This window comes from Pseudomonas sp. KH_027 (assembly GCF_057838565.1).
This window is the reverse complement of record NZ_CM174470.1, coordinates 4,028,748-4,141,244: the sequence shown is the minus strand read 5'-3', so window position 1 is coordinate 4,141,244 and position 112,497 is coordinate 4,028,748. Positions and strand designations below refer to the sequence as shown.

105 protein-coding genes and 1 pseudogene (2 of these 106 running past the window's edge) are annotated in these 112,497 nt (G+C 64.3%); 65 read left to right on the top strand and 41 right to left on the bottom strand.

The features are described 5' to 3' along the window. Positions 1-1,068 carry the 5' portion of a tRNA (N6-isopentenyl adenosine(37)-C2)-methylthiotransferase MiaB gene (miaB, locus tag AC3IYG_RS19330; RefSeq protein WP_489311128.1) on the bottom strand. The gene continues 288 nt to the left of window position 1, outside the view, so the window shows 1,068 of its 1,356 coding nt (coding positions 1-1,068); it begins with the start codon at positions 1,066-1,068; its stop codon lies off the left edge, out of view. A 130-nt stretch (positions 1,069-1,198) separates the two neighbouring features. Between miaB and AC3IYG_RS19325 the strand changes: the two genes are divergently transcribed. Continuing rightward, the gene (locus AC3IYG_RS19325; protein WP_489311127.1) at positions 1,199-1,522 is read left to right on the top strand and encodes a DUF1820 family protein; all 324 of its coding nucleotides are present in this window, start codon (positions 1,199-1,201) and stop codon (positions 1,520-1,522) included. Between the two features lie 80 nt (positions 1,523-1,602). Here the strand turns inward: AC3IYG_RS19325 and AC3IYG_RS19320 are convergent, their stop codons facing one another. The 5 genes from AC3IYG_RS19320 to AC3IYG_RS19300 all read right to left on the bottom strand — a co-directional run bounded on the left by AC3IYG_RS19320 (position 1,603) and on the right by AC3IYG_RS19300 (position 5,697). After that, positions 1,603-2,151 (bottom strand): tetratricopeptide repeat protein, encoded by a 549-nt coding sequence (locus tag AC3IYG_RS19320; RefSeq protein ID WP_489311126.1) that lies wholly within the window; start codon positions 2,149-2,151, stop codon positions 1,603-1,605. Positions 2,152-2,243: 92 nt separating this feature from the next. Further along, positions 2,244-2,915 (bottom strand): DUF6962 family protein, encoded by a 672-nt coding sequence (locus AC3IYG_RS19315; RefSeq protein WP_489311125.1) that lies wholly within the window; start codon positions 2,913-2,915, stop codon positions 2,244-2,246. Further along, positions 2,915-4,198 (bottom strand): glutamate-1-semialdehyde 2,1-aminomutase, encoded by a 1,284-nt coding sequence (gene hemL / locus AC3IYG_RS19310; protein ID WP_489311124.1) that lies wholly within the window; start codon positions 4,196-4,198, stop codon positions 2,915-2,917. Before hemL ends, AC3IYG_RS19315 begins: the two co-directional genes overlap by 1 nt. 60 nt (positions 4,199-4,258) lie before the next feature. Continuing rightward, positions 4,259-4,888: a thiamine phosphate synthase gene (gene thiE, locus AC3IYG_RS19305; RefSeq protein ID WP_489313963.1), complete on the bottom strand. Its 630-nt coding sequence runs from the start codon at positions 4,886-4,888 to the stop codon at positions 4,259-4,261. Between the two features lie 11 nt (positions 4,889-4,899). Further along, positions 4,900-5,697, bottom strand: coding sequence for a hydroxymethylpyrimidine/phosphomethylpyrimidine kinase (locus AC3IYG_RS19300; protein WP_489311123.1), 798 nt, complete (start codon positions 5,695-5,697; stop codon positions 4,900-4,902). Positions 5,698-6,007: 310 nt separating this feature from the next. On the opposite strand from AC3IYG_RS19300, the gene AC3IYG_RS19295 reads away from it, so the two are divergent. The 4 genes from AC3IYG_RS19295 (at position 6,008) to amn (ending at position 12,486) form a co-directional block, all read left to right on the top strand. Beyond that, positions 6,008-8,410: a hybrid sensor histidine kinase/response regulator gene (locus AC3IYG_RS19295; RefSeq protein ID WP_489311122.1), complete on the top strand. Its 2,403-nt coding sequence runs from the start codon at positions 6,008-6,010 to the stop codon at positions 8,408-8,410. Positions 8,411-8,516: 106 nt separating this feature from the next. After that, positions 8,517-9,170 (top strand): TetR/AcrR family transcriptional regulator, encoded by a 654-nt coding sequence (locus AC3IYG_RS19290; RefSeq protein ID WP_489311121.1) that lies wholly within the window; start codon positions 8,517-8,519, stop codon positions 9,168-9,170. After that, entirely contained in the window at positions 9,167-10,816 is a 1,650-nt protein-coding gene (locus tag AC3IYG_RS19285; protein ID WP_489311120.1) for an acyl-CoA dehydrogenase family protein, read from the top strand. Before AC3IYG_RS19290 ends, AC3IYG_RS19285 begins: the two co-directional genes overlap by 4 nt. A 197-nt stretch (positions 10,817-11,013) precedes the next feature. Continuing rightward, entirely contained in the window at positions 11,014-12,486 is a 1,473-nt protein-coding gene (amn, locus tag AC3IYG_RS19280; protein ID WP_489311119.1) for an AMP nucleosidase, read from the top strand. A 41-nt stretch (positions 12,487-12,527) separates the two neighbouring features. Here amn and AC3IYG_RS19275 read toward each other — a convergent pair whose 3' ends face one another. Together AC3IYG_RS19275 and ahr are read right to left on the bottom strand one after the other, a co-directional pair. Then, entirely contained in the window at positions 12,528-13,613 is a 1,086-nt protein-coding gene (locus tag AC3IYG_RS19275; protein ID WP_489311118.1) for an MBL fold metallo-hydrolase, read from the bottom strand. Between the two features lie 138 nt (positions 13,614-13,751). After that, the gene (gene ahr, locus AC3IYG_RS19270) at positions 13,752-14,786 is read right to left on the bottom strand and encodes an NADPH-dependent aldehyde reductase Ahr (RefSeq protein ID WP_489311117.1); all 1,035 of its coding nucleotides are present in this window, start codon (positions 14,784-14,786) and stop codon (positions 13,752-13,754) included. 206 nt (positions 14,787-14,992) lie between these two features. Between ahr and AC3IYG_RS19265 the strand changes: the two genes are divergently transcribed. After that, positions 14,993-15,562 (top strand): pseudouridine synthase, encoded by a 570-nt coding sequence (locus AC3IYG_RS19265; protein WP_489313962.1) that lies wholly within the window; start codon positions 14,993-14,995, stop codon positions 15,560-15,562. Between the two features lie 38 nt (positions 15,563-15,600). On the opposite strand, the gene AC3IYG_RS19260 is transcribed toward AC3IYG_RS19265, so the two are convergent. Then, positions 15,601-15,804, bottom strand: coding sequence for a DUF2788 domain-containing protein (locus AC3IYG_RS19260; RefSeq protein ID WP_489311116.1), 204 nt, complete (start codon positions 15,802-15,804; stop codon positions 15,601-15,603). Between the two features lie 214 nt (positions 15,805-16,018). Continuing rightward, complete coding sequence (locus AC3IYG_RS19255) at positions 16,019-16,498, bottom strand: Lrp/AsnC family transcriptional regulator (RefSeq protein ID WP_489311115.1); 480 nt, start codon at positions 16,496-16,498, stop codon at positions 16,019-16,021. Positions 16,499-16,980: 482 nt separating this feature from the next. Here AC3IYG_RS19255 and AC3IYG_RS19250 point away from each other — a divergent pair, with 482 nt between their 5' ends. Further along, a complete protein-coding gene (locus AC3IYG_RS19250) occupies positions 16,981-18,021 on the top strand; it encodes a DUF6515 family protein (RefSeq protein ID WP_489311114.1) in 1,041 nt (346 codons plus the stop codon). On the opposite strand, the gene AC3IYG_RS19245 is transcribed toward AC3IYG_RS19250, so the two are convergent. Next, positions 18,018-18,914, bottom strand: coding sequence for a cation diffusion facilitator family transporter (locus AC3IYG_RS19245; RefSeq protein WP_489311113.1), 897 nt, complete (start codon positions 18,912-18,914; stop codon positions 18,018-18,020). The two genes, AC3IYG_RS19250 and AC3IYG_RS19245, sit on opposite strands and share 4 nt — an antisense overlap. Before the next feature lie 49 nt (positions 18,915-18,963). Then, the gene (locus AC3IYG_RS19240) at positions 18,964-19,383 is read right to left on the bottom strand and encodes a polyribonucleotide nucleotidyltransferase (RefSeq protein ID WP_489311112.1); all 420 of its coding nucleotides are present in this window, start codon (positions 19,381-19,383) and stop codon (positions 18,964-18,966) included. A gap of 168 nt (positions 19,384-19,551) precedes the next feature. Between AC3IYG_RS19240 and hrpB the strand changes: the two genes are divergently transcribed. Then, positions 19,552-22,110 (top strand): ATP-dependent helicase HrpB, encoded by a 2,559-nt coding sequence (hrpB, locus tag AC3IYG_RS19235; protein ID WP_489311111.1) that lies wholly within the window; start codon positions 19,552-19,554, stop codon positions 22,108-22,110. A 29-nt stretch (positions 22,111-22,139) separates the two neighbouring features. On the opposite strand, the gene AC3IYG_RS19230 is transcribed toward hrpB, so the two are convergent. Continuing rightward, positions 22,140-23,234: an endonuclease/exonuclease/phosphatase family protein gene (locus tag AC3IYG_RS19230; RefSeq protein WP_489311110.1), complete on the bottom strand. Its 1,095-nt coding sequence runs from the start codon at positions 23,232-23,234 to the stop codon at positions 22,140-22,142. A gap of 107 nt (positions 23,235-23,341) precedes the next feature. Here AC3IYG_RS19230 and AC3IYG_RS19225 point away from each other — a divergent pair, with 107 nt between their 5' ends. Further along, on the top strand, positions 23,342-23,584 hold the full coding sequence (locus AC3IYG_RS19225) for a CDGSH iron-sulfur domain-containing protein (RefSeq protein WP_489311109.1): 243 nt from the start codon (positions 23,342-23,344) through the stop codon (positions 23,582-23,584). A gap of 147 nt (positions 23,585-23,731) precedes the next feature. Here the strand turns inward: AC3IYG_RS19225 and AC3IYG_RS19220 are convergent, their stop codons facing one another. Both AC3IYG_RS19220 and AC3IYG_RS19215 read right to left on the bottom strand, forming a co-directional pair. Next, entirely contained in the window at positions 23,732-24,394 is a 663-nt protein-coding gene (locus AC3IYG_RS19220; RefSeq protein ID WP_489311108.1) for a YciC family protein, read from the bottom strand. Positions 24,395-24,487: 93 nt separating this feature from the next. Continuing rightward, positions 24,488-25,081 carry a cysteine hydrolase family protein gene (locus AC3IYG_RS19215; RefSeq protein ID WP_489311107.1) on the bottom strand — a complete coding sequence of 198 codons (594 nt, stop codon included), beginning with the start codon at positions 25,079-25,081 and terminating at the stop codon, positions 24,488-24,490. A 99-nt stretch (positions 25,082-25,180) separates the two neighbouring features. Here AC3IYG_RS19215 and AC3IYG_RS19210 point away from each other — a divergent pair, with 99 nt between their 5' ends. Then, positions 25,181-25,660: a LabA-like NYN domain-containing protein gene (locus tag AC3IYG_RS19210; protein ID WP_489311106.1), complete on the top strand. Its 480-nt coding sequence runs from the start codon at positions 25,181-25,183 to the stop codon at positions 25,658-25,660. 45 nt (positions 25,661-25,705) lie between these two features. Further along, entirely contained in the window at positions 25,706-26,320 is a 615-nt protein-coding gene (locus AC3IYG_RS19205) for a 3'-5' exonuclease (protein ID WP_489311105.1), read from the top strand. On the opposite strand, the gene AC3IYG_RS19200 is transcribed toward AC3IYG_RS19205, so the two are convergent. Continuing rightward, the gene (locus AC3IYG_RS19200) at positions 26,317-26,568 is read right to left on the bottom strand and encodes a hypothetical protein (RefSeq protein ID WP_489311104.1); all 252 of its coding nucleotides are present in this window, start codon (positions 26,566-26,568) and stop codon (positions 26,317-26,319) included. The two genes, AC3IYG_RS19205 and AC3IYG_RS19200, sit on opposite strands and share 4 nt — an antisense overlap. A 132-nt stretch (positions 26,569-26,700) precedes the next feature. On the opposite strand from AC3IYG_RS19200, the gene rhlE1 reads away from it, so the two are divergent. The 7 genes from rhlE1 (at position 26,701) to AC3IYG_RS19165 (ending at position 35,146) form a co-directional block, all read left to right on the top strand. Continuing rightward, positions 26,701-28,032, top strand: a complete 1,332-nt coding sequence (gene rhlE1, locus AC3IYG_RS19195) for an RNA helicase RhlE1 (protein ID WP_489311103.1) — start codon at positions 26,701-26,703, stop codon at positions 28,030-28,032. 423 nt (positions 28,033-28,455) lie between these two features. Further along, positions 28,456-29,283: a LuxR C-terminal-related transcriptional regulator gene (locus tag AC3IYG_RS19190; protein WP_489311102.1), complete on the top strand. Its 828-nt coding sequence runs from the start codon at positions 28,456-28,458 to the stop codon at positions 29,281-29,283. A gap of 123 nt (positions 29,284-29,406) precedes the next feature. Beyond that, entirely contained in the window at positions 29,407-30,549 is a 1,143-nt protein-coding gene (locus AC3IYG_RS19185; protein ID WP_489311101.1) for an ABC transporter ATP-binding protein, read from the top strand. A 105-nt stretch (positions 30,550-30,654) separates the two neighbouring features. After that, a complete protein-coding gene (locus AC3IYG_RS19180; protein WP_489311100.1) occupies positions 30,655-31,797 on the top strand; it encodes an ABC transporter substrate-binding protein in 1,143 nt (380 codons plus the stop codon). A gap of 136 nt (positions 31,798-31,933) precedes the next feature. Next, positions 31,934-32,845 carry an ABC transporter permease gene (locus AC3IYG_RS19175; protein WP_489311099.1) on the top strand — a complete coding sequence of 304 codons (912 nt, stop codon included), beginning with the start codon at positions 31,934-31,936 and terminating at the stop codon, positions 32,843-32,845. A 1-nt stretch (position 32,846) separates the two neighbouring features. Beyond that, complete coding sequence (locus AC3IYG_RS19170; protein WP_489311098.1) at positions 32,847-33,662, top strand: ABC transporter permease; 816 nt, start codon at positions 32,847-32,849, stop codon at positions 33,660-33,662. A gap of 11 nt (positions 33,663-33,673) precedes the next feature. After that, positions 33,674-35,146 (top strand): aldehyde dehydrogenase family protein, encoded by a 1,473-nt coding sequence (locus tag AC3IYG_RS19165; RefSeq protein WP_489311097.1) that lies wholly within the window; start codon positions 33,674-33,676, stop codon positions 35,144-35,146. Positions 35,147-35,322: 176 nt separating this feature from the next. On the opposite strand, the gene AC3IYG_RS19160 is transcribed toward AC3IYG_RS19165, so the two are convergent. The 4 genes from AC3IYG_RS19160 to AC3IYG_RS19145 all read right to left on the bottom strand — a co-directional run bounded on the left by AC3IYG_RS19160 (position 35,323) and on the right by AC3IYG_RS19145 (position 39,076). Further along, positions 35,323-35,682 carry a VOC family protein gene (locus AC3IYG_RS19160; protein WP_489311096.1) on the bottom strand — a complete coding sequence of 120 codons (360 nt, stop codon included), beginning with the start codon at positions 35,680-35,682 and terminating at the stop codon, positions 35,323-35,325. An 88-nt stretch (positions 35,683-35,770) separates the two neighbouring features. Next, the gene (locus AC3IYG_RS19155; protein WP_489311095.1) at positions 35,771-36,379 is read right to left on the bottom strand and encodes a GNAT family N-acetyltransferase; all 609 of its coding nucleotides are present in this window, start codon (positions 36,377-36,379) and stop codon (positions 35,771-35,773) included. A 224-nt stretch (positions 36,380-36,603) separates the two neighbouring features. Beyond that, positions 36,604-37,842: a TIGR03862 family flavoprotein gene (locus AC3IYG_RS19150; RefSeq protein ID WP_489311094.1), complete on the bottom strand. Its 1,239-nt coding sequence runs from the start codon at positions 37,840-37,842 to the stop codon at positions 36,604-36,606. Between the two features lie 316 nt (positions 37,843-38,158). After that, positions 38,159-39,076, bottom strand: coding sequence for a LysR substrate-binding domain-containing protein (locus AC3IYG_RS19145; RefSeq protein WP_489311093.1), 918 nt, complete (start codon positions 39,074-39,076; stop codon positions 38,159-38,161). Positions 39,077-39,465: 389 nt separating this feature from the next. On the opposite strand from AC3IYG_RS19145, the gene AC3IYG_RS19140 reads away from it, so the two are divergent. The 6 genes from AC3IYG_RS19140 to AC3IYG_RS19115 all read left to right on the top strand — a co-directional run bounded on the left by AC3IYG_RS19140 (position 39,466) and on the right by AC3IYG_RS19115 (position 46,041). Next, a complete protein-coding gene (locus tag AC3IYG_RS19140; RefSeq protein WP_489311092.1) occupies positions 39,466-40,464 on the top strand; it encodes a helix-turn-helix domain-containing protein in 999 nt (332 codons plus the stop codon). A 141-nt stretch (positions 40,465-40,605) separates the two neighbouring features. Continuing rightward, entirely contained in the window at positions 40,606-41,259 is a 654-nt protein-coding gene (locus AC3IYG_RS19135; protein WP_489311091.1) for a hydrolase, read from the top strand. Between the two features lie 77 nt (positions 41,260-41,336). Beyond that, the gene (locus AC3IYG_RS19130; RefSeq protein WP_489311090.1) at positions 41,337-41,750 is read left to right on the top strand and encodes a DoxX family protein; all 414 of its coding nucleotides are present in this window, start codon (positions 41,337-41,339) and stop codon (positions 41,748-41,750) included. A 141-nt stretch (positions 41,751-41,891) separates the two neighbouring features. Next, a complete protein-coding gene (locus tag AC3IYG_RS19125) occupies positions 41,892-42,476 on the top strand; it encodes an antibiotic biosynthesis monooxygenase (protein WP_489311089.1) in 585 nt (194 codons plus the stop codon). Between the two features lie 134 nt (positions 42,477-42,610). Further along, positions 42,611-44,449: an amidohydrolase gene (locus AC3IYG_RS19120; RefSeq protein WP_489313961.1), complete on the top strand. Its 1,839-nt coding sequence runs from the start codon at positions 42,611-42,613 to the stop codon at positions 44,447-44,449. Between the two features lie 2 nt (positions 44,450-44,451). Then, positions 44,452-46,041, top strand: coding sequence for an MFS transporter (locus AC3IYG_RS19115; protein WP_489313960.1), 1,590 nt, complete (start codon positions 44,452-44,454; stop codon positions 46,039-46,041). Positions 46,042-46,107: 66 nt separating this feature from the next. On the opposite strand, the gene AC3IYG_RS19110 is transcribed toward AC3IYG_RS19115, so the two are convergent. Both AC3IYG_RS19110 and AC3IYG_RS19105 read right to left on the bottom strand, forming a co-directional pair. Next, entirely contained in the window at positions 46,108-47,145 is a 1,038-nt protein-coding gene (locus AC3IYG_RS19110; RefSeq protein WP_489311088.1) for an AraC family transcriptional regulator, read from the bottom strand. 6 nt (positions 47,146-47,151) lie between these two features. Then, positions 47,152-48,066, bottom strand: coding sequence for a GGDEF domain-containing protein (locus AC3IYG_RS19105; RefSeq protein WP_489311087.1), 915 nt, complete (start codon positions 48,064-48,066; stop codon positions 47,152-47,154). 390 nt (positions 48,067-48,456) lie between these two features. Between AC3IYG_RS19105 and AC3IYG_RS19100 the strand changes: the two genes are divergently transcribed. The 6 genes from AC3IYG_RS19100 (at position 48,457) to AC3IYG_RS19075 (ending at position 57,021) form a co-directional block, all read left to right on the top strand. Further along, complete coding sequence (locus AC3IYG_RS19100) at positions 48,457-50,973, top strand: TonB-dependent receptor (RefSeq protein ID WP_489311086.1); 2,517 nt, start codon at positions 48,457-48,459, stop codon at positions 50,971-50,973. A 66-nt stretch (positions 50,974-51,039) separates the two neighbouring features. Beyond that, positions 51,040-52,980 (top strand): phytase, encoded by a 1,941-nt coding sequence (locus AC3IYG_RS19095; protein WP_489311085.1) that lies wholly within the window; start codon positions 51,040-51,042, stop codon positions 52,978-52,980. A gap of 93 nt (positions 52,981-53,073) precedes the next feature. After that, positions 53,074-53,784: a protein TolQ gene (gene tolQ / locus AC3IYG_RS19090; protein ID WP_489311084.1), complete on the top strand. Its 711-nt coding sequence runs from the start codon at positions 53,074-53,076 to the stop codon at positions 53,782-53,784. 11 nt (positions 53,785-53,795) lie between these two features. Beyond that, entirely contained in the window at positions 53,796-54,248 is a 453-nt protein-coding gene (gene tolR / locus AC3IYG_RS19085; protein ID WP_489313959.1) for a protein TolR, read from the top strand. After that, complete coding sequence (locus AC3IYG_RS19080; protein WP_489311083.1) at positions 54,245-55,012, top strand: energy transducer TonB; 768 nt, start codon at positions 54,245-54,247, stop codon at positions 55,010-55,012. The genes tolR and AC3IYG_RS19080 overlap by 4 nt, the downstream gene beginning before the upstream one ends. Positions 55,013-55,065: 53 nt before the next feature. After that, positions 55,066-57,021 (top strand): PhoX family protein, encoded by a 1,956-nt coding sequence (locus AC3IYG_RS19075; RefSeq protein ID WP_489311082.1) that lies wholly within the window; start codon positions 55,066-55,068, stop codon positions 57,019-57,021. A gap of 68 nt (positions 57,022-57,089) precedes the next feature. Here the strand turns inward: AC3IYG_RS19075 and trhA are convergent, their stop codons facing one another. Both trhA and AC3IYG_RS19065 read right to left on the bottom strand, forming a co-directional pair. Then, positions 57,090-57,707: a PAQR family membrane homeostasis protein TrhA gene (gene trhA / locus AC3IYG_RS19070; RefSeq protein WP_489311081.1), complete on the bottom strand. Its 618-nt coding sequence runs from the start codon at positions 57,705-57,707 to the stop codon at positions 57,090-57,092. A gap of 146 nt (positions 57,708-57,853) precedes the next feature. After that, entirely contained in the window at positions 57,854-59,305 is a 1,452-nt protein-coding gene (locus AC3IYG_RS19065) for an aminotransferase-like domain-containing protein (RefSeq protein ID WP_489311080.1), read from the bottom strand. Between the two features lie 182 nt (positions 59,306-59,487). Between AC3IYG_RS19065 and AC3IYG_RS19060 the strand changes: the two genes are divergently transcribed. Beyond that, the gene (locus tag AC3IYG_RS19060) at positions 59,488-59,736 is read left to right on the top strand and encodes a DUF1127 domain-containing protein (protein WP_489311079.1); all 249 of its coding nucleotides are present in this window, start codon (positions 59,488-59,490) and stop codon (positions 59,734-59,736) included. Between the two features lie 23 nt (positions 59,737-59,759). On the opposite strand, the gene AC3IYG_RS19055 is transcribed toward AC3IYG_RS19060, so the two are convergent. The 3 genes from AC3IYG_RS19055 to AC3IYG_RS19045 all read right to left on the bottom strand — a co-directional run bounded on the left by AC3IYG_RS19055 (position 59,760) and on the right by AC3IYG_RS19045 (position 61,940). Next, complete coding sequence (locus AC3IYG_RS19055; protein WP_489311078.1) at positions 59,760-60,464, bottom strand: CTP synthase C-terminal region-related (seleno)protein; 705 nt, start codon at positions 60,462-60,464, stop codon at positions 59,760-59,762. Positions 60,465-60,474: 10 nt separating this feature from the next. Further along, positions 60,475-60,954 carry a TM2 domain-containing protein gene (locus AC3IYG_RS19050; RefSeq protein ID WP_489311077.1) on the bottom strand — a complete coding sequence of 160 codons (480 nt, stop codon included), beginning with the start codon at positions 60,952-60,954 and terminating at the stop codon, positions 60,475-60,477. A 65-nt stretch (positions 60,955-61,019) separates the two neighbouring features. Continuing rightward, on the bottom strand, positions 61,020-61,940 hold the full coding sequence (locus tag AC3IYG_RS19045; RefSeq protein WP_489311076.1) for a histone deacetylase family protein: 921 nt from the start codon (positions 61,938-61,940) through the stop codon (positions 61,020-61,022). Positions 61,941-62,042: 102 nt separating this feature from the next. On the opposite strand from AC3IYG_RS19045, the gene AC3IYG_RS19040 reads away from it, so the two are divergent. From AC3IYG_RS19040 to AC3IYG_RS19025, 4 genes are all read left to right on the top strand, one after another. Beyond that, the gene (locus AC3IYG_RS19040; protein WP_489311075.1) at positions 62,043-62,612 is read left to right on the top strand and encodes a GNAT family N-acetyltransferase; all 570 of its coding nucleotides are present in this window, start codon (positions 62,043-62,045) and stop codon (positions 62,610-62,612) included. Beyond that, the gene (locus AC3IYG_RS19035) at positions 62,609-64,207 is read left to right on the top strand and encodes a SagB/ThcOx family dehydrogenase (protein WP_489311074.1); all 1,599 of its coding nucleotides are present in this window, start codon (positions 62,609-62,611) and stop codon (positions 64,205-64,207) included. Before AC3IYG_RS19040 ends, AC3IYG_RS19035 begins: the two co-directional genes overlap by 4 nt. A 71-nt stretch (positions 64,208-64,278) precedes the next feature. Then, positions 64,279-65,148, top strand: coding sequence for an acyl-CoA thioesterase II (gene tesB / locus AC3IYG_RS19030; RefSeq protein WP_489311073.1), 870 nt, complete (start codon positions 64,279-64,281; stop codon positions 65,146-65,148). Next, the gene (locus AC3IYG_RS19025; RefSeq protein WP_489311072.1) at positions 65,145-65,738 is read left to right on the top strand and encodes an HAD family hydrolase; all 594 of its coding nucleotides are present in this window, start codon (positions 65,145-65,147) and stop codon (positions 65,736-65,738) included. The genes tesB and AC3IYG_RS19025 overlap by 4 nt, the downstream gene beginning before the upstream one ends. 116 nt (positions 65,739-65,854) lie before the next feature. Here AC3IYG_RS19025 and ypfJ read toward each other — a convergent pair whose 3' ends face one another. The 3 genes from ypfJ to AC3IYG_RS19010 form a co-directional block, all read right to left on the bottom strand. Further along, positions 65,855-66,739 carry a KPN_02809 family neutral zinc metallopeptidase gene (gene ypfJ / locus AC3IYG_RS19020; RefSeq protein WP_489311070.1) on the bottom strand — a complete coding sequence of 295 codons (885 nt, stop codon included), beginning with the start codon at positions 66,737-66,739 and terminating at the stop codon, positions 65,855-65,857. A 68-nt stretch (positions 66,740-66,807) separates the two neighbouring features. Next, on the bottom strand, positions 66,808-67,680 hold the full coding sequence (locus AC3IYG_RS19015) for a PhzF family phenazine biosynthesis protein (RefSeq protein ID WP_489311068.1): 873 nt from the start codon (positions 67,678-67,680) through the stop codon (positions 66,808-66,810). Between the two features lie 17 nt (positions 67,681-67,697). Next, positions 67,698-68,132 (bottom strand): DUF411 domain-containing protein, encoded by a 435-nt coding sequence (locus AC3IYG_RS19010; RefSeq protein ID WP_489311066.1) that lies wholly within the window; start codon positions 68,130-68,132, stop codon positions 67,698-67,700. 131 nt (positions 68,133-68,263) lie between these two features. On the opposite strand from AC3IYG_RS19010, the gene AC3IYG_RS19005 reads away from it, so the two are divergent. Then, entirely contained in the window at positions 68,264-68,650 is a 387-nt protein-coding gene (locus AC3IYG_RS19005; RefSeq protein ID WP_489311064.1) for a DUF4345 domain-containing protein, read from the top strand. Between the two features lie 126 nt (positions 68,651-68,776). Here the strand turns inward: AC3IYG_RS19005 and AC3IYG_RS19000 are convergent, their stop codons facing one another. Then, on the bottom strand, positions 68,777-68,968 hold the full coding sequence (locus AC3IYG_RS19000) for a LysR substrate-binding domain-containing protein (RefSeq protein ID WP_489311062.1): 192 nt from the start codon (positions 68,966-68,968) through the stop codon (positions 68,777-68,779). A 249-nt stretch (positions 68,969-69,217) separates the two neighbouring features. On the opposite strand from AC3IYG_RS19000, the pseudogene AC3IYG_RS18995 reads away from it, so the two are divergent. Beyond that, positions 69,218-69,343, top strand: a pseudogene (locus AC3IYG_RS18995) (outer membrane porin, OprD family); the annotation flags it as partial. A gap of 158 nt (positions 69,344-69,501) precedes the next feature. Further along, positions 69,502-69,894: an OprD family outer membrane porin gene (locus tag AC3IYG_RS18990; protein WP_489311060.1), complete on the top strand. Its 393-nt coding sequence runs from the start codon at positions 69,502-69,504 to the stop codon at positions 69,892-69,894. Between the two features lie 241 nt (positions 69,895-70,135). Here AC3IYG_RS18990 and trmA read toward each other — a convergent pair whose 3' ends face one another. Both trmA and AC3IYG_RS18980 read right to left on the bottom strand, forming a co-directional pair. Continuing rightward, positions 70,136-71,224, bottom strand: a complete 1,089-nt coding sequence (gene trmA / locus AC3IYG_RS18985; protein WP_489311058.1) for a tRNA (uridine(54)-C5)-methyltransferase TrmA — start codon at positions 71,222-71,224, stop codon at positions 70,136-70,138. Positions 71,225-71,355: 131 nt separating this feature from the next. Continuing rightward, a complete protein-coding gene (locus AC3IYG_RS18980) occupies positions 71,356-72,651 on the bottom strand; it encodes an NCS2 family permease (protein ID WP_489311057.1) in 1,296 nt (431 codons plus the stop codon). 198 nt (positions 72,652-72,849) lie between these two features. On the opposite strand from AC3IYG_RS18980, the gene AC3IYG_RS18975 reads away from it, so the two are divergent. Continuing rightward, on the top strand, positions 72,850-73,401 hold the full coding sequence (locus tag AC3IYG_RS18975) for a DJ-1 family glyoxalase III (protein WP_489311056.1): 552 nt from the start codon (positions 72,850-72,852) through the stop codon (positions 73,399-73,401). Between the two features lie 106 nt (positions 73,402-73,507). Here the strand turns inward: AC3IYG_RS18975 and AC3IYG_RS18970 are convergent, their stop codons facing one another. Beyond that, positions 73,508-74,737, bottom strand: a complete 1,230-nt coding sequence (locus AC3IYG_RS18970) for an MFS transporter (RefSeq protein WP_489311054.1) — start codon at positions 74,735-74,737, stop codon at positions 73,508-73,510. Positions 74,738-75,008: 271 nt separating this feature from the next. Between AC3IYG_RS18970 and AC3IYG_RS18965 the strand changes: the two genes are divergently transcribed. The 8 genes from AC3IYG_RS18965 to AC3IYG_RS18930 all read left to right on the top strand — a co-directional run bounded on the left by AC3IYG_RS18965 (position 75,009) and on the right by AC3IYG_RS18930 (position 84,099). Then, positions 75,009-77,840, top strand: a complete 2,832-nt coding sequence (locus tag AC3IYG_RS18965; RefSeq protein ID WP_489311052.1) for a xanthine dehydrogenase family protein molybdopterin-binding subunit — start codon at positions 75,009-75,011, stop codon at positions 77,838-77,840. Further along, entirely contained in the window at positions 77,833-78,372 is a 540-nt protein-coding gene (locus tag AC3IYG_RS18960) for a (2Fe-2S)-binding protein (RefSeq protein ID WP_489311051.1), read from the top strand. Before AC3IYG_RS18965 ends, AC3IYG_RS18960 begins: the two co-directional genes overlap by 8 nt. Positions 78,373-78,374: 2 nt before the next feature. Beyond that, positions 78,375-79,583 (top strand): cytochrome c, encoded by a 1,209-nt coding sequence (locus tag AC3IYG_RS18955; RefSeq protein ID WP_489311049.1) that lies wholly within the window; start codon positions 78,375-78,377, stop codon positions 79,581-79,583. A 1-nt stretch (position 79,584) separates the two neighbouring features. Then, positions 79,585-80,556, top strand: a complete 972-nt coding sequence (locus AC3IYG_RS18950; RefSeq protein WP_489311047.1) for an XdhC family protein — start codon at positions 79,585-79,587, stop codon at positions 80,554-80,556. A 59-nt stretch (positions 80,557-80,615) separates the two neighbouring features. Then, positions 80,616-81,212: a nucleotidyltransferase family protein gene (locus tag AC3IYG_RS18945; RefSeq protein ID WP_489311045.1), complete on the top strand. Its 597-nt coding sequence runs from the start codon at positions 80,616-80,618 to the stop codon at positions 81,210-81,212. Between the two features lie 225 nt (positions 81,213-81,437). Then, positions 81,438-82,868: a cytochrome ubiquinol oxidase subunit I gene (locus tag AC3IYG_RS18940; RefSeq protein WP_489311043.1), complete on the top strand. Its 1,431-nt coding sequence runs from the start codon at positions 81,438-81,440 to the stop codon at positions 82,866-82,868. Positions 82,869-82,870: 2 nt separating this feature from the next. Beyond that, on the top strand, positions 82,871-83,878 hold the full coding sequence (gene cydB / locus AC3IYG_RS18935) for a cytochrome d ubiquinol oxidase subunit II (RefSeq protein WP_489311042.1): 1,008 nt from the start codon (positions 82,871-82,873) through the stop codon (positions 83,876-83,878). A 53-nt stretch (positions 83,879-83,931) separates the two neighbouring features. Next, the gene (locus AC3IYG_RS18930) at positions 83,932-84,099 is read left to right on the top strand and encodes a DUF2474 domain-containing protein (protein WP_489311040.1); all 168 of its coding nucleotides are present in this window, start codon (positions 83,932-83,934) and stop codon (positions 84,097-84,099) included. Positions 84,100-84,185: 86 nt separating this feature from the next. Here AC3IYG_RS18930 and AC3IYG_RS18925 read toward each other — a convergent pair whose 3' ends face one another. Then, entirely contained in the window at positions 84,186-85,310 is a 1,125-nt protein-coding gene (locus tag AC3IYG_RS18925; RefSeq protein WP_489311039.1) for a methyltransferase, read from the bottom strand. A gap of 170 nt (positions 85,311-85,480) precedes the next feature. On the opposite strand from AC3IYG_RS18925, the gene zapE reads away from it, so the two are divergent. Beyond that, positions 85,481-86,611: a cell division protein ZapE gene (gene zapE / locus AC3IYG_RS18920; RefSeq protein WP_489311037.1), complete on the top strand. Its 1,131-nt coding sequence runs from the start codon at positions 85,481-85,483 to the stop codon at positions 86,609-86,611. 18 nt (positions 86,612-86,629) lie between these two features. On the opposite strand, the gene AC3IYG_RS18915 is transcribed toward zapE, so the two are convergent. Next, complete coding sequence (locus AC3IYG_RS18915; protein WP_489311035.1) at positions 86,630-87,478, bottom strand: SDR family NAD(P)-dependent oxidoreductase; 849 nt, start codon at positions 87,476-87,478, stop codon at positions 86,630-86,632. A gap of 101 nt (positions 87,479-87,579) precedes the next feature. Further along, complete coding sequence (locus AC3IYG_RS18910; RefSeq protein WP_489311033.1) at positions 87,580-88,245, bottom strand: NAD-dependent epimerase/dehydratase family protein; 666 nt, start codon at positions 88,243-88,245, stop codon at positions 87,580-87,582. A 145-nt stretch (positions 88,246-88,390) separates the two neighbouring features. Here AC3IYG_RS18910 and AC3IYG_RS18905 point away from each other — a divergent pair, with 145 nt between their 5' ends. Beyond that, the gene (locus AC3IYG_RS18905; RefSeq protein ID WP_489311032.1) at positions 88,391-89,167 is read left to right on the top strand and encodes a ferredoxin--NADP reductase; all 777 of its coding nucleotides are present in this window, start codon (positions 88,391-88,393) and stop codon (positions 89,165-89,167) included. 106 nt (positions 89,168-89,273) lie between these two features. Here the strand turns inward: AC3IYG_RS18905 and mscL are convergent, their stop codons facing one another. Next, complete coding sequence (gene mscL / locus AC3IYG_RS18900) at positions 89,274-89,684, bottom strand: large-conductance mechanosensitive channel protein MscL (RefSeq protein WP_489311030.1); 411 nt, start codon at positions 89,682-89,684, stop codon at positions 89,274-89,276. 166 nt (positions 89,685-89,850) lie between these two features. Here mscL and AC3IYG_RS18895 point away from each other — a divergent pair, with 166 nt between their 5' ends. Beyond that, positions 89,851-90,108: an HP1242/YdcH family protein gene (locus AC3IYG_RS18895; protein WP_489311028.1), complete on the top strand. Its 258-nt coding sequence runs from the start codon at positions 89,851-89,853 to the stop codon at positions 90,106-90,108. A gap of 87 nt (positions 90,109-90,195) precedes the next feature. Next, a complete protein-coding gene (gene radA, locus AC3IYG_RS18890; RefSeq protein ID WP_489311027.1) occupies positions 90,196-91,560 on the top strand; it encodes a DNA repair protein RadA in 1,365 nt (454 codons plus the stop codon). 173 nt (positions 91,561-91,733) lie between these two features. Here the strand turns inward: radA and AC3IYG_RS18885 are convergent, their stop codons facing one another. Further along, positions 91,734-92,102: a PilZ domain-containing protein gene (locus AC3IYG_RS18885; RefSeq protein WP_489311026.1), complete on the bottom strand. Its 369-nt coding sequence runs from the start codon at positions 92,100-92,102 to the stop codon at positions 91,734-91,736. Between the two features lie 328 nt (positions 92,103-92,430). On the opposite strand from AC3IYG_RS18885, the gene AC3IYG_RS18880 reads away from it, so the two are divergent. The 5 genes from AC3IYG_RS18880 to AC3IYG_RS18860 all read left to right on the top strand — a co-directional run bounded on the left by AC3IYG_RS18880 (position 92,431) and on the right by AC3IYG_RS18860 (position 98,016). Continuing rightward, the gene (locus tag AC3IYG_RS18880) at positions 92,431-92,937 is read left to right on the top strand and encodes a DUF3015 domain-containing protein (protein WP_489311024.1); all 507 of its coding nucleotides are present in this window, start codon (positions 92,431-92,433) and stop codon (positions 92,935-92,937) included. A gap of 155 nt (positions 92,938-93,092) precedes the next feature. Then, positions 93,093-95,159: a carbon starvation CstA family protein gene (locus AC3IYG_RS18875; RefSeq protein WP_489311022.1), complete on the top strand. Its 2,067-nt coding sequence runs from the start codon at positions 93,093-93,095 to the stop codon at positions 95,157-95,159. Positions 95,160-95,189: 30 nt separating this feature from the next. After that, entirely contained in the window at positions 95,190-95,393 is a 204-nt protein-coding gene (locus AC3IYG_RS18870; RefSeq protein WP_489311020.1) for a YbdD/YjiX family protein, read from the top strand. A 69-nt stretch (positions 95,394-95,462) separates the two neighbouring features. Next, complete coding sequence (gene yjiA, locus AC3IYG_RS18865) at positions 95,463-96,443, top strand: GTPase (RefSeq protein ID WP_489311018.1); 981 nt, start codon at positions 95,463-95,465, stop codon at positions 96,441-96,443. 241 nt (positions 96,444-96,684) lie between these two features. Next, positions 96,685-98,016, top strand: coding sequence for an IS4 family transposase (locus AC3IYG_RS18860; protein WP_489309617.1), 1,332 nt, complete (start codon positions 96,685-96,687; stop codon positions 98,014-98,016). A 47-nt stretch (positions 98,017-98,063) separates the two neighbouring features. Here AC3IYG_RS18860 and glyA read toward each other — a convergent pair whose 3' ends face one another. Together glyA and AC3IYG_RS18850 are read right to left on the bottom strand one after the other, a co-directional pair. Beyond that, the gene (gene glyA / locus AC3IYG_RS18855) at positions 98,064-99,317 is read right to left on the bottom strand and encodes a serine hydroxymethyltransferase (protein ID WP_489311016.1); all 1,254 of its coding nucleotides are present in this window, start codon (positions 99,315-99,317) and stop codon (positions 98,064-98,066) included. A 335-nt stretch (positions 99,318-99,652) separates the two neighbouring features. After that, positions 99,653-103,780 (bottom strand): sensor domain-containing protein, encoded by a 4,128-nt coding sequence (locus AC3IYG_RS18850; protein ID WP_489313958.1) that lies wholly within the window; start codon positions 103,778-103,780, stop codon positions 99,653-99,655. 813 nt (positions 103,781-104,593) lie between these two features. On the opposite strand from AC3IYG_RS18850, the gene AC3IYG_RS18845 reads away from it, so the two are divergent. The 9 genes from AC3IYG_RS18845 to AC3IYG_RS18805 all read left to right on the top strand — a co-directional run. Further along, on the top strand, positions 104,594-105,400 hold the full coding sequence (locus tag AC3IYG_RS18845; RefSeq protein ID WP_489311014.1) for a sulfite exporter TauE/SafE family protein: 807 nt from the start codon (positions 104,594-104,596) through the stop codon (positions 105,398-105,400). Positions 105,401-105,705: 305 nt separating this feature from the next. After that, positions 105,706-106,686: a quinone oxidoreductase family protein gene (locus tag AC3IYG_RS18840; protein WP_489311011.1), complete on the top strand. Its 981-nt coding sequence runs from the start codon at positions 105,706-105,708 to the stop codon at positions 106,684-106,686. Between the two features lie 13 nt (positions 106,687-106,699). Next, entirely contained in the window at positions 106,700-107,548 is an 849-nt protein-coding gene (locus AC3IYG_RS18835; protein ID WP_489311009.1) for a TauD/TfdA dioxygenase family protein, read from the top strand. A 62-nt stretch (positions 107,549-107,610) separates the two neighbouring features. Next, positions 107,611-108,663 carry a beta-keto acid cleavage family enzyme gene (locus AC3IYG_RS18830; RefSeq protein ID WP_489311007.1) on the top strand — a complete coding sequence of 351 codons (1,053 nt, stop codon included), beginning with the start codon at positions 107,611-107,613 and terminating at the stop codon, positions 108,661-108,663. A 205-nt stretch (positions 108,664-108,868) separates the two neighbouring features. Beyond that, positions 108,869-110,200: an MFS transporter gene (locus AC3IYG_RS18825; protein ID WP_489311006.1), complete on the top strand. Its 1,332-nt coding sequence runs from the start codon at positions 108,869-108,871 to the stop codon at positions 110,198-110,200. Then, complete coding sequence (locus AC3IYG_RS18820) at positions 110,197-110,865, top strand: DsbA family oxidoreductase (protein WP_489311004.1); 669 nt, start codon at positions 110,197-110,199, stop codon at positions 110,863-110,865. Before AC3IYG_RS18825 ends, AC3IYG_RS18820 begins: the two co-directional genes overlap by 4 nt. Next, positions 110,862-111,188 (top strand): Rieske (2Fe-2S) protein, encoded by a 327-nt coding sequence (locus AC3IYG_RS18815; RefSeq protein ID WP_489311002.1) that lies wholly within the window; start codon positions 110,862-110,864, stop codon positions 111,186-111,188. Before AC3IYG_RS18820 ends, AC3IYG_RS18815 begins: the two co-directional genes overlap by 4 nt. Further along, positions 111,185-112,195 carry a YeiH family protein gene (locus AC3IYG_RS18810; RefSeq protein WP_489311000.1) on the top strand — a complete coding sequence of 337 codons (1,011 nt, stop codon included), beginning with the start codon at positions 111,185-111,187 and terminating at the stop codon, positions 112,193-112,195. The genes AC3IYG_RS18815 and AC3IYG_RS18810 overlap by 4 nt, the downstream gene beginning before the upstream one ends. A gap of 90 nt (positions 112,196-112,285) precedes the next feature. Beyond that, positions 112,286-112,497, top strand: the 5' end (the start) of a protein-coding gene (locus AC3IYG_RS18805; protein ID WP_489310998.1) for an alpha/beta fold hydrolase. It continues 1,582 nt past the right edge of the window; 212 of the gene's 1,794 nt are visible here — the first part of the coding sequence; the start codon lies at positions 112,286-112,288; the stop codon falls past the right edge of the window.

Here is a 112,497-nt window from a genome sequence, read left to right as displayed (position 1 = left end):
TTCGGCGGGGATTTCGTTCGGCAGGTCGGCTGCGGGTGTGCCCGGGCGCGCGCTGTAGACGAAGGAGTAGGAGAAGTCGAAGCCGATGTCAGCCACCAGTTGCATGGTTTTTTCGAAGTCCTGCTCGGTCTCGCCGGGGAAACCGACGATGAAGTCCGAGGTGATGCTGATGCCCGGGCAGGCGGCCCGCAGTTTGCGGATCTTGGACTTGTACTCGAGTGCGGTGTGGTTGCGCTTCATCGCCGCGAGTATCCGGTCGGAACCCGCCTGCACCGGCAGATGCAGGTGTCTGACCAGTTCTGGCACCTCGGCGTGGGCCTGGATCAGGCTGTCGGAGAACTCCAGCGGGTGCGAAGTGGTGTAGCGGATACGGTCGATGCCGTCGATGGCGGCGATCACCCGGATCAGCTCGGCCAGGTCGGCTGTGCGGCCGTCATGGGTGGCGCCGCGAAAACCGTTGACGTTCTGGCCGAGCAGGGTCACTTCACGGACGCCGTGTTCGGCGAGGTGAATGACCTCGCTCAGCACGTCGTCGAATGGGCGGCTGACTTCTTCGCCGCGGGTATAGGGCACCACGCAGAAGGTGCAGTACTTGCTGCAGCCTTCCATGATCGAGACGTAGGCGCTGGGGCCGTCGATGCGCGGCTCGGGTAGACGGTCGAATTTCTCGATTTCCGGGAACGACACATCGACCTGCGGCAGGCCGCTGCTGCGTGCGGCGTCGATCATTTCCGGCAGGCGGTGCAACGTCTGCGGGCCGAACACCACGTCGACATAGGGGGCGCGATCGCGGATCGCGGCGCCTTCCTGGCTGGCGACGCAACCGCCGACGGCGATCACCATGTCCGGTTTGGCCAGTTTCAGTTCGCGCCAGCGGCCCAGTTGCGAGTACACCCGGTCCTGGGCGCGCTCGCGGATCGAGCAGGTGTTGAGCAGGATGACATCGGCGTCTTCAGCGCGCGCAGTGACTTCCAGGGCTTGATGTTCACCCAGCAGGTCGACCATGCGCGAGCTGTCGTACTCGTTCATCTGGCAGCCGTGGGTTTCGATATAAAGCTTCTTGGTCATGCGCAGTCATCGGGTGGTTCGAAGAACCGCGCATTATAGTGGGCTGGTCGCGGGCTTCCTAGCATTGCCTGCCCAGAGGCTATGCTATGATTTCGCCCCCTTATATTCTTCCCGTGGTTATCTGCCATCCATGAGCAAGCGTGAACCTATCTACAAGGTGATCTTCCTCAACCAAGGCCAGGTGTACGAGATGTACGCCAAGCAGATCTATCAAAGCGATCTGTGGGGCTTCCTGGAGGTGGAAGAGTTCGTCTTCGGTGAGCGCACGCAGGTGGTGGTCGACCCCAGCGAAGAGAAGCTCAAGGCGCAGTTCGAGGGCGTGGTGCGCAGTTTCGTGCCGATGCACGCGATCGTGCGGATCGACGAAGTCGAGCGCCTGGGCACGCCGAAGATCAGCGAAGCGCGCGGCATGAGCAATGTCATGCCGTTTCCGATGCCGATGCCGGACAAGTGAAGCCGTCGCATGCGAGCCGGCTGCGTTAACCGCGGCGGCTCGCATGGTGTCGAGTCAGTTTGTTGTGTGGCTGCGGGAGTTCAGGGCAGCGGAGCGAACGGCGAGGCGCCATCGGCGGTCTGCAGTTCCAGCAGGTAGTTGCGGAAGATCTGCCCAAGTACCTGGGTGGCGATTTCCAGTTGCTCGCGCGGCATCTGCGCGGCAACCTGGTCTGCGGTGTCCAGTGCATCTTCGGCGCCATTCACGGCGGCCATCTTCAGCACGATATAGGCCTGCACATTGTTGGCCGGCACACCTTCACCGCGAAAGAACATCATCCCCAGGCGGTATTGGCTCTGTGCATGGCCTTGCAGCGAGGCCTGCTCGAACCAGTTCAGCGCTTGCGCCAGATCGCGCGGCGCGCGCTTGCCGTCGTAATAGAACTCGCCGAGCTCGAATTCCGCCTCCGGGTCGCCATTCTGGGCGGCCTGCTGGCAGGCGGCCAGGGCATCCGGCAGATCTTCGGGCAGGGTGTTGAGCGAGCAGCGGCCAGTGGCCGGGATCAGCAACGAGTTACCGCCAGCGAAAGCCAGCAGCGGCAGCAAGAGCAACAGGCAGCCCAGGGTGAGGGTGCGGCCGGTGCGGTTCATGGAAATCAACGCGCCTCAGAAAGCAGTACGAGCATGCCGCTCGGCCGACGAAACGCGTCGGCCTTCACATTATGAAATAAGCGGGGCCATCGTTACAAAGTCTTTACGGACTTTTCTGAGCTTTCCGGTGCTTCCATTGGCGTCGGCGAGCTGCTGGGCAGCGCCAGCAGGAGCCAAGCCAGAAGCGGGTAGGCCAGGCTCAGCAGGGCGTGGAACAGGTCGATGCGGCGTAACGAGCCAATAAAGCCCTCGGTGCCCACCAGCAGGCCGGCGAACAGCAGCAGGCCCACCGCCGCCACTGCGGTCCCCAGTGGCGCAATACGTTGCGGCAGCTGGCGGGCGCCCGCATGGAGTAACAGCAGCAAGGTCGCGATGTTGAGCAACAGGCGGTAGCTGTCGAGTATGTCCAGCCGTTGTGCGCCCTCGAACAGCAGGCTCAGGGCGATCACCACCCAGCACCAGATCAGTCGCGACCAGCCCCAACTGCGTGCCAGGGCCAGGGCCGCGATGCCCAGCAATGGCAGGCCGAGCAGGCTGCTGGCCTGGCTCAGTTTGCCATGCAGCTCTTGCCAGCTCGGGTCGAGGCCATAGTGCAGCACGCCGCACAGCGCGGCGCCGGCGGGCAGCAGAAAGCCGCTCAGGGCGCAGAGCCAGGTCCAGCGCTCGGCTTCGACGAAAGGCGCGCGGGCGCGATAGAGCCATAAGGCGCTCGCCAGGCAGGCCAGCGCCAGAAGGCCGTCGGAGAGCGCCGTGCTGTACTGCATCAACGTAACGCCGCGAACGCGCGCTCGGCGGCGTCCAGGGTGATTTGCAGTTCCTTGTCGCCGTGGGCGATGGAGGTGAAGCCCGCCTCGAAAGCGCTTGGCGCCAGGTAGACGCCGCCTTCCAGCATCAGGTGGAAGAAGCGCTTGAAACGCTCGGCATCGCTGGTCATCACGTCTTCGAAGGTGACGATGTCGTCGGCGCCGCTGAAATACAGGCCGAACATGCCGCCGGCCTGGGTGGTGACGAACGGGATGCCGGCGGCATCGGCGCGATCCTGCAGGCCTTGCAGCAGGCGCGCGGTGAAGTCGCTCAGTTCGGCATGGAAGCCCGGGCGGCTGATCAGCTTCAGGGTGGTCAGGCCCGCGGCCATCGCCAGCGGGTTGCCCGACAGGGTGCCAGCCTGGTAGACCGGGCCGAGCGGGGCGATCCGCGACATGATTTCGCGCTTGCCGCCGAAGCAGCCGACCGGCATGCCGCCGCCGATGATCTTGCCGAAGGTCGACAAGTCCGGGGTGACGCCGTAATACGCCTGGGCCCCGCCGAGGGCGACGCGGAAACCGGTCATCACCTCGTCGAAAATCAGCACCACACCGTGCTTGTCGCACTGCTCGCGCAGGCCTTCGAGAAAGCCCGGCGCCGGTGGCACGCAGTTCATATTGCCGGCCACCGGCTCGACGATGATGCACGCCACGTCGTTGCCGACTTCGGCAAGCAGTTTCTCGACGGCGGCGATGTCGTTGAAGGGCAGGGTCAGGGTGTGTTTAGCGAAGGCCGCGGGCACGCCCGCGGAGCTCGGCACGCCTTGGGTCAGGGCGCCGGAGCCGGCCTTGACCAGCAAACTGTCGGAGTGGCCGTGGTAGCAGCCTTCGAACTTGAGGATGCTGTCGCGCCCGGTAAACCCGCGAGCCAGACGAATGGCGCTCATGGTCGCCTCGGTGCCGGAGCTGACCATGCGCACCATTTCCATCGACGGCACGATGGCGCAGACCAGGTCCGCCATGTCGGTTTCCATCGCGGTCGGCGCGCCGTAGGACAGGCCGTGCTCCAGCTGCTTGCGCACGGCGTCCAGTACGTCCGGGTGGCTGTGGCCGAGGATCATCGGACCCCAGGAACCGACGTAATCGACATACTGCTTATCGTCTTCGTCCGTCACATAGGCGCCAGCCGCGTGCTTGAAGAACAGTGGTGTGCCGCCGACGCTCTTGAAGGCGCGTACCGGCGAGTTGACGCCGCCGGGGATGTGCTTTTGCGCGTTGGCGAACAGGGTTTCGGAACGGGACATGCTGGACCTCTCGAAAAACGTAGGGGGGATTAGCGCAGCGTAATCCACCGTAACTGGGTATCAGGTAGTTGCGAACAGCTCGCTGAAGGCGCGGGCGCGGCGTGCGACTTCCTGGGCGTTCTCGGCGCTGAACAGCGCATGGATTACGGCCAGCAGGCTGGCGCCGTGGGTAATCAATTGCGGAGCGGTTTCCAGGGTCACGCCGCCGATGGCGACGATCGGCAAGCTCAAGCGGGCGCGGGCCTGCTGCAGCAGTTCAACGGTGGCGGCGGGCGCGCCGGGCTTGGTATTGGAATTGAAGAAGCGCCCGAAGGCCACGTAGCTGGCGCCTTCGCGGGCGGCCTGTTCGGCCAGCTCCAGTTGGGCATGGCAGGTGGCGCCGATGATTGCCTGACGGCCGAGCAAGGCGCGGCAGGCGGCGAGCGAACCGTCGCCCTGGCCGAGGTGGACGCCGACACCCAGACGCGCAGCCAGTTCGGCGTCGTCATTGATCAGCAGCGTGGCGCCGTAACGCTCGCAGAGGCCGCGCAAGGCTTCGGCCTCACGTAGGCGGCGGGTCTCGTCGCTGGACTTGTCGCGGTATTGCAACAGGCGCGCACCGCCGTCCAGCGCGGCTTCGACATACGGCAGCAGCTTGCCGCCGGCCAGCAGTTGGCTGTCGGTGATGGCGTACAGACCGCGCAGTTTCAGCGCTTGTGGGCTCATGACGAGAAATCCAGCGGCAGGCGGCGTGGCACGAACTGGCCGTGGCCCAGCTGCTCGGCATCGCGCAGGGTGCGCCAGGTGTAGGCGAGGGCCGATTGCACGGCGCTGGCCAGGTTTTCTCCGAGTGCCAGGCGGCCCGCCAGGGTGCTGGCCAGGGTGCAGCCGGAGCCGTGATAACTGCCGGGCAGGCGCGGGCAGGTGAAGGTCTGCCGGCTGCCATCGCGCGAATACAGGCGGTTGTGCACCTGCTGTTCGTCGCCATGCCCGCCGGTGATCAGCAGGTGTTGGCAAAAAGGCAGGAGTTTTTCCGCGCACTGATCCGCCGTGCCATCCGGCAGCTCGGCAAGAATTCGCGCTTCCGGCAGGTTCGGCGTGGCGATGGTCGCCAGCGGCAGCAGGCGCTCGCGCATGGCGTAGCCGACTTCATCCTTGCCCAAGGCGCCGCCGCCGCCGGCGCGCAGCACCGGATCGCAGACCAGCGGCACGCCTGGCAGGGCTTGCATGATTTCCAGCACGGTCTCGACCATTTCGACGGAGCCGAGCATGCCCAGCTTGACCGCGGCCACCGGCATGTCGGCAATGACAGCATTGGCTTGGGCGAGCACCCAGGCGCGGTCGAGCACGCGAAAGTCGCGGACGTTGACCGTGTCCTGCACGGTCAACGCGGTGACCGCCGGCGCGGCGTGGCAACCCTGGGCGAGCAAGGCTTCGATATCGGCCTGCAGGCCGGCACCCCCGCTGGGGTCATGACCGGAGAGGCAGAGAACTACGGGACGAGAATTGTAGATATTCATGGTGCGCGAGCTTATCACTAATCGGCTTTTTTGCGCCTGGCTTGGCCCGTTCGGCGACGAGTTTGTGTTGCGCGCGATGCCGTGCATTTCTGCTCGCAGCGACCGCCTCGTTGAGCACCTGGTTAGGGACAGTGCCGGTATCGGCGCAGGCGTCAGGGCCGGGGCTTAAGGGCATGATGGCGAATGGCTTTTCCCGCCGTGCGGCTGTGCTAGAGTGAGCCCAATTCGAATAACCAGGCTCAGCGCGGCGACGTCATTCAGGGGAGGCGGGGCTCCCTGGCGTGGCCCCGCAAAGCCTTTGCGGGGCAGCATGCGTTACGGCCTTCTTCTACTTCTTTGTCTCTGTTCGGCACTGGCCGGCGCGGTCGAGTTCGACGAACACACCCGCAGCCTGGTGCTGGGGCAGGAAATGGACGTGTTCGAGGATGTGCGCGGTGACGCCAGCATCGACGAGATCATCTCGCCGGCCCTGCAGGCCAGCTTCCGCCGGCACGACAAGTCGGTGCTCAACGCCGGTTATTCGCACTCGGTGTTCTGGCTGCGCCTGGATTTGACCTACCGCCCGCAGGTGTCGGTCGGCCAGCAACCGTGGCTGTTGGAGCTGGCCTACCCGCCGCTCGATCACCTGGAACTCTACCTGGCGGATGGCCGCGGTGGTTTTCAGCGTGTCCAGCAGACGGGCGATGCCTTGCCGTTCTCCAGCCGGCAGATCAAGCAGAACAACTACCTGTTCGAGCTCAGCCTGCAGCCTGACCAGCCAAAGCGCGTCTACCTGCGCCTGGAAAGCCAGGGCTCGGTCCAGGCGCCGCTGAAACTCTGGTCGCCGACGGCCTATCTGGAGGAGCAGCCGGGGCGCATCTATGTATTGGGCATCATCTACGGCGTGCTGCTGGTGATGCTGATTTACAACCTATTCATCTACCTGAGTGTGCGCGACACCAGTTACCTCTATTACATCTTCTATATCGCCTCGTTCGGCCTTTACCAGGTTTCGGTAAACGGTGCCGGGATCGAGTACTTCTGGCCGAACAGCCCTTGGTGGGCGAATGTTTCCACGCCTTTCCTGATCGGGTCGGCGGCGTTGTTCGGGTGTCAGTTCGCCCGCACTTTTCTGCACACCGCCGAACACAGCCCGTGGGTCGACCGCAGCCTGCTGGTGATGATGGCGCTGGGGGCGTTGACGATGCTGCTGGCGCTGACTGCCAGCTATGGTTTTTCCCTGCGTCTGGCGACCTATGTAGCCCTGTCGTTTACCGTTGTGGTGTTCACCGCGGGCATTCTGGCCTGGTGGCGGGGCATGCGGGTGGCGCGTTATTTCATCATTGCCTGGAGCGCCTTCTTGCTGGGTGGCATCGTCAACACCTTGATGGTGCTGGGTTATCTGCCCAACGCCTTCCTGACCATGTACGCCAGCCAGATTGGTTCGGCGCTCGAAGTGGGGCTGTTGTCGCTGGCATTGGCCGACCGCATCAACTCGATGAAGGAAGAGCGCACGCGGATTCTCTTTGAGTCCGGGCGCAAGCTGGAGACGCTGAACCAGGAGTTGGCCAACAGCAACCGCTTGAAGGACGAGTTTCTCGCCACCGTCACCCACGAGTTGCGCACGCCGATGAATGGTGTGATCGGCTCGCTGGAGCTGATGCAGACGGTGCCCATGGATGTCGAGTTGGAGCAGTATCAGAAGACCGCCACGACCTCCTCGCGCGACATGATGCGGATGGTCAACGATATTCTCGCCCTCACCGAACTGCAGGCGGGCAAGCTCTACCCCTGGCGTGAGCCGTTCAGCCTGCGGGCCTTGTTTGACGGCCTGTGCGCGCAGTTCGCCCCGCGTGCCGAGGACAAGGGCCTGTTTTTTACCCTGGAGCTGGACGAGAGCCTGCCCGACACCCTGGAGGGCGACGCCGGCAAACTGGCGCAGAGCCTCGGCTATCTGTTGGATAACGCGATCAAGTTCACCTCGCGCGGGTCTGTCGCCCTGCGCGTGAGCAGCACCGATGTGCTTAAGGATGGCCTGACGCTGAGGGTTGAAGTGATCGACAGCGGCATCGGCTTCAGTACCCCGGTGGATGGTTCGCTGTATCAGCGCTTCCATCAACTGGATGGCTCGATGACCCGCGAATATGGTGGCCTGGGCGTCGGCCTGGCGATCTGCCGGCAATTGGTCGACTTGCTCGGCGGTGGCCTGAGCCACCAATCGCAGTTGGGCCAGGGCAGTTGCTTCGAGTTGCGCGTGCCGTTGTTCCTGACGGCCCCCAGCCCGCAACAGGCGGCGCCGCGGCGCGCCATGGGGCCGGCACTGCGCCGCCCCGAGCAGTGCACGGTGTTGGTGGTCGAGGACAACAGCATCAACCAGTTGGTGCTGCGCGGCATGCTGCTCAAGCTCGGCTACCGGGTGCGCTGCGCCGACAATGGTGCCGATGCCCTCGAACTGCTGCGCCGCGAACCGGTGGATGCACTGCTGCTGGATTGCCAGATGCCGGTCATGGATGGGTTCGCCACCTGCCGTGCGCTGCGCGCCTTGCCCGGCTGTCTGGGGCTGCCGGTGCTGGCGGTCACCGCCCATAGCCACAGCGGCGACCGCGAACGGTGCCTGGCGGCGGGGATGAATGACTACCTGGCCAAGCCGGTCAAGTTCGAGGCGCTGCAAGCGCTGCTGCACGATTGGCTGCTCTGCCGGGCTGCGTTGGACCCGAATCCGCAGCCCAGTTAGGTCGGTGTCTTCGCGGAGATTTCGCGGCTGTTTTGACCGATATCCCACTTTAGCCAAGCTCTGAATCGTGATTCACTGGATGTATAAATGAATCAGGATTCAGACTATGGCCTATCGCCTGACCGCCGCCCGCCTCGACCGTGACCAGGAGCTGCGTGAGCGGATTCTCGATTGCGCGCTGACGCGGGTGGCCGAGGCCGGCTTCGCCGCCCTGACCATGCAGGCCCTGGCCGAGGACGTCGGCATTGCCACCGGCAGCCTGTACCGGCACTTTCGTGGCAAGGGCGAGTTGGCGGCGGAGGTCTTCGCCCGTGCCAGCCAGCGTGAGGTGGAGGCCTTGGCCGCGGTATTCCGCGGCCCCGGTGCGCCAGACCAGCGCTTGGCCGAGGGCCTCCGGCAGTTCGCCGCGCGCGCCTGGCACAGCCGGCGCCTGGCTTTCGCCCTGATCGCCGAACCGGTCGACCCGGAAGTGGACGAGCAGCGCCTGCTGTACCGCGAGGCCTACGCCAAGCTGTACGCCGACCTGCTGCGCGAAGGTGTGGCCACCGGCGCTTTCCGTCTCAGTGCCATTCCGTTGGTGGCCGCCTGCCTGGTGGGCGCCACCGCCGAATCCCTGGTCGGTCCCCTGTCGCCGCCGGCACGCGCGGCGCGGGCGGCCGGCCATGCGTTGCCCGACTTGGGCGAAGTCAGCCAAGCCCTGGTCACCTTCTGCCTGCGCGCCGTTGGCGCCCCGTTGCCTACCGAGGAGTCCTTGCCATGAACCTGCATCAGTTCGCCGAAACCCACGACGTGATCAACCAGGTGCCACCGTTGGATGGCGCCAACCTCTACCGCCTCGACCTGCCGTTGCAGGAGTGGACGCGGCATTTCGGCGGCGGCTGGGCCGATGCGCGAATCGACGCTTATGGCGCCTTGGCCGGCGGGCCGCTGATGGCCGCCGGCTTTCTCGCCAACGAGAACAAACCGGTGTTCAAGAGTCATGACCGCTACGGTCATCGTATCGACCTGGTGGAGTTCCACCCGGCTTACCATCAACTGATGCAGGTCGCCATCGAGCATGGCCTGCCGTCGCAGCCCTGGACCGAGCCGCGTGCCGGCGCGCAGGTCGCCCGTGCGGCCATGAGTTACCTGCACAGCCAGGCCGAGGCTGGCAGCGGCTGCCCGCTGACCATGACCTACGCCAGCGTGCCGGCGCTCAAGCTGCAGCCGGATATTGCCGAAATCTGGCTGCCGAAGATCCTCTCGACCCAGTACGACCCGCGCAATCTGCCGATCAGCCAGAAAACCGGGGCCACTATCGGTATGGCGATGACCGAGAAGCAGGGTGGCACCGATGTGCGCGCCAACACCACGCATGCCCATCCGGTTGGCATGCCGGGGCCGGGCCAGGCCTATGAGCTGGTCGGGCACAAGTGGTTCTGTTCGGCGCCGATGTGCGACGCCTTCCTGACCTTGGCGCAGACCGACAAGGGCCTGAGCTGCTTCCTGCTGCCACGCCATCGGCCGGACGGCACGCGCAACGAGTTCTATATCCAACGCCTGAAGAACAAACTGGGCAACTGGTCGAATGCTTCCAGCGAGGTCGAGTATCGCGGCGCGCTGGCCTGGATGATCGGCGAGGAAGGTCGCGGTGTGCCGACCATCATCGAGATGGTGGCGCTGACCCGTTTCGACTGCATGGTCGGCTCCAGCGCCCTGATGCGCCAGGCCCTGACCCAGGCCGCGCACCACTGCGCCTACCGCAAGGTCGGCGGCCGGGTGCTCAATGAACAACCGCTGATGCAGAACGTGCTGGCCGACCTGGCCCTGGAAAGCGAGGCCGCGCTGGCCCTGACCCTGCGCATGGGCCGCGCCCTGGACCATGGCCACGACGAGCAGGAAGACAAATTCGCCCGCCTGGTCACTGCCGTCGGCAAGTATTGGATCTGCAAGCGTGCCCCGGCGATGATCAATGAGGCCGCCGAGTGCATGGGCGGCGCCGGTTATGTCGAGGACAGCATCCTGCCGCGGCTGTACCGCGAGGCACCGGTCAATTCGACCTGGGAAGGCTCGGGCAACGTGCAGTGCCTGGATGTGCTGCGCGCCCTGTCGAAAGAGCCGGGCGTGCTCGACGCCTTGTTCGTCGAACTCGGCGACGGCCATGGCGATGCGCGGCTCAAGGCGCATATCCAGCAGCTGCAGGCGGGTTTCCGCGACACCGACGATATCCAGTACCGCGCGCGTCAGTTGACCGAGGACGTGGCCGTCGCCTTGCAGGCCAAGCTGCTGCTGGAGGGCGGCAACGCCGTGGTTGCCGATGCCTTTATCGCCAGCCGCTTGGGTGCGGGCGGGCGCGTGTACGGCACCTTGCCGCGTGGTGTGGATGTCGAGGCACTGGTGGCGCGGGCGACCCCGCACCTGCTGTAAGTCACTCGGTGACCGTGGGCTGGGTTTTGCCACCAAAATGGCCCGGCCTAGCCTGCGGATACCACGATTGTGGCGGATAACGCGGTGAATAATTCGCCCGACGATGGAACCCGCTCGATAAGCCGGCTTGCGGTCATGCCTTTTCTCGACGATGCAGGCAAGATAGAAATCTGCATGCTCTGACAGGAATGCCCATCGTGACCAGCAACACTGACGCCTTTGTTGTCGCCCATACCCCTGATGAAGCGGTAGACCGGCTTGCCGCCCTGCATGAGCGGGCCATCAACGGCCTGAGCCAGGCACTCAAACTCTACCTGAAAGAACGCATCAAGCCCGATGCCAGCCAGCACAGCCTGTTCCGCTACCCGGAACTGCGCCTGACCTACCTGTGCCAGGGCGAAGTGCCGACCACCGTGCGTGCCTATGCCAAGGTGCAGGTGCCGGGCACCTACAGCGTCACCGTGACCCATCCGGCGGCGTTTCGTAATTACCTGCTCGAACAACTGCGCCCGCTGATGAGCGATTTCACCGTGCAGGTCGAAGTCGGCGTGAGCCAGCAGAACATTCCCTACCCCTATGTGGTGGAGCAGGGCGATGAGCTGGCCGGGTCTGGGGTGACGGCGGCCGAGTTGGCGCGGGTGTTCCCCAGCACCGACCTGTCGGCGGCCTCGGATGGCATCGCCGACGGCTTGTACGACTGGGAAAACATCGACCCCCTGCCGCTGGCGCTGTTCGATGCGGCGCGGGTGGACTTTTCCCTGCGCCGGCTGGTGCATTACACCGGCAGCGACTGGCGGCACGTGCAGCCATGGATTCTGCTGACCAACTACCACCGCTATGTCGACCAGTTCATCCTGCATGGCCTCAGCCAGTTGCGCGAAGACCCGCGCTTCGTACGCATGGTGTTGCCGGGTAACGTCATCATCGAGCGCGACATGGACGAGGGCGAAGCGCAGACGATCATCGCGGGCGTGCTCTGGCACCGCTACCAGATGCCGGCCTACCACCTGATCGCCGCTGACGGCCATGGCGTGACCCTGGTGAATATCGGCGTCGGGCCGTCCAACGCGAAGAACATCACCGATCACCTGGCCGTCTTGCGTCCGCATTGCTGGCTGATGATCGGCCACTGTGGCGGCCTGCGCCAATCGCAGACCATCGGTGACTATGTGTTGGCTCACGCCTATATGCGCCGCGATGGCATCCTCGACCGGGTGGTGCCGCCGAACATCCCGATTCCGGCCCTGGCCGAGGTGCAGATGGCGTTGCAGGAGGCCGCGGCGACCGTCACCGGCGAGCGCGGCGAAGCGCTGAAACGACGCCTGCGCACTGGCACCGTGCTGACCTACGACGACCGCAACTGGGAGCTGCGCTGGGCCCAGGAGCGTCCGCAGATCAACCTGGCGCGGGCCATCGCGGTGGACATGGAAAGTGGCACCATTGCCGCCCAGGGTTATCGCCTGCGGGTACCTTACGGCACCTTGCTGTGCGTGTCCGACAAGCCGCTACACAGTGAAATCAAGCTGCCGGGTGCGGCCGGCGCGTTCTACGAGCGGGCGGTGACCCAGCATTTGCATATCGGCATCGCCGCCCTGGACCTGCTGCGCAACCAGCTCAACTCACTGCACTCGCGCAAGCTGCGCAGCTTCGACGAGCCGCCGTTCCGCTGATCGGTCCCGTAGGAGCGGCCCGTGGCCGCGATGCCGTTTGCTCATTCGCGGGCATTGCCCGCTCCTACAGCAGCCCAAGGCTGCGCGAGCAGCGGTGGCACCTGCCATTGCTCGCCCGGCGTCGGCACGCGGAAGCTGTCCGGGTCGACCTGCCAGCCCGCGAGCGCCTTGGCCAGGTCTGCCGGCGGGGCGAACTGGCCCTCGTCGGTCAGGCGGAAGGTGCCGAAGTGGATGCCCATGCTGGTTTGCGCCTGCAATTGGCGGTGGGCCTGCACGGCGTCATCCGGGTTCATGTGGTGGTCGCGCATGAACCAGCGCGGCGCATAGGCGCCAATCGGCAAGGCGGCGAAGCGCAGCGGGCCGAAACGCTCATGGATCAACTTGAACTCCGGACCCAGCCCGGTATCGCCGGGAAACAGCAGCGGCCCTTGCGCCGATTGCAGTACGAAGCCCAGCCACAGCGTCTGGTTGGTATCGGTGCGGGTACGTGCCGACCAGTGTTGCACCGGTACGCCATGCAAGGTCAGCTCCGGGGTGAGGGGGAGCGACTGCCACCAATCGACTTCGACCACATCGCTGAAACCGGTTTCGCGGATCAGTGGGCCATTGCCCAGGCCGCTCACCACTTTTGCGGCGGGAAAGCGCTCGGCCAGCTGCCGCAGGCTTTCCAGGTCCAGGTGGTCGTAATGGTTGTGGCTGACCAGGATCAGGTCGATCGGTGGCAGTTGTTCCAGGCTCAGGCCCGGCGGGTGATGGCGCTTGGGCCCGATGAAACTGAACGGGCTGACGCGCTTGGACCACACCGGATCGGTAAGGATATTCAGCCCATGCTGCTGGATCAGCAGTGTGGCGTGGTTGATATAGGTGACGCGCAGCTCTGTGCCGGTCACTCGCTCCTGCAGCGCGGGTGGCACGGCAGGCCCGGGTTGCTCGATCCAGGCGATCTGCGGCTCGCGATTGAGCTGCCACTTCAGCAGGCTGGCGAAACTTTTATGCGGTGTCGGTTCGATGTTGCGAAAGCGCGCGCCGTCGAAATGATCGGACGCCGGACCCTGGTAGGGGGCGCCGTTACAGCCGACTAGCGTCAACAAGCTGAGCAACCAGGTCGGTCGCAGTGGGCGGGGCATGGCGGGTTTGCTCTGCGCGTGAGGATGTCGCTCAACCTAGCATGGCGCCCCACTCTTGCCTGCGCCCCGACACCTTTTGTAACCATGCCCCGGTTCGGGGCCGGCCGGACGATTCGCTCATCCGGCCAGCCGGTTCGGTCAGCAGCTTGCGTCCAGCACCACCCGATAGCGTGCCTTGCCATCGCGCAGGTGCTGGATCGCCTCGTTGACCCGGCTCATGGGGAAGTGCTCGACCTGCGGCAGGATCTGATGGCGGGCGCAGAACTCCAGCATGCTGGTCATGGTCGCCGGAGAGCCGACCGGCGAGCCGGACAGGCTGCGCTGGCGCGGAATCAGGTTGAACACATGCACGGGGATGGCGCTCGGCACGATGCCGACGAAGTGCAGGCGACCCTTGCCGCGCAGCGTGGCGATCAGGGCGTTCCAGTCGAGGTCGGCGCTGGCGGTCACCAGAAGAAAATCCAGGCTGCCGGCAATCGCCTTGAGGGCTTCGCTGTCGGTTGAGGCGACCACCTTGTGGGCCCCGAGGCGCAGGGCTTCTTCCTGCTTGCTCAAGGACGAGGTGAAGGCGGTGACGTCACAGCCCCAGGCGTTGAGAAAACGCAACGCCAAATGGCCAAGGCCGCCGATGCCGACCACCCCGACCCGGTCGGTGGGTTTGACGCCCAGCTCCAACAGTGGGCTGAACACCGTCGAGCCGCCACAGAACAGCGGCCCGGCCAGGCTCGGGTCGAGGTTGTCCGGCAGCGCGATGGCCCAGGCCCAATGCGCGCGCAGCCGGTCGGCGAAGCCGCCGTTGCTGCCGACGATGGTGGGTTTTACCGTGCCGCACAGCTGATGCGAACCTTCCATGCACGAATGGCAGTGCATGCAGCTGCCTTTGTACCAGCCGATGCCCACCCGTTGACCCAGCTTGAGGCCGCGCGCCTGGGCGCCGAGACGGACGATGGTGCCAACCACCTCATGGCCGGGGATGAACGGGTAGCGGGCATTGCCCCAGTCGTTGTCGATCATCGATTGGTCGGAGTGGCAGATGCCGCAGTACTCCACGGCGACTTCGACCTCCTCGGCGCCCAGCGGGCCGGGGTTGAACGCATAACGTTCCAGCGCGGCGCCGGCCGACTTGGCAGCCCAACCGGTGAAAGTGTCGAGTACGGATTCGGCGGTGTTCATGCGGGTTTCCTCTGGGTGGGTGAAACAGCCCCCGAAGCATAGCCGTCTCGGCGCTGCGGTCGCTGCCGCAATAAGGGTTGGTGATAATTCGAGGGCGCCCTCGGGTACACTGCCCCTCCCGCGTTACTGTTTATGGATTGCGCATGCCCCGCCCACCTCGTTCCGCCGCCCCGCGCCATCCCGCCGGCAAGCCTGCCGTCCGCCGGGTGGCCAAGGCGCCGCCGGCCGAGCCGCAGCTGATCCTGTTCAACAAGCCTTTCGATGTCCTGACCCAGTTCAGCGACGGCGAAGGCCGCGCCACGTTGAAGGATTACATCCCGCTCCCCGGCATCTACCCGGCCGGGCGTCTGGACCGCGACAGCGAGGGCCTGTTGCTGCTGACCAATGACGGCCAGTTGCAGGCGCGCATCGCCGACCCCAAGCACAAGCTGGCCAAGACCTATTGGGTGCAGGTGGAGGGGGAGCCGAGCGCCGAGCAGCTGCAGCGCCTGCGCGATGGCGTCGAACTGAACGATGGTCCGACCCTGCCGGCCGAAGCCCGGCAGTTGGCCGAGCCGCCGCTGTGGCCGCGTGACCCGCCGGTGCGCTTTCGCAAAAGCGTGCCAACCGCCTGGCTGGAGTTGGTGATCCGCGAGGGGCGCAACCGTCAGGTGCGGCGCATGACGGCGGCCGTCGGGCTGCCGACCTTGCGCCTGGTGCGGGTGCGTATCGGCCCCTGGAGCCTGGACGATCTGGGCCTGGGCGAGTGGAAAGCGGTGCCGGCGCGGCTCGATTGAACGCTCGCGGCGCGCTCAGCCGGGCACCGTGCGAGTGATCAGAAGCCTTCTAGGCTGCCGATCACCACGGTCTTGATCACGAAGCCGAGCACCCCGAGGCCGAGGGCGAGAAACAGGATCATGGTGCCATAGCGGCCAGCCTTGGACCGCTTCGCCAGATCCCAGACGATAAACCCCATGAAGGCCACCAGGCCGCCGACCAGGATGATCATCATCCACTCTTCAAACATTTCCGGTTCCATCACGACCTCGGGCAATACGGATAGACAACGCCAGCCTCTTGGGCTGGCAACGGCGGGGGCGGGCGCTCAGGCATCTGGGCGATGGCTGGCTGTTGTTGTATGAGCCTCGGCTCTTATGGCGGGACCGCGCGGGGTGCAGCAAAGCGGCGAGAATTATACGCGAAGCCGCCTTGCCGTCGCCGCGGCTTCGTCGGCCTGCTGCAAGGCCGTTCGGTCAGTTGCGCAGGTGTTGCAGCGGCAGTTGGGTGCTGGAGATCACCTGGTTGAGGACAAAGCTCGAACGCACGCTGGAGACGCCCTCGATGCGGGTCAGTTGGCCGAGCAGGAATTGCTGGTAGTGATCCATGTCCGGCACCACCACCTTGAGCTGGTAATCGGCATCCATGCCAGTCACCAGGCTACATTCGAGCACTTCCGGGCATTGGTTGATCACCGATTCGAAATGCTCGAAACGCTCCGGCGTGTGCCGGTCCATGCCGATATGCACATAGGCGGTGAGCGTCAGGCCGAGCTTCTTGCGATCCAACAGCGCCACCTGGCGGAGGATGTAGCCGTCATCTTCCAGTTGCTTGACTCGCCGCGAACAGGGTGAGGGCGAGAGGCCGATGCGTTCGGCCAGCTCCTGGTTGGAGATGCGCGCATCGCGTTGCAGTTCAGCCAGGATATTCAGGTCGTAACGATCGAGTTTGTTCATGCTGGTCACTCTTCTGTTATCTATTGCGCACTATAGTGCTTTGAGAGTGAAAGATTGCGCAAGTTAGGATTCTTTGAGCAATATTCGCAATCCGATTTCGCGTTGTTAGGCCTAAGCTTTACCTCAGTTAAATGACCCGGACAGCAGAGTCCATCCGGCCCGCCCAATCAGGCGCGCCGCAGCCGCCGACCCCACCGGGTCGCCCCCGGCCACCGGGTCCGCACTGCCCAACCAGGCGGGCGAGACAAGCGGCGACACAATCGCCAGCAGCGGACGAATTTCCAAGGGAGGTCATCTGACCTCCCTTTTTCTTGCCTGCGATTTATACCCCGTGCGGTTCGAAACCCGCCTGCAGGTGGCGCTGTCGAAGCTTATAGCGCTCGACTTCAAGCCCGATTTACCCAAGCCTGACGTTGCCGACGCGGGCGCTGAACGATACTGCACAGGTCACCCGGTGGTGATCGTTTCTGGAGTAGAACTACATGAAGTCGCGTATCTGGCGGATGGCGGGGGTGAGCATCCTTTCCCTGGCCATGGTGGGGCACGTGCTGGCGGATGACTCGCGTGGCGCCAGCGCGGTGATGGGTGGTCGTGGCGGCAACTCGCAAGAGGGGCCGGGCAATGGCAATCAGGGCCAGGCGGCGCAGCGGCAAGGCGGGCAGACTCGCAGCAGTGTCCAGCAGGGCCCGCAAGGCGCGGCCCGGCAGTTGGGCAGCAGCTCAGCACCGCGCTATCAGGGTTCTGAGCAAGGTGGCAGTTGGCAGGGCGGCTCTGGCCATCGCGCTCAGGAGCATGCGGGTGGCAGCCAGGCCAGTACCCAGCAGGGCCCGCAAGGCGCGGCTCGCCAGTTGGGGCGTTCCACGCCGCGCTACCAGGGTTCCGCGCAGGGCGGCAACTGGCAAGGCAATCAAGGCGGTAACTGGCAAGGCGGCCAGCAGTCGGGTAACCAGTGGCACAGCGGCTACGACAAACCGCGCCCGGGCAACGGTCACGGCAATGGCTGGGGCCCCGGCCCACAATGGCGGCCAGGCTATCGGGTCAACGTCATTCCCTCCGGGCATTGGCGCGTACCCTATGGCGGCGTCGACTATTACTACGCCGAGGGCTACTGGTATCGGCCCTATGGCCCGAGCTACATCGTGGTGGTGCCGCCTCGCGGTATCCGCGTCAGGTCCTTGCCGCCTTATGCGCGGGAAGTCTGGATCGGCAGCGTGCTGTACTTTCTCGCCGCCGGAACCTATTACCTCTGGCAGGCCGACAACCGTGAGTACGTGGTGGCCAACCCGCCGCTGTCGAGCGTGCCGGCGGACAACAGTGGCGGGTACGACGTGATCGCCTACCCGGCGCGGGGGCAAAGCCAGACGCAGCTGGAGCGGGATCGTTATGACTGCCATCGCTGGGCGGTCAACGAAAGCGGCTTCGACCCGTCGCAGGCCAGCTATGCGCCGGCGCCAAGCGTTGCCGATCGCTATCGGCGGGCGTTGGGGGCTTGTTTGAGTGGCCGCGGTTACAGCGTCAACTAAGACGCGGCGCGCGGCGCCAGCACGTCCTGCGGGTCGGCATGCACCAGTACTTCGGCCCGTGGGTACTGCGTGGTGATGGCCCGTTCGACCTGCTCGCAAAGGTCGTGGGCGACCGTCAGGCTCAGCGTACCCGGCAGCTCCAGGTGCAGCTGCACGAACCAGTAGGAGCCGGATATCCGCGTGCGCAAGTCATGGGCACCGAGCACGCCGGGCACGCTGCAGGCCAGTTCGAGCATGTGCGCGCTGACATCCAGCGGCAGCTCTTGATCCATCAGCACTGCAATCGCTTCGCGGGCGATCTGCACGGCGCTCCACAAAATGTAAGCGGCGATGCCCAGGCCGAACAGCGCGTCCAGTTGTTGCCAGCCGAAGTAGGCCAGCACCAGCGCCAGCAGGATGCTGCTGTTGAGCAGCAGGTCCGAACGGTAATGCAGGGAGTCGGCGCGAATCGCGGTGGAACCGGTGACCCGGATCACATGGTGCTGGAACAGCAGCAGCGCGCCCGTCAGCGCCAGCGCCAGCAGCATCACGGCGATGCCCAGGCTGGGCGCGCCGAGGGGTTGCGGGTGCTGCAGATGCTCGACGGCTTGAATCGCCACCAGCACGGCACTGACGGCGATGAACAAGGCCTGGGCCATACCCGATAAAGCCTCGGCCTTGCCGTGCCCATAGCGGTGATCTTCGTCCGCCGGGCGCAGGGCGTAATGCACCGCCAACAGGTTGAGCAGCGACGCCGCGCCATCGAGCAGCGAGTCGGTCAGGCCGGCCAGCAGGCTGACCGAGCCGCTCAACCACCAGGCCGCACCTTTGGTGACGATCAGGATCACCGCCACCGCCAGGGAGGCCAGGGTGGCCTGGCGCAGCAGGCGGGCATGTGTGGCGCCGTTGTTCATGCCTTCTCCGCTAGGTCGTGGCCGGCAACGGGCAGCGTTGCAACCGGCCTCAGGCTGCCGGGTGCAGACCGTGGGCGGCCAATTGTTCGATGCTGCCGGTGTGCTGGATCAGGCGCGGATCGTCGAGCGGCAGGCTGTGGCCGGTTTCGCGCTCGATCAGGGCCTTGAGGCGGGCGTTGTCGACCTTGCCGTCGGCACCGATGGTTTCTTGCAACTGTTGCGGGTCGACCTGTGCGTGCTGGCCTTCCGGCAGGTAGATGGCGCCGGTGGCGAAGTCGATGCCAAAGGCGATCAGGCCCGGCAGCACATAAAACAGGATGCCGATGGCGTTCAGGCCGGCGACGACCGGATCGATCTTGCCTTCGATCTGCCCGCGGCGATCGGGGAAGAACAGTGTGCCGCAAGCGCTCAGTTGGGTGAGCAGGGTGACGGCTAGAACACCGCCGATGACACGAAACCGCATGTGCATAAGCACCTCCAGAAAAATAGTGGCACAACTATAACAAGCCGGCTGCGGCGGTGCCGCTCTGTTGCGAGCGCCGCGCCACCACGAGCATTGCTAAGACCACGGCAAGTGGATGGCCGTTCGCCGTTATAATCGCCGGCTTCTACTGTGGACACCTGCGATGGCACGCCCATGACACCCTTACCCATCGACGCGGTACTGCCGGCCCTGCGCGCGGCCCTGGCCGCGCGCCACGAAGCCGTGCTGGAGGCCCCGCCCGGCGCCGGTAAGACCACCCGCGTGCCGTTGGCCTTGCTCGATGAACCGTGGCTGGCCGGGCAGTCGATCCTGATGCTCGAGCCGCGCCGGCTGGCAGCCCGGGCCGCGGCCGAAAGGCTGGCCAGCGAACTGGGGCAGGCGGTTGGCGCCACGGTCGGCTACCGCATCCGGCTGGAGAGCAAGGTCGGGCCCGGGACCCGGATCGAGGTGGTCACCGAAGGCATCCTCGCCCGGCGGCTGCAGGATGACCCGGCGCTGGACGGTGTCGGTTTGGTGATCTTCGACGAATTCCACGAACGCAGCCTGGACGCCGACCTGGCCCTGGCCCTGACCCTCAATGGGCGGGCGCTGCTGCGCGACGAGCCACCGCTGAAAGTCCTGCTGATGTCCGCGACCCTGGAAGGCGAACGGCTCTCGGCGTTGCTGGATGATGCCCCGGTGGTGCGCAGCGACGGGCGCATGTACCCGGTGGAAACGCATTGGGGGCGGCCGCTCCAACCTGGTGGCAGCTATGAAAAAGACGGGCTTGAACCGAGGGTGGTGCAGACCGTGCTACAGGCCCTGGCCGAAGAACCAGGCAGTGTGCTGGTGTTTCTCCCTGGCCAGGCCGAAATTCGCCGAGTCAATGAGCGCCTGGCTGAAGCGTTGCAGGAGCGGCGCGACATTCTGCTTTGCCCGCTGCACGGCGAGCTGGATCTGAGCGCCCAGCGCGCTGCCATCGAGCCGGCGCCGGCGGGCATGCGCAAGGTGGTGCTGGCGACCAATATCGCCGAGACCAGCCTGACCATCGACGGCGTGCGGGTGGTGGTGGATGTCGGCCTGGCGCGGGTGCCGTGTTTCGATCCGGGCAGCGGCATGACCCGCCTGGACACCCAGCGCATTTCTCGCGCCAGCGCCACGCAGCGGGCGGGGCGCGCCGGGCGTCTGCAACCGGGCGCCTGTTATCGGCTTTGGTCGCAGGCGCAGCACGAGCAATTGGCGGCCTATGGCAGCGCGGAAATTCTCCAGGCCGATCTGGCCGGGCTGGCGCTGCAACTGGCGCGTTGGGGTGTGCAGCCGGTGGAGCTGGCCTGGCTGGATGCGCCGCCGGCTGCGGCTTTTGCCCAGGCCCAGGAACTGCTGGGCCGGCTCGGCGCGTTGCGCCCGAAAGCGGACGGCGGCTGGACGCTGACCGCCCACGGCCAGGCCATGGCCGAACTGCCGGCGCACCCGCGGATCGCGCATCTGCTCCTGCGCGGTCAGGCGCTGGGGCTCGGCAACCTGGCGTGCGAGGTGGCCGCCTTGCTCGGCGAGCGGGATATCCAGCGCGGCGGCGGAGCCGACCTGCACAGTCGGCTGGCCTTGCTGAGCGGCGCCGAGCGCGTGACACGCGGGGGGCAGGGGGGCGTGCAGCGCGCGCGGCAACTGGCCCGGCAATTTCGCGGCGCTCTGAATAGTTCAGCGCGCCGCGCCTCCAGCGAGGCGGTCGCCGATCCCGAACACCCGCGCTGGCTCGGTGCCTTGCTGGCCTTCGCCTACCCGGATCGGGTCGCCCAGCAACGCCGCGCCGGTGGCGGCGAATACCGCCTGGCCAATGGCCGGGCGGCGCAGTTCGGCGAGCCCGATGCCCTGATGAAGCAGCCCTGGCTGGTGGTGGCCGACCTCGGCAGCCGCCAGGGCCAGCGCGAAGAGCGGATCTACCTGGCGGCTGAGCTCGACCCGGCGCTGTTCGACTCGGTATTGAGCGAGCAAGTGAGTATTCGCGAAGAGCTGGAGTGGGACGAGCGCGAAGGCGTGCTGCGGGCCGAACGCCAGCGCCGGGTGGGCGAGCTGGTGCTGGCCCGCGAGCCGTTGAGCAACCTCGATGAAGCCACTCGCAGCCGCGCCTTGCTCGGCCTGGTGCGGCGCAAGGGATTGGAATTGTTGCCGTGGACGGCGGAGTTGCGCCAGTGGCAGGCCCGCATCGCCCTGTTGCGCCGCCTGGACCTGGCGCAGCAGGGCAGCAGCGAGTGGCCGGATGTCGCCGATGCGGCGTTGCTGACGAGCCTGGAGCAGTGGTTGCAGCCCTATTTAGGCAAGGTCACCCGCCTCAGCCATTTCGGCAATCTGGACTTGCCGGCGATGCTGCAGAGTCTGTTGCCCTGGCCGCTGCCACAGCGCCTGGAGGAACTGGCGCCGCGCAGCGTGCAGGTGCCGTCCGGCTCGCGCATCGGTCTGGATTACAGCGAGCAGCCACCGGTATTGGCGGTGCGCATGCAGGAGTTGTTCGGCCTGGCCGATACGCCACGCATCGCCGGTGGCCGGCAGTTGGTCAAGTTGCATCTGTTGTCGCCGGCACGGCGACCGGTGCAGGTGACCCAGGACTTGGCGAACTTCTGGCGCAGCACCTACGCCGAGGTGAAAAAGGACCTCAAGGGGCGTTACCCCAAGCATTATTGGCCGGATGACCCGTTGATCGCCGAGCCCACCGCACGGGTCAAGCCGCGGCGTTAATCGCCAACAGTCGCTGTGCGCCCCGATGTTTACGGTTGTTTATCCGGCAACAAAAAACGCGCAATCAGCGGCAAGTGATCGGAAATCCGCAGAGTGTCGGACTGCCGCACCGCGGCATCGAGGCGTACCAGTTGCGGGCTGTGGAGCAGGTAGTCGAGGGTTCGATCCGGGCCATTGGCCTGCGGGTCGTTGGGGAAGTGGGTGTACCAGTTCGCCTGCTCGGGGCCGCTGGTTTCGGCAAGGCTGGGGATCATCGGGTACTTGTCCGCCAGCACCTTCAGCTCGCTGTCGGCGGCGTACCAACTGCGCTGCTGGGCGGCCAGATGCTGATATTGCCCGGGCGGCAGCAGGTTGAAATCGCCGCCAAGCACCCAGGGCGTGCCTTCGGCGCTGAGCTTGTCGAGCAGATTGGTACTCATGGCGACTTGCCGCTGCATGGTGTCGTCACCCTGGGCGAAGGCATCCAGGTGGGTGTTGATTACCGCCAGCCGGCCACCCTCGCGGATCGGCAGGTAGCTCACCAGCAGGGCGCGTTTCAGGTTGAACTGACGGGTCAGCGGGTTGGCCGGGATCAGTGGCAGTTGCAGGCGCTCGGCCTGGGCGATCCGGTAGCGGCTCAGGGTGCCGAGCTTCATGCCGACGCTGCCGCGAATCTTCGGATGCGGCACGAAGGCGGCCTTCCAGTAGAGCGCCTGGGCGCTGCATGGATAGAGGTCGGCCAGACGTTCCTGCAGCAGCGCCAGTTGATCCTGGTAATCGGTGGTCTTGGCGTTCTCGTGCAGCTCCTGCAATAGCACGACATCCGGTGCCTCGTCGCGCAGCACGCGCACCACTTCATCGAGGCTGTAGGCCAGATCCGCCGCGGTCGGCCGGGTATCCGGGCCACTGCCATCGGCCAGGTCATACCAGAACACATAGCGCTTGCCGGCCAGGTACTGCACGTTCCAGGTCATTACCTTGAGCGCCTGGCCGGGCTGCAGCAGCGGTGCCCGGGTGGCGCAGGCCAGTGGCGCGGCTTCGCGCGCGGCGGGGTGCCAGGTCAGGGCGTAGACCAAGGCAAACAGAGCGCCGCCAAGGGCCAGCAAGCCGAGCAGGGTGTAGCGTAGGACCGGTGGCAGGGTCATGGGCGGGGCCAAATGGGCTTGGACTATGCTGAAAAGACGCGAGCATACCCGAGCGGTCACCCACGGCCCAGGCCTGAACGCTGCGCCCCCGGATGAGGAGAAGGGTCATGACTGAAGTGGTGATTGCCCAGCGCGGCCCTTTTGAGGTTGAGGTGGTTGCCGGGCTGGATTATTTCTGGTGCCGTTGCGGGCGCAGTGCCAATCAACCGTTCTGCGACGGGACGCATAAGGGCAGCGGCATCAGCCCGCTGAAATACCATGCTGCGCAGAGCGAGACCCTGTACTTCTGCGGCTGTAAGCACACCCAGTCGCCGCCTTGTTGCGACGGCACGCATCGAACACTGCCTTAACGATTTTTTCGCTGCGCATTTGGCGCGGGCACTACCGAATGGTTCATCGGCTTTTCCCGCGAGCGCCCGTTGCAGCAGGCGCGGCAACAAATCGCCACGGTGCTCGAACAGATGCGCGCTCGGGCCGTGCGCGGCTCGGTGAGCGGGTCAGGCGTCTGCCGGCCCGGGGCTGAGCAGCATGAACAGGCGGAACAGCACCACGCTGGCGAACAGTTGCAGGAAGCCGTTGGCGCAATCGAGCACGAATGACAGCAGCATGTCCGGCGCCCCGTCCGCCGACGAGAAGCTCAGCCAGTCGAGCAACCAGAGCGGCAGCATCACGCAGAGGATGCAGAGCAGAATCCGCCAGAAATGCCCATTGCTCAGTTTGAAGCTTTCGCGCAGGGCCGCCAGCGGTGTCAGCCCACGCAGTACCAACAGGTACTCGGCGAAGGCCAGCTTGATCATCACCCACAGCCCCGGCAGCACGAACAGCGATACGCCGAGCATGATCAGCAGGGTGCTCAGGGCTGCCAATACCGCGAAGCTCGGCCATAGGCGCAGCGACGCGGCCAGCAGATCCGCCGTGCGTGGCTGCAGACCGCGGCTGCGGGCATCGAGAAAGAGGATCAAGGCGGCGGTGTAGAGCGGGTAGAACAGCAAGCCGACGATCAAACCGTAGGCCGGCGATCCTTCGCTCCCGCTCCAGGCGCTGACCGCTTGCTGGGCCAGGCCTTCGAGCACGATCAGCGGCAGGCAGAGCAGGGCGATGGCCGCCAGGTTGCGGCTGAAGAAATACCAGGAGTCACGCAGGATCGGGAGCGGGTTCATCGGCTTATCGCTGTAAAAAACAGGGTTCCACTTTAGCCGATGGACGCAGGCGCTCCAAATAGCCGGCATGGGCGAGCACGGCGTGACATGGGATCAAGATGTTTCAGCAACCAGGCTGCCGAGCAACTCGTTGCTGTTCAGCACCGTCGCGTATTCACCCTGCAGATTGGCCATGGCCATGGCATGCACCTCTTCGGCGCTGCGCGGCCGACCGTCGAAATCCGGCTTGGCGAAGGTGAAGCAGGCATCGTTCAGCACTCGGGTGTGAAAGCCCAGGTTGCCGGCACTGCGCGCCGTGGACTCGACCGAGTTCTCGCTGGCGACGCCGACTATGACCAGGCGCTCGATGCCGCGGACCCGCAACCAGCGCTCCAGGGCGCTCTGGCTGAAGGCATCCGGCACGTTTTTTTCGAACACCTGCTCGTTGGCCCGGGGCTCGAACGCCGGCTGGAACAGCACGCCGGCCTGGCCGGGGGCGAACACCGAGGTCGGTGAGCGGGAGATGTGCCGTATATGCACCAACGGCCAGCCATGGCGGCGCCAATGGCTGAGCAAGGCGGCGATGCGGGTTTCGGCTTCGGGGTTGTTGCGCGGCCCCAGGTGCGCCTCGCGCATGCCCTGTTGCAGGTCGATGATCAGCAGCGCCGGGGCATCCTGGCGGCTCACGGTGACGGGTGTCGGCGGCATATTGGCTGTCCTTTCCACGAGGCTGTCATACTGAGCGCCGACTTTAGCCTTAAGTCCCCGTTGTCAGCCACAGCGCGACCCGCGCCAAGAGGATTGCCGGTGAAGAAAATCGCCGTATTCGCCGATGTACAGAACCTCTATTACACCGTGCGCCAGGCCCATGGTTGCCACTTCAACTACGCCGCGCTGTGGGCCGATATCAGCCGGCACGGGCAGATAGTCGAGGCCTACGCCTACGCCATCGACCGTGGCGACGCCAAGCAGCAGCAGTTCCAGCAGATCCTGCGCAACCTGGGCTTTACCGTGAAGCTCAAGCCCTATATCCAGCGCAGCGACGGCTCGGCCAAGGGCGACTGGGATGTTGGCATCACCATCGACATCATGGACGCCGCGTCGCACGTCGATGAAGTGGTGCTGGCCTCCGGCGATGGCGACTTCGCCATCCTCCTGGATAAGGTGCGCGCCAGCCATGGCATCGAGGCCACGGTCTATGGCGTACCGAGCCTGACCGCGCAGGCGCTGATGCGCGCTGCCAACCGTTATGTGCCGATCGAAGGCGCGTTGCTGCTGAAAAACTGAGCCGGGCAGCGTGCTTATTCTTCACCCCAAAGAGACAAACTGACGTTGGAACGCATTGCAGTCATCGACTTTGAAACCACCGGCATCGCCCCCGGTCCGAACGGCCGCGCCACCGAGATTGCTGCGGTGATTGTGGAGGACGGGCGGATCGTTGCGCGTTACCAGAATCTGATGAATAGCGGTGCCTGGGTGCCGCCCTTTATCGAGAGCCTCACCGGCATCAGCAACAGCATGCTGCGTTCGGCGCCGCCGGCCGCGCAGGTGATGCGTGAGGTGGCGGATTTCGTCGGCAACACGCCGCTGGTGGCGCACAACGCCGCGTTCGACCAGAAGTTCTGGGATGCCGAACTGGCGCTGATCCAGCGCAGTCGGCCGCAGACCTTTGCCTGCTCCATGCTGCTGGCGCGGCGCTTATTGCCGCAGGCGCCGAACCACAAGCTCGGCACGCTGAACAACTGGGCCAAGCTGCCGGTCACCGGCAAGGCCCACCGGGCGTTGGCCGATGCGGAAATGGCGGCCAACCTGACGGTGTACCTGGCCGAGCAGTTGCGCCAGACCCATGGCATCGATCGGGTCTCCCACAGCCTGCTGTGCAAGCTACAGAAAATACCCGCCGCCAAGATCGGCGAAGCCCTCAGAAGCGCCCGCACATCCCGCTAGCCGCTATGGCCGCCGCCCCCGGAGCCGCCACGCCCCAGCGCGCCCCCGAGCAGCATGCCGCCCCTGCCGAGCAGGCGGATGACGATGACCAGCACGAGCAGCAGCAACGGCGCGAAGGGCTGTTTCGAGCCTTCATTCGCGCCGTTGCCATCTGCAACCGGTTGGCCGCCGAGCACCTGGATGATCGCCGCGGCGTCAGCGTTCAGCTGCCGCCTGCTCAGAGCCGGCGTGCAGCTACCGTTGCGCACGAAACAACGGGCCGCCCAGTCGCTTTCTGCGGCTGATAACGCCGCCAGCTCAACAGAAGCGGGCTGACGGGCGTTGGGCAGGTTAAACTCTGCGCATTCGCACCTTCGCTTCCCTAAGTTCTGGTTATCCTCATGACTTTCGCCTCCCTTGGCCTGATCGAACCCCTGTTGCGCGCCCTCGAAGCCCTCGACTACAAGACCCCCACGCCTATCCAGACCCAGGCGATTCCGGCGGTACTGGCCGGGCGCGATCTGATGGCCGCGGCGCAGACCGGTACCGGCAAAACCGCCGGCTTCGCCTTGCCGCTGCTGCAACGGCTGACCATGGAAGGCCCGCAAGTGGCCAGCAACTCGGTGCGCGCACTGGTGCTGGTGCCAACCCGCGAGCTGGCCGAACAGGTGCACGAGAGCTTCCGGGTGTACGGTCAGCACCTGCCGCTGAGCACCTATGCGGTGTACGGCGGCGTCAGCATCAACCCGCAAATGATGAAGCTGCGCAAAGGCATCGACGTGCTGGTGGCTACACCCGGCCGGCTGCTCGACCTGTATCGGCAGAACGCGGTGAAATTCGGCCAGTTGCAAACCCTGGTGCTGGATGAGGCCGATCGTATGCTCGACCTCGGTTTCTCCGAGGAGCTGCGTGACATCTACGCCGCGCTGCCGAAGAAACGCCAGACCCTGCTGTTTTCCGCGACCTTTTCCGAGGCGATCCGCAGTCTCGCCGGGCAGGCGCTGGACGACCCATTGAGCCTCGAAGCCAGCCCGCGCAATGTCGCCGCCAACAGCGTCAAGCAGTGGGTGATTCCGGTCGACAAGAAGCGCAAGCCCGAGCTGTTCAGCCACCTGCTGAAAACCCAGCGCTGGACCCAGGTGCTGGTGTTCGCGAAAACCCGCAACGGTGTCGATCAGCTCAGCGAGCTGCTGCAGCAGCAGGGTGTCAGCGCCGACGGCATCCACGGCGACAAGCCGCAGGCGACCCGCCAGCGCGCGCTGGACCGCTTCAAGGCCCGTGAAATTCAGATCCTGGTGGCCACCGATGTGGCCGCGCGCGGGCTGGACATCGACGACCTGCCGCTGGTGGTCAACTTCGACCTGCCGATCGTCGCCGAGGACTACATCCACCGCATCGGCCGCACCGGTCGCGCCGGCGCTACGGGCCAGGCGATCTCGCTGGTCTGCGCCGACGAGGTGCAACTGCTCGCGGCCATTGAAACCCTGACCCGGCAGACCCTGCAGCGCATCGAGGAGCAGGACTTCGAGCCCGAGCACCGGGTGCCGATGACCGACCCGAGCGGCCAGGTGCTGAAAAAACCGAAGAAGCCGAAAAAACCGAAGGTCTTCAGCGGCGGCGGCAAGAAGACCCTGGGCAAATGGCTGGAAAGCGACGAGCCGGCCGAGACACCGGTGAAAGCCGTGCGCAAGGTGCCGAGCTTTAACACCGGGCCTAAAAAGAAAAAGCCCTAAGGGCACGCTGACGATGATGATCGTTCCCACGCTCTGCGTGGGAACGTAGCCCAAGACGCTCCGCGTCTGCTTTTTGCTGGATTCCCGCCTTCGCGGGAGTGACGACTTTTTCATCGCTTCCTGCATGGACCGGACACATGTGTCCGGTCCATGCACTTCCCCAAGAAAGCCCTGAGTCGGGGCGTGAACGTTACTCTCAGTGTGGCGGCGGGTGACGTTTCGCCAGAGCCATGCTGGTGCGCTGGATGGCAGTAAAGCAGCCGGTGGCAGGCACCTGGGCTTACCGGCTGGGGCGCACAGGCGGGTGTGGAGGGGGTTCAGGGTAATGGCTCAAAATATGCGTTCCTGTATGAAATCCTGAACGCCTATAGTGTAGTGTGACTCTGGCTTTCGCCCTTGCGCACTACCACACAGACAACCCCCATGCGCCACAAGGAATTGAAACACTGGACCGCCGGCGTCGCTCATTTGCTGGCTTTGCCCAACGGTAGAGCGCGGCTGCTTGGCCTTAGCCAGTGGCTGAATCAGATCTGTCACGTCGACCACTTCGTTTTGTTCATCTATGAAGGGAATCACCGCCCGCTGGCGCTGTTCGACACCTTTCCGGCGGACAAGCGTAAGGTCTACGTCGACGACTATCAGGTCGGCCCCTACCTGCTCGACCCCTTCTACCTCGCCTGCACACGCAACCAACCGCCCGGCCTATGGCGTTTGCGCCAGTTTGCCCCGGACCACTTCTACCTGGGCGAGTACTACCTCAATTACTACCAGTTGACCGGTTTGGCCGAAGAGGTGGCCTTCTTCGTCGACCTCGCCGACGGTGCCAAAGGCGTGCTTTCGTTGATGCGCAGCACCGCCAGCCCGGCCTTCAGCCGCGATGAGTTGCAACTGGTTGAGTGCGCCCAGCCGGTGGTGGACGAGTTGGTTCGTGAAGCCTGGCAGCAATGCCGCGTGCAGCAGCCGCGCCCGGTACAGGATCTCGACCACAAGATCCGCGCGGCTTTCGACCAGTTTGGCGCGCACACCCTCACCGCGCGCGAGCAGGAAATCGTCCAGTTATTGCTGCGCGGCCACTCCAGTGCCTCGGTGGCCGAGCAGCTGGAAATCAGCCCCGGTACGGTGAAAATCCACCGCAAAAACATCTACGCCAAGCTCGGCATCGGCAGCCAGGCCGAGTTGCTGGGGTTGTTCATTCGCGAGCTGTCGGGATCGGAGGTGGATGGCGAGGCGTCGTTGCGCGCGGCGAATTGAGTACAGGGCGATGTCCCTAAGTCGTTCAGGTTTTGCGTTTTCCCTAGGTGCGCCTATCCCCCGAGGGATATATACAACGCAAAACCGCGATTGTTAGTTTGGGTCCCACAAGCACTAAGACGAGTGGGGCCTGCGGTGAACGATTCCAGCCAAGCATTCGATATCGAATTTCGTCATGTGGTGAAGCGCTACGGCGCTACGCCAGCGGTCAATGGCCTGAGTTTCAAGGTCCGACGCGGCGCCTTCCACTCCTTTCTCGGCAGCTCTGGCTGCGGCAAAACCACCACTCTGCGGATGATCGCCGGTTTCGAACAACCGTGCGAAGGTGAGGTGTTGCTGGCCGGTCACTCGGTGGCCGGGGTGCCGGCGCACCAGCGGCCGGTGAACATGGTGTTCCAGAGTTATGCGCTGTTTCCGCATTTGACGGTGGCGGAAAACATCGCCTACGGCCTGCGTTACCGCACACCGCGCCCGGAGCGTGCCGAACAGCGGCGGCTGGCCGATGAGGCGCTGGAAATGGTGCGCCTGTCCGGTTACGGCCAACGCAAACCCAGTGAGCTGTCCGGTGGCCAACAGCAGCGCGTGGCGCTGGCCCGTGCGCTGGTCAACAAACCCACGGTGTTGCTGCTCGACGAACCGTTGGCAGCGCTTGACCGCAAGCTGCGCAAGGAGATGCAGTCCGAGTTGCTGCGCCTGCAGCGCGAGGTCGGCATCACCTTCGTGCTGGTCACCCACGATCAAGAGGAGGCGCTGTCGATGAGCGACAGCATCAGCGTCATGCAGGATGGCCTGATCATCCAAACCGCCAGCCCCGAACAACTCTACGAAACCCCGGCTAGCCGCTATGTGGCGGACTTCATCGGCGAGTCCAACCTGTTCAACGGCACCGTGCGCCGTATCGACGGTAACTCGGTGGTGTTGGAAACCGCCCAAGGCCTGCAACTGACCAGCCCTCGCACACCCAGTGGGCAGGCGCTCAGCACGGCGCTCGATCCAGGGGCGGCAGGCTGTATCGCGGTGCGCCCGGAGCTGATCAGCATCGGCACCGCCAACACACCGTTGGCCCGTGAAGTAACGCTGCACGGTCAGGTCGAAGACCGCATCTACCTCGGCAACCTCACCGAATACCGCGTGCGCACGGAGCCGTTCGGCATCGTTTGCGTGCGCGTGCCGAGGCATAGCGAGCATAGCCAGGTGGCCTTTGAACATGGCGCGCCGGTGCAGATCGGCTGGGACCAGGCCAGCGGTTTGGCCATGGGGCTTTAAAGGAGGGATTGAAACGAAAACGCAGGTCGGCATCAGCACCGTAAAAGGCTTCCTGGCCGACGGCCAGGAAGCCGAAAAACAACCAATGGGCTTAGGGAGAGTGCAATGGACAAGAAGACATTCATCAACACCATGCGCAGCTGGCAGAACGGCTCGATCACCCGCCGCGACTTTCTTGGGCGCACCGGGCTAGGGCTGGCCGCTGCGGTAGTCGCCAGCAACATGCCCGGTCTGTTGACCAGCCAAGCCTTCGCCGGCGAGAAAGGCTCCATCGGTGATCGCCTGGCCCTGGCCACCTGGCCGAATTATCACAACCCAGCAAACCTCGAAACCTTCGCCAGTAAAACCGGCGCTAAGGTGCAGATGAGCGTGTTCGGTTCGAACGAAGAAATGCTCGCCAAGTTGCAAGCAGGCGGCAGCGGCTGGGACGTGTTCGTGCCGACCAACTACACCATCAGCACCTACGTCGAACTGGGGCTGATCGAGCCGCTGGATCTGTCGCGCCTACCCAACTTCGATGCCGCAGCCTATGAAAAACGCTTCATGGAGCAGGGCATCGTCAACGGCAAGGTGTATGCCGTGCCGAAGAACTGGGGCACCACGGGCTTCGTCTACGACAGCGCCAAGCTCACCAGCAAACCGAGCTCCTGGAAGGAGTTCTGGGAACTGACCATGGGGCCGGCGTCGGGCCGGGTGATGGTGCACGACTACCAGTTGACGGCCATCGGCAATGCGCTGAAGTCCTTTGGCTACAGCTTCAACTCGCTGGATCCCAAAGAATTGGCAGACGCCGAGAAGCTATTGATCGAGGCCAAGCCGCACCTGTTCGCGATCAACTCCGACTACCAGCCGTCGATGCGCAGCGGCGATGCTTGGATGTCCATGTGCTGGACCGGCGACGGCTCGCAACTGCACCGCGACCTGCCGAACCTGCAGTTCACCCTCGGCCGCGAAGGTGGCGAGTTGTGGAGTGATTTCTTCGCCATTCCCAAAGGCGCCGAGCACCGGGATGCGGCCTATGCCTTCATCAATTTCTTGCTTGATCCGCAGGTCAACAAGCTGGAGGTCGAGGCCCATGGCTACCCGAGTGGTGACAAGCGCGTGGATGCCTTGCTGCCCAAGGCAATGCTCGAGGACCCGATCATGTACCCGGCTGCCGACTTGCTCAGCACCTTGGAGTTTGGTGCCGCAGCGACCCTGACCAGCCCGGAGCGGGCTGAACTGATGGCACGCTTCAAGGCGGCGTAGATCGCTGCCGTGGGATTTCGTAGGGGCGAGCCTGCTCGCGAACAGGCTGGCAACGCATTCGCGAGCAGGTGCGCTCCTACGGGCAAGGTCAGGCCACCCGTTTTCAAGAAACGCTGCCATGCGTAAGGATTCACCTATGAATATTGCCGTTAGCGCCCCGCTCCAAGCGGCGAGTGCTGCTGCGCCAGTTGCTGCCGGGGAAAGCCTGGGGCGGCGGATCACCTGGCTACTACTGATGCCCTCGACCCTGTGGTTTCTGCTGTTGTTACTGATGCCGCTGGTGGTAATCCTGGTCTTCAGCCTTGGTGAGCGCAGTGCGGTCGGCGGCTATAGCGCCGCGCTGACCCTCGACAACTACCTGAACCTGGCGTCACGGGCCAAGGCCTTCACCAATACCCTGGTGTTGGCTCCGTTGGGCACCTTGGTGTGCCTGGTGGCGGCCTATCCGCTGGCGTATTTCCTGGCGGTGAAGGTGCGTAGCAACCGTTCATTGCTGCTGACCCTGGTGATAGTGCCGTTCTGGACCAGCTTTCTTATCCGCACCTACGCGTGGATTTTCATCCTCAGCGGCAAAGGCATTCCGGCGCTGCTGGCGAGCGTTGGCCTGGAGGATGTGCGGCTGATCAATACGCCTTATGCGGTGCTGATCGGCATCGTCTACGGCTACCTGCCGCTGATGGTGTTCCCGATCTACGTCAGCCTGGAAAAGCTCGACAAACGCCTGCTGGAAGCCTCGGCCGACCTCGGTGCGGGCGCCTTCGAAACCTTCCGCCGGGTGACCCTGCCGCTTTCGGCGCCGGGGGTGATTACCGGGGTGATGCTGGTGTTCATCCTGCTGATGGGCGAGTTCCTGATCCCGGCGATCCTTGGCGGCGGCAAGGTGTTCTTCGTCGGCAACGCGCTGGTCGATCTGTTCCTGCAATCGCGCAACTGGCCGTTCGGCAGCGCGGTGGCGATGACCTTGGTGCTGATGATGCTGGCGATCATCGGCGTCTACCTGAAGCTGGTCGCGCGCTTTGGCGGCAAGCAGCCGGACGGAGTGCTTTGAGATGTGGCTAAGAAGTTATTCGACCTCGGTCTACCTGTTTCTCTATGCGCCAATCGCGCTGATCATGCTGTTCAGCTTCAACGCCGGGCGCAGCGGGTTGTCCTTCGAATGCTGCTCGACGCAGTGGTTCGGTAGGGCATTCGGCAATCCGTTCATCATGGAAGCGCTGGGTAACAGCGCGTTGATCGCACTTTGCTCGGCGTTGCTAGCCACGCTGTTCGGCACCCTCGCGGTGTTCGGTTTGCAGCGGGTCAGTGGGCGGGTGCGGTTGCTGTTCGATGCGCTGACCTATTGCGCGATCATCGTGCCGGGCATTGTCATCGGTATTGCCACGCTGATTGCCTTCATCACCCTGTTCGACGTGTTCAATCCGCTTCTCGCGGCACTCGATCTGGGTATCCCCAAACTGCGCATGGGGTTTTTCACTGTGGTTGCAGCGCACTCGCTGTTCACCATGGCGCTGGTGATGGTGATCGTCCGTACTCGCGTCGATGCACTGGATCACGCGCTGCTGGAGGCCTCAGCCGACCTTTATGCGCCGCCGCTGGAGACTTTTCGGCGGGTGGTCCTGCCGCAAATCGCTCCGGCGATCCTCGCGGGTTTTCTGCTGGCGTTCACCTTCAGCTTCGACGATTTCATCATCGCCTTCTTTGTCGCCGGCTCGGAAACCACGCTGCCGATCTACATTTTCTCCTCGATCCGCCGTGGCGTGACGCCGGAGATCAATGCGATATCCACGGTGATCATCATTGCCTCGCTGGCGCTGTTGTTCACCTCCCGCTACCTGCAGAACCGCCGTGCCGGCGTGCATCCATGACGGAGAGCTCTATGCGCGATCAGCTGTATATCAATGGCGAGTGGGTCAGCCCGGACCTGGGTGGTTATTTCGATGCGCTCGCCCCCGCCAGCGAACACGTCATCCAGCGCGTGCCGGCGGGCACCGAAGAAGATATCGACCATGCTGTGCGCGCCGCCCGGCGGGCCTTCGAGCATGGCTGGGGGCAGACCAGCGGCGCCGAGCGCGCGGGCTGGCTGGAGGCGTTGGCGGATGAGTTGGAGAGTGGCCAGGATGCGCTGGCCCTGCTCGAGGTGCTCGACAATGGCAAGCCGTTGCCGGAAGCGCAGTGGGATATTGCCGACGCGATTGGCTGCTTCCGTTATTACGCCGAGCTGGCGCGGGAACTGGACAGCCGCCAGGACGAACCGCTGGCGCTGCCCGACGAGCGTTTCCGCTGCCGCATTCGCCGTGAACCGGTTGGTGTGGCGGGGCAGATCATCCCGTGGAATTACCCGTTGCTGATGGCCTCGTGGAAAGTCGCTCCTGCGCTGGCTGCGGGTGCCACGGTGGTGTTGAAGCCCTCTGAACTGACGCCGCTGACCGCGTTGGAGCTGGCTGCGGCAGCCGACAAAATCGGTCTGCCAGCGGGGGTGTTGAATGTAGTTACCGGCTTCGGCGTCGAGGCCGGCGGCCCGCTCAGCTTGCACCCGATGGTGGACAAACTGGCTTTCACTGGCAGCGTGCCGACTGGCGCGAAGATCATGTCGGCCGCCGCCGCGGATATAAAAAACATCAGCCTGGAACTGGGCGGCAAGTCGGCCTTCATCGTCTTCGACGATGCCGATGTCGAGGCGGCCGTGGAGTGGATTCTGTTTGGCATCTTCTGGAACCAGGGACAGGTCTGTAGCGCCACCTCGCGTCTGCTGGTGCAGGAGGGCATCGCCGCGCGGCTGATTGCGCGACTGGTCGAAGCCACTCGCAGCATCCACATCGGTCACGGCCTGGAGCAGGGCGTGCAGCTCGGCCCACTGGTCAGCCAGGGCCAGCACGACAAGGTCATTGGTTTCATCGAGCAGGGCAAGGCCAGCGGCGCGCGGTTGCTCACTGGTGGTAAGCGCCCGGCGCATCTGGATCGCGGTTTTTTCATCGAGCCGACGATCTTCGATGAACCGGCGGAGAACAGCATCATCTGGCGCGAAGAAGTGTTCGGCCCGCTGCTCTGCATCAAACGCTTCAAGCGTGAAGAGGAGGCTGTGCGCATGGCCAATGCCAGTCGCTTCGGCCTGGCCGGCGCGGTGATGAGTGCCGACCCGTATCGCGCAGCTCGTGTCGCCAACTTGCTGCGCGCCGGCATCGTCTGGGTCAACTGTTCGCAGCCGACCTTCAACCAGGCGCCATGGGGCGGCATGAAACACAGTGGCATCGGTCGCGAACTGGGGCGCTGGGGGTTAGAGAATTATCTTGAAGTGAAACAGGTGACCGAATACGTCGGCAGCGAGCCCTGGGGCTGGTATCTGAAGTGATGCCCAACGTGGAGTCGCAGGCGACCCCCCGTGCGTGATCTCGAAATTGACTGGATTTGATCGTTTCAACGCTCTGCGTGGGAACGTAGCCCAAGACGCTCCGCGTCTGCTTTTTGCTGGATTCCCGCCTTCGCGGGAATGACGACGGAAGGGCTTTTGATCGTTCTTTGATGCGCTTAAGTGTTCTGCGCGATGCGCCAGAGCACACCACTCGGATCGATCAGCACGAAGTCGCGCATGCCCCAGGGCTGTTGGGCGGGCGGGACCACGCGGATGCCGTATGTTTCCACCAGTTTCGCGGCCTGCACCTGTGCCCACCAGGCATCCAGATCCTTGACCAGCAGGTGCATCATAAAATTGTCCGCCAGCTCCGCCACATAGAAATTCTGCAGCAGAAAGCTGCAGTCGCCGTGATGGAAATAACTCAGCTCGTCCGAGCTCCAGCCCAGGCTGAAGCCCAGGTCGAGGTAGAAACGTTTGGACCGTTCATAGTCCTTGGCCGGGACGAAGGTCTTGAGTTCGACGGTATCCAGCATTCGCGGGTGCTCCTGTTCGCTACTTGAACAGGCTGATCTACGGGCGTGCCGGCGCCTCTGTCGGGGCCTGGCCGCTGGCGATGCTACCTCAGAGTGGACGCTCCATATAGCGGTGGTCGGCGATGCCGGCCAGGCGGGAGCGGCGTTCGTCGTGCACGCAGAAACCCAGACGCTGGTACAAGGCCTGCGCCAACGGGTTGCCCGCCGACACATCCAGTGCCGCCTTGCGTGAACCCTGGGCGCGGCCTTGTTGCAGCAGGTGTTCGATCAGGCGCGTACCGATGCCTTGTCCGGTCAGCCCGGGCTGCACACCCAGATGCGCGAGGTAAAGCAGATCCTTGGCGGGCGGCTTGACCAGTTGCTCCATCTGCAACCCCTTGCGGATCACGCTCCAGGCGGACCAGGGGCCGTAGAAGGCAAAGATCTGCCGGGTGACCGTGAGCATATTGCCCAGGTTCACCTCGCCGCTGAACGCCGTGCCGACCGCGACTATCCGTCCATCCAGTTCGCCGACCCAATGCCGCTGGTAGCCGAACTGGCCCACGCCACTGACAAAGGCGGTGCGGAGAAAGTCCTGGGCAGAGCCTTTGTGCCGATGGCGGAACACGTAGTCGAACGCCGCCGGGCCGGAGCTATGGATCAGCGGCACGGCGTGTTCGGCGTCTTCAGGCTGGGCGGGGCGGAAGGTGAGGGGCATGGTGCTCTCGTGCGAAAGGAGAAAGCTAAATCTAGCACGATGGTTCCATTATTTGCTGGCGAAGATGCCTGAGACAGGCCGCGCACTCAGGCATGCGCCCGCGCGATTTATTCCCTCGCCCTTCTGGGGGGGCGTCGGGAGCACAGGCCTTGAGTAGAGGGTTGGCTTAATGGCGCGGAGCGTTCTTTAGCTGGAAAGAGCAAACTCGCCAACAGGCGGTCGGCTCAGTTGCGCCGCAACCACTGCAGCATACCCAGCCCGGCGGCACGGCCGCTGGCGAAGCAGGCGGTGAGCAGATAGCCGCCGGTGGGCGCTTCCCAGTCGAGCATTTCGCCGGCGCAGAATACCCCCGGCAACTGACGGAGCATCAGGTGCCGATCCAGCGCCTCGAACGGCACGCCGCCGGCGCTGCTGATGGCCTCGTCCAGCGGGCGGGTGCTCACCAGTGTCAACGGCAATGCCTTGATCGCCGCGGCCAGCAAGGTCGGGTCGGCGAAGGTCGTTGCGTCGGTTAGCTCACGCAACAATCCGGCCCGCACGCCTTCGAGGCCCAGTTGGCTGCGCAGGTGGTTGCTCTGCGACTTGCTGCCACGCGGCTTGCGCAACAGCGCTTCGACCTGCGCCAGGGTTTTCTGTGGCAGCAGATCGAGGTAGAGGGTCGCGCTGCCTTGCTGGTTGATGCGCTCGCGAATCGGCGCGGACAGCGCATAGACCAGGCTGCCCTCGATGCCCTGGGCGGTGACCACGAACTCGCCCAGCCGTGGGCTTTCCTGGTCCAGGCGAATGGCCGTGGATTTGACCGGTGCACCGGCGAACTTTTCCAGAAACCAGGGGCTCCAGCCGGCCACTTCGAAGCCGCAGTTGCTCGACTGCAGCGGCGCCAACTGCACGCCGCGCTGTTCCAGCAACGGCACCCAGGCGCCATCGGAACCCAGGCGCGCCCAGCTGCCACCGCCGAGCGCCAGCAGCACGGTGGTAGCGTTGATGGTGCGCTCGCCTTCGGGCCCGGCGATACGCAGGCGGCCATCGGCCTGCCAGCCAAGCCAGCGTTGGCGGGTATGGATGTTCACCCCGTGTTCGCGCAGGCGTTTCAGCCAGGCCCGCAGCAAGGGCGCGGCTTTCATGTCGGTGGGGAACACCCGGCCGGAACTGCCGATAAACGTCTCGATGCCCAGGTCGTGAATCCATGCGCGCAATTGCTCTGCACCGAAGTCCGTCAGCAGCGCTTCGAGCTCGGCGCGGCGCTCGCCATAGCGTGCGAGAAACGCCGGTTGCGCTTCGGAGTGGGTGATGTTCATACCGCCGACGCCCGCCAGCAGGAACTTGCGGCCGACCGAGGGCATGGCGTCGAACAGTTCGACCTTCACCCCGGCCAGTGCCAGCACTTCGGCGGCCATCAGGCCCGCGGGGCCGCCGCCGATGATGGCGACCGGATAACGAGGGGCGTTGCTGGAGTCAGTCATGGGCAGGGCGGCTGTCGCAATGGGGTGCGGCCATTCTACCCGAGGGTTGCATGGCTGTAGGGCGCCACACTCAGTTTCGCCGCAGGCGTTAAACCCGCCCTCTGCAGGCATGGGTGTCACACGTGGATACATCGGATAGCGCACTCGGGAGCGGCGCGGTTGAGTGCGATCAACTCGCCGGCGCCCTCGCTATGGTTGTCCCGCGCGGTGATGCAGCTGATCACCTTCGTCGGGCTGCTTCAGTGTCGGTAACAGCGCGCAAGCCAGGTGATAGACCACCGGGTCGATGGTCCCGGCGGCGCTGCATCGCCAGGGCTCAGCGGTCCGTGGCAAAGGCGCCAGGGAAATGTTCGACCAGGTAGTCGATGAAGGCCCGCACTGCGGGGAGCATGCCCAGGCGGGTGGGGGCGAGTGCCGAAATCGTCGCATCGCCTGGTCGCCAATCCGGCAGCACGCACTGCAATCGCCCGGACGCTATCGACGATGTACACAACGCGGAGGGCAGGGCAGTGATGCCAAGCCCCGCTTCGGCAGCCTTCTTCAGCATGCGCATGTCGTCGCTTCGCAAGCGTGGCTGCAGGTGGGTAACCACCATGTCGCCACTCGAGTGCATGAGCTTCCAGGAGAGTGGTCCTCCCCCTGGGCAATGGCTGGCTACCAGGCAGGCATGGCTGTCCAGGTCGCTTGGTTCGGCGGGCATGCCATAGCGTTCCAGGTAGCTGGGGGAGGCCACCAGCGACCATGGGGCTGGCATGATCAGGCGCTGGATGAGGGAGCTGTCCGTGAGCGATTCGGTGTGGGCGCGTATGGCCACGTCGAAACCTTCGTTGATGATGTCGACGAAGTTGTCGGTTGCATGCTGGACAACCGAGACCTTTGGGTAGGCCTGCATGAAGCCAGGCAGGATATCGACCATCGCCAGCTGGGACATTGCGATTGAGCACGTGAAGCGCAAGGTGCCAGATGGCTCGCCGGTGTGCTGTTTGACGCTGTTCGCGGCTTCGTTGGCGGCATGCAGCGCGGTCAACGCGTTGCGGTAGAAAATCTGCCCCAGCTCGGTCACACCGAAGCTGCGGGATGTGCGCTGCAGCAGCCGCACACCTAGCATCGATTCGAGTTCGGCGATGCGTTTGCTCAAGGTCGACTTGGGTAGGCCCAGGGCTTTTGCCGCGGCGGTGAAGCTGCGTTTTTCCACCACCTGAACGAACAGGTGGTAGTTATTCAGATTCTGCATCCGGGGCCTCTCTGCGCGTTTGCCGTGTTGTGCAGTACACGCTCGCAGTCGACTCCCGGGCTGTCAACCTGGCCCGCGACGGATCGCGGGCAACATTTATTTGCTCGCAAGATCCTTCTAAGCGAGCAAACGCATCCAAGTAATCGTGCGACCTGCTGCCGCAAGATTGTCGCTATGGCGCTCACTCCGGAGATCCACGGGCCACTGCCGCTGCGTTTAGAGCGTCTCCCTGTCATCCGGTATAGCGGCGATTCGATATCAAGGCGTTGAATGCGATGGCCATCGTTCATGGCTGTGAACGATACGTCTCAGACGAGACGCTCCTGCCTCAACGATCAATCGGGTAGCGTTTCTCCTTCTGGTAACGGTCCCGGCTTGCCGGCACGCCAATGGTGTGTGAGGCGGCAGCGAGCCGTTACCGCCATCACCTTGGGCAACGTAGTCGATCAATGGAAGTTGAAGGTACAAACAGAAAAGCCCATGCCGATCGGACGCAGGCAGCACACGACTCTCGCCCGCGCGCAAGCAGCCGTGAGCGCAACTGGCCGGGGGTCACGGTCGAAAATTTCGTCTTCAGCGAGGAAGCCAGCATCGGTTGCATGCAGGAAGAAGACAATCTCGTCATCCTCTGCGTGAGTGGCGGTGGCACTGTGGTTCAGGAGTACAACGGCCAGGTTCACCGCGGCACATTCAAATCCGGCATGACATTGATCATCCCCAGGTCCCGCTCGCTACGTCTTGAGTGGAAGAGACAGGCCCATGCCCTGATATTCCATGTTTCTGCCGATTTGCTGAATGATGTGGCCAAGGCCTCGGGTATGGCCCATGCACGCAAGGTCAATCTGGTGAGCAACTATGGCGTGCGCGACACCTTCATTCAGCGTATCGGTGCGTTTTACAGCAACGAGTTCGCGCAGGCGCCACACAACTATCAGAACCTCATCGTCAGTTCGCTTTCCTGTGCCCTGGCCAGTCATCTGCTGCGGCGCCATACCCTGCACGGCAGCCACTACCAACCCTGGAAGCGTGGTTTGAGTGCGCAGGCGCTGGGGCGGGTGATCGAGTACATGCATGCGCACATCAGCAATAGCATTACCCTCGAAGAGCTGGCGCTGCTGGCGGAAGTCAGTCGGTTCCATTTCGCCAGGCTGTTCCGGCAGAGCACGGGAGAGAGCCCCATCACCTTCCTCTACCAACTGCGCATTGAGCGGGCGAAGACGCTGCTTATGGATGGGCAGATGAACATCACCGAAGTCGCCGCCGCGCTTGGTTTTTTCGACCAAAGCCATTTCACCCGGCTTTTTCGGCGCGAGTTGGGCTGCACGCCAGGCGCGTACAAGCGGGAGACACGCTCGGACAGACTGTTCGTTCCCTTCCCCGATGAGTGACGGCAGACAGCGGTACCGCGGATTTGTGAGCGAGGGCAGTAAATTATCGAGCACTATTGTTCAAAGCCAGCACATCCATACAAGTACGGGTCGCCAGTCGTCCAGCACCATGACCGCACTTCAATCCGTTCGGAGAGTGTCATGGCTACTGCAAAAGCTGCCCCAGGCAAGACCCTGCTAGACCCGACCAACCACACCCTGATCCTCATCGACTTCCAGTCCCAGATGGCGTTCGCGACCAAGTCCATCGACGCGGTTTCGCTACGCAACAATGCGGCGCTGATCTCCAAGGCGGCGAAAGAGTTCAAGGTCCCCGCGATCCTCACCACGGTCGCGGAGAAGAGTTTTTCCGGGCCGATGTTCGACGAAATCAGTGCGGTATTTCCCGGCCAGAAGGTGATCGATCGCACCTCGATGAATACCTGGGAGGACGAGCGCATCGCCGTGGAAGTCAACGCCATCGGCAGGAACAAGATCGTCCTGGCGGGCCTCTGGACCTCGGTGTGCATCGTTGGTCCGGCGCTCTCGGCGATCGATCAGGGCTTCGAGGTCTATGTGATCGCCGATGCCTGCGGCGATGTCTCCAATGAAGCGCACCAACATGCGATAGAGCGGATGATTCAGCTCGGCGCCCGGCCGATGACCTCGCTGCAATACCTGCTGGAACTGCAGCGCGACTGGGCACGCGGTGAAACCTACGACCAGACTGTGAAGACCGCCATTGCCAACGGCGGGGCTTACGGACTTGGTCTGATCTACGCAAAGACCATGTTCAACGCCTCCGAAGGTCACTGAGTGACGTCCCGTCATGCCTGTCATGCCCATGCGGGCGTGACGGGGCGTTGCCCTGCACCTTGACTGGATGCGTGAGCATGATCAAAACCTCGACCGATTGGGCTCTGCTGTTTCTCCGAGTCAGCGGCTCGGCCTTGCTGCTGCATGTGCATGGCCTGCCCAAGCTGATGCACTTCAGCCATGAGCTGACGGTGATCGAAGACCCGCTCCGGCTGGGGGCCGGGCTGACCCTGTGCCTGGCGATTTTCGCCGAGGTGCTCTGCCCGTTGCCGATCATTCTGGGCATCGTCACCCGCCTGGCCTGCTTGCCGATCATCTTTCTGCTGCTAGTCTCGTTGCTGTTCGTGCATCCCGAGTGGAGCATGGCTGACGGTCAGTTTGGCTGGTTGCTGCTGATCATCTTCACCACGCTGCTGATTTCCGGGCCAGGGGCTCTCGCCCTGAGCAGCCGGCTGCCCGGCAACCGCCCGCGACTGAAGTACCCGTGGTGATCGGCAGGGCTACTGTGTTATCGCGAAGCGAGAGCACGGAAATACCAGAACAGCACGTGCAAGCAATTCTTGTCCGGCATTTTTGGCGAGACTGCAAAGCCGGGTCGGAGTCGTTCATCCATCAGCGTCAGGGAGCCGGCAATGGCCATTGAGGTTGCAGACGATGTGGTGACGCTGATCGTGCGCCATCGGGTCAAGGCGGGGATGGACCAGGAGTACGAGCAGTGGCTGCGCCGCACCATTGGCACGGCCAGCAGCTACCCCGGCCATCTCGGTATCGACGTGATGCGTGGTCATAGCCTGGGGCTGGCGTTGTTCACCTGTGTGCTGCGCTTCGCCAGCACCGGCCAGTTGCAGGCCTGGCTGGACTCCGCAGACCGCCGGCGCCTGGTCGAAGACGTCGGGCCGCTACTCGCCGACGGCGATCAGACCGAGGTCAATGCCGAGCGCGAGTTCTGGTTCACCACCCCGGCCGCTGCCGCAACAGTCGCGCCGCCAGCACGTTGGAAGCAGGCCTGCGTGACCTTTCTGGTGATTCTGCCGCTGAGCCTGCTGGTGCCGCTGGCGTGGCAACCGCTGTTTGCCAAGGTGCCCTGGCTAGGGGGCTATGTGCCCAGCAACGTGCTCATCACCCTGAGCATCGTGCTGCTGGTCGTTTATCTGTTCATGCCGCGTGTGACCCGCTGGTTCGCCAACTGGCTCAACGCCCCGCAGAACGAGGAGTAACCATGAGCAAAGACCCATCCGACGACAGCCGTCGCCACTTCCTCGCCGCCAGTTCGCTGCTCGGCGCCGCTGGCGCACTGTGGTCCGCGCTGCCTTTCGCCGGTTCCGCCTACGCCACCACTTCAGGGGACAAGATGAACGCCGATCTGATTCTGCATAACGGCCGCCTGCACACAGTCGACCGGGGAAAGCCCCAAGCCACCGCCGTGGCGATCAAAGACGGACGTTTCGTCGCCGTCGGCAGCGATGCCGAGGCCATGGCCTTGCGCGGCAGCGCGACGACAGTGATCGACCTCAAGCGGCGCACGGTGATCCCCGGGCTCAACGACTCGCACCTGCACCTGATTCGCGGCGGTCTCAATTACAATCTGGAACTGCGCTGGGAAGGCGTGCCGTCGCTGGCCGATGCCCTGCGCATGCTCAAGGACCAGGCCGAGCGCACCCCCGCGCCGCAATGGGTGCGGGTGGTCGGCGGCTGGAATGAGTTCCAGTTCGCCGAAAAGCGCCTGCCGACCCTCGACGAGTTGAACAAGGCGGCGCCCGATACCCCGGTTTTCGTGCTCCACCTGTATGACCGGGCGCTGCTCAACCGCGCCGCGCTCAAAGTGGTCGGCTACACCCGCGACACGCCGAACCCGCCGGGCGGGGAAATCCAGAAGGATGCCAATGGCGAGCCGACCGGCATGCTGGTGGCACGGCCCAACGCGATGATTCTCTACTCGACCCTGGCCAAGGGGCCGAAGTTGCCTCTGGAATACCAGGTCAACTCGACTCGCCAGTTCATGCGTGAGCTGAACAGATTAGGGGTTACCAGCGCCATCGATGCCGGTGGCGGTTACCAGAACTACCCGGATGACTATGCGGTGATCCAGCAGTTGGCCAAAGCCGACCAGTTGACCGTGCGCATCGCCTACAACCTCTTCACCCAGAAGCCCAAAGAGGAGCTGGCTGATTTCAAGAACTGGACCGGCACGCTGAAGTACGGGCAGGGCGACGACTTCCTGCGGCATAACGGGGCAGGGGAGATGCTCACCTTCTCCGCTGCTGATTTCGAAGACTTCCTCGAACCGCGCCCGGACCTGCCGCAAACCATGGAGCAGGAGTTGGAGCCGGTGGTGCGGCACTTGGTGGAGCAGCGCTGGCCGTTCCGTCTGCACGCAACCTACGACGAATCCATCTCGCGCATGCTCGACGTGTTCGAGCGGGTCAATCGCGACATCCCGTTCAATGGCTTGCCGTGGTTCTTCGACCACGCGGAAACCATCAGTCCGAAGAATATCGAGCGGGTCCGTGCCCTGAACGGCGGCATCGCCATCCAGGACCGCATGGCCTTCCAAGGCGAGTACTTCGTCGACCGCTACGGTGCCAAGGCCGCCGAAAGCACGCCGCCGATCAAGCGCATGCTGGCCGAAGGCATTCCAGTCGGCGCCGGCACCGATGCCACCCGGGTGTCCAGCTACAACCCCTGGACCTCGCTGTACTGGTTGGTCAGTGGGCGCACCGTGGGCGGCCTGGAGCTTTATCCGCAAGGTCTGCCACGGGAAACCGCACTGGAGTTGTTCACCCACGGCAGCGCCTGGTTCTCTGCCGAGCAGGGCAAGAAGGGCCAGATCAAGGTCGGCCAACTAGCGGACCTGGTGGCGCTCTCGGCCGACTTTTTCAGCGTCGAGGACGAGGCGATCAAGTGGATCGAATCGCTGCTGACGGTGGTCAATGGCAAGGTCGTGCATGCCACCGGTGAGTTCGACACGCTGGCGCCACCCAGTGTGCCGGTGATGCCGGACTGGTCGCCGGTAGTCAAGGTGCCGGGGCACTGGCGGCCCGGTTCGCCGCTGCAGGCTCAGGTTCACCAGTGTTCAGGCCCCTGCGCGGTGCATTCGCACAGCCATGAGCGGGCGCGCTTGTCCTCGGCGCCGGTAAGCGATTACCAGGGCTTCTGGGGCGCCTTCGGTTGCTCCTGCTTCGCCTTCTGAGCATGACGGCCTTGCAGCAGTCCTCGGCCTGGAGCCCGCTACGGCACAGCACATTTCGCTGGCTGTGGTTGGCGAGCATCGCGTCGAACATTGGCACCTGGATGCATGAGGTCGGTGCCGGCTGGCTGATGACCTCGCTTTCGGCCAGCCCGATGAATGTGGCGCTGGTACAGGTCGTGGGCTCGGCGCCGATGTTCTTCCTCGCACTGCCGGCCGGGGCGCTGGCGGACATCGTCGACAAGCGCCGCTATCTGCTGCTGGTGCAGCTGTGGATGGCGGCGGTGGCCATGTTGCTGGCCCTGCTGACGCTGAACGGGCAGATGACGGTGTCGCTGCTGTTGTTGCTGACCCTCGGCATGGGCATCGGCACGGCGTTGATGATGCCGGCCTGGTCGGCGCTGACGCCGGAGCTGGTGGGCAAGGCCGACCTGCCGGCGGCCATTGCCCTGTCCAGTGTTGGCGTGAATGTCGCACGGGCCATCGGCCCGGCGATTGCCGGTGTGCTGGTCAGCCTCAGCGGCCCCTGGGCGACTTTTGCGCTCAACGCGCTGTCGTTCTTCGCGGTGATCGCCGTACTGTTCTTCTGGTCGCGCGAGCCGAGCCGCTCGGTACTGCCCGCCGAGCGGTTGTTTGGCGCCATGCGTGCCGGCTGGCGCTACAGCCGCAGTTCCAAACCGCTGCAGGCGGTGCTGGTGCGGGCTGCGGCGTTCTTTATCGGCGCCAGCGGCGGCATGGCGCTGCTGCCGCTGATCGTACGCAGCGAGCTCAAGGGCAGCGCCGCCGACTTCGGCCTGCTGCTCGGCAGTGTCGGCGTCGGCGCGGTGCTAGGGGCCATGTTCCTGCCACGCCTGCGCGAGTCGATTCGTGCCGACTGGCTGGTGGCGCTGGCCAGTGTCTTGTATGCGCTGGTGCTGTTCGCCCTGGCGCTGCTGCGGGATTTCCGCGGGCTGATTCCGGTGATGCTGCTCAGTGGCGCGGCCTGGATCGCCGTGCTGTCGAGCCTACAGGTGGCGGCGCAGACCGCGGTGCCGAGCTGGGTGCGGGCGCGGGCGCTGGCGGTCTACATCCTGGTGTTCTTCGGCAGTATGGCGGCGGGGAGCATGCTCTGGGGCTACGTCGCCAGCCATGCCTCGATCCCGCAGGCGTTGAGCGCAGCCGGCAGCGTCCTGCTGCTGGGCATTGGCTTCACCGTCCACTTCCGCCTGCCGGTTACCGCTGCCGAGGACTTGGCGCCCTCGCTGCACTGGCCGGTGCCGATCCTTGGCGAGGGCGAGGATCAAGAGCGTGGCCCGGTGATGGTGACCCTGGAATATGACATCGCCCCCGAACATGCCGTGGCTTTCCAGCGGGCGATGGCCGAGGTGCGCGGCATGCGCCGCCGCAATGGCTCATTTTCCTGGGGGTTGGTGCAAGACAGCGAAAACCCCAGGCGCTGGCTGGAGTTCTTCTTCGATGAGTCTTGGCTCGAACACCTGCGTCACCACCACCGGGTAACCCGTGGCGAGCAGCGCATCGAAGCGGCGGCAAGGCTCTTTCAAACCGCCGATGTGGCGGTGCGCATCAGCCACCTGCTGGTAGGGCGCACGCCATGACGGTTTCGCGAACGGCCTGCTTGGGCCTGGAAGTCACCCTGGGTATCGGCAGGAGTGGCTGTCGCGTCAGCCGGCTTCGAACAAACGCCGCAGGGCGCTCGGTGACAGGCCGGTCCAGCGCTTGAACGAGCGGCGCAAGTTGGTGGCGTCGTGGAAGTGCAGGAAGCCGGCGACCTCTTCGTTGCTGTAACCCTTGAGCCGGTAGAGGTAGAGCGCCACGTGCTTGCGCACCTGGTCGTGCTGTTCCTGGTAATGGGTGCCGTGCTTGCGCAGCTTGCGCTTGAGCGTCGCCGGGCTCATTTCGAATGCCTCGGCGGCCTGCTCCAGCGAGGGCGACTGGCGCACGTTGGCCTGCAGCCAGGCGTACAGGCGGTCCAGCAGGCTGGCGCGATAGCCGAGGCCATCCAATTGCTGCAGGGCGTGCTGGCGGGTCACGGCGCCGGCGGTCTGCGCCGCGTTGGGCCAGGGCCGGGTCAGGTACTCGCGGGGCAGGCGCAGCAGGTCGACCTGGCTGTCGAATAGCAGGTCCTCGCCCAGGTGCACCCAGTACTGCTCGACATAGCGCGGCTCACTGTGGGCGAAATGAAAGCGCCACGGCAGACGCTCGCCCGACAGCCTGCGGGCCATCGCCACCACCGCCGTCATGCTCGCCTCGATGAGAAAGCGCCACTGGGCGCCGGCGCCAGCGCTGTCGACCCAATACAGGTAGGCGTACTGCTCGTCCAGCAGCAGGCGCGGGGTCAGCAACGGGCTGAGCAAGGGGCGCAGCTCGATCAGCAACTCCAACGCCTGCTGCAGGTTCGCGGCCTGCTGCAGGGCCTGGCTGGCGGCACCGTAGTGGCCGGGCAGCAGGCGCTGGCCGAAGAGAAAGCTGGAGTCGTCGGCGTCGAGCAGGTGCGCGCTGTTGTCGATCAGGGCAAGGAACTGCTGCGGGCTGATGCGGGCCTGGCCATCGAGGATGTCTTCATGGAACAGCCCGGTGCCGCGCAGCAGGCGATGGTTGTCCAGGCCCCGGCTGAGGCCCAGGTCGATCAGCGTGGCGGGCTGATAGTGCGCGGCAATGAAGCGGCTGTCGGATTCGTACCAGGGCGTCTTCAGGGTCATGACGGCTCAGGCGCTCTTCGCCAGCGGCTGCTTGGCGCGCGCCAGGCCGAGGTTGAGGCGTTTGAGCAGGGTATCGGCATCCTCGGCGAGCGCCATCACCACCGCCACCGCCGCGCTCAGTTGCAGGCGCTCGCCCTGCAGACGGGTGCGGTGGGCCAGGTGCCGCACGGCCAACTGCAGTTCAGTTGCCATCTGCCGCGCCTGGCTTTCGCCGGTATTGGGCAGCAGCACCACGAAACGGTCGCCGGCCAGGCGGCAGAGCAGATCCTGACGGCGCAGGTTGAGCAGCAGCAACTGGGTCAATGCCTGCAGCACGTCGTCGCCTTCGCCATGGCCGAAGCGCTGGTTGATCGTGGCGAAGTCATCGACGTCGATGGCGATCAGCGACAGCGGTTGCTGCTGGCTCAGACCCTGCTGCATGGACAGCTCCAGCTGCCGCCGCAGGTATTCGGCGCCGCCCAGCGGGGTGAGCTTGTCGAACAACCGATGCTCGCGAAACAGCAGCTCGCGCTTTTCCATCTGCGCGCTGATGGCCAGCTGTTCGCGGTGCCAGTGGTAGATGCCCAGGGTCAGCAGGATAAAACCCACCGGCATCGGCCCGGACTCCAGCCACTGGTCCCACTTGAAGGTCGCTGGCAATTGCACGAATTCGTCGACCGAGTCCATCCACAGCGAGAAGAACAGGCAGGCCAGGCCGAAGAACAGCAGGTTGGTCACCCGTCCGGCGGGCCGGCTTTTCAGTAGCAGGCCGATCCAGATCAGCACCAGCAGGGCCGAGCCGCCTTCGCCGACGATGTCGGTCCAGTTCCATTCGGGCAGCGGTTTCACCGTGCCGGCGACCAGGTGCACGAGCAGGCCGAGGTTGGCGGCCAGCAGCAGGCCGGTGAGTTTCCAGGTATGCAACTTCAGCAATGGCGGCATGGCCAGTGGGCTCCGCAGGTTTCGATGGGCGCCAGCAGAACAGATGTTTGTGACGTGTTGGTTGCAGGGCTGGCCGGCGCGGGAGGTCGTTTCAGCTCAGGGCAATTGCTGGTTTTTTTTGTCGCCATGCGCGTGCGGTGTCCGTTGCCCGCGTGCTGGTGCTGCCGGTCGCGGCTTGAGCCGGTAACGGTGGCTGCCGAGCGCTTCTGGCTGATGCCGGCGGTGCAGGTCAATTCAGCTCAATTGACTGGAAAAATCCGGCGAAAAGCGGCTATTCGCCGAGGTTCGCCGCGGGCTGTCACAGAACCTTCATCGCGTCTGCCTAGCTTGCGCTCCCAAGTTGCCTGGCCATTGTTGCCCGGCGCATGTCGCTCTTGGGGAGGGTAAGTGATGAAGCTACGCAGAAGCACGGCACGCCGTTCGGGTTTGCATCTCAGCGCCTTGGCACTGGCGATGGCCTCCAGCGCGGCAGTGCTGGCCGCCGAGCCAGGCACCGAATATGTCGAAGTGATCGGCCAGGCCGTGAGCATCGACAAGGCGCTGAAAGATCAGCGCAACTCCGACAGCACGGAAAGCGTGGTGCATGCCGACGGCATCGGCCAGTTGCCGGACCAGAACGCCGCCGAAGCGCTGCAGCGTCTGCCGGGTGTTGCCGTCGAGCGCGACCAGGGCGAAGGCCGTTTCGTCAGCGTGCGCGGCCTCGGCCCGGACCTGAACAGCGTGACCATCAACGGCACCCTGGTGCCTTCGCCGGAAAGCGAGCGCCGCGCGGTGGCCCTCGACGTGCTGCCGTCTGAGCTGGTGCAGTCGCTGACCGTGGTCAAGACCCTGACCCCGGACATGGACGCCAACTCCCTCGGTGGCACCATCGAGGTGGAAAGTCTCTCGGCCTTCGACCATGACGGGCTGTTCTACACCGGCAGCGCGGAAGGCAGCTACGACGACAACACCGAGCAGACCAGCCCGAAATTCTCCGGCGCGGTGAGCGACCGCTTCAGCCTCGGCGACGGCACCGACAACTTCGGCGTGGCCGCCGCGCTGAGCTGGCAGAAGCGCGACTTCGGCTCGGACAACGTGGAAACCGGCGGAGACTGGGATGAAGACCGCCTGGAACAGTTCGAGCAGCGCGACTACGAGATCAGCCGCGAACGCACCGGCATGGGGTTGAACTTCGATTACACGCCGGATGATCTGTCCAGCTACTACCTGCGCACCCTCTACAGCCGCTACAAGGACACCGAAACCCGCAACGCCGCCGGCGTCGAGTTCGCCGCTGCGCAACTGCCGGGCGAAACGGGCGATGCCGAAGGCTTCCGCGAGCTGAAAGACCGCGAAGAAACCCAGCAAATCCAGTCCTATGTATTCGGCGGCGAACGCCTGCTGGGCCTCTGGACCCTGGGCGGCCAGGTCGGCTACAGCCAGTCCAGCGAGGACACCCCCGGCCACATCGCCGGCGCCACGTTCGAGGGCAACGACGACTTCACCGATGTCGGCTTCTACGACAGCGAGAAACCGCGCCTGAACGTCGACAGCGCGTTCTACCAGCCGGCCAATTTCAGCCTGGATCAAGTCGAGTGGGCCGAAGAAGACACCACCGACACCGAGAAGAACATCAAGCTCGATCTGGCCCGCGACTACGAGCTGCAAGGCTACGCCGCCCAGGTCAAGTTCGGCGGCAAACTCAGCCGCCGCGACAAGGACAACGACACCGATATCTGGACCTACGAAGACTTCGGCGATTTCGGCTTCAGCGACGAGCAACTGGCCATGGATCAGTTCACCAAGGGCGCGGTGGACTACAGCCTCGACGACTTCGGCCCCGGCCTGTCGGCGAGCAAGATCAAGAACCTGCTCGGCGGCCTCGACCGCGACACCTTCTACAACGAGGAAGAGTCGCGGGTGAACGACTTCGAGATGAGCGAAGACCTCAACGCCGCGTACCTGATGCACAGCGTCGATATCGATGACTGGCGCTTCATCGCCGGCATGCGCTACGAAGGCACCGAGTTCGAGGCCAAGGGCACCGGTATCCGCGATGGCGACTTCGAGGCCATCGAGGCGCGCAACGATTACCACCACTGGCTGCCCGGCCTGCACGCGCGCTACCAGTTGGACAAGAACACCCAGGTGCGCGCTGCCTGGACCAACACTGTGGTGCGCCCGACCTTCGGCCAACTGGCGCCGGGCTTCATCATCGACGGCGACGAGGCCGCGTTCGGCAACCCGAATCTCAAGCCGCTGGAGTCGAGCAACTTCGACTTCGGCATCGAGCACTACCTGGGTCGCGCCGGCGTGCTGTCCGCCTTCCTGTTCTACAAAGACATCGACAACTTTGTCTACAACGCCGACCTGGCCGGCACCGGCGAATGGCTCGGCTTCAGCGAAGCCAATAGCTTTGCCAATGGTGACAGCGCCAAGCTGTACGGCCTGGAACTGGCCTACTCGCAGAAGCTCGACTGGTTGCCGGCCCCCTGGAACGGCGTGCTGCTGGGCGCCAACGCCACCTTCAGCCGCTCCGACGCGAGCATCAGCGGCTACGACAACGACAGCGGCCGCAACCTGGAGCGCGACATCGACCTGCCCAACCAGTCCGACACGGTGGGCAACCTGATGCTCGGTTGGGAGAACGACACGCTGAGCCTGCGTTTGTCGGCCAACTACAAGTCCGACTACCTCTACGAAGTCGCCGGCATCGCCGACAAGGCCCACGACATCCATGTCGACGACCAGGTATTCGTCGACTTCAGCGCCGGTTACTTCCTGAGCAAGAACCTGCAGCTCAAGTTCGAGGCGCAGAACCTCACCGACGAAACCTTTTACGCCTACAGCGGCAGCAGCCGCCTGAACGCCCAGTACGAAGAGTACGGACCGACCTACAAGCTCGGCCTGACCTTCACCCACTTCTGATCGATGCGCCGGGCCTGGACCGCCACCATGCCCGGCGCGCAGCGCATAACAAGGATTAACCGCTTGATGAGCAACCACTACTCCCGCAACCCCCTCGCCGCCGTCGGGCTTGCCAGCCTGCTGGCCCTGGCCGCCTGCCAGAGCCAGGACCTGGCGCAGAACCTGCCGAGCCCGAGCCTGCAGCCCTGGTCGGCGGCCAGCGCGATCAAGGTCGAAGCCGCCCAACTGCTGGCCGACGACAGTTTCTGGCCCGGCGCCGATCGCCTGCTGGCGAGCAAGCAGCAGGGGCTGTTCCTGCTTGATGACCAAGGCGTCACTCTCAGCCGCTTGCCCGGCACCTTCGGCAGCCTCGACCACCGCGTCGGCAGCCGCGGGCTGCTGGTGGCGGCGCTGGATGTCGACCGCCAGCAACCGCTGCTGGTCAGCCTGGCCACCGGCCGCAAAGCCTGGGCTACGCCACAGTACTTGCCGCGCCCGAGCTTCAAGGTCAACGGCCTGTGCCTGTACCGCGATGCCGGGCGCAACGAATTCCTCTTTCTGGTCGGCGAGGAAGGCATCGGCGAACAGTGGCTGGTGGCCCAACAGGAAACCCCGCTGGCCGAACCGCAGCGCGTGCGCGGCCTGAGCCTGCCGCCGGCCAGCGAGTATTGCCAGGTCGATGATGACGCCGAACTGCTCTACGTCAACGAGGAGAACGTCGGCCTGTGGGCTTACCAGGCGCATGCCGAAGCCGACCTGGTGCGCCAACCGGTCGGCCTGCTGCAGCCGTTCGGCGATATCGCCAACGGCTTGGGCGGCATGGCCTTGGTGCCCGGCGGCGTGCTGGCGCTCGATCCGCAGGCCAATGTCCTGCATCGCTATCGCCGCACCGCTCAGGGCTGGCGGGCCGAGGCGAGCTTGCCGCTGACCGGGCTGGAGGAAGCGGAGCGCCTCAGTGTGCGACGCCAGGGCAACGGTCTGGAGCTGCTGATCGGCGACGATCAGGGCCTGCACCAGGGCCGGCTGGACTGGCTGCCAGCGGCGCCGGCCGCGGCCGAGCGCCTGCCGGTGTTGCCGGTACAGGTGCAGACCGAGTGGGTGCCCAGCCTCGGCGACGCCGCCGACGACCCGGCCATCTGGATCAACCCTGGCGACCCGAGCCAGAGCCGTGTGCTCGCCACCGACAAACAGGGCGGTCTGCTGGTCTACGACCTCGCCGGCAAGCAGCTGCAGACCCTGCGCGTCGGTCGCCTGAACAACGTCGACCTGCGCCCAGGCTTCGTCCTCGGCGAGCAAACCGTCGACCTGGCCGTGGCCAGCAACCGCGATCACAACAGCCTGCAAGTGTTCGCCATCGACCGCCGCAGCGGCAGCGTGCGCGACCTCGGCCAAGTGCCGACGCCGCTCAAGGACATCTACGGCCTGTGCCTGTTCCAGGACCGTCAGGGGGCAATTCATGCCATCCCCAACGACAAGGACGGCAGCTTCCTGCAATACCGTCTGAGCGCGGCGGACGGTCGGCTCAAAGCTGAACTGCTGCGTCGCTTCAAGGTCGCCAGCCAGCCGGAAGGTTGCGTCGCCGACGACCGTGGCGAGCGCCTGTTCGTCGGCGAGGAAGGCGCCGCCGTCTGGACCCTCGATGCCCGCGCCGAAGCGCCGGCCACGTTGGAGAAGGTCATCGCGGTCGGCGAAGGGGTGGACAAGGACATCGAAGGCCTGGGCTTCTACCAGGGCGCCAAACACGACTACCTGGTGATCTCCAGCCAGGGCAACGACAGCTACGTGGTGCTCGACGGCCAGGCGCCCTATGCCCGGCGCGGTGCCTTCCGCATCGGTCTGAACGGCGAACGCGGCATCGACGGCGTGTCCGAGACCGACGGCCTGGATGTCACCTCGGCCAACCTCGGCGGTCCCTGGACGCAGGGCTTGCTGGTGGTGCAGGACGGCCGCAAGCGCATGCCGGAAGGCAACCAGAACTACAAATACCTGCCCTGGTCGGCGGTGGCCGCTGCCCTGGGTCTGGAATAACCACGGCTGTCATCAACCGGTAACGGCAACGTAATCGAATAGCGCCCACCCGCTGCTGGAAAGCGGGCGGGCGCGCAAAGCAGGAGATCCACCATGCACAGCACACTCGAACAGATGACCCTCTGGGGCCTGGTCAGCGACGCCAGCCTGTTGGTGCAGGCGGTCATGCTCACCTTGCTGCTGGCCTCGCTGCTCAGTTGGTACCTGATCATCCAGCGCAGCGCCGTGCTGCGGCGCAACGAGCGCCAGTCGCAGGGCTTCCAACTGCGGTTTCGCAGCGGCGGCGAGCTGGGCCAGCTGTACCGCGAGAGCGCCGAGCGCCGCGACGAAGATGCCGGCCTGCAGCAGATCTTCCAGGCCGGCTACCATGAGTTCATCCAGCTCAAACGCGAACCGGGGATTGCCGGCGACGTGGTGATCGACGGGGTCGAGCGCGCGCTGCTGGTGGCCATCGGCGAACAGGAAGAGCGCCTGGAGAAGGGCCTGCCGTTCCTCGCCACGGTCGGCTCGGTGAGCCCCTACATTGGCCTGTTCGGCACTGTCTGGGGAATCATGAACTCCTTTATCGGCCTGTCCCAGGTGCAGCAGGCGACCCTCTCGACGGTCGCCCCTGGCATCGCCGAAGCGCTGATCGCCACCGCCATCGGCCTGTTCGCCGCGATCCCCGCGGTGATCGCCTACAACCGCTGCAGCGCCCGCGTCGCCACGCTTACGGCGCGTTACTACAACTTCGGCAATGAGCTGCAGGTTCGCCTGCACCGCACGTTGCACACCGGCAGCGCCCGCGTCGCCGCTGCCGCCTGAGGGGAATGGTCATTATGCGCAGGCCGCAGAGCAAGCACGGCCCCAAGGCCGAAATGAACGTGGTGCCCTATATCGACGTGATGCTGGTGCTGCTGGTGATCTTCATGGTCACCGCGCCCATGCTTACCCAGGGGGTGAAGCTCGAACTGCCGAAAGTCGCCAGCCAGGCGCTGCCCACCGACAACCGGCAGCAGATTCTCACCCTCTCGGTGCAGGCCGATGGCAGCTATTACTGGAACCTCGGCGGCGAGCTGGACACCGCGCAGCAAGGCAGCAGCGAGCATGCGCTGAACCTGGAGGAGATGACCGCCAAGGTCAGCCGGATCATCAGCGCGCGCGGCGACACCCAGGTCTACATTCGTGCCGACCGGGCCGCCGATTACGCCACCGTGGTCGCTGGCATCGCTGCGTTGCAGCAGGGCGGGGTGAGCAACCTCGGGTTGATCACCGAGGCCCCGCAGTGAGCGCCGTGCCGATGGACAACCGCGTGTATTTCGCCTTGCCTTCGCTGCCGCGCAACAGCCTGCGTCATGCCGGCGCGGCAGCCCTGGCGCTGGGCTTGCACCTGGCATTGGGCGCTTTTCTCCTGAACAACTGGGCGGTCACCGAGCCGCCACTCCCGCAGCCCAGCAGCATCAAGATGCAACTGGTCGCCCTGGCACCGCCCGCACCACCTGCCGCTATGGTCGAGACGCCAGCGGCGCTGCCGGTCGAGCCCGTGAACCCCCGTGTCGAGCCGCAGAACGAGCCACGCATCGAACAGCAGAAACTCGAGCAGGCCGCCCTGACGCGCAAGCGGGTGGAGGCGCAGAAACAGCAGCAAGCGCAGCAGCGCCTCGAACAACGCCGGGCGCAGGAACAGCAACGCCGCGACAGCGAGCAGCGCGAACAGCTGGAAACCCAGCAACGCCTGGCCGAACAACAGCGCCAGCAGGCCGCCGCCGCGACAGCCGCCAGCCGCCAATACCTGCCCATCGCCAAGCAAGCGCCGAACTACCCGCAGCGGGCGCTGGACAAAGGCATCCAGGGCGACTGCACGGTGAGCTACACGGTCAACACCCAGGGGCGGGTGGAAAACCCGCAGGTGGTCGGCAATTGCCATCCGCTGTTCATCCGCCCCTCGCTGAGCGCGGCGAACAGCTTCCGCTACCAGCCGAGGGTGATCGACGGCAAGGCCGTGGCCGTACTCAACGTGAAAAACACCTTCACCTACCGCATCGAGCCCTGACGTCGTCCGGCGGCAAGCCGGCGCTGTCTGACTCAACCACCGAGAGACCCGTGATGAACCAGGACTTCAACCGCTTCCACGCCAGCCTGGAAGCCCACGACGACCAGTCGATCAACCCCAGCCGCAACCCCGGCCTGGAGCAACTGCTCGACCCGGGACGGCGCAATGTGCTCAAGGGTGGCCTGACCCTCGCCGCACTCGGCTTCTTCGCTGGTGGCCTGAGCGCCTGCAGCCGCGTCACGGCCAGCCCGCTGCTGGGCTTCAAGGGCGTGCCGGTGCAGATCAACCCGCAGTTCGACCGCGTGCTGGTGGCCGAGGGCTACCGCGCCACGCCGTTCTTCTCCTGGGGCGACCCGGTGGAAGCCGGCGCCCCGGCCTGGAGCCCGGATGCCAGCGACGACTGGCAGGCTCAGCTCAAACAGGCCGGCGACAACCACGACGGTATGGAGTTCTTCGCTTTCGAGGGCGACAGCAACCGTGGCCTGCTGGTGATGAATCACGAATACGTCAACCCACCGCTGCACCCCAGCGGCAAGATCGACCAGAGCCAGCCGCGCCCGCTGGATGAAGTGCGCAAGGAGCAGGCCGCCCACGGCGTCTCGGTGATCGAAGTGAAAAGGGGCGCCGACGGCCACTGGCAGCGGGTCATGGATTCGCCCTACAACCGCCGCATCAGCATGCTCACCGGCATGCGCATCGCCGGTCCGCTGGCCGGTCATGAGTTGATGAAGACCGCCAGCGACCCGAGCGGTCTGGAAGTGTTCGGCACCCTTAACAACTGCGCCACCGGCATCACCCCCTGGGGTACCTTCCTCACCTGTGAGGAGAACTGGCACAACTATTTCATCAACCGCGACAAGCAGGATTGGGAACAGCGTGTCTCGCACAAGCGTTACGGCCTGGCCAATCAGGGCACCAGCAAGAACTACGCCTGGGAAACCGCCGACCCGCGCTTCGACGCCACGCCTTACGCCGACCAGCCCCATGGCGGCTATGTGCATGAGCCGCACCGCTTCGGCTGGGTGGTCGAGATCGACCCCTTCGACCCGCTGAGCCAGCCGATCAAGCGCACCGCCTTCGGCCGCTTCAGCCGCGAATGCGCGGCGCTGAGCCTGGGCGCCGACGGGCGCATGGCCTTCTACTCCGGCGATGACGCCAAGGGCGAATACGTCTACAAGTTCGTCCCGGCCGGCCAGTACGACCCGGCCAGGTCCAAGGCCAACCGCGACCTGCTCGACAGCGGCACCCTCTATGCCGCGCGCTTCGACGCCGACGGTTCAGGTCAATGGCTGGCCCTGGTGCACGGGCAGAACGGCCTCACCGCCGAGAACGGTTTCGCCAGCCAGGAAGAGCTGCTGCTCACCGCTCGCGCCGCAGCCGACCGCGCCGGCGCCACGCCGATGGACCGCCCCGAATGGGCCAGCGTCCACCCGCAGACCCGCGAGGTCTACGTGGCCCTGACCAACAACGATGGCCGTGGCGACAAACAGCCGCTGGACAAGGCCAACCCGCGCCCACGCAACCTGCACGGGCAGATCCTGCGCTTCAACGAGCAGAACGCCGACCCCACCGCCCTGGCATTCACCTGGGAGCTCTTCCTGCTCGCCGGCGAGCACCAGGGCGCCAAAGGCCAGGACGGCAAGCCGGTGCCGGCCAACCTCACCGGCACCATCAACGGCGACATCTTCTCCTCGCCGGACGGCCTGGCCTTCGATGCCGTCGGTCGCCTGTGGATTCAGACCGACTACGACGACATCGAGGCGCCGATGCAGGCCATGGGTTGCAACCAACTGCTCTGTGCCGACCCCAAGACCCGCGAAGTCCGTCGCTTCCTAGTCGGCCCGCGCGGCTGCGAGCTCACCGGCCTGGCCTGGAGCCCGGATGGCAAGGCGATGTGGGCGAATATCCAGCACCCGGGCATCAGCTTCCCGGCCAGCGACGGCAAGACGCGGCCGCGCTCGACCACGGTGCTGATCACCAAGAATGATGGCGGGCTGATTGGCAGTTGAGTGGCGAGGCTGGGAGATGAAGAAACCCGGCCTCGGCCGGGTTTTTTATCAGGCGCCGCACCGGGCGCTCACAAAACGTAACGCAGGATCGCGACAAAGTGCAGCACGCTGCCGGCGATAACGAACAGGTGCCAGATGCCATGCCAGTGGCGGAAGCGGCTGTCGAAGGCGAAGAAAATGATCCCGACGGTGTAAAAAACGCCGCCAGCGGCCAGCCAGGTGAAGCCCGCGGTGCCGAGGGCGGCGAGCAGCGGTTTGACCGCGATCAGCACAATCCAGCCCATCACCGCATAGATCACGATGGACAGCACCCGTGCCTCGGAGCGCGGCTTGATCTCTTGCAGCATGCCGATCAGCGCCAATCCCCAGACCGCGGCGAACAGCCCCCAACCCCACGGCCCGCGCAGGCTCACCAGGCAGAACGGGGTGTAGCTGCCGGCGATCAAAAGGTAGATCGACAGGTGATCGAGCTTGCGCATGATCACCTTCGCGCGGCCTTGCACGCTGTGATAGACCGTCGAGGTGCTGTAGAGCAGCAGCAGGGTCACGCCATAGATCGCGACACTGACGATCTTCCAGGGGTCGCCATCCAGGCTGGCCAATACCAGCAGCCAGACCGCGCCGATAGCGGCCAGCACCGCGCCGACCAAGTGGGTCCAGGCGTTGAGTTTTTCACCGTGATACATGCTTGTTCCTGATCGTGAAGCGCTGCGACACCAACAGCGCCCGAGGCTTATGCCGCAAAGCCCGCGCGACTGCAATCGACGTCGGTAGATGCGCTGTTCGGCTCACGGTTTAAGTCGGCGTCACGGGCACGGGTGTTTGGCGTCGCCTATCGCCATATTTCCGGCTCAGGGCTCGCCATGTGTTCGGCCTCCAGCATGTGCGCGACGGTTTCGCCGACCCGGCGCACGGCTTCTTCGATCTGCGCGGTGGGTTTGCTCGAGTAGTTCAAGCGCAGGCAGTTGCGGTACTTGCCCGAGGCGGAAAAGATGCTGCCGGCGGCGACCATCACACCTTGCGGCAGCAGGGCGCGGTTCAGGCGCTGGCTGTCGAAGCCTTCCTCCAGTTCGACCCAGAGCATGAAGCCGCCTTGCGGCCGGCTGGCGCGCGTGCCGGCCGGGAAGTAGCGCGCCACCCAGTCGATCATCAGGTCGCGGTTGCCTTGGTACTGGCTGCGCATGCGCCGCAGGTGCGGTTCGAAATGGCCGTGTTCGATGAAGTCGGCGATCGCCAGTTGCGGCTGCTGTGCGGTGGTGCCGGTGCTGATGTACTTCATGTGCAGTACGCGGTCGAGGTAGCGCCCGGGCGCGATCCAGCCGATGCGCAGGCCGGGGGCGAGGGTTTTCGAGAAGGAGCTGCACAGCAGCACGCGGCCATCCTCGTCGAAGGACTTGATGGTGCGCGGGCGCGGGTAGCGGTAGGCCAGTTCGCCGTAGACATCGTCTTCGAGAATGGCCACGTCGTAGCGCTGGGCGAGGGTCAGCAGGGCGCGCTTGCGCTCCTCCGGCATGATGTAGCCGAGCGGGTTGTTGCAGTTCGGGGTGAGCTGGATGAGCTTGATCGGCCACTGTTCCAGGGCCAGTTCGAGGGCTTCCAGGCTGAGGCCGTTGACCGGGTCGGTGGGGATCTCCAGCGCCTTCATGCCCGAGCCCTTGAGGGTCTGCATCACCCCGTGGAAGCTCGGCGAGTCTACCGCGACGATAGCGCCGGGCTCGCAGATGGCGCGAATCGCGGCGGACAGCGCTTCGTGGCAACCGGTGGTGATGACGATCTCGCTGGGCGGGATCTGGCAGCCGGAGTCGAGCAGCAGGCGCGAGACCTGCTCGCGCAATGCCAGGGTGCCCTGGATGTTGTCGTACAGCAGCCCACGCTTGTCCTGGCGTCGGGAGACCTGGCTGAGCGCGCGCAGCAGGGGTTTTAGGGTTGCACTGCTGATGTCCGGCATGCCGCGGCCAAGCTGCACCAGATTGTCACTGGGGCTGGTGCGCACCAGTTCCAGTACCTGCTCCCACTGCGAGATATCCACCGGCCGCTGGGCCGTGCGGCTCATGGCGGGCAGGGCCGGAATCTCACGGCGCTGCGGGACGAAATAGCCGGACTTGGGTCGCGGTTCGGCCAGGCCGCCGTCTTCCAACAGGCGGTAAGCCTGCTGCACGGTGCTCAGGCTGACACCGTGCTCCAGGGCCAACGCGCGCACCGACGGCAGGCGGTCACCCGGACGGTAGAAACCCTGTTCGATGCGTTCACCCAGGGTCACGGCCAGCGTGGTGTAGAGCTTCATGACAGATACGCCTCTGAGGTATTCGGTGCCTGGAGACCAGTACAGAAGATGCAAAAATACAGCATTCAGAAGTGAATCGGCGGTGTCTGTATGGTGTAAATAGTATTTTTTTGAATCTGTAATGCCTTTCTTTTGGCCGCCATCATGCAGTCTCACTTCAGCGAGGCCACAGGAGAAGCGGCATGAACGGCTTGAGCGATGTACGTCTGACACTCCATGAACAGGAACTTTTGCAGGACGAGCAAGAGCCTGTTCTGTACCTGTCTCGGCCAGCCGAAGCACTGCCTGGCCAAAGCCGCTGGAAGTTGTTTTGGCGCCGCCTGAACACGCGCAAAGCCTTGTTCGATCTGGACGCTGCGCAGTTGCGCGATATCGGTCTCAGCCGCGAGCAAGCGCGGGCAGAAGCCTTGCGCCCGTTCTGGCGGTTGTGAGCAGTGGCGGGGTGGCTTCTGGTTTATCGCGGAGGGTGGCTGGCGACGGCTTCGACAAAGGCCCGCACCAGTGCGGGTATGCGCCCCGCCAGCGCCGCTCGCTCCGGCTGGAACAAGGTGCCGACGAAGAATGGATGGCCATCGAGCTCGATGGCGCGGGCATCGCCGAATTCATCGAACGCGCTGAGCCGCAGTGGCCCGGCGGCCAGGGCGGCGGCGAACTCGGGGTTCAGGCCGAAGCGGCAGTGATATCCCTCGTTGGCGTGCGCCTGGCCGTAGGCCCTGGCCAGGCGTGAGCCCGGCACAAAGCGCAGCTCGCCATTCACCTCGACCAGCGCGCAAGCCAGCGCGGCGATCACCAGGCGCGCGCCTTGCGGGGCGGTTTCCGCGTGCTCGGCATCGGCCCAGCCGAGCACGTTGCGGGCGTACTCGATCAGCGCATGCTGGAAGCCGCCACAGGTGCCGAGAAACGGCACGCCCTGTTCGCGTGCATGGCGGATCGCCAGCAGCGCACCGTCCATATTGCGGTAGGGCGTGGCGGGCACGGACCAGAGACCGGCGAAGCCACTCAGGTGTTCGCCGCTGTGGATCGCATCGGTCGCCAGCCACTCGACCTGAAGTGTGACGTCCAGTGCTGCGGCGGCCAACTCCAGTGCCGGCGGGATGGCCTGGTGGGCAATGACCGTGGCGTCGTAATCGCCGATCAGGCCGATGCTGAAACTGGGCATGCGGCTTACCTCAGTGTTGCTGCTGCAGCTGCGCCTGCTGGGCGCGCTTGACGTAACCCTGATAGGCCGGAATGGCGATGGCCGCGAGGATGCCCACCATGAAGACGAAAACGAATACGCCGACTATCGCCAGCACGATGCCCGAGCCGCTCTTGACGTTGGCGTATTTCGCCTGCCATTTGGCTTCGCTGGTGCAGAGAAAAACGATGCCTTCGACCAGTGCGACGAGCGCGGGAATCCAGGTCCAGAAAAACAGCAGATAGAACAGCCCCCACCATTGGCCGAGGTAGAAGCGGTGGATACCCAGCCCGCCAAGGAGGATGGCGAGTATGCCGGCGGTGACCTTGCTCTTCGGGTTGAGGTTCTGGCCGGCCTGGCATTGCGTGCAGTGCGCGGCGTTGGCGGCGATATGCGCACCGCAGCTGCGGCAGTAGACGCTTTCGACGTCGAGGTTCGATGGCGGCGCTTGGTAGGGCTGGGCTTCTTGCATCGCAGCTAACGTCCATGTCGATTGATAAAAAGTGCGGCGACTCTAGCTGTTTGCCGATGGCGTCGCTAGCCGTTGGCGATGTCCTGCCAGACCCTTTGCGCGCTGTGATGCAGGATGCCATGCCGTCTGGCCAACGCTTCGCGGTCCGGGTCGTAGCCGCCGCCGATCAACCCGACCACCGGGATATCCCGCCCCAGACACTGGCGGATCACCTGTTCATCCCGCGCGGCCAGGCCCTGGTCGGTGAGTTTCAGATAGCCCAGGGCATCGTCCTTATGCACGTCCACGCCGGCGTCATAGAGCACGATGTCCGGCTGGTAGAGCGGCAGCAGGTAGTTCAGCGCATCCTCGACCACCCGCAGGTAATCGGCATCGCCCATGCCCATCGGCAGCGGGATATCCCAGTCGCTGTCGGCCTTGCGCGCGGGGAAGTTCTTCTCGCAGTGCAGGGAGACGGTGATCGCCTCCGGGGTATCGGCGAGGATGCGTGCGGTGCCGTCACCCTGATGCACGTCGCAATCGAAAATCAGCACGCGGCTGACTTTGCCGGCGGCCAACAGATACTGGCTGATCACCGCCATGTCGTTGAAGATGCAGAAGCCGGCCGGATGATCGTAATGGGCGTGGTGCGTACCGCCGGCCAGGTGGCAGGCCAGGCCGTGTTCGAGCGCCAGTTCCGCCGCCAGCAGCGAGCCGCCCACGGCGCGCACGGTACGCCGGGCCAAGGCTTCGCTCCAGGGCAGGCCGAGGCGGCGTTGCTCCTCGCGGCCGAGCTCGCCGCTGAGAAAGCGTTCGATGTAGGCCGGGTCATGGGCCAGGGCGAGCACATCGCCGGGGCACAGTTGCGGGCGCCGCAGCTTGGCGTCGCTGGTCAGGCCGCTGTCCACCAAGTGATCGCGCAGCAGGCGGAATTTCTCCATCGGAAATCGATGGTTGGCCGGGAAGGGCGGGCTGTAATCGTCGTGGTAGACCAGCGGCAGCGGCATAATGCGTAGGGTGTCCAGGTAGGGTGCGGTTAAGAATATCGCGCCGTGTTACTGCTAGCTAAACCATTGCTTTCCCACTTGTCGCCGGGAGAGGGCCGCAGCATGGAGAACAGAGTGCCGATTGAACTGCAAAGCCCACGCCTGTTATTGCGTACCTGGCGTGATGAGGACCTGGCGCCCTTCGCGGCATTGTGTGCCGACCCACAAGTGATGCGCTTTTTCCCTGCCACCCTGACAGAGGGCGAGGCGGCCGCGCTGGTCGAACGTATAGGTGTGCATTTTGCCGAGCACGGCTTCGGCCTCTGGGCGCTGGAGCGCAAGGACAATGCTGCCTTTATCGGCTTTACCGGGTTGGGCGTGCCGGGTTTCGAGGCGCATTTCATGCCGGCCATCGAGATTGGCTGGCGCCTGGCGCGGCACAGTTGGGGGCAGGGGTTTGCCAGCGAAGCGGCCAACGCGGCGTTGGCTTGTGGCTTCGAGCGACTGGGCCTGGATCAGGTAGTGGCGTTCAGTGTGCCGGCCAATCGGCCTTCGCGAGCGGTCATGGAGCGGACCGGTATGCAGCACAACATGGCGGATGATTTCGCCCATCCCGGATTGCCGGCGGGGCACCCGCTGCGGCCGCATGCGCTGTACCGGATCAACCGGCATGAGTGGACGGCGCGGCCATGACTGAGGACGAGGTTCGCACCTATCACCTACTGAGCATGCACCGCCCCGATCACTATGCGCCGGGCCCCGGGCAACTGGACTGGGCCACCCAACCGGCGGCGTTCCGGCGCTATGCCGGGGCGCGTTTGATCGAGCTGCAGCATCGCCCGCTGGAAGAGTCGCCGGCCTATGATGCGGTGTTCGCCGCGCCGCTGGCCGAGGTGGCGCCGCTCAGCCGCGCCAGCCTGTCGCAACTGCTGTACGACAGCCTCGGGCTGTCGGCCTGGAAGGACGCCGGCGGCAGCCGCTGGGCGCTGCGGGTCAATCCCTCGAGCGGTAACCTGCATCCGACCGAGGCCTACCTGTTGCTGCCGCCGGGCGCACTGGAAGAGGACGGTCTGCTCGTCCACTACAGCGCCGATGCCCATACCCTGGAGGTGCGCGCGCAGTTGCCGGCGCCTGTGGCGGCGCAACTGACTGCGGCACTGCCCGCCGGCGGAGTGCTCCTGGCGTTGACCAGCATCTCTTGGCGCGAGGCCTGGAAGTACGGCGAGCGCGCCTACCGCTACTGTCAGCACGACCTTGGCCATGCCCTGGCGTGCCTGGCTATCGCCGCCAGCCCACTGGGCTGGCAGGTGAGGCTGCTGCGCGGCACGGCCGAGGCGCAGTTGGATGGGCCGTTCGGGCTGGACCGTGAGGGTTTTGCCGAGGCGGAAACCGTGGATGCGCTGCTCTGGATCGGCCCCGCGCAGGCGGCTGAGCCGCGGTTGCCCCGCGCCTTATTGGAGCGCCTCGCCGCCTTGCCGCTGGCGGGCAGGCCCAACCGCCTCTCGCGCCATTATCGCGACTGGCCCGCGTTGCAGCGGGTGCAGCAGCACTGCCGTGCTCCGGCCCTGGCGCCCCAGCCTTGGTTGGCTGACGCGGGGCGTGCGCTGCTGGATAATCCCGGCCTGCCGCTGCGCCCGTTGCTGCATCGGCGCCGCAGCGCCCAGGCCATGGACGGCAGGAGCGGTATCCAGGTCGAGCTCCTGCTGGCCTGGTTGCGACGCCTGATGCCGGCTAATTCACCGGTGCCGTTTGCCGTGACGGGCGAGCCCGCTCAGGTCGATCTGCTGCTGTTCGTCCATCGCGTGCAGGGTTTGGCGCCAGGCCTGTACTGGTTGGCGCGCGGTGATGGGCAGCCACAAGCCTTGCGCGAGGATTTCCTCTGGCAGAGAGTGGACGCCGAGTTGCCGCTGTATCGTCTGCTCGCAGGCGATGCCCGTGGGCTGGCCGAGTTCCTTTCCTGCGGGCAGGCGATCGCCAGCGACGGGTGTGTCGCCCTGGCGATGCTGGCGCGTTTCGACCAGGCCCTGGCAATGGGCGCCTGGCATTATCCGCGGCTTTACTGGGAATGTGGCCTGATCGGCCAGTTGCTCTACCTCGAAGCCGAGGCCGCCGGTTTGTCCGGTACCGGTATCGGCTGTTATTTCGACCCGGCGGTGCATGAATTGCTCGGGCTTGCCGACAGCCGCTGGCAAAGCCTTTACCATTTCACCTTGGGTCGCGCGGTGTGGGACGAACGCTTGAGCACGCTGCCGGCTTACCCGGCCATGCGTCGCCCAGCGCCGGAATGACCCGCCTGTCACTGAAACTGTCGCGCAAAGAAGTCGTACGTGAACAACAAGCGCTTGATGAGGAAAAACCGATGAGCCAAATACTCGATGATCTAGTGGCCTTGCTGAGCCTGGAGCAGATCGAGGAAAACCTGTTTCGCGGCGTCAGCCAGGATCTCGGTTTCCGTCAGTTGTACGGTGGTCAGGTGCTTGGCCAGTGCGTCTCCGCGGCGAGCCAGACGGTCGAGGAAGCGCGGCATGTGCACTCGCTGCATGGTTACTTTCTACGGCCGGGCGATGCCAGCCTGCCGGTGGTCTATCAGGTCGATCGGGTGCGCGATGGTGGCAGTTTCAGCACCCGGCGGGTAACGGCGATCCAGAAGGGCAAGCCGATTTTCACCTGCAGCGCCTCCTTTCAGTACGACGAAGAAGGCTTGCACCACCAATTGCAGATGCCCGAGGTGCCGGGGCCGGAAAACTTCAAGTCGGAAACCGAGCTGGCCCGTTTGTCGACGGCGACCATCCCGGAGCGCATGTTGGAGCGCGCTACCAGCCCCCAGCCGATTGAGATTCGCCCGGTAACCGACATCAACCCATTCGATCCGCAGGTCTGTGAGCCGGTCAAATATGTCTGGTTCCGCGCCGACGGCAACCTGCCGGATGAGCGCCAACTGCATAAATACCTGCTGGGCTACGCCACGGATTTCAACCTGCTGACCACCTCGATGCAGCCCCATGGCGTTTCGGTATTCCAGAAGTTCATGCAGGTCGCCAGCCTCGATCACTCGATCTGGTTCCACCATGACCTGCGCATGGACGACTGGCTGCTGTACGCCATGGACAGCCCCTGGTCGGGCAACGCCCGCGGCTTCGCGCGCGGCAGTATCTTCAACCGCGCCGGCCAGTTGGTGGCCTCGGTGGCGCAAGAAGGGCTGACGCGGGTGCGTGAGGACTGGAAGTGAAGCTGAGCGACGCCCGGCACTGGGTGTTCGACATGGACGGCACCCTGACGGTGGCCGTGCATGATTTCGACGCCATCCGCCGTGAGTTGGCCATCCCGGCGCTGGACGACATTCTCCATCATCTGGCGGCGCTGCCCGAGGATGAGGCGGCGGCCAAGCATGCCTGGCTGTTGGCCCATGAGCGCGAACTGGCGCACGCCTCTCGGCCGGCGCCTGGCGCCATCGAGTTGGTGCGCGAGCTGCATGCGCGCGGTTACCGGCTCGGCATCCTGACGCGCAATGCCCACGAGCTGGCGCTGTTGACGCTGGCGGCCATCGGCCTGGCAGACTGTTTCGCCAGCGGCGATGTGATCGGCCGCGACGAAGCGCCACCCAAGCCCGACCCCGGCGGTCTGCTGCAGCTGGCGCAGCAATGGGGCGTTGCCGCCAATGAACTGGTGATGGTCGGCGACTACCGCTTCGATCTCGATTGCGCCCGCGCCGCAGGCGCCCACGGCGTGCTGGTCAACCTGCCGGAAAACCCCTGGCCGGAGCTGACGGATGGCTTTGCTCGCGACTGTGCCGAGTTGCAACGCCTGCTGTTTCTTTGACGGCGATTGCTTCGTTCAGTGCTGCTGTCGGCCCTGGCGCACGCGGAGCGTAGCGAAGCCCCGCAGGCCCGTGCCCGTAGCATGATGAGCCAGGCAGCGGGCTGACGGGGCTCGGCTTACAGCCGGGTTGCCTTGAAGGTATCGCAGCGGTTGACCTGGCCGTTCTCGAACCCGGTGCTGAACCAGCGCATGCGCTGCGCCGAGCTGCCGTGGGTGAAGGAGTCGGGCACCACCTGGCCGCGTGCCTGCTTTTGCAGGCGGTCATCGCCAATCGCATTGGCGGCGGTCAGGGCTTCTTCCAGGTCGCCGGACTCCAGCCAGTCCAGTCGCTGCTGCGCATGGAAGGCCCAGACGCCGGCCAGGCAATCGGCCTGCAGCTCCTGGCGAACCAGCAAACCATTCGCGCCTTCGAGTTTCTCCCCGCGCTGGCGTGCGGCATTGACCATGGCTGAGACGCCGAGCAGGGTCTGCACATGGTGGCCGACCTCGTGGGCGATCACGTAGGCCTGGGCGAAGTCGCCGGCGGCGGAAAAGCGCTGGGCCATTTCGCGGAAGAAGTCGAGGTCCAGGTACACCTGGCGGTCACCGGGGCAGTAGAACGGCCCGGTTGCCGAAGAGGCGAAGCCGCAGGCCGAATTCACCCCGCCGCGAAACAGCACCAGGGTCGGGTCCTGGTATTGCTTGCCGGCCTGCTGGAAGATCGCCCGCCAGGTGTCTTCGGTATCGCCGAGCACGGCGCGGACGAATTCCGACTGCTCGTCGTTGGCCGCCGGCGCACGGCCCGTTTGCGGTTCTACGGTGCTGGTGGAGACGCCGGCCTGGCCGGCCAGTTGACCGAGAATCTGCATCGGGTCCTGGCCCGTCACCAGGCCGATCACCACGATGATGGCGACCGCGCCGAGGCTCAGGCCCTTGCCGCCGCCCATGCGCATGCCGCCACCGCCGCCGCTGTCGCGGGCGTCCACCACATTGTCGCTGCGTCGGGCTTTTTTCCAGAGCATTTGAGCGTTCCTCCTGATCCTTGGGGGTTGAGTGTCGTTGCTGCTTGCGAGAGGCGCCAGACCGGCCGTCAGCCGAGCTCGCTCACGCCGACCTGCAGCTCGGCACGTGCCAGCAGCTGCACACTGCCGCCCACGCGCACATGGCCGTCAGCGCCAACACTAACATCCAGCCGACTGGGGCGGTCAAGGAAACGGCCCTGGTTGAGGCTGAAGGCTTCGTCGGGCCGATGCAGGCCATGCCGCACCAGAAAGGCCGCGACCGGACCGGCGGCGCTGCCGGTGGCGATATCCTCGATCACGCCGAGCGGGTCCCAGGTGCGGCCTTCGTGGCCATCCACCTCCAGCAGAAAGACGAAAGCTGCGCCATGGACCGCCAATTCGCTATCGAGTGTGCGCCGTTGTTTGGCGCCTGCCAGGCCGCGAGCGGTGACCGGTAGGAGCAGGTAGGGCAGGCCGGTGCTGACCACCGTGGCCGGGTAGCGGTCATCCAGGTCGGCGGCACTCAACGAAAAAGCCTCGGCGACTAGCAGGGCTTGCGCGCGGCTGAGCGACGCAGCGAACTCGGCCTGACCCTGATCCATCTGCGCGTAAAAGCCCGAACCCTGCCGGCGTGTATGCAGGTGCACGCTTTTCGCCGCCAGGTGCAGCGTCCATTCGGCGGTTGCAGCCGGGCTGTACAGGTGATGCAGCAGGGCGGCCGCGCCGATGATCGGGTGGCCGGCGAAGGGCAGCTCCTCTTCCAGGGTGAAGATCCGCGCGGCGTATTCACCGGGGCCGGTGCCGGGCAGCAGGAAGAGCGACTCGAACTGGCGCAACTCCCGCGTCAGCGCCTGCATGGCGGCTGGCGACAGCGCGCGGGCGTCGGGGAAAACCGCCAGGCCGTTACCGGCCAGCGGGCGCTCGGCGAATACATCGAGTTGCCAGTAAACCAGTGGGGACATGGCGGCTCCGTGTAGCGTCAGTTGCCCGGGTAAGCAGTCAGCACCTGATCCGAGCCATCGCGGCTGAGGCCGATGACTTGATAGGCGTCCCGCACTTCCCCGCGTTCCATTCCGGGCGAGCCGGTGGGCATGCCGGGTACGGCGGCGCCGAGCAGGTCCGGCTGTTGCCGCAACTTGAGGATGTCCGCGGCGGGCACATGGCCTTCGACGAACTTGCCATCGATTACCCCGGTGTGGCAGGACGCCAGCCGATGTGGCACGCCGAGGCGGTTTTTCACCTCGGCCATGTTGTTCTCAACATGATCCGCGACCTTGAAGCCGTTGCTTTGCAGGTGGCTGATCCAAGCCTTGCAGCAGCCGCAGTTGGGGTCGCGATAAACGTCGATGGCAATCGGTTCGGCGGCTTGCAGCGCACCGGCAAACAGGGCGGTGAGCAGAATGAGGTGGCGCATGGCAGGGTTCCTTGGCAAACAGTCCGGCTAGCATAGCGGCGCGCGCGTGTCGGCCCAAGCGTCTGCCTGTTTCCTGATATGGCGGCGCGGCCTATCCTCCAGGCACCCTAACCGTGCCTGGAGATGTACTGATGCTGTTCGCCCGAATCCTGCTGGCCGTGCAAGCCCTGGTGTTGACCGGCTTTGGCCTGGCCTATTTCGTTCGCCCGCAGGAGATGGCCAATCTCAGCGGCATGTTGCTGATGCAGCCCGCAGCGATCACCGATGTGCGCGCCTACTATGGCGGCCTGCAACTGGGCTTGGCGGTGTTTCTGCTGTTGGCCACGGCGCGGCTCGAATTGGCCCGATCCGCCCTGACCCTGCTGGTGCTGCTCTATGCGGCGCTGGCGTTCGGGCGCATCGCCGGGCTGTGGCTGGATGGCGGCCTGCAGCAGACCTTCAATCTCTACGCGCTGCTGTTCGAGGCCGTGTCGGCGGGCTTGGCCTTTATGGCGCTGCGGGCGTTGCAGCGCGGCTAGTGGCCTGTGTGGCCAGTGCAATTCGTCAAGTTCGGCGCCTTGTCTCAGGACCCCAGGCATCCGCGCTTGAAGTAACCAACTCGCCGTACAGGCCACTGACGCTGCGTCGGGCCATGCTGGGCGCCCTTACTCTTTCCACGGTTTGAGCAGCATCTCGATGAACAGCTCGGCGGTGCTGGGGAGCGGTTCACCATCGCGGCGCACCAGGCCGATGGTTCGTTCGATATGCGGCGGCAGGTCGCGTGAGCACAGCGTCTCATGCTCGGAGCTGGGCATGGCCATGCGCGGCAGAATCGCCACGCCCAGCCCGCTCTCCACCAGGCCCAGCGACGTCGACAGGGGCTGCGCCCCGTAGAAACCGTTGAGGCGAATTCCAGCGTTTCACCTACAAGTGGGCGATCCTCACCTCGTTGGTGATTACCGCGCTCGCCTTGCTGACCGGCGCGCTGATCCTCTGGATCTGACGCCACTGCCGCATCCCGTTTCCTGAGCCTCGTCGTTTGCCGGGTGCGCCTTCGCGCCCAGGTGGACCGCGCGCGCCGACCAGAACAACAAGGACTCCGCGATATGCATACCCGCACTACCGCTCAGCTGACACTGGCCCTTGGCGGTCTGCTCGGATTTAGCGCACAGGCCGAAGCCGCCGGCTTCATCGAAGACAGCAAAGCCAGCCTGCAATTGCGCAACATCTACATCAATGAGGATTTTCGCCACGAGGCCGGCATGAGCAGCAAGGCTGCCGCCACCACGCCACCACGCCACCACGCCACCACGCCACCACGCAATCACGCAAGGAGGCATGGGCGCAGGGTTTTCTCCTCGATCTCCAGTCCGGTTACAGCGAAGGCCCATTGGGGCTGAGCCTGACCGGCGGCTACCTGGATGAATTCCGCATGCGCGACTCCAGCGACAACCGCTCGATCATCGCCGATGGTTATTCGGGCGACGAAGGCGAAGGCTTCTATTTCGCCGGCGCCGACTACAAGGCCGGCAAACAGCTGACCCTCAGTTACTACTACGGCGAACTGGAAGCGTTCTATCGCCAGCACTTCGCCGGTTTCATCCACACCCAGCCGCTGAGCGCAGGCACCCTGACCAGTGACCTGCGCTACTTCCGCAACCTGGGCGCAGGGGAGGCGCGCGGCGGCGAGCTGGACAGCCAGATGCTCAGCGGGCAACTGGCTTACAGCCGCGGCCGGGACGGCAACCGCATTTACCTGACCTATGACATCGCACTCTGGTGATCGCGCCGCTGAGGTTTGCGCCCCATCACCACGAGCCCTGAGCATGCATGTACGGGCGCTGCCCGGGCATGCCTGAAGTGCGCCGACCCACGTTTGCACGCGTCGGCGCGCGGCCCGATCGCCCACAAGGCGCAAGGGCTTTCCCTGATCGATGACCCTTGGCGGCTGGCAGCGGGGTGGCTAGCCACGCTCGCGAGGATGTCTTGACTACCCCCGTGCGCCCCGGATAGGGCTGGCCTCCTTATCGCCTGGTCAGTAGAACCCCTGACTCCATGTGGTGGGTGTAGGGGAACTGGTCGAACAGTGCGCAGCGTTCGACGCGGTGGGTGTCGTGCAACTGGGCAATGTTGGCGGCCAGGGTTTCCGGGTTGCAGGAAATGTACAGGATGTTGTCGAAGCGCCGGGTCAGCTCACAGGTGTCCGGGTCCATGCCGGCGCGCGGCGGGTCGACGAATACGCTGCCGAACTGGTAGCTCTTCAGGTCGATACCTTGCAGGCGGCGGAACGGGCGCACTTCATTCAAGGCTTCGGTCAGCTCTTCGGCCGAGAGGCGCACCAGGGTCACGTTGTCGACCTGGTTATCGGCGAGGTTGGCTAGCGCGGCGTTGACCGAGGTTTTGCTGATTTCCGTGGCCAGCACCTTGCGCACGCGGGTGGCCAGCGGCAGGGTGAAGTTACCGTTGCCGCAGTAGAGTTCAAGCAGGTCGTCCTGACGCTCGCCGAGGCTGTCGAAGGCCCAGTTGAGCATTTTCTGATTCACTTCGCCGTTGGGCTGGGTGAAGGCGCCTTCCGGTTGGCGATAGCTGAAGGTGCGCCCGGCGACCTGCAGCTCTTCCACCACATGGTCGCGACCGATCACCAGGCGCTGGCCGCGCGAGCGCCCGACCAGGCTGACGCCCAGTTCGCTGGCGAGCTGTTGCGCCGCCGCTTGCCAGTGCTCGTCCAATGGGCGGTGGTAGCAGAGGGTGATCAGCCCGTCGCCGGCCAGGGTGGTGAGGAACTCGACCTGGAACAGCTTGAAACTCAGCGCCGAGCTGGCCTGCCAGGCGGCTTTCAGCCGAGGCATCAGCTCATTGATGCGACGGCTGGCGATCGGGAAGTCGTCGAGCAGGATCGGCGTGCGGTTGTCGCCGGCGGCGAACATCGCATAGAAGCGCTCTTCGTTCTCCCGCCACAGGCGGAACTCGGTGCGCAGGCGGTAATGCTCGCGCGGCGAGTCGAAGACTTCCGGCTCCGGTGCCGCGAAGGGTGCGAGCAAGGCAACCAGGCGGGTTTTCTTTTCTTCCAGCTGGGCCATGTAGGTGGCCGGGTCGAACTGTGGGGCACTCATGGATAACTCATGTCGTTGTAGGGTGGATGACGCTGCATCCATCCACCTTGCGATGTGGCTGACGGTGGTGAGAGAGCACCACCGCCGTGTGCGGTATCGGTGGATGAGAACAGCGTCATCCACCCTACGAATCAGGCGTTGAACCAGCCCAGTTTAATCACGAACAGAATGGCGAGTATCACCAAGGCCGGGTTCAGCTCGCGCCAGCGGCCGGCCAGCAGCTTGATCGCGGCCCAGGCGATAAAGCCGAAAGCGATGCCGTTGGCGATGGAGAAGGTCAGCGGCATGGCCAGCGCGGTGATCACCACCGGGGCGGCGACGGTGATGTCGTCCCAGTCGATTTCCGCCAGGCCGGCGGTCATCAGCACGGCGACGAACAGCAGCGCCGGAGCGGTGGCGAAGGCCGGCACGCTACCGGCCAGCGGTGAGAAGAACAGCGCCAGGAGAAACAGGATGGCGACCACCACGGCGGTCAGGCCGGTACGCCCGCCAGCGCTGACGCCGGCAGCCGATTCGATGTAGCTGGTGGTGGTCGAGGTGCCCAGCACCGAGCCGACCATCGCGGCGCTGCTGTCGGCGATCAGCGCGCGGCCCATTTTCGGCATATAGCCGTCCTTGCGCATCAGACCGGCTTTTTTCGCCACGGCGATCAGGGTGCCGGAGTTGTCGAACAGGTCGACGAAGAGGAAGGCGAAGATCACGCTGATCAGGCCGATATCCAGTGCGCCCTTGATGTCCAGTTGCAGGAACGTCGGCGCCAGCGATGGCGGCAGCGACACCACCCCGCCGAACGTGGACACGCCCAGAGCGATGGCTGCGCCGGTGACGGCGAGGATGCCGATCAGCACTGCGCCCGTGACCTTGCGCGCCTCCAGGGCGACGATCAGGAAGAACCCGAGGATGGCCAGCAGCGGTTCCGGTTTGCTCAGGTCGCCCATGCCGACCAGCGTGGCCTTGTTGGCCACTACTATTCCGGCGTTTTGCAGGGCGATCAGGGCGAGGAACAGGCCGATGCCGGCGGCGATCGCCGAGCGCAGCTCCAGCGCGATGCTGTTGATGATCCATTCGCGGATCTTGAAGATCGACAGCAGGAAGAACATGCATGCCGAGAGAAACACCGCGCCGAGCGCCACCTGCCAGGTGTGGCCCATGTGCAGCACCACGGTGTAGGTGAAGAAGGCATTCAGACCCATGCCCGGCGCGAGGGCGATCGGGTAGTTGGCGATAAAACCCATGATCGCCGAGCCAATGGCCGCCGCCAGGCAGGTGGCGACGAACACCGCCCCCTTGTCCATGCCGGTTTCGCCGAGGATGCTCGGGTTGACGAAGAGGATGTAGGCCATGGTCAGGAACGTCGTCAGACCGGCGAGGATCTCGGTGCGCACTGTGGTGTTATGCGCGTTGAGTTGGAATAGTCTTTCCAGCATGGTGGGCTCCCCGTGGCGCACAGCGCCGTGAATATGCAGTCAGGCAGAAGCAAAGCACAGGCACTGTCGCAGCGCTGTTTTTCTGCCGGCCTGAAAAAAGGCGCGCATCATACCAGCTCACCCTGCGAGCTTGATCGGGGTGGATTGGATTTATGACCAGATGGACAGTTTTCGTTCTGCTTTTTTGGGAGAGTCAACATGACTGCTCGTGCCCTGCTCGCCGTTGCCGACGGCGTGGAAGACCTTGAAACCGTGACCCTGATCGACGTGCTGCGGCGCGCCGACATCGAACTGTTGGTGGCCAGCATCGAAAACCGGCGGATGCTGACCTGTGCCCGTGGCACCCGCCTGACCGCCGACGCCATGCTGGTCGACGTGCTGGCGCAGGAGTTCGATCTGATTGTCCTGCCGGGCGGCATGCCCGGCGCCCAGCACCTGGCCGATCACCAGCCCTTGGCCGAACGGGTGCGCGAGCACGCGGCGGCCGGCAAGCTGTTCGCCGGTATCTGCGCCGCGCCAGCCGTGGCCTTGCAGAGTTACGGGGTGCTCAAACAGCGGCGGATGACCTGCTATCCGGCGCTGAGCGACCGGCTTTCGGGCTGCACCTTCGTCGATCAGCCGGTGGTGGTGGATGGCAACTGCATCACCAGCCAGGGGCCGGGCAGCGCGATGGAGTTCGCCCTGACCCTGGTGGAGCAACTGGTGGGCAAAGGCAAGCGCAAAGAGGTCGCCAAGGCGCTGCTGGTATAGGTCTCTCTTTTTTCAGCCGAAAAGCGCAAACCTGTAGGCGCGGGCCATGCCCGCGAAACTTATGCTTCAAGGGCTTTCGCGGGCGTGGCCCGCTCCTCCGAAGAATCTACGGGTTGCTCGGCTCATGCAGCCGCTCGCGCTTGGCCAGGGTTGGGAACAGCTTGATCCAGGTGCCGGTGATCAGCAGGGTGCCGACGCCGCCCAGGACCACCGCCGGCACGGTGCCGAACCAGTGGGCGGTGAGGCCGGATTCGAATTCGCCGAGCTGATTCGAGGCGCCGATGAACAAGCCGTTCACCGCGCTGACCCGGCCACGCATGGCGTCCGGGGTTTCCAGTTGCACGAAGGCGCCACGGATCACCATGCTGATCATGTCGGCCGCACCGAGGATCGCCAGCACCAGCAGCGAGAACCAGAACGAGGTGGAGAGGCCGAAGGCGATGGTCGCCACGCCGAACACGCCGACTGCGGTGAACATGATCCGCCCGACGTTGCGCTCGATGGGAAAGCGCGCCAACCAGAAGGCCATCAGCAAGGCGCCCAGCGCCGGGGCCGAGCGCAGCAGGCCGAGCCCCCAAGGGCCGGTCAGCAGAATGTCCTTGGCGAACACCGGCAGCAACGCGGTGGCGCCGCCCAGCAGCACGGCGAACAGATCCAGCGAAATGGCGCCGAAGATATCGCGCCGGCTGCGAATGAAGCGGATACCGGCCAGCAACGAATGCAGCGACGGACGCTCCTGATTGAGCGGCTCCTGGCGCTTGGGCAGGCTCAGCATCAGCGCGCAGGCCAGGACATACAACAGGGCCGTGGGCGCATAGACCCAGAGGCTGCCGAAGGCATAGAGAAAACCGCCGAGGGCCGGCGCGGCGATGGTCGCGGTCTGCATCGCCGAAGCCGACGCGGCGACCGCGGCCGGGAACAGCGCGGTCGGCACCAGGCTCGGCAGCAGCGCCTGCGTCGCCGGCATCTCGAAGGCGCGGGCGCTGCCGAGCAGGAAGGCCAGCACGAAAATCATCTCGCGGGTGACCTCGCCGCTGGTACTGCCCAGCACCAAGGCAATGGCGATCAGCGCCTGTCCACCCTGGCAGAGCGCCGCCACCTTGCGCCGGTCGTAGCGATCGGCGACATGCCCGGTGTGCAGCATGAACAGCAGCCGTGGCAGAAACTCCACCAGGCCGACCCAACCCAAGTCCAGCACGTTGCCGGTCAATTGGTACATGTGCCAGCCGATGGCCACGGTGAGCATCTGGAAGCCGCTGGCGGTGCAGACGCGGGCCAACCAGAAGGCGATGAACGGGCGATGGTGACGCAGCAGGAGTTTGCCGTGGGTCGACATGCGGGAGGCTTCTTAACTTCGCTGGCTTGGGGTGCGTCAGGCTAGCACGCGCTCTAGAGCGGTGGGGTTGGATTAATCGAACACAGCGTTTTCTGCCTATCGAGGCAGAAAATGCTTTTGTCGCACCAAGGTACTTCGCTAGAATTGACTTTAAAGTCAGGTTTTCCCTCGGCTATTCTTCTATTCATCCCTTAAGCCTGAGGGGTGGATGTGCTCAACACTTCCATAATTTAACGGGGCAGGGTGCAACCCACTGCTCTGAGGATTCGGTATGTCTAACCGTGAATTCTCCCGGCGTGCCTTCTTGCAGGGCAGCATCATCGCCGGAGTCGGCGTGACGCTGGCGCCGCTCGGTAGCCGCGCGTTCGCCGCTTTGTTTGAAGAACAGGTCACCACCAGCCCGCAGCCGTGGTTCACCGCCGGAGGGCAGGCGCGGGCACGCATCGATGGGGTCTCCAAGGCTTGCGGTGCCAAGGTCTTCGCCCGCGACATCCGCGCCAAGGATATGCCTGGCTGGCCGACCCAGCAGGGCCACGCCATGCTGCTGAAAGCGACCAGGGCAGACCATCTCTACGCCGGTTTCGACCTGTCGATGCTGGCTGCGGGGCTGCAGCCGGACCGCATCGTCACCGCCGCCGACCTGCAGAAAGACGGCATCGCCTGGCCCGCATCCCATGGCCCTGATCCGTTCCTGCCGGAAGGCCAGGTGCCGATGTTCATCGGCCACCCGGTGGCGCTGTTGATCTGGAAGGACTTCGAGCGCTTCCGCCAGGCCAAGAACACGCTCAAGTTCAATGACAAGGTGATCCGCTACGGCGCCAAGGCCGAGCCGTACCAGACCGACCCCTATGGCAGCTTCCGCTACGTTCGGGTTGGCGGCGACAACCCCTTTGCCGATGACACCTTCTCCAGCCTCAAGGACAGCATGCTGTTCCCGCTGATCCGTGAACGTAAGCCGGTCTGGAGCCAGCAAGCCAAAATCAATGGCGACCTGACCGAGCAAGGCCTGTATTACGCCGAGCAGATGCGCGCACAGCTGGCGTCGCCGCCGGATGATTGGCTGGTGTTCGATGAACGCTACCGCACCCAGTCCGTCGAGCCGGCCGCCCTTGAGGCTGATAATGGCAACGGCTGGTTCGATCCGCAGACCAGGACGCTGCACTTCGTGGTCGCCACTCAGTGCCCGTTCGAAGTCGCCGAGCAGACCGCGCACATGCTCGCGCCGTCGCAGTTCGGCGTCGCCAAGCTGAACCTGCACCCGGGTTACACCGTCGGTTACGGCTCCAAGGACAACAACATCTTTGTGTTCTATGCCGCCCTCGCGGCCATGTACGGCGCCGGGGTGCCGGTGCGCCTGGCGAATGACCGCTACGAGCAGTTCCAGAGCGGCATCAAGCGCCACCCTTTCGACATGCACTATCAACTGGCGGTGAACAAACAGGACCACAGCTTCCAGATTTTCCGCGCCCACATGGACGTCGATGGCGGCGGCCGCGCCAACTACAGCTCTTCGGTCGCGGCGGTGGGGGCCACTGCGGCGCAGTCGATCTATTACCTGCCGCGTAGCGATCTGGCGGCCACCGCCTACCATTCGCGCGGTGTCGAGGCCGGCTCCATGCGCGGCTACGGCACCCTGCAGACCATGGCCGCGACCGAGATGATGGTCGATGAACTGGCCGAGCGGCTGGATATCGACGCCATCGAATTGCGCAGGAAAAACGTGTTCAAAACCGGGATGAAGAACACCCAAGGCGCGATCCCGGCCGGGGCGCTGCGTCTTGAAGAAATTCTCGATAAAGCCGCCCAGCACGAGCTCTGGAAAACCCGGGTCGAGCGCAAGCAGAAGTCCGACAGGGAGGACCCGGATCATCTCTACGGCGTTGGTTTCGCCATCTGCCAAAAGGACTTCGGCACCGGTTCCGAATCGCCGCTGGCCAGCGTCGAATTCAGTGCCGAGGGCAAGGTCAAGCTGCGCCATGTCGGCATCGACATGGGCACCGGCATGGCCACTGCCCAGGCGTTGCTGGTGGCCGACTTCCTCGGTCACCCGGCCGATGAAATCAAAACCGGCGAGACCGACTGGGCCGAGCTGGCGCTGACCACCAGCGGCAACCCCTACATCATCAGCCAGGCCGACCAGGACGCGGCGCTGAGGAACCCGCGCTGGGTCGGCAAGCTGGCTTCGCCGTCCTCGGCGACCAACTCGGCGTATTACTCCGGCCACGCCACCCGAGAGGCGGCACGGGTGCTGTTCAACCACGGCTTGTGGCCCGCGGCGCTGAGCATCTGGGGCCAGGGGATTTTCGGTGGCGCGGCCAACCCCTATGTGGTGCGCCGCGAGGACGCGCATTGGGTCGAGGGCAGGCTGACGGCGGGCGGCATGCAGCCGATTGCCTTCGAGGTGCTGGCGAAAAAAGCCCACGAACTGGGCCTGGTCACCGCTGCCAGCGTGCACGGCTTCAACCGTTGGAGCTGGGCCACTGCCGAGTTCGAGATCAATGGCCAGCGCGAAAGCGTGCCGCTGGATGCACTCGCGGTGAAATATGGCGATGGCGCCGAGATCGCCAAGAAGTCGCAGATGAGGACCCAGGGCTATCACCTGCTCGACCGCGTGGCGGTGAACTACCCGGTCACCCAGCTGAATAACGCCATGGTCACCTACTACAGCCCGGTCGCCACCTTGGTCGAGGTCAAGGTCAATCGCGGCAGTGGCGAGGTCAAGGTGCTCAGTCACCACTCCTGGCTCGAATGCGGCCGGGTGATCGTGCCGGAGCTGGTGCTCGGGCAGTTGGAGGGGGGCGTGGCCATGGGGATCGGTCATGCCTTGCTGGAAGAAATGCCGCTGTATGAAGGTGGCCCGGGCGAGGGCACCTGGAACTTCAACCGTTACCAGCTGCCACTGGCCAAGCATGTGGCGGTGTGGACGCAGACGGCGGAAATTTTGCCGCCGCTGTCCCCCAGCGACCCGGCCAAGGGCATCGCCGAGGTGGTGATGATCCCCGTGGTGGGCGCCCTCGTTAATGCCATTGCGCATGCCACCGGCAAGCGTTTGCGCGACCTTCCCGTTTCTCCCGCGCGTATCAAGGAGGCCCTCAATGGCTAACCGCCCGCTGAGCATGACCATCAACGGACAAGCCGTCGGCCCTGTCGAAGTGGCGGACGATTTGATGATGATCGACTTTCTGCACGAATACCAAAACCTCACCGGCTCGCGCCTGGGCTGCGGCCAGGGCGTCTGCCATGCCTGCGTGGCGATATTGGATAAACCGGACGGCAGCAGTGAGGAAATCCGCACCTGCATCACCGGCGCGCATTTCTTTGAAGGCAAGAAGGTCCGCACCATCGAAGGCCACGCCAAGCTCGATGCAAATGGCGCGGTGCAGCAGATGAACCCGATCCAGCAGAAATTCGTCGACCAGTTCAGCTTCCAATGCAGCTATTGCGCGCCGGGCTTCGTCAATGCGGCCACGGTGCTGGTGGAAAAACTGCAGCGCCAGCCGATCAAACGCAGCCAGCTGGAGGGCGAGATCGAGGGCGCCCTCGGCCACCACATCTGCCGCTGCACCGGCTATGTGCGCTACTACACCGCGACGCGTGCGGTGATCGAAGATCTTGGCCTGGTCAAGGAGGGCTGAGCATGAGGATCTTACTGATCGGCGCCGTCTTGTTATTGCCGCTGGCCGCCCAGGCGGCGGACAAGGAACTGATCGAGCGCGGCCAATACCTGGCCCGCGCGGCGGACTGCGTGGCCTGCCACAGCATCGAAGGCGGCGCCGACTATGCCGGCGGTCTGCCGCTGGCTTCGCCATTCGGCACCATCTACGGCACCAACATCACTCCGGACCTGGAGCATGGCATCGGCCACTACAGTGCCGACGACCTGTTCAATGCGCTGACCGAGGGCAAGCGGCCGGACGGCAGCAAGCTCTACCCGGCGATGCCTTACACCTCCTACCACCTGATCAAGCGCGAAGATTCCGATGCGATCTACGCCTACCTGATGAACCTGGAACCGATCGCCAAACCCAGCCCGCAAACCAGCCTGAGCTTTCCGTTCAATCTGCGTTTCGGCCTGGCGTTCTGGAACATGATTTACAAGGATCGGGTGCAACTGCAGCCGGCCGAGGGCAAGAGCGAGGCCTGGCAACAAGGCCAGTATCTGGTCGAAGTGCTCGGCCACTGCGGTGAATGCCATACCCCGCGCAGCATCAGCGGTGCGCTGGAGCAGGACAAACGCTTGCAGGGTGGCGAATTGCTCGGTTACCAGGCGCCCAGCCTGCTGGCTGAAGACTTGGCCGCCCGCGGCTGGAACCCGGCGGATCTGGCGACCTTCCTCAAATATGGCATGAGCGCCCAGGGCTCGATGTTCAACGAGATGTTCCCGGTATTCCACCACAGCTCCCAGCACTTGCCGCTGACCGATCACCAGGCCATGGCCACCTTTCTGCTGGGCGATCAACCACCGCCGGCCAAACAGCTGGTGCCGCCGCCGCTGGCCCAGCTCAGCGACAGCGCCAAGCTGGGCCGTCAGGAATACCTCAACGTCTGCGCCGGCTGCCATGGTGGCAATGGCGAGGGCGTGCCGCATGTGGCGGTGGCGATGAACGGCAATACCACCCTGCGTCTGGATGACCCGCGCAACCTGCTGCGGGTGATCGATGACGGCATCCATGCCCAGCAGTTCACTGGCTTTGAGCGTATGCAGCCGATGCCGGGCTTCGTCGACAAACTCAGCGCTGAGCAACTGAGCGATCTGCTCAATTACCTGCGCGAAAGTTGGGGCGGCGTGCCGGGCGACCTCAGCAGCGCACGGGTAACCGAGCTGCGCGCCGCGGCGGAGCACTAAGGTGCAGCACCTCGACCTGCTTGTCGTGCGTCAGGCGCTGGCCTGGTCGCTGGCCGGCCAGCGCGTGTGGCTGTGCACGGTGCTGTTCACCTACGGTTCGGCGCCGCGTGCGCCGGGATCGCTGTTGGCGGTGAACGCGGCGGGCAAATGGATCGGCTCATTGTCCGGGGGCTGTGTCGAAGAGGACTTTCTCGAACGGCTGGCCGAGGGCGCCTTTCCCGAACCCGTGACGCTGGTGCGCTATGGCGACGGCAGCGACCAACGTGCGCAGGTGAGTTTGCCCTGCGGTGGCGTACTGGAAGTGCTGGTGGAGAACCTCGCCGCCGATTGCGCGGTGCAGGCCCATTTGCGCGAGTTGGAAGGCGCCTTGCTCGGTCAGCGCCGGTTGATCCGGGAGATCGCTCTGCCGCAGGGCACGTGGCGGCTGCTGGATGATCGGGCACAGGGGCCGAGGGTCGAGCGCCAGCCAGACTGCCTGCGCATCCGCATTGGCGCCGCCCAGCGCTTGCTGTTGGCCGGCTATTCCAGTGTGACCCAGGTGTGCGCCGAGTTCGGCAAGGCCCTGGGTTTCGAGGTGGTGCTCTGCGACCCGCGTGATGACGTGCTCGAGGGGGTCGATTTGCCGGGTGTGGAAATCCGCCGCGAACTGCCCAGCAAAGTGATCGCCGCCGGCGGCTGCCACACCGACACCGCCGTGGTGGCGCTGACCCACGACCCACGGATCGACGACCTGGCAATGATCGAGGCGGTACGCAGCGAGGCTTTCTATATCGGCGTGATGGGCTCGCGCCTGACTACCCAGAAACGCTTCGAGCGGTTGCGGCGCTCGGGCGGCCTGAGCGAACTCGAGATTGCTCGTATCCAGGCGCCAATTGGTTTGAACCTCGGCAGCAAGACCCCGGCGGAAATCGCCCTGGCAGTGCTCGCCGATATCGTCCGGGTGCGCAATGGCATCGGCCGCGAGCAGTTATAGCCGACAACCTGCGGAGCGCCTTTTGTTTGAGCCGCTGCGGCCTACACTTCAGTCATGTCATGAGTGAAATCGCCATGCCCACCAGCCCTCCCGTCATCGCCCTGATTCTCGCCGCCGGTCGCGGCCGGCGCTTTGGCAGTGACAAGCGCTGCGCCAGCCTGGCCAATGGCGCGGGGTTGCTGGCCACGACCGTGGCGTTGGCCGAGCGCTGTTTTGCCGAGGTTTATGTGGTGCTGCGCCCGGAGGACGATCCGCAGGTCTTGGGCCTTGGCGCCGGAGTACGCTTGGTGCGTTGTGCGGCGGCCGATCTGGGCATGGGCCACAGCCTGGCCGCCGGCGTGCGCGCGGTGGCCGGGCTGCGCTGCCGGGCGGTGGCGGTTTTGCTCGGCGATATGCCGTGGATCGCCGAGGCCAGCCTGCAGCGCCTGGCGCAAGCCGCCGACGCCGAGCGCATCGTGTTCCCCCTGTATGCCGGCGAGCGTGGCCACCCGGTGCTCTTCGGTCGGCGTTACTGGCTGGAGCTGCAAGCGCTGAGCGGCGATCAGGGCGCCAAGAGCGTGCTGGCCGCCCATGAGGAAGCCTGGTTCGGCATCGAGCTGAACGATCCGGGCGTGCTGCGCGATGTGGATACGCCCGCGGCGCTGGTCGGCGACTGACGGCGCTGCGCGACAATCGACCACAGCGGCACGCCGGGCACAAAGCGCTACTCTTTAAACGCTGATTGATCCACGTCAATACCCGCTTTTCGGCTTGCGTGGTGGCCTCTGCGGCCGGTGATCCAGCTCGAACTCCGTCGAATAAGAACAACCCCTTGGCGCCGCACTCCACGACTCGGAGCTGCTGGCCAGCGCGTGCCCGTACAACCTGATTGAGGATGTCCCATGTTCGGCTTAGAGGCTCTGGATCTGGCCCGAATGCAGTTTGCGTTCACCATTTCCTTCCATATCATCTTCCCGGCGATCACCATCGGCCTGGCCAGCTACCTGGCGGTGCTGGAAGGCCTGTGGTTGAAAACCCATGAGGAGGTCTATCGTGACCTCTATCACTTCTGGTCGAAGATATTCGCCGTCAACTTCGGCATGGGCGTGGTTTCCGGGCTGGTGATGGCCTATCAGTTCGGCACCAACTGGAGCGCGTTTTCCGACTTCGCCGGCGCCGTCACCGGGCCGTTGCTGACCTACGAAGTGCTGACCGCGTTCTTCCTCGAAGCCGGCTTTCTCGGCGTCATGCTGTTTGGCTGGAACCGTGTCGGCCCGGGTCTGCACTTCTTCGCGACGGTGATGGTGGCGATCGGCACCTTGATCTCGACCTTCTGGATTCTCGCCTCGAACAGCTGGATGCAGACCCCGCAGGGCTTTGAAATCATCGACGGCCGGGTAATCCCGGTGGACTGGCTGGCGGTGATTTTCAATCCGTCCTTCCCCTACCGCCTGCTGCACATGGCCACCGCCGCGTTCCTGGCGACGGCGTTCTTCGTCGGTGCCTCGGCGGCCTGGCATCTGCTGCGCGGGCGGGACAACCCGGCGATCCGCCGCATGCTGTCGATGGCCATGTGGATGGCCTTGATTGTCGCCCCGATTCAGGCGGTGATCGGTGATTTCCACGGTCTCAATACGCTGAAACACCAGCCGGCGAAAATTGCCGCGATCGAGGGGCACTGGGAAAACGTCGGCGACGAGCCGACTCCGCTGATCCTGTTCGGCTGGCCGGACATGCAGGCCGAGGAAACCCGCTTCAAGCTGGAGATTCCCGCCCTTGGCAGCCTGATCCTGACCCACAGCCTGGATCGGCAGGTGCCGGCGCTGAAGGAGTTTCCGCCAGAAGACCGGCCCAACTCGACCATCGTCTTCTGGTCGTTCCGGATCATGGTCGGCCTCGGCATGCTGATGATCTTCACCGGGCTCTGGAGCCTCTGGCTGCGCGCCCGTGGCGGCCTCTACCAATCCAAACCCTTCCTTTATCTGGCGTTGTGGATGGGGCCGTCCGGCTTGATCGCGATCCTCGCCGGCTGGTTCACCACCGAGGTCGGGCGTCAGCCCTGGGTGGTGTACGGCCTGATGCGTACCGCGGATGCCTCATCCGGGCACAGCTTCGCGCAGATGAGCCTGACCCTGAGCTTGTTCGTGGTGGTGTACTTCGCGCTGTTCGGGGTCGGCCTCGGCTACATGCTGCGCCTGGTGCGCAAAGGCCCGGTCACCGATGAAGGCAAGGAGCAGGGCAGTGGTGGGCCTGGGCAGCAACGCACGCCGGCGCGGCCGCTGTCCGCCGCCGCCGAAGGGCTGGACGACGACAACGCAAGCGAGAGGAACTGACCATGGGCTTCGATCTTTCGTTGATTTGGGCAATCATCATCGTCTTCGGCATCATGATGTACGTGGTCATGGATGGCTTCGACCTGGGCATCGGCATCCTCTTCCCGTTCGTCAAGGATGACCGCGAGCGCGATGTGATGATGAACACCGTGGCGCCGGTCTGGGACGGTAACGAGACCTGGCTGGTGCTCGGCGGCGCGGCGCTGTTCGGCGCCTTTCCGCTGGCCTACGCGGTGGTGCTGAGCGCTTTGTACCTGCCGCTGATCTTCATGCTCCTGGGGCTGATATTCCGTGGCGTGGCCTTCGAGTTCCGCTTCAAGGCCAAGGAACACAAGCGGCATATCTGGGACAAGGCCTTTATCGGTGGCTCGCTGACCGCGACTTTCTTCCAGGGCGTGGCACTCGGCGCTTACATCGACGGCATTCCGGTGGTCGACCGCGCCTATGCCGGTGGCTCGCTGGATTGGCTGACGCCGTTTTCGCTGTTCTGCGGGCTGGCGCTGATCGCCGCCTACGCCCTGCTCGGGTGCACCTGGTTGATCATGAAGACCGAAGGTCGGCTGCAAAAGCAGATGCACGATCTGGCGCGGCCATTGGCTTTCGTGGTGTTGGCCGTGACTGGCGTGGTCAGCCTGTGGACGCCCCTGGCCCACCCGGAAATCGCCCAACGCTGGTTCAGTCTGCCGAACCTGTTCTGGTTCATGCCGGTGCCGATCCTGGTACTGGTGACCCTCTATGCGTTGTTGAAGGCGGTGCAGAACAACCGCAACTACACGCCGTTCCTCCTCACCCTGGTGCTGATCTTCCTCGGCTACAGCGGTCTGGGCATCAGCCTGTGGCCGCATATCATCCCGCCGTCGGTGACCATCTGGCAGGCCGCCGCGCCGCCACAGAGCCAGGGCTTCATCCTGGTCGGCGCGTTGTTCATCATCCCGTTCATCCTGATGTACACCGCCTGGAGCTATTACGTGTTCCGCGGCAAGGTGACCCAGGACGATGGCTACCACTAGAACCCGAGGCGCTGCTGGCTGGCCTGGCAGCGCTGCTGAGGAGGTGCAATCCGATGCGTAAACCACAGGCCGCCGAGCTGGCCGACAGCTCGGGGAAGAAACCGCTGTGGCAGCGCCTGAGCTGGCTGGTCGCGATCTGGACGGGCAGCGTGCTGGCGCTGGGCGTGGTGTCCTATCTGTTGCGGTTGTTCATGAATGCGGCGGGGTTGAGTACGCCGTAGCGAGGTAGCTGTTCGCAGGCGCGGGCCATGCCCACGAAAACCTCTCAAGCATCGCGGGCATGGCCCGCTCCTACGGGATCAGTCGGTTACTTGATGGCTTTCAACACCACGAACTTGGGATTCGCCGCTACCTGCTCGACACCCCGGAACAGGCGTTTGAGCTTGGCGTGGTAGCCGAGGTGTCGGTTGCCGACGATCCACAGTTCGCCGCCTTTGACCAGGGCTGAGCGGGCCTGCTGGAACATGCGCCAGGCGAGGAAATCGCCGACCACCTGTTGCTGGTGGAAGGGCGGATTGCACAACACCAGATCCAATGAGTCCTCCGCCTGCTCGGCCAGGCCATCGCCGGGGCGAATCGCTACCGGTCGCTCGCCCAGTGCGGCGCGCCAGTTCTCGGCCGCCGATTGCACGGCCATATACGACTCGTCCACCAGCGTCAGTTGCGCATCGGGGTTGGCCAGTGCGCAGGCGATACCGAGCACGCCATTGCCGCAGCCAAGGTCGGCAACCCGCGCCGCGCCGAGCCTTTGCGGCAGGTGTGGCAGAAATGCCCGGGTGCCGATATCCAGGCCTTCGCGGCAGAACACATTGGCGTGGTTGAGCAGCGTGATGCGCGGGCTGTCCAGTTGGTAGCGGGTCGGGTAGGGCGAGCTCAGCGGGGCTTTCGCGCTGGGCGTGACGAACAGCAGCCGGGCCTTTTTCACCGCGAGCGAAGCCTGCAGCGGGCCGATGTAGTGCTCCAGCAAGTCCCCGGCGCTGCGCGGCAGATGCTTGAGCATGCCAGCGGCGACGACCTGCGCGCCGGGCGCCAGCTGGCCCTGCAGGCGAATCAGTTGTTCTTCCAGCAACGCCAGGGTTTTCGGCACGCGGATCAGCACCCAGTCGAACGGGCCGGACACTGTCTGGCTGGCCGGGACAAAGCGCACGCTGTTGGCCGGCAGATTGTTGCAGGCCAGGTTGTTTGCCAGCGCCAACGCGCCCAGGTGCGAATCGCCGCTGCTACAGACCTGGGCCTTGCCGGCCAGGCTGGCGGCCAGCGCGCCGAAGCTGTCGTTCAGCAGCAACACGCGGCTTTCATCGTTGATGCCCTGCTCGGCCAAGTGGTTGAGCAGGTATTCGTCAGCGGCGTCGAAAGCTAGCAGCGGGTCGTCGCGTTGCGGCGGCTGGCGGAACAGATCCAGGTCGGTGAACGGGGTGCGAAATAGGGCCATCAATGAAACACTCTTGATCGGGCAAGTCATTGATTTGAATTGAAACTCGCCATGCCGGCAGTTTAAGTGGTTTTTCGCGCCGGCACTTCAAGTATAAGAGGGCGGCTGCGTGGCCCCGTAGCGGTAATGCCCCGCTCTCAGCCGCTGGAATTCATGCACCGGTTACTTCCATGATCAATGTCATACCCCCCCTGGCGGCCTATCGGCAGGCCATCGAGCAGCAAGGTTTCGAGTCGGACCAGGCGCAATGGCGCGCCGCCGAGCTGTTGCAGGATTGCTACGAAGCCGTGCAGCCGCCAGCCGGCCAAGGGCACGCGGCGCGCGGGGTCTATCTCTGGGGGCCGGTCGGGCGTGGCAAGACCTGGCTGATGGATCGCTTTTATCAGAGCCTGCAAGTGCCGGCGCGACGCCAGCATTTCCATCATTTCATGAGCTGGGTGCACCGGCGCCTGTTCCAACTGACCGGCACGGCCGATCCGCTGCAGGCGTTGGCCCGTGAGTTGAGTGAGGACGTCCGGGTACTGTGTTTCGATGAATTGTTCGTCAATGACATCGGCGATGCCATCATCCTCGGGCGGCTGCTGCAGGTTATGTTCGAGCAGGGCGTGGTGCTGGTCGCCACGTCCAACCAGCCGCCGGAACAGCTGTATGCCGACGGTTTCAATCGCGAGCGCTTCGTGCCGGCGATTGCCGCCATCAACCATTACATGCAGGTGATTGGCGTCGATGGCGGGCAGGATCACCGCTTGCACCCCGGCGAACAGCACCCGCGCTACTGGTTGGCCCAGCCAGGTCAGGCGAGTGTCCTCGGCGCGCTGTTCAGCCGTTTGGCGGCGGGCCAGGCGACGTCCGCCGAACCCATCGAGCTGGGTCATCGACCGATTCCGGTGCTGCAGCAGGCCGCACCGGTGCTCTGGTGCCGCTATGCCGACTTGTGCGAGCAACCACTCTGCGCCCTGGATTTCATCGTCCTGTGTGATCGCTTTACGACCATCCTGCTCAGTGAGGTACCCAACCTGAGTGGCCGGCAACGGGCGGCCAAGATCGCCCGGGGCACCGAAGATGGCGTCGAACGGGTGCTGGCCGGCGATCGGCAACTACCGGAACTGTCCGCTCATGACGACAGTGTGCGGCGTTTCATCGCCCTGGTGGATGAATGCTACGACCGCAAGGTGCCGCTCTACTTGGAAGCGCAGGTGCCGCTGGAGCAGCTCTACACCGAAGGCTATCTGGCCTTTGCCTTTCGCCGCACCCTGAGCCGCTTGCAGGAAATGCAGTTGCAGCGCTTTGGCCAGGGCTGAAGCGCTGCGTAGCTGGGGTCAGTTGCTGCGGATATCGCTCGGGTCCAGCGAACCGCCGGCTTCGCGCAAGGCCGCCAGGCGTGCGCCTTCTTTGGCGGTGAAGCCGTAGAGTTGCTCCGGATTGGCGACCCGTAACTGCAAGGCCATCAACTCGATGCCTTCGGCGATCGGGATGTCCCGTTTGCGTTCGGCCAGCCCGGCCAGGATCAGGTCGGCGGCGACTGTAACGTCCATGCCGTTTTCGATGTTCGGGTCCGAGTGGCCACGCGCGCGGCCTTCACCGGACAAGGCGTTGATCGCGACCGAGGTGTGCACCGAGCCCGGCAGGATCACGCTGACGTGAATGCCGTAGGCCTGCTCCACCTCGGCGCGAATCGCGTCGAAGTAGCCGATCACCGCGTGCTTGGCGCCGCAGTAACCGCTGCGCAGTGGCGTGCCGACCTTGCCGGCTACCGAGCTGACCACGGCGAGATGCCCAGCGCGGCGCTCGACCATCTTCGGCAGCAGCAGCTGTGTCAGCGCCACCGGGGCCAGGTAGTCGACCTCGATCAACTGACGGTAGACCTCCAGGCCGGTATCCAGCGCCAGGCTGCGCTGGCTGACGCCGGCGTTGTTGATCAGCAGGTCGACTCGCCCGCACCAGGACCAGGCGCTTTCGACCACTTCGGGCAGTGCGGCGTAGTCGGTGCTCTCGAACGGCAATACTAGGCAACGCTCGGGGGCCTGGGCGGCGATCCGACGCAGTTCCTCGACGCGGCGACCTGAGAGGATGACCTTGGCGCCCTGGCGCAGCAGGGCGCTGGCCAGGGCTGCGCCGATACCCGATGAGGCGCCGGTGATCCAGATGACGTTTTCTGCGAAAGACATGCCTGCCTCCATTTTTATAATTGTTGGATGTACCACAGCCCGCGATCGCGAGGGCGGCGCACGGCCCATCATTCAGCGCGGCACGGCGGCGAGTCCATGACCTAAACGGCCAACGCGTTGACCTCGGCGCTTTCCAGCACGGCTTTCGGCGCACCGGTGCGGGCCGCGGTCAGCATCGCTTGGCCGATCACCTCGGTGGTCAGCACCTGCCCCGGCCACAACTGGCGCAGTAGCGGCAACAGCGGGCGGCTGAGGCTGTAGAGCATCCGGTAGGAGTCGGTCTTGGACTTGAGCCCGTGCAGCGGCTGGATTATGCCCGGGCGGAGCATGTAGGCCGCCTTGAACGGCAAGGCCAGCAGGTCGTTCTCGGTGCGGCCCTTGACCCGCGCCCACATGCTGCGGCCGCGTTCGCTGCTGTCGGTGCCGGCGCCGGAGACATAGACGAAGGTCATCTGCGGGTTGAGGCGCGCCAGGGTGGTGGCCGCGGCCAGTGTCAGGTCATGGGTCAGGCGGTTGTAGTCTGCTTCGTTCATGCCGGCTGACGACACGCCGAAGCAGAAGAAGCAGGCGTCGAAGCCGGTCAGGCGGGTTTCAATATTGCTGTAGTCGAACAGGTCGGTCTGCAGTATTTCCTCGAGTTTGGCATGCACCTGTCCGGTAACGGTGCGGCCTAGCGTGGTGACCGCGGTGACGTCGGCGGCCAGCAGGCACTCGCGCAAGACGCCCTGACCGACCATACCGGTTGCGCCGACTAGCAGAATCTTCATGTCCGTTCCCCGATTTCGATGCTGTGCTCAGCCGGCAATCATGCGCCCTGGCCTTGGGCAAGGTACAAGACCCTATTGTTTGCGGGTATTGCTGCAGGCCACTTTGCGAGAAACTTGTAGCCAGAGCTTTCCAGGAAGTCCGCCGATGACCGCCAGCGAAGAAAAATTCACCCGCGAAACCCTGCTGGACGTGCGGCCCTGGTCGCCGACCTTGTTCAGCCTGCGCTGCAGCCGGGATGCGCATTTCCGTTTTCGTGCCGGCCAATTCGCCCGCCTCGGTGTGATAAAGCCCGATGGCACATGTGTCTGGCGCGCTTACTCGATGCTGTCCGCGCCCCATGACGAGTACCTGGAATTCTTCTCCATCGTCGTGCCGGATGGCGAGTTCACCAGCGAACTCAACCGCCTGCAGGCCGGCGACCAGCTGTTGGTCGAGCGCCAGCCGTTTGGCTTCCTTACCCTCGATCGCTTTATCGATGGTCGCGACCTGTGGCTGGTGGCCACCGGTACCGGCCTGGCACCGTTTTTATCGATTCTGCAGGATTTCGAGGTGTGGGAGCGTTTCGAGCGCATCGTGCTGGTCTACAGCGCGCGGACAGCCAGCGAGTTGGCCTATCAGGAGCTGATCGGGCAATTGATGCAGCGCGAGTACTTGCAGCAATACGCGCACAAACTGACGTACTTGCCGATCATCACCCGCGAACAGGTGCCCGGCACCCTGCACGGACGGGTGACCCTGCTGATCACCAGTGGCGAGTTGGAGCGCGCCGCCGATCTGTCGCTGGAACCGGAGTTTTCGCGGGTGATGCTGTGTGGCAACCCACAGATGATCGAGGATTGCCGCACCCTGCTGAAAACCCGGGACATGCAGCTCAGCCTGACCCGTCGGCCGGGGCAGGTGGCGGTGGAGAATTACTGGTAAGGCGACCGCTCAGGGTCGCTGTGTGCCGGCCGCAAAAAATGGCGCTTGGGGCGCCATCGTGTTCGACCATTCAAATGATGCGGTATGCAGCTCGCGCTGCTGCGTGCTACGGGTTCTGCTGGGTCTTGAGCAGGTCGCGGATTTCCGTCAGCAGCAGCTCTTCCGGCGTCGGGACGGGCGGTAGCGTCGGCGCCGCAGCCTCTTCGCGCTTGAGTTTGTTGATCACCTTGACGCCCATGAAGATGGCGAAGGCGACGATCACGAAGTCCAGAATGGTCTGGATAAACTTGCCGTAGCTCAGCATGACGGCCGGAATGTCGCCCTCGGCGGCTTTCAGGGTAACGGCCAGTTGCGAGAAGTCCACGCCGCCGATCAACAAACCAATCGGCGGCATCACCAGATCACCGACGAATGATGAAACGATCTTGCCGAACGCGGCACCGATGATGATCCCGACCGCCATATCGACAACATTGCCTTTGACCGCGAAGGCCTTGAACTCGCTGAGCACGCTCATAGCTTGACTCCCTGTTTTTGCGATTGATGCTGGCAGTGTAATGCAGCGCCAGGGCTGCTCCCAGTCTCAGCGCGCCGGCTGTCCGGGGGCGGTCGCGGGACGGTCCGTTCGACGCTGGCTGGGCTAGGCTGAAAGAACAGGTTCAACCTACCGGAGGGGGCAAATTATGACGCTCGAATACCATCCGCTGATGCGGGAGTTTCCTGAATTTAATGCCGAACTGCTGGCCCTGCAGGGCAACGACGCGCATTTCACCCGTTTGGCGGCGGACTACGAGGCGCTGGATAAGCGCATCTACCAGGTCGAGGATGGCCGCGAAGCGCTGGATGGGCTGGCGCTGCAGGCGTTGAAGAACGAGCGGGTGCGGCTCAATGTCGAAATCGCCCGGCAACTGAAACAGGCAGCCAACGGCAAGGGCGCTTGAGCAGCGCGGCCGTTCGTGCCGGCGAGAAAATTTGTCCGGCGAGGCACTAGGGCTATCATGCGGGCTTTTCTCTGACAGGAGTCCGCAATGGCCAAGGCCAAGCGTATGTACGGCTGCACCGAGTGCGGTGCCACCTTCCCCAAGTGGGCCGGGCAATGCGCGGAATGCGGCGCCTGGAACACCTTGGTCGAAAGCATGATCGAGGCCGCCAGCGAGACGGCCAGCGGGCGTGCCGGCTGGGCCGGGCAGCCGGCGCAGATCAAGACGCTGGCCGAGGTCAGCGTGCAGGAGATGCCACGCTTCTCCACCGCGTCGGCGGAGCTGGACCGGGTGCTCGGCGGTGGCCTGGTGGATGGCTCGGTGGTGCTGATCGGCGGCGACCCGGGGATCGGCAAGTCGACCATCCTGTTGCAGACCCTGTGCAATATTGCCACCCGTCTGCCCGCGTTGTACGTCACCGGCGAGGAATCCCAGCAGCAGGTGGCCATGCGTGCGCGGCGCCTGGGGTTGCCGGAAGACCAGCTGAAGGTGATGACCGAGACCTGCATCGAAGCGATCATCGCCACCGCGCGTACCGAGCAGCCGAAAGTGATGGTGATCGACTCGATCCAGACCATCTTCACCGAGCAATTGCAGTCCGCCCCCGGTGGCGTCTCCCAGGTGCGCGAGAGCGCGGCGTTGCTGGTGCGCTATGCCAAGCAGAGCGGCACGGCGATCTTCCTGGTCGGCCACGTCACCAAGGACGGCTCGCTGGCCGGGCCACGGGTGCTGGAGCACATGGTCGATACCGTGTTGTATTTCGAGGGCGAGTCCGATGGCCGCCTGCGTTTGCTGCGGGCGGTGAAGAACCGCTTCGGCGCGATCAACGAGCTCGGCGTGTTCGCCATGACCGACCGCGGCTTGAAGGAGGTCTCCAATCCGTCGGCGATCTTCCTCACCCGCGCCCAGGAGGAAGTGCCGGGCAGTGTGGTGATGGCGACGTGGGAAGGTACGCGGCCGATGCTGATTGAGGTGCAGGCGTTGGTCGACACCAGCCACCTGGCCAACCCGCGACGGGTCACCCTGGGTCTTGATCAGAACCGGCTGGCCATGCTGTTGGCGGTGCTGCACCGGCATGGCGGGATTCCCACCCATGACCAGGACGTGTTTCTCAACGTGGTCGGCGGGGTCAAGGTGCTGGAGACTGCGTCGGACCTGGCCTTGATGGCGGCGGTGATGTCCAGCCTGCGCAACCGGCCGTTGCCGCATGACCTGCTGGTGTTTGGCGAGGTCGGTTTGTCCGGCGAGGTGCGCCCGGTGCCGAGCGGCCAGGAGCGCTTGAAGGAGGCGGCCAAGCACGGCTTCAAGCGCGCCATCGTGCCCAAAGGCAATGCGCCGAAGGAGTCGCCACCCGGGCTGCAGGTGATTGCGGTGACACGCCTGGAACAGGCGCTGGATGCGTTGTTCGAGTAGAGGGGCTGTAGGACTGTAGGTTGGGTTGAGGCGCGCAGCGCCGAAGCCCAACATGGCGATGCCTGTCCTCATGTCGATAGCGCAGCGTACGGTCAGGGATCGCCGCGGCTCCTGGACGTGCATAGCGTTGGGCCGCGTTGCTCAACCTTCGCGGCGCCCCAACCAACGTGGCCCTATTCTTCTCCCAGCGCCGCCAGCTCGCGCTCCAGCAGGGTTTCGTCGCCGAGGTTGAGTTCGACCAGGCGGCGCAGGTGGCTGATGGAGTCGAGGTCGATGTGCCGGCAGACAAAGCCCAGCAGGTCGCCCTGGATGCGGGTCAGCACCACTTGCATGCTGACTTGCGCATCGGCACTCAGCTCGATGCGCGCTTCGAATGGCTCATCCGGGTCGCCGTTCCAGTCGGCTGGACGTTTTATCAGCAGGCCCTTGAACGACAGGTCATGCAACTCAACCGTCCAGCGCCGCTCGCCTTGGGCGATTTCGGTGCTGGCGTCGAAAGCGATGCGCTGAAAGCGCCGCCGCTCGTTGGCTGACTCACTCATGGGGTAACTCCTTGGCAGTTTCATCCACTATAGCTAATAAGCTGTTTTTCAAAGGCTTGGCGTGTCGCTGAGGCGGCGTCATTAACGTGGCCGACCTTCGCTCGATGCCGCTGAAAACGGCTCCTACTGTTGCTGTGCGCGGCTGCTTGCCGCTCGACGTTCTGGCGCTGTTCAACGTCAAGCGCCGAACTGTCGCCATGGGCATGCTGCCTCCTGGCTGAAACTGCACGCATTGTAGCGTTAATGCCGCCATCGGTTTGACAGGTGGGCGAGTGTCGCCAAAGCTGCTAGAGCGTTTTTTCGAATAATTTCACTGCGGAGCGCAGATATGGATAAGCGACTGCTAAGCAAAGGTTTGATTCTAGGCGTTCTGAGCACTGCCAGTTTGCTGGCGCAGGCTGATCAGGCCGGCGGTGGAGGCTGCGGCTGGGGCAATATGCTGTTCGACGGTCAGCGCGGGCTGGTGCCTCACCTGTTGGCGACTACCACCAACGGTACGTCGGGGAATGCCACTTTTGGTCTGACCTCGGGTACCAACGGCTGTGACTCCAGCGTCAAACTGGGTTATGGCGGCCGCTCGATGCTGGCCATGAATGGCATGCTCGACTCCATCGCCGAAGACATGGCACAGGGGCAGGGTGAGGCGCTGGATGCCTACGCCACGCTGCTGGGGGTCGAAAAGGCTGACCGCGCGCATTTTGCCCAGGTCACGCATCAGAACTTCGGCACCATTTTCGCCAAGGCGGATGCGACCAGTGAACAGGTGCTGGCTGCCACCCTCGACGTGATGAGCCGTGACTCACAACTGGCGCGTTACGCCAAGCAACCCGCGTAAACAACTCCGCTAACACCGAGCCGGGCTCTTGCCCGGCTTTTTCATGCCAGCACAAAAGTGTGCTGGCCGGCTCTATACCAACGTCTGATAGTGAATTGCCCAGAAGTGGCTAAACTTGCAAAGCGCCTTGTATGTCCTTCCGTTCGGAGTTCTCAATGAATAATAACAATAGCGTTCTACGCCACTTGCCTTGGCTGGTGCTGGCGATAGTCGGCGCCTCAGCGTTGGGGGTCGTGGCCTTGCGCCGCGGCGAAGCGATCAATGCCCTCTGGATTGTGGTCGCGGCAGTAGCCATCTATCTGGTGGCCTACCGTTACTACAGCCTGTTCATCGCCACCCATGTGATGCAGCTGGACCCGCGTCGGGCCACCCCCGCGGTACTGAACAACGATGGTCTGGACTATGTGCCGACCAACAAACATGTGCTTTTCGGCCACCACTTCGCCGCGATCGCGGGGGCCGGTCCCTTGGTCGGCCCGGTGCTGGCAGCGCAGATGGGGTATCTGCCCGGCACGTTATGGCTGATTGCCGGCGTCGTGCTGGCCGGTGCGGTACAGGACTTCATGATCCTGTTCCTCTCCACCCGCCGCAACGGCCGCTCCCTCGGCGATATGGTGCGCGAGGAAATGGGCCGCGTACCGGGCACTATTGCCCTGTTCGGCTGCTTCCTGATCATGATCATCATCCTCGCGGTGCTGGCGCTGATCGTGGTCAAGGCCCTGGCGGACAGCCCGTGGGGCATGTTCACCGTGATGGCGACCATCCCGATCGCGATGTTCATGGGCATTTATATGCGCTACATCCGCCCAGGGCGCATCGGTGAGATTTCTGTCGTCGGGGTAGCCCTGCTGCTCGCGTCCATCTGGCTGGGCGGGCAGATCGCGGCCGATCCCGAGTGGGCCAAGGTCTTCACCTTCACCGGCGTGCAAATCACCTGGATGCTGGTCGGCTATGGCTTCGTGGCCGCGGTACTGCCGGTGTGGCTGGTGCTGGCGCCACGCGACTACCTGTCGACCTTCCTCAAGATCGGCACCATCATCGCCCTGGCAATCGGCATCCTTGTCGTCATGCCCGACCTGAAAATGCCGGCCCTGACGCAGTTCACCGATGGCACCGGCCCGGTCTGGAAAGGCAGTCTGTTCCCCTTCCTGTTCATCACCATCGCCTGCGGCGCGGTGTCGGGTTTCCATGCGCTGATCTCTTCCGGCACCACGCCGAAGATGCTCGACAACGAAACCAACGCCCGCTACATCGGCTATGGCGGCATGTTGATGGAGTCCTTCGTGGCGATCATGGCGATGGTCGCCGCTTCGGTGATCGAGCCGGGCGTCTACTTCGCGATGAACAGCCCGGCGGCCGTGGTCGGTAGCGATGTGGTCAGCGTGGCGGCTACGGTCAGCAGTTGGGGCTTTGCCATCACGCCTGAACTCTTGACGGCAACCGCCAAGGACATCGGCGAAACCACCATCCTTTCCCGCGCCGGCGGTGCGCCGACCCTGGCCGTTGGTATCGCGCAGATCCTCCATCAGGTGCTGCCGGGTGCGAACACCATGGCCTTCTGGTACCACTTCGCGATTCTGTTCGAGGCGCTGTTCATCCTCACCGCGGTGGATGCCGGTACCCGTGCCGGGCGTTTCATGCTGCAAGACCTGCTGGGCAACTTCGTGCCGGCGTTGCGCCGTACCGAATCCTGGGCGGCCAACCTGATCGCCACGGCCGGTTGCGTGGCGATGTGGGGTTACCTGCTGTACCAGGGCGTGATCGATCCGCTGGGCGGGATCAATACCTTGTGGCCGCTGTTCGGCATCTCCAACCAGATGCTCGCCGGTATCGCGCTGATGCTCGCCACCGTCGTGCTGATCAAGATGAAGCGCCAGCGCTACATCTGGGTCACCATGCTGCCGGCCGTCTGGCTGTTGATCTGCACCACCACGGCGGGCCTGATCAAGCTGTTCGATGCCAACCCGGCCGTCGGCTTCCTGGCGCTGGCGAACAAGTACAGCGATGCGCTGGCGGCGGGCCAGGTGCTGGCACCGGCCAAGGACATCGGCCAGATGCAGCATGTGATCCTCAACGCCTATACCAACGCGGGGCTGACCACTTTGTTCCTGCTGGTGGTGTTCAGCATCCTGTTCTACGCGCTGAAGGTCGGTGTCGCGGCCTGGGGCAGCAAAGAGCGCACGGACAAGGAAACCGCTTTCCAACCCGTGCCGGATGCTTAAGGCCAGCCGTTTGCCTCAAGGAGAGTGCGCATGTTCAATGACCTGAATCGGCTCGGTAAATACCTCGGTCAAGCGGCCCGCCTGATGGTGGGCATGCCGGACTACGACAATTACGTCGAGCACATGCACAGCAAGCATCCGGACAAGCCGGTGATGAGCTACGAGGCGTTCTTTCGCGAACGCCAGGAAGCCCGTTACGGCGGTGGCAACGGGCAGTCGCCGCGTTGCTGTTGACCGAGTACGTTGATTGACCGCGCGCCACGCTTAGTCGTGGCGCGTTGCATTTTGGCATCAGGAGAACCCATGAGCGCGTTGCAACCCATCCCCGTCACGATCCTCAGCGGCTTTCTCGGCGCCGGCAAGACCACCCTGCTGCGTTATCTGCTCCAGGCGGAGCATGGTTTGAAGATCGCCGTGATCGAGAACGAGTTCGCCGCGACCGGTATCGACACCCAATTGCTCGGCGAAGGCCCGGTGCAGGTCATGACCCTGGCCAATGGTTGTGTCTGCTGCACCCTCCATGGCGACCTGGAACGGGCCCTGTACCTGCTGCTGGAGCGCCTGGACAGTGGCGAGATCGTCTTCGACCGCCTGGTGATCGAGTGCACCGGCCTGGCGGATCCGGCACCGGTGGCACAGACCTTCTTCGTCGACGAGGAGCTGCGCGAGCGTTACATCCTCGACGGCATCATCACCCTGGTCGATGCCGCGCATGCCGAACAGCACCTGCAGCAGACCATCGCCCAGGCGCAGATCGGCTTTGCCGATCGCCTGCTGGTGAGTAAGCGCGATCTGGTCGACGCGGCGGCGTTCGAGGCGCTCAGCCAGCGCCTGACGCGGATCAACCAGCGTGCGCCGATCCGTGTGGTTGAGCACGGGCGCATCGACCTGGCCGAGCTGCTCGATGTACGCGGCTTCAATCTGAATGCCGATCTGGGTGGCGTGACCTTGCGGCCGCTGCGACCGGCGAATGAAACGACGGCTATCGATCGGATTTCCAGCCTGGTGCTGCGCAGCGACAAAGCGCTGGATATCGATAGGCTCAGCGAGTTCATGAACGCATTGCTGGAGGAGCACGGCAGGCAACTGCTGCGTTACAAGGGGGTGTTGAATATCGCTGGCGAGCCACGGCGCCTGGTGTTTCAGGGCGTGCTCAAGCTCTATGGCTTCGACTGGGATACGGAGTGGCGCGAGGACGAAACGCGTGAAAGCGTGATCGTATTTATCGGCGACGACCTGCCGGAAGAGAAAATCCGTACGGGGTTTGCCGAGTCCTTGAGCTGAGCGTTTTTTAAGCGTGCCCGATGATCGTTCCCACGCTTGGCAATGATCGTTCCCATGCTCCGCGTGGGAATGCCTCACCGGACGCACCGGCGTCCGCTCTTGGACGCAGAGCGTGGGAAGGATAGATTGCAGAGCCAATAAAAAGCCCGGCATCAGCCGTAATGCTGTTCACTTAAGCATTTGAACGCCAGCCGGGCTTCCCCGAGAATCCGATGCCAGTCTTCCTGGTATCGGATTTTTTATGTCTTTCCAACAGCATCTGCTCGATCTGGGCGAGCTATTCAACTTCTCCGACCTGAGCACCTTCACCCAGAACATCCCAATCGAGTGGGTGGCGTCCGCGCTTGATCTTTCCTCTCAGGCCACCATCCGCCGTCGTCGGCTACCTGCCGATCAGGTGCTCTGGCTGGTGCTAGGCATGGCGCTCTTCCGCGATGAGCCTGTCCATGAGGTGGCCAGGCGTCTAAACATTTGTGCCCAGGGACTGGCTTCGGATTGCTTGCTGGCCAAAAGTGGTGTCACTGAGGCTCGCAAGCGGCTTGGCGCCGAGCCGGTCGAGTGGCTGTTCCGCAAAACTGGCAGCCAATGGGGAGGCGAACGCTATAGCGATGACACCTGGCGGGGGCTGCAGGTTTTTGCCGTGGACGGGGCACTCATGCGCACGCCCGATACGCCTGAACTACGGGACCATTTCGGGTCTGGCAATACCTCCACCGAGCGCCAGACGCCCTTCCCCATGATGCGTCTTGTAGCCTTGATGAATGTGCGCTCCCATTTGATTCTGAATGCCCAGCTGAGCCCCTATCGGCGCAGTGAAATGCGCCTGGCCGATGAGTTTTTGCAACAGATCCCCAACCATTCGGTCACGTTGTTCGATAAAGGCTTCTGGAGTGCTGATTTGCTGCTGAAAGTGGCCACGGCCGGTGACAACCGACACTGGTTGATCCCCGCTCGTCAGGGCCTGATCAGCGAGGAGGTGATCCGTTACGGCAAGCAGGATCGCCTGCTGCGTATGAAGGTTTCACCGCAGGCGAGAAAGCGTAACCCAGACCTACCAACCTACTGGGACGTGCGTGAAGTCAGCTATGCAGTGCAGGGCAAAGTGAAAACCGTCCTGACCTCGCTACCGGCCGACGCCTACAGCGCCGAAGCCGTTGCAGAGCTGTACCAGGAGCGCTGGGAAATTGAACTGGGCTTCAGGGATATCAAAAGCTCCATGCAGCAGAATGCCGCAACCCTGCGCAGCAAGAAGATTGACCTGATCTACCAGGAAGTTTGGGGATTGCTGCTGGCCTACAACATCATTCGTCGGGAGGCGAGTCAGGCGGCGGTAGCGTTTGGACGCACCCCGTCCGATATACGCTTCAAGCCGGCTTGCCAGTACATCGCCGTGCAGCTGATCGTGATGGCCGCTGCCAATCCACTGTCGGCAACAGGTAGACGCTTGTCGGCTTTGCGGGCGGGCATCGGAGGGTTGTTTCTGGATCACCGTCCAAGGCCATCACGACCAAGGACGGTGAAAATTTCCAAGACCCGTTACCCAGTTAACCGCAATGCTGCTCCGCTTAAGTGAACAGCATTACGGCATCAGCCGGGCTTTTTCATTTCAGCAAACAGCTATCAAGCGCCGTATACCGGCAGCTTGGCGCAGATGGCTTTGACTTTCTCGCGCACGCCGTCGATCACGGCTTCGTTGCTGAGGTCAGCCAGGATGTCGCAGATCCAGCCTGCCAGTTCCTTGCACTCGGCCTCTTTGAAGCCGCGAGTGGTGACCGCTGGGGTACCGAAGCGCAGGCCAGAGGTGACGAACGGCGAGCGTGGGTCGTTCGGCACCGAGTTCTTGTTCACGGTGATGAAGGCACGGCCCAGGGCGGCGTCGGCATCTTTACCGGAGATTTCCTGCTTGATCAGCGAGAGCAGGAACAGGTGGTTCTGCGTGCCGCCGGAAACCACGTCGAAACCGCGCTCGATGAACACGCCGGCCATGGCCTGGGCGTTCTTGACCACTTGTTGCTGATAGGTCTTGAACTCAGGTTGCAGAGCTTCCTTGAAACACACGGCCTTGGCCGCGATCACGTGTTCCAGTGGGCCGCCTTGGGCGCCCGGAAATACCGCGGAGTTCAGCTTCTTCTCGATGTCGGCGTTGGCGCGCGCCAGGATCAGGCCGCCACGCGGACCGCGCAGGGTCTTGTGGGTGGTGGTGGTGACCACGTCGGCGAACGGCACCGGGTTCGGGTAGACGCCAGCGGCGACCAGACCGGCGACGTGGGCCATGTCGACGAACAGGTAGGCGCCAACCTTGTCGGCGATGGCGCGGAAGCGCGGGAAATCCAGCACCTGCGAGTACGCGGAGAAGCCGGCGACGATCATCTTCGGCTTATGCTCGACCGCCAGGCGCTCGACTTCGTCGTAGTCGATCAGGCCGTTGCCGTCGATACCGTACTGTACGGCGTTGTACAGCTTGCCGGAGGAGCTGACGCTGGCGCCGTGGGTCAGGTGGCCGCCGTGGGCCAGGCTCATACCGAGGATGGTGTCGCCGGCGTTCAGCAGGGCCAGGTACACCGCGCTGTTGGCCTGCGAGCCGGCGTGCGGCTGAACGTTGGCGTAATCGGCACCGAACAGCTCCTTGGCGCGGTCGATTGCCAGCTGCTCGACCACATCGACGTATTCGCAGCCGCCGTAGTAGCGCTTGCCCGGGTAGCCTTCGGCATATTTGTTGGTCAGTACCGAGCCTTGGGCTTCCATCACCGCTGGGCTGGTGTAGTTCTCAGAGGCGATCAGCTCGATGTGCTCTTCCTGGCGCTGGGCTTCTTGCTCCATCGCGGCAAACAGGTCGGCGTCGTAGTTGGCGAGGGTCGTTTCACGGCTGAACATTGCAATCCCCTGAGAAAAATCAGCTGGGCGGTTGGATGAGCCTGTGCAGGCCCTAAGAGGGGGCGGATTCTACCGCATCTGTCGCGGGCTGGCACATGACGGTCGGTCATGTGCTGGATAAGTGCGCCTCATTGTGCCTGGCCGGTGTTTGGCGAATGAATCGGCCGGTCTGAGTTGGCCGCTGTCGCACGCATTGCAACAGCGCAAATTCCGTAGGCGCGGAGCATGTCCGCGATGCTTGAGGGCGCTTCGCGGGGCGGCAGCCGTTCCTTGCCGCTTAGCGCATTTCCCACATCCATGTGGGTTACAGGCCCGCTCTTACGAAGCGCAGCGGCTCAGCTCAGCATGAACAGTGCCGCGCCGCTGAACTGGGCAGTGAACTGGTTGGCCGGCATGGGTTTGCCGAACAGGTAGCCCTGGACTTCGTCGCACTCGTGTTCGCGCAGGAAGTCCAACTGCGCCTGGGTTTCCACGCCTTCGGCGATCACCGCCAGGTTCAGGCTGTGGGCCATGGCGATGATCGCGCGGGCGATCTGGGCGTCCTGTTCGCCACTGGGCAGGCCGTCGACGAAGCTGCGGTCGATCTTCAGCACGTCGATCGGGAACTGCTTGAGGTAGTTCAGTGAGGAGTAGCCGGTGCCGAAATCATCCACCGCGATGCTCAGGCCCAGGTGCTTGAAGCCAGCGAGGATCTGCATGGTTTCGTCGACGTTGCGCATCAGGATGCTTTCGGTCAGCTCCAGCTCCAGGCACGCCGGTGGAATGCCGCTTTCTTCCAGGATGCTGGCGATGCGCAGCCCCAACTGGCCTTCGGCGAACTGCCGGGCGGAGAGGTTGACCGATATTTTCGGCACCCGCACCTTGGCCTTGTGCCAGGCTTTGAGCTGGCGGCAGGCCTCGGTCAGCACCCAGTCGCCGACCTGCACCACCAACCCCAACTCTTCCAGTACCGGGATGAACTCGCAGGGCGCGACCAGGCCCCGGCGCGGATGCTGCCAGCGCAGCAGGGCCTCGACACCGGTCAGGCGTTGCCCGTTGCCGCTGAACTGCGGCTGGTAATAGAGCAGGAACTGCTGCTGTTCGAGGGCGTGGCGCAGGTCGCTTTCCAGCTCCAGGCGCTCAAGGGCGGTGGCGTTCATCGCCGCTTGGTAAAACTGGAAGTTGTTCTTGCCGCGCTCTTTGGCGTGATACATGGCCGTGTCGGCGTTCTTCATCAACTGGCTCAGCTCGTTGCCGTCCTGTGGACTCAAGGCAATGCCGATACTGGCGGTGACGAAAAACTCCCGGCCTTCGAGGATAAAGGGCTGCGACAGGCTGGAGAGAATCTGTTCGGCGACGTGAATCGCCCGGTTCAGCGCGCCCTCGCGTGTGACGTGCGGTTGCAGCAGCAGGGTGAACTCGTCACCGCCCATGCGCGCCACGGTGTCATCCTCGTCGACACAGGCGGCCAGGCGCAGCGCCACGTCCTTGAGCATACGGTCGCCGGCGGCGTGGCCGAGGGAGTCGTTGATCGGCTTGAAACGGTCGAGGTCGAGGAACATCAGCACCACCCACTCCTGGTGCCGTTCGGCATGCTGCAGGGCAGTGTGCAGGCGGTCCTGGAACAGCGTGCGGTTAGGCAGGTGGGTCAAGGCGTCGTAGTAGGCCAGGCGGTGGATGCGTTGTTCGCTGGCCTTGCGCTCGCTGATGTCGCTGAAGAAGCACACGTAGCTGACCAGATCGCCTTCGTCGTCCTGCACGGCGGTAATCCCGACCCAGGCGGGGAAGTTTTCGCCGTTGCGGCGCTTCAGCCAGACCTCGCCTTCCCAGCTGCCCTGCTGGTTGAGCTGGTTGAGGATGTAGCGCAGGTGATTGGACTGCTGGCGGTCGGCGGTGAGCATACGCGGCAACTGGTCGAGCACCTGCGCGCTGGAATAGCCGCTGACGCGGCTGAAGGCTTCGTTGACCTGGACGATATAGCCTGCCGGGTCGGTGACCAGGATGGCCGCCGTGGAGTGCTCGAATACCGTCGCGGCCATCCGCAGCTCTTTCTCGGCGCGGCGCTGTTGGCTGATGTCGCGGCCAACGCCGAGCAAGCCTTCGAAGCAGCCATGCTCGTCCCACATCAGCGTCAGGCGCAGCTCCACCGGAATCTTGCGACCATCGGCGCGCATGCAGTCGAACAGGAACAGCTGCGGCGGCAGTTGGTTGTGCAGCTCGTTCAGGCGTTGCGGGTCGCCGAGCGCCGTGCGTACGCGCTCCAGCAGTTGATAAAAACCGGCCAGTTGGCGTGGGTCGGCGGCGATGCTGTGGAAGTTGTGGGCGATCAGCCACTCGGCGCTGTAACCCAGAACCGGCTGGACCGACGGGCTGACGTAGTCGAGTTCCAGGCTGCTGTCGGTGGAGAAGATCATGTCGCTGATGCTTTCCGCCAGCAGGCGGTAGCGGCGTTCGTTGTTGCGCAACAATTCGCTGGCTTCGATCTGCTCGGTGATGTCCTTGGCCACCCCGATCAGGCGCTGGACGCGGCCAGCCGCATCGCGACTCAAGGCCTGTTCGCGGATATCGAACCAATGCCAGTTACCGTTGCGGTGACGCCAGCGCAATTGGCATTGCAGCAGCACGCTGTCGCCGACCACTTGCTGCAGGTTGCGCACGCGCTGGTACTGCTCGAGATCGTCCGGGTGCAGCACGACCTCCCAGAAATGTTCGCCCATTTCGCGCAGCTCGGCCTTGCTGTAACCCAGCTGCTGGCCGAGGCGGTTGTTGCTGAACAGCACCCGTTTGTTGCTCATGTCGTGCACGTAGAGGGTGTCCGGCACCGCGCGCACCACATCCGACCAGAAGCGTTCGCGCTCGATCAAGGAGAGTTCGACGCGCTTGCGGCTGGTGATGTCGCTGATGCTCAAGGTCACCGCGTGGTAATCCTCGACGCTTTCCGGCAGGCGCAGAACCAGCCACAGGTGGCGTTCGTGGCCTTGCGGGGTGACGATCTTGCTCTCCAGTTCGTACTGGTTCTGGTTGCCCAGCACGGCGGCGATCAGTTGCACGCGGATGCCGTCGGCGCGCAGCGGACCGCTGTCGATCAAGTGCTGCGAGGCCTGTTCGGCCGAGCTGACGCCGAGTAAGCGCAAGGCCACCTGGTTGCTCTCGGTGATCCGCAGGTGCTGGAGCAGTTCCGGGTGGCGCTGGGGATTGGTTTCCAGCCAGTGCACCAGACCGTCGTGGTCGCGCAAGCCCTGTTGCGACAGATACCCGCGCATGCTGGCCAGGTCCAGCACGCAGAGGGCCATGCCGCTGCCCTCGAAGATATCCTGGTAGCGCCGCCGGGTTTCCTGCAGCACGCGCAGGGCTTGCTGTTGCTCGGTGACATCACGCAGCACCCAGACATACCCGAGCTGCTGGTTGCCTTCGCTGAGGTCGCTGCGGGTCACGGTGAACAGGCGCCGCTGACCGTCCTGGGGTATTTCCACCAGGTCGGGCGTAAGGTCGTTCTGCATGCTTGGGCCGTGCAGCAGTAGCGGGCTGAGCCTGGGCAGCAGTTCGAGCAGGTGGCGCCCGTGGGCCTCGCTGGTGCTGAGGCCGAACAATTGTTCGGCCTGCGGGTTGAGGTAGCGCAGCCGGCCATCGCCATGGGTCAACAATACGCGTTCTTCGATGGCCCGCAGGGCGCTGGCCGCGTGTTGCACCGAACGGCGCGAGGCCGCGGTCAGTTCGTGCAGCAGGCGCAGCAAGGCGAGCAGGGTGAGTGCGGCGCAGAAGATAAACAGCAGAAACTTGCCGGCCAACCCAGGCAACAGTTCTGCCGTTGCCCGGCGTTCATCGAACAGGGTGCGCAACTGCCAGTCGCTGCCGGCCAGGGGCGTCAGCAGCAGGCTCTGCGCTTGCTCGGTGGCGGTGACGGGCATGGCGATGGAGCTGTTGTGTTGCGGTTCGGGATGGTGGGTGATCACGCGCTGGGCCAGGCGATCTTCGAGCAACCAGGTGTGGGCGGGGCCTCCACTCTCAGGCAGGCTATTGCGCAGCCCTTTTGGGTCTATGCGCACGACCCAGTAACCACTGGTTCGCGCCTCTGTCGTTTGGCGCAGCAGCAGGTAGATAAGGCCGCCGTCATGCCCGCTGAAGGTAAAGTGATAGGGTTGGCCGAGGTTGGCCTTCAGCAGGTTGGCCAGAAACGGCGCGTCGTCAGTGGCGTCCTGGCTGTCGGCCAAGACTTCGCCGCGCGGGCTCAGCCAGACCAGGCTGCGCAACATCGGATAGATCTCCCGCAGGCTGTTCAATAAGCTTTTACGTTGCTCAGGCTCAGGCTCCGGCGGGCGCAGGGCATTCTGACGCAGCAGGGCGAGGCCAGCATGGGCCTTGAACTCCATGGTCAGGGCCAGGTGCTCGGCCAACTGTTGACCGTATTCATGCTCGCGTTGCTGGCGATGCGCCTGATGTTGCTGCAGTTCCTGGTGCAACTGCCACAGCAACAGCCCGAGCATGAAGAGCACCAACAGCACCAGGGCGCCTTTCACCGAACCCGGCAAGGGACTGACCAGCGGATCGCCGGGCACGCGCTTGAAGGTGAATGGCTTGGGCTTGGGCACGAGCGAAGATCCTGCGGTAACTGCTTGTAAATAGGGCAGGTGGCGCGTCGCCGACTTTTGAGCCGGGCGCGCGGGCCGGCTAGCATGCCTATAAACCTGGCGAAGTGCCAGTTGGGCCGACGAGCGTCGGTTTGCCCCGTGGGGCACATTCCGATAGCTTTGCCGCATGCACGCGGGAGCGCGGGTCTATCCGTCGTCAGGCCCGCTCGGGCAACGCTGGGCTCCCGCCCAAGCAGTGGCATTGCGCTTTATCAGCAAGGGCCTGCCCACTGCCTGTCGCGCGCGCCCATTTCCGACGCGCGCTCTCGTTATCAAGGTCTGTCACAGAAGCTAGGTCCCTCATGTGCCTTATGTGGCAGAAATTTTGTCCATAACTTGTCGTGTGACGGCTGCAGGGTCCATATGGCACAGGTTTTCTGGATGCTAAGGGGGATTATTTACGACCCTGCTCCCCCAGCATTGTCCATAAGCTCTGTCGGCAAGCGTATTAATTGACACTTTTGGCTGCCTGGCCTTGGATGCTACTGCGCAACCTTTACGGACCCGTTTCTTGATAAGAGTACGAGGTTCCGGTTTTCTGGTGTGAATCTACCTCAAGGATGAGTATCTACTTCACCATCCCGGTGGCTTGAGAGTGAAAAATACCGTGGGCTGCTGGCTCCGGCCTCCGTGGGCAAACCCACCTAAACCTGGGCAGGGAACTCGACCATGGTAATTTCACTCATCCTCGGCATAGTGGTGGGGGTCGTGCTTGGCCTGACAGGCGCCGGCGGAGGCATACTCGCCGTCCCCGCGCTAGTGGTTGGCATGGGCTGGTCCATGCAGCAGGCTGCCCCGGTGGCATTGGTTGCGGTAGTCGGTGGCGCCGCGATTGGTGCCCTGGAAGGGCTAAGTAAAAGACTGGTGCGCTATCGGGGAGCGATCTTGATGGCGGTGACGGGTGTGCCGTTTACCGCCGTGGGCCTGCGCGTTGCGCAGGTACTCCCCCAGCCTTGGTTGATGGGGCTTTTCGGTATCACCCTGTTGTTTGTGGGGGGGCGCCTGCTCATGCAGAAGCGCGCGTTAGCCTCCACAGGGCTTGAAGCAACGATGCGCACTTTAGGTCGCATCAACCCGGGAACTGGCCGGTTTCAATGGTCTTGGGGCACGGGCTTGCTGCTGGGTAGCATCGGCGCGTGTGCGGGCTTCATGACCGGGCTACTGGGGGTCGGCGGTGGTTTCGTCATCGTGCCCCTGCTGCGTCGGTTTACCAATGTGTCGATGCATGGAATCGTGGCCACCTCGTTGACGGTCATTGCTTTGGTCGGCACTGGGGGCATTGTGGTCGCGCTGGCTCATGGTGCCGTGATGCCGGTAAAAGCCACGGTGCTGTTTGCGCTGGCAACGGCCATGGGCATGGTCGCTGGACGATACCTGGCAGCCCATCTTTCAGGCCAGCATGTACAGCGTGGTTTCGCCGTGGTGTTGATCAGCGTGGCGATAGGCTTGGTGACCCTGGCGATCTGTTCACGCTAGCGTTCGCGTCTTTCTTAAGCTCTGCTGACGGTCTGCTTTCCTGGCGGTCTCTTCGCTCGCTAGCCTCTTCTCCGAGGTCACTGGCTAACTCATCAAGCTGCTAAGAATCTGTGCAAAGACGGCTGCGTGTCGGCCATGCAGCGGATTAGCCGCAGGCTATCGGAAGGGTGGAAACTGGCGGTATTTGTCATTAAATGAAAAGTGGCTGTCGTCTGATGAGAAGCGCTCAGGCAGCCTGCGGCATACAGTCCAATCAACGCAAATCGACGCAATTCGCCCAGATCGCAGATTGGAGAAAAACAGGCATGGCCAAAGCCGTACGCTTTTACGAAACCGGTGGTCCCGAGGTCCTTCGCTATGAAGACGTCGAGGTCGGTGAGCCCGGCCCGGGTCAGGTTCGTCTTCGTCATGTAGCCGTCGGCCTGAATTATGCCGACACCTACTTTCGCAACGGTACCTACCCGATCCCAATGCCTAATGGCATGGGCGTGGAAGCATCCGGCGTGGTGCAGGCCGTGGGCGAGGGTGTGAGCAACGTGGCGGTCGGTGATCGCGTCACCTACACCGGCTTTCTCAACACCCTCGGTGCCTACAGCACCGAGCGCCTGATCTCGGCTGCGCCGCTGATCAAACTGCCGGAAACCATCGCCTTCGAGACTGCTGCGGCCATGACCATGCGCGGCCTGACCTCGTCGTACCTGATGCGCCGCATCTATGACTTCAAAGTCGGCGACAGCATTCTGTTGCACGCCGCCGCCGGTGGCGTCGGCCTGATCGTCTCGCAGTGGGCCAAGCTGCTCGGCCTGACCGTGATCGGCACCGTGTCCACCGAGGCCAAGGGCGAAGTCGCCCGCGCCCACGGCTGCGACCACATCATCAACTACAGCCACGAAGACGTCGCCCAGCGCGTGCGCGAGCTGACCGACGGCGTCGGCGTCAACGTGGTGTTCGACAGCGTCGGCAAGAACACCTTCATGGGCTCGCTGGATTCGCTCAAGCGCCGCGGCCTGATGGTTTGTGTCGGCACCGCGTCCGGGCCGATCCCACCGTTCGATCCGGTGATGCTGGCGATGAAGGGCTCGCTGTTCCTGACCCGCCCGGCCCTGGCCGACTACATCGCCGACCCGGCGGAGAAGGCCGCTCTGGCTGGTGAGCTGTTCGATCACGTTGGCAGCGGCCGGATCAAGATCGAGATCAACCAGCACTACACCTTGCAGGACGCCGTGCAGGCGCACCGCGACCTGGAGTCGCGCAAGACCACCGGCTCGTCGATCTTCGTCATCTGAGGAGGCAATAGTCATGCAAGTCGAACAACTGACCTGCGCCATCGGCGCCGAGCTGATCGGCGTGAACCTCGCCGACGCCATCCATGACGATGGCCTGTTTGCCGCCATCCATTCCCAACTGCTCCAGCACCGCGTGCTGTTCCTGCGTGACCAGAACTTCAGCCGTGCCGAGCACGTGGCCTTCGCCCGCCGCTTCGGCGAGCTGGAAGACCACCCGGTGGCCGGCAGCGATCCGGAGCACCCGGGTCTGGTGCGCATCTACAAGACGCCGGAGAAACCCAACGACCGCTACGAAAACTCCTGGCACTCCGATGCCACCTGGCGCGAGGCGCCGCCCATGGGTTGCGTGCTGCGTTGCATCGAGTGTCCGCCGGTAGGCGGCGACACCATGTGGGCGAACATGGCGCTGGCCTATGAAAACCTGCCGGCCGAGATCAAGAGCAAGATCGAAGGCCTGCGTGCCCGCCACAGCATCGAGGCCAGCTTCGGCGCGGCGATGCCGATCGAGAAGCGCCTGGCGCTCAAGGCGCAGTACCCGGATGCCGAGCACCCGGTGGTGCGCACCCACCCGGAAACCGGTGAGAAGGTGCTGTTCGTCAACGCCTTCACCACCCATTTCAGCAACTACCACACCCCTGAGCGGGTGCGCTTCGGCCAGGACGCCAATCCCGGTGCAGCCGACCTGCTGCGCTACCTGATCAGCCAGGCGTACATCCCCGAGTACCAGGTGCGCTGGCGCTGGCAGCCGAACAGCGTGGCCATCTGGGACAACCGCAGCACTCAGCACTACGCGGTCATGGATTACCCAGCCTGCCATCGCAAGATGGAGCGTGCCGGGATCATCGGCGACAAGACCTACTAAAACCCAGAACCGCCCGGCCAACCGCCCGTGGCGGTCCCCGAGCCCAGACCTAGGAGAAGCTCATGCAATTCTTCGACGATTCCCTGCACCCCGAAAACATGGAAAAGGTGGTGATCACCGTCGCTCCTTACGGCCCCGAGTGGATGCCGGAAGACTTCCCGGAAGACATCCCGGTGACCATGAACGAGCAGGTGCAGAAGGCCGTGGACTGCTACGAAGCCGGCGCCACCGTGCTCCATCTGCACGTGCGCGAGCTGGACGGCAAGGGCTCCAAGCGCCTGTCCAAGTTCAACGAGCTGATCGCCGGCGTGCGTGAAGCGGTGCCGGACATGATCATCCAGGTCGGCGGTTCGATTTCCTTCGCTCCCGAGAGCGATGGCGAAGCGGCCCTGTGGCTCTCCGACGACACTCGCCACATGCTGGCCGAGCTGACCCCCAAGCCGGATCAGGTCACCGTGGCCATCAACACCACCCAGATGAACATCATGGAGCTGCTTTATCCGGAGTACCTGGAAGGCACCTCCCTGGCCAACCCGCTGTACCAGGCGGCCTACAGCGAGATGACCGTGCCGGCCGGTCCGGGCTGGGTCACCGAGCACCTCAAGCGCCTGTGTGCCAACAACATCCAGCCGCACTTCCAGCTGACCGGCATCCATGCCCTGGAAACCCTCGAGCGCATGGTGCGCAAGGGCCTCTACATGGGCCCGCTGAACCTGACCTGGATCGGCATCGGCGGCGGTTTCGACGGCCCCAACCCGTTCAACTTCTTCAACTTCATCCACCGCGCACCGAACGGCGGCACCATCACCGCCGAGTCGCTGCTGAAGAACGTCCTGCCGTTCAACACCATGGCCCTGGCTATGGGCCTGCACCCGCGCGTCGGCATCGAAGACACCATCATCGATCAGCACGGCAAGCGCTTCACGTCCGTGCAGCAGATCGAGCAGACCGTGCGCGTGGCCCACGAGCTGGGCCGTGAAATCGCCAGTGGCCAGGAAGCGCGCGAGATCTACAAGATCGGCGTGCAGTACCACAGCATCGAGGAAACCCTGCTGGCCAACGGCATGGCGCCGAACCGCAAGGCCGGCCAGAAAGGCGTGCCGCAGCGCGGTTGATCGCGGAGTCAGCCCCCTGCCTGTCAGGGGGCGGACCATGAACAGGCTGTGAAAAAGCTTCTGCCACGTCCGTGGCCGCGCTTGCGCCACGCAGTAAGTCGGGGCAAACCCGCTCCCGCAGGGGCGGGGGCGAAGCTTTTTCAGAGTCTGGCGTGACACAAATCTGAATAACAGCAGTCAGCTATCAAGAGAGCGAGGAGGCAGCATGGCCTTTCACCACAGCACGGCGGATAACGACGTTGATACGTCGATTGGTATTCCGCGATCCTACGCGTGGATCGTCTTCGCGCTGACCTTCGGCCTGTTGATCTCCGACTACATGTCGCGGCAGGTACTCAATGCCGTGTTCCCGCTGCTGAAGGGCGAGTGGGCGCTGAGCGATGGCCAGCTCGGCCTGCTCAGCGGCATAGTCGCGCTGATGGTTGGCCTGCTGACCTTCCCCTTGTCGCTGCTGGCTGACCGTTTCGGCCGGGTCAAGAGCCTGGCGCTGATGGCCCTGCTGTGGAGCCTGGCCACCCTCGGCTGCGGCTTGGCGGAAAACTACCAGCACATGTTCATCGCTCGCTTCATGGTCGGCGTCGGCGAGGCCGCTTATGGCAGCGTCGGCATCGCCGTGGTGCTGTCAGTGTTTCCCAAGCACATGCGCGCCACCCTGACCGCCGCCTTCATGGCGGGCGGCATGTTCGGCTCGGTGCTGGGCATGGCCGTGGGTGGGGTGATCGCCGCCAAGCTTGGCTGGCGTTGGTCGTTCGCCGGCATGGCGCTGTTCGGCCTGCTGTTGGCGGCGCTCTACCCGATCATCGTCAAGGAAGCGCGCATTTCGCCCAAGCGTTTCGCCGTCGCTGCCGGCAATGCTGCCGAGAAGGTCAAGCGCCCACTGCGCACCCTGTATTCCAGCCGCTCGGTGATCGGCGCCTATGTCGGCAGCGGTTTGCAGTTGTTCGTCGGCGGCACCGTGATCGTGTGGATGCCGAGCTATCTGAACCGTTACTACGGGATGGGTACGGACAAGGCTGGCGCTCTGGCGGCGGTCATCGTGCTGTGCAGCGGCGCCGGGATGATCCTCTGCGGCATGCTCAGCGACCGCCTGTGCCGTCACTCGCCGGAGCGCAAGATCGCCCTGGCCATCGCGTACTGCTTGGGCAGTTGCCTGCTGCTGTCGCTGGCCTTTGCCCTACCGGTCGGACCGGCCCAGCTGGTGCTGATCGGTCTGGGCATGTTGATCGCCGCCGGCACCACCGGCCCGGCCGGCGCCATGGTGGCCAACCTGACCCATTACTCGGTACACGGCACTGCTTTTGCCACCCTGACCCTGGCCAATAACCTGCTCGGGCTGGCGCCGGGGCCGTTCATAACCGGTAAGGTGTCCGACCTCATCGGCCTGCAGGCGGCCTTCCAGCTGGTGCCGCTGATCAGCATCGTGGCGGCGGCAGTGTTCATCTACGCCAAGCGCCACTACCACAACGACATCGCCCGTCTGAAGGGCGAGGGCGTCAATGAGAAGGCTTGCGAAGCCGCGCTCGAGGTGCAGCCGTGAGTCGTAGTCTGCGTCTCGATGTGTTCTTCGACTTCATCTGCCCCTGGTGTCTGATCGGTAAGCGCCAGTTGGAGCGCGCGCTTGCCCAGCTGCGTGCCAACCAGCCGGATGTCGAAGTCGAGCTGGTCTGGCATGGCGTGCAGTTGTTGCCGCACCTGCCGGCGCAGGGCGAGCCCTTCGCCGAGTTCTATCTGAACCGCTTGGGCAGCGCTGAAGCCGTGCGCATGCGCCAGGGCCAAGTGCAGCAAGCCGCCGCCGCGGCCGGGCTGGCCATCGACCTGAGCGGCATTGGCAAGATGCCCAATACCGCTGATGCCCATCGCCTGCTGCAACTGGCCGGCGCAGTGGCCGAGCCGGCCCAGCGCGATGCCCTGCTGGAGCGCCTGTTTGCCGCCTACTTCCATAACGCTGAGGACCTCGGTGATGGCGCCACCCTGTTGGCCATCGCCGAGTCCTGCGGCTTCGAGCGCGCGGTCGTGGCCGACAGCCTGCGTGGCGATGCCAGCCCATTCGTCGGCACCGCCGCCGGCATGGGCGCCAATGGCGTGCCCTATTTCATCATCGACCGGCGCCAGGCAGTGTCTGGTGCGCAGCCGGCCGAGGTTCTGCTCCGTGCTATGCACGAGGCCCTCGCGTATAGCTCTGCCGGGATTCAGCCGGCATGAGCCGGCGCATTGAGGTGCCGGCCGAGAAGGTACCGGCACCCGGCATGCGCGCGCTGTTCGAGTCCGAGGACAACAGCCTGGCGCTGTTCAATGTCGCCGGCCAGCTTTACGCCATCGACGACAGTTGCCCGCACCAGAGCGCCTCGCTCTGTGGCGGCCGTCTCGAGGGGCGGGTGATCCAGTGCTGTGCCCACGGCCTGCGTTTCGATCTGGCCAGCGGCTACCTGCTCAACTCGACCAAGCTCAAGGTCGCCAACTACCCGGTCGAGGTGGTCGACGGCCGGGTGTTCATCGTTATTGTTCCCGAGGAGTCCGCGCTATGAGCGCCATCGCTCTTGCCCAGATCAACAGTCGTGCGCGCGAACTGGCGCCGGGTTTCATCGTCAGCCTGATCGTCGCGGCGGCGGCGACCTTCCTCTCCGAGCACTACGGCGCGCCGGTGATGCTGTTCGCCCTGCTGCTCGGCATGGCGCTGAACTTCCTCGCCGGCGACGGCAAGTGCAAGGCCGGCATCGAGTTCACCGCCCGCAGCGTGCTGCGCATCGGCGTGGCCCTGCTGGGTATGCGCATCACCCTTGAGCAGATCGCCGCGCTGGGCTGGAAACCGGTGGCGCTGGTGGTGATTCTGGTGGTGGTGACCATTCTGGTGTCGGTGGTGGCGGCCAAGGCCCTGGGCTTCCAGCGCCTGTTCGGCATGCTCACCGGTGGCGCCACCGCCATCTGCGGCGCCTCGGCGGCGCTGGCGCTGGCTGCCGCGTTGCCCAACCATCCGCAGAAGGAACGCGCCACCCTGTTCACCGTGATCGGCGTTTCGGCGCTGTCCACCGTGGCCATGATTGTCTACCCGATGATCGCCAACTGGTTCGGCCTGTCGCCACAGGAGGCTGGGGTGTTCCTCGGCGCCACCATCCACGACGTGGCCCAAGTGGTCGGCGCCGGCTACAGCATGTCCACCGAGACCGGCGACACCGCCACCGTGGTCAAGCTGATGCGCGTGGCCATGCTCCTGCCGGTGATCGTCGCCGCCGCCATGATCACCCGCATGCAGGGCGCCGACCCGACCGGCAAGCGCCCGCCACTGCTGCCCTGGTTCGCTGTCGGTTTCCTGGCCCTCGCCTGCATCAACAGCACTGGCTGGGTGCCGTCGGTGGTGCAGGGTGGGGTCAACGAGCTGTCGCGTTGGTGCCTGGTCGTCGCCATCAGCGCCCTGGGTATGAAGACCCAGCTCAAGGAGCTGGCTGCGGTGGGTATCAAGCCAATCCTGCTGATGGTCGGCGAGACCGTGTTCCTCGTTGCCCTGGTGCTGCTGTTGCTGCACTGGGGCTACTGATGTCGTCCGTCGCATAACAGTAAGTGGATATCAGGGCACCGCGCTTCCCGTGCAGCCCCCGGATCGCCAGCGTTAACCAAGAGAATCGCTATGAGCAAAGCCCCACGCGTTACCCCGCCGGCCACAGTCGCCAAGCCCCGTGCGACTGCCAGTGGCGGTCGACGTAAAAAACCAGATGCAGCACCCGTGGGCGATGTGCTGGAGCACGAACTGGCGGCCACGGCGGTGAACCATACGCTGGCGGGCACCCCGTTGCTCGGCGTGCGTTCGGCCGATCTGCTGGGGGCTGCCGGCGCGCTGGT

Bases quoted from the DNA above. Each gene is read 5' to 3' on its own strand.
- AC3IYG_RS19130 (WP_489311090.1), top strand. From the start codon at position 41,337: ATGATCAAAACCTCGACCGATTGGGCTCTGCTGTTTCTCCGAGTCAGC.
- AC3IYG_RS19255 (WP_489311115.1), bottom strand. From the start codon at position 16,498: ATGAACAAACTCGATCGTTACGACCTGAATATCCTGGCTGAACTGCAA.
- AC3IYG_RS19320 (WP_489311126.1), bottom strand. From the start codon at position 2,151: ATGAACCGCACCGGCCGCACCCTCACCCTGGGCTGCCTGTTGCTCTTG.
- ahr (WP_489311117.1), bottom strand. From the start codon at position 14,786: ATGAACACCGCCGAATCCGTACTCGACACTTTCACCGGTTGGGCTGCC.
- AC3IYG_RS18960 (WP_489311051.1), top strand. From the start codon at position 77,833: ATGGCTAACCGCCCGCTGAGCATGACCATCAACGGACAAGCCGTCGGC.
- AC3IYG_RS19220 (WP_489311108.1), bottom strand. From the start codon at position 24,394: ATGAACCCGCTCCCGATCCTGCGTGACTCCTGGTATTTCTTCAGCCGC.
- rhlE1 (WP_489311103.1), top strand. From the start codon at position 26,701: ATGACTTTCGCCTCCCTTGGCCTGATCGAACCCCTGTTGCGCGCCCTC.
- AC3IYG_RS18860 (WP_489309617.1), top strand. From the start codon at position 96,685: ATGTCTTTCCAACAGCATCTGCTCGATCTGGGCGAGCTATTCAACTTC.
- AC3IYG_RS18905 (WP_489311032.1), top strand. From the start codon at position 88,391: ATGACCGCCAGCGAAGAAAAATTCACCCGCGAAACCCTGCTGGACGTG.
- AC3IYG_RS18875 (WP_489311022.1), top strand. From the start codon at position 93,093: ATGAATAATAACAATAGCGTTCTACGCCACTTGCCTTGGCTGGTGCTG.
- AC3IYG_RS19110 (WP_489311088.1), bottom strand. From the start codon at position 47,145: ATGACCCTGAAGACGCCCTGGTACGAATCCGACAGCCGCTTCATTGCC.
- AC3IYG_RS19315 (WP_489311125.1), bottom strand. From the start codon at position 2,915: ATGCAGTACAGCACGGCGCTCTCCGACGGCCTTCTGGCGCTGGCCTGC.
- AC3IYG_RS18870 (WP_489311020.1), top strand. From the start codon at position 95,190: ATGTTCAATGACCTGAATCGGCTCGGTAAATACCTCGGTCAAGCGGCC.
- AC3IYG_RS19325 (WP_489311127.1), top strand. From the start codon at position 1,199: ATGAGCAAGCGTGAACCTATCTACAAGGTGATCTTCCTCAACCAAGGC.
- radA (WP_489311027.1), top strand. From the start codon at position 90,196: ATGGCCAAGGCCAAGCGTATGTACGGCTGCACCGAGTGCGGTGCCACC.
- AC3IYG_RS18810 (WP_489311000.1), top strand. From the start codon at position 111,185: ATGAGCGCCATCGCTCTTGCCCAGATCAACAGTCGTGCGCGCGAACTG.
- AC3IYG_RS19165 (WP_489311097.1), top strand. From the start codon at position 33,674: ATGCGCGATCAGCTGTATATCAATGGCGAGTGGGTCAGCCCGGACCTG.
- AC3IYG_RS19300 (WP_489311123.1), bottom strand. From the start codon at position 5,697: ATGAATATCTACAATTCTCGTCCCGTAGTTCTCTGCCTCTCCGGTCAT.
- AC3IYG_RS19005 (WP_489311064.1), top strand. From the start codon at position 68,264: ATGCTGTTCGCCCGAATCCTGCTGGCCGTGCAAGCCCTGGTGTTGACC.
- AC3IYG_RS18835 (WP_489311009.1), top strand. From the start codon at position 106,700: ATGCAAGTCGAACAACTGACCTGCGCCATCGGCGCCGAGCTGATCGGC.
- AC3IYG_RS19060 (WP_489311079.1), top strand. From the start codon at position 59,488: ATGAACGGCTTGAGCGATGTACGTCTGACACTCCATGAACAGGAACTT.
- AC3IYG_RS19260 (WP_489311116.1), bottom strand. From the start codon at position 15,804: ATGGAACCGGAAATGTTTGAAGAGTGGATGATGATCATCCTGGTCGGC.
- AC3IYG_RS19170 (WP_489311098.1), top strand. From the start codon at position 32,847: ATGTGGCTAAGAAGTTATTCGACCTCGGTCTACCTGTTTCTCTATGCG.
- AC3IYG_RS19290 (WP_489311121.1), top strand. From the start codon at position 8,517: ATGGCCTATCGCCTGACCGCCGCCCGCCTCGACCGTGACCAGGAGCTG.
- AC3IYG_RS18845 (WP_489311014.1), top strand. From the start codon at position 104,594: ATGGTAATTTCACTCATCCTCGGCATAGTGGTGGGGGTCGTGCTTGGC.
- AC3IYG_RS19155 (WP_489311095.1), bottom strand. From the start codon at position 36,379: ATGCCCCTCACCTTCCGCCCCGCCCAGCCTGAAGACGCCGAACACGCC.
- AC3IYG_RS18880 (WP_489311024.1), top strand. From the start codon at position 92,431: ATGGATAAGCGACTGCTAAGCAAAGGTTTGATTCTAGGCGTTCTGAGC.
- AC3IYG_RS19245 (WP_489311113.1), bottom strand. From the start codon at position 18,914: ATGAACAACGGCGCCACACATGCCCGCCTGCTGCGCCAGGCCACCCTG.
- AC3IYG_RS19285 (WP_489311120.1), top strand. From the start codon at position 9,167: ATGAACCTGCATCAGTTCGCCGAAACCCACGACGTGATCAACCAGGTG.
- AC3IYG_RS19050 (WP_489311077.1), bottom strand. From the start codon at position 60,954: ATGCAAGAAGCCCAGCCCTACCAAGCGCCGCCATCGAACCTCGACGTC.
- glyA (WP_489311016.1), bottom strand. From the start codon at position 99,317: ATGTTCAGCCGTGAAACGACCCTCGCCAACTACGACGCCGACCTGTTT.
- AC3IYG_RS19015 (WP_489311068.1), bottom strand. From the start codon at position 67,680: ATGTCCCCACTGGTTTACTGGCAACTCGATGTATTCGCCGAGCGCCCG.
- AC3IYG_RS19120 (WP_489313961.1), top strand. From the start codon at position 42,611: ATGAACGCCGATCTGATTCTGCATAACGGCCGCCTGCACACAGTCGAC.
- AC3IYG_RS18955 (WP_489311049.1), top strand. From the start codon at position 78,375: ATGAGGATCTTACTGATCGGCGCCGTCTTGTTATTGCCGCTGGCCGCC.
- AC3IYG_RS19175 (WP_489311099.1), top strand. From the start codon at position 31,934: ATGAATATTGCCGTTAGCGCCCCGCTCCAAGCGGCGAGTGCTGCTGCG.
- AC3IYG_RS18915 (WP_489311035.1), bottom strand. From the start codon at position 87,478: ATGTCTTTCGCAGAAAACGTCATCTGGATCACCGGCGCCTCATCGGGT.
- AC3IYG_RS19140 (WP_489311092.1), top strand. From the start codon at position 39,466: ATGGTGTGTGAGGCGGCAGCGAGCCGTTACCGCCATCACCTTGGGCAA.
- hrpB (WP_489311111.1), top strand. From the start codon at position 19,552: ATGACACCCTTACCCATCGACGCGGTACTGCCGGCCCTGCGCGCGGCC.
- AC3IYG_RS18885 (WP_489311026.1), bottom strand. From the start codon at position 92,102: ATGAGTGAGTCAGCCAACGAGCGGCGGCGCTTTCAGCGCATCGCTTTC.
- AC3IYG_RS19095 (WP_489311085.1), top strand. From the start codon at position 51,040: ATGAGCAACCACTACTCCCGCAACCCCCTCGCCGCCGTCGGGCTTGCC.
- AC3IYG_RS19150 (WP_489311094.1), bottom strand. From the start codon at position 37,842: ATGACTGACTCCAGCAACGCCCCTCGTTATCCGGTCGCCATCATCGGC.
- AC3IYG_RS19065 (WP_489311080.1), bottom strand. From the start codon at position 59,305: ATGAAGCTCTACACCACGCTGGCCGTGACCCTGGGTGAACGCATCGAA.
- AC3IYG_RS19100 (WP_489311086.1), top strand. From the start codon at position 48,457: ATGAAGCTACGCAGAAGCACGGCACGCCGTTCGGGTTTGCATCTCAGC.
- ypfJ (WP_489311070.1), bottom strand. From the start codon at position 66,739: ATGCTCTGGAAAAAAGCCCGACGCAGCGACAATGTGGTGGACGCCCGC.
- AC3IYG_RS19040 (WP_489311075.1), top strand. From the start codon at position 62,043: ATGGAGAACAGAGTGCCGATTGAACTGCAAAGCCCACGCCTGTTATTG.
- hemL (WP_489311124.1), bottom strand. From the start codon at position 4,198: ATGTCCCGTTCCGAAACCCTGTTCGCCAACGCGCAAAAGCACATCCCC.
- AC3IYG_RS19105 (WP_489311087.1), bottom strand. From the start codon at position 48,066: ATGCCGCCATTGCTGAAGTTGCATACCTGGAAACTCACCGGCCTGCTG.
- tesB (WP_489311073.1), top strand. From the start codon at position 64,279: ATGAGCCAAATACTCGATGATCTAGTGGCCTTGCTGAGCCTGGAGCAG.
- AC3IYG_RS18975 (WP_489311056.1), top strand. From the start codon at position 72,850: ATGACTGCTCGTGCCCTGCTCGCCGTTGCCGACGGCGTGGAAGACCTT.
- AC3IYG_RS19160 (WP_489311096.1), bottom strand. From the start codon at position 35,682: ATGCTGGATACCGTCGAACTCAAGACCTTCGTCCCGGCCAAGGACTAT.
- AC3IYG_RS19190 (WP_489311102.1), top strand. From the start codon at position 28,456: ATGCGCCACAAGGAATTGAAACACTGGACCGCCGGCGTCGCTCATTTG.
- AC3IYG_RS18970 (WP_489311054.1), bottom strand. From the start codon at position 74,737: ATGTCGACCCACGGCAAACTCCTGCTGCGTCACCATCGCCCGTTCATC.
- AC3IYG_RS19295 (WP_489311122.1), top strand. From the start codon at position 6,008: ATGCGTTACGGCCTTCTTCTACTTCTTTGTCTCTGTTCGGCACTGGCC.
- AC3IYG_RS18815 (WP_489311002.1), top strand. From the start codon at position 110,862: ATGAGCCGGCGCATTGAGGTGCCGGCCGAGAAGGTACCGGCACCCGGC.
- AC3IYG_RS18910 (WP_489311033.1), bottom strand. From the start codon at position 88,245: ATGAAGATTCTGCTAGTCGGCGCAACCGGTATGGTCGGTCAGGGCGTC.
- AC3IYG_RS19250 (WP_489311114.1), top strand. From the start codon at position 16,981: ATGAAGTCGCGTATCTGGCGGATGGCGGGGGTGAGCATCCTTTCCCTG.
- AC3IYG_RS19115 (WP_489313960.1), top strand. From the start codon at position 44,452: ATGACGGCCTTGCAGCAGTCCTCGGCCTGGAGCCCGCTACGGCACAGC.
- AC3IYG_RS19230 (WP_489311110.1), bottom strand. From the start codon at position 23,234: ATGACCCTGCCACCGGTCCTACGCTACACCCTGCTCGGCTTGCTGGCC.
- AC3IYG_RS19035 (WP_489311074.1), top strand. From the start codon at position 62,609: ATGACTGAGGACGAGGTTCGCACCTATCACCTACTGAGCATGCACCGC.
- AC3IYG_RS18945 (WP_489311045.1), top strand. From the start codon at position 80,616: ATGAGTGAAATCGCCATGCCCACCAGCCCTCCCGTCATCGCCCTGATT.
- zapE (WP_489311037.1), top strand. From the start codon at position 85,481: ATGATCAATGTCATACCCCCCCTGGCGGCCTATCGGCAGGCCATCGAG.
- AC3IYG_RS19135 (WP_489311091.1), top strand. From the start codon at position 40,606: ATGGCTACTGCAAAAGCTGCCCCAGGCAAGACCCTGCTAGACCCGACC.
- AC3IYG_RS19225 (WP_489311109.1), top strand. From the start codon at position 23,342: ATGACTGAAGTGGTGATTGCCCAGCGCGGCCCTTTTGAGGTTGAGGTG.
- AC3IYG_RS19215 (WP_489311107.1), bottom strand. From the start codon at position 25,081: ATGCCGCCGACACCCGTCACCGTGAGCCGCCAGGATGCCCCGGCGCTG.
- trmA (WP_489311058.1), bottom strand. From the start codon at position 71,224: ATGAGTGCCCCACAGTTCGACCCGGCCACCTACATGGCCCAGCTGGAA.
- AC3IYG_RS18840 (WP_489311011.1), top strand. From the start codon at position 105,706: ATGGCCAAAGCCGTACGCTTTTACGAAACCGGTGGTCCCGAGGTCCTT.
- AC3IYG_RS18965 (WP_489311052.1), top strand. From the start codon at position 75,009: ATGTCTAACCGTGAATTCTCCCGGCGTGCCTTCTTGCAGGGCAGCATC.
- AC3IYG_RS18940 (WP_489311043.1), top strand. From the start codon at position 81,438: ATGTTCGGCTTAGAGGCTCTGGATCTGGCCCGAATGCAGTTTGCGTTC.
- tolQ (WP_489311084.1), top strand. From the start codon at position 53,074: ATGCACAGCACACTCGAACAGATGACCCTCTGGGGCCTGGTCAGCGAC.
- AC3IYG_RS18895 (WP_489311028.1), top strand. From the start codon at position 89,851: ATGACGCTCGAATACCATCCGCTGATGCGGGAGTTTCCTGAATTTAAT.
- AC3IYG_RS19125 (WP_489311089.1), top strand. From the start codon at position 41,892: ATGGCCATTGAGGTTGCAGACGATGTGGTGACGCTGATCGTGCGCCAT.
- AC3IYG_RS18830 (WP_489311007.1), top strand. From the start codon at position 107,611: ATGCAATTCTTCGACGATTCCCTGCACCCCGAAAACATGGAAAAGGTG.
- AC3IYG_RS19240 (WP_489311112.1), bottom strand. From the start codon at position 19,383: ATGCACATGCGGTTTCGTGTCATCGGCGGTGTTCTAGCCGTCACCCTG.
- AC3IYG_RS19055 (WP_489311078.1), bottom strand. From the start codon at position 60,464: ATGCCCAGTTTCAGCATCGGCCTGATCGGCGATTACGACGCCACGGTC.
- AC3IYG_RS19145 (WP_489311093.1), bottom strand. From the start codon at position 39,076: ATGCAGAATCTGAATAACTACCACCTGTTCGTTCAGGTGGTGGAAAAA.
- cydB (WP_489311042.1), top strand. From the start codon at position 82,871: ATGGGCTTCGATCTTTCGTTGATTTGGGCAATCATCATCGTCTTCGGC.
- AC3IYG_RS18825 (WP_489311006.1), top strand. From the start codon at position 108,869: ATGGCCTTTCACCACAGCACGGCGGATAACGACGTTGATACGTCGATT.
- AC3IYG_RS18980 (WP_489311057.1), bottom strand. From the start codon at position 72,651: ATGCTGGAAAGACTATTCCAACTCAACGCGCATAACACCACAGTGCGC.
- AC3IYG_RS19045 (WP_489311076.1), bottom strand. From the start codon at position 61,940: ATGCCGCTGCCGCTGGTCTACCACGACGATTACAGCCCGCCCTTCCCG.
- trhA (WP_489311081.1), bottom strand. From the start codon at position 57,707: ATGTATCACGGTGAAAAACTCAACGCCTGGACCCACTTGGTCGGCGCG.
- AC3IYG_RS18925 (WP_489311039.1), bottom strand. From the start codon at position 85,310: ATGGCCCTATTTCGCACCCCGTTCACCGACCTGGATCTGTTCCGCCAG.
- yjiA (WP_489311018.1), top strand. From the start codon at position 95,463: ATGAGCGCGTTGCAACCCATCCCCGTCACGATCCTCAGCGGCTTTCTC.
- AC3IYG_RS19010 (WP_489311066.1), bottom strand. From the start codon at position 68,132: ATGCGCCACCTCATTCTGCTCACCGCCCTGTTTGCCGGTGCGCTGCAA.
- AC3IYG_RS19275 (WP_489311118.1), bottom strand. From the start codon at position 13,613: ATGCCCCGCCCACTGCGACCGACCTGGTTGCTCAGCTTGTTGACGCTA.
- AC3IYG_RS19075 (WP_489311082.1), top strand. From the start codon at position 55,066: ATGAACCAGGACTTCAACCGCTTCCACGCCAGCCTGGAAGCCCACGAC.
- AC3IYG_RS19180 (WP_489311100.1), top strand. From the start codon at position 30,655: ATGGACAAGAAGACATTCATCAACACCATGCGCAGCTGGCAGAACGGC.
- mscL (WP_489311030.1), bottom strand. From the start codon at position 89,684: ATGAGCGTGCTCAGCGAGTTCAAGGCCTTCGCGGTCAAAGGCAATGTT.
- AC3IYG_RS18930 (WP_489311040.1), top strand. From the start codon at position 83,932: ATGCGTAAACCACAGGCCGCCGAGCTGGCCGACAGCTCGGGGAAGAAA.
- AC3IYG_RS18850 (WP_489313958.1), bottom strand. From the start codon at position 103,780: ATGCTCGGGCTGTTGCTGTGGCAGTTGCACCAGGAACTGCAGCAACAT.